The sequence below is a fragment of the Paenibacillus sp. FSL P2-0089 genome, from assembly GCF_038595095.1.
Classification (GTDB): Bacteria; Bacillota; Bacilli; order Paenibacillales; family Paenibacillaceae; genus Paenibacillus_AQ; species Paenibacillus_AQ silagei.
The window spans coordinates 7,148,412-7,263,754 of the sequence record NZ_CP152006.1; the positions used below are offsets into that span (position 1 = coordinate 7,148,412).

Below are 115,343 nucleotides of genomic sequence, written 5' to 3' on the forward strand. Positions count from 1 at the left end.
CCAGACTCATATGCTCTCCATAGAATTCACTCGAATAAAAATGGGTCACCTGCTCGCCCTTCAGCAGCCCGAGAATATACTGCTCCTCCCGGATTTCATGCTCCCTGTCATCCGAGTATCCATCGGGGCCATCCCAGGCCTCGATTACCCGGACCGCAGGATAGAGCCTGCGAATCCAGTTGGCCCGGATCTGCAGCGGTACCGGAGAGACCTTGGTCTCATAGATCACCACAATCAGCTCGTCAACCTCCCGCAGCGCCGTCTCGATCATGAACTGGTGCCCTTTATGCAGCGGCGCGAACTTCCCGAGGGTTAATCCAAGTGTTTTCATGACAGCGCCTCCCTAGCCCCTTTGTTCCAGTTGTAGTAGCCGTAGACCGCATTGATCAGATAGGCGCTCCACATCACGATCATCAGCAGACCCTCCCCGCTGCCTTCCAGCGTCCGGATCACCCAGAGCAGCACGGTGAACATATTCAGCACAATATAGACCAGCCACTGCTCCTTGAAACGACGCACCATCAGAATCGTTGCCACTACCGATAACACGGTAGTCAGGGCGTCGATGTAAGGTGAATTCTGCGCGGGAATGAACGATAAGCCGAAGCCCAGCAGCAGCGCTCCCGCCACACAGACTGCAACGGTGAGCAGGATGCCCCTCGTTTCCATTTGGCGCATGGACAGCTTGCCGCCGTGCATGTTTCTTTTCCACATATAAAAGCCTACAATATTCATGGGCACAAAGAATAGCAGATTCAGCATAACCTCGCCGAATAATCCGTTGATATAGGCCAAATAAGCATATCCGAACGTATTATACATCCCGAATCCATAGCTCGCCAGCTCCCCCTTCGCCGTCAGCACCACGCGTAGTACCCCGGTGATGAAGACCGTGAACCCGAAGAGCGAATCCTTGGACATCACCGTAAAAACAACCGCGATCAGCGTAAATATCACCAGCCAGGCGAGTTCAAACCTACTCCAATTCCCTAACGCCTTCTTCATGCTCATCCCTCCGATTCCTCTGTATCCTAAGAAATTGAATACTTATTAACTAATTGATAATTACATTTTGTTAATATCAAAATAACAGAATTTATGGCGGGATGCAAGCCCGATTTTCCACAGCTTATGAGATAGCGGTCTTCGGCCGCCTGTTGAGAACCAATCATTTGGAGGATTAGATAACGGCGGTATTAGGAAGCTATTAAAACCTCCTTCACACGTACAAGTCAGCCTATGAGCTGGCTATTTTTGACGTCCTTCTACTTTTCTTCCATTTGTTGTTGCCTAAACCTCTTTATGCAAATATGATAGATTTATATGCCCCAAGATCTTACATATTATCCACCCCATTAGCGATCATATAAGGAGGAACGGCAGCAATGTTCAAGACAAGGATCATGAAACGAAGCTTCATCTTATTTGCCATTCTGTTATTGGTATTCTCTTCTCTTCAGCTCAGGCCCGCTCTAGCTCAGGAAGACACGGGAGGCAGGCAGGAAACAACGTACACAGGAGAGGGGTATGAGGTAATCTACACGATTTCCTCCAAGTGGGAAGGCGCCTTTAACGCAGATGTTACGATCAGGAATACGGGTAACCGGACGCTGGAGAACTGGAGTATTGGTTTTACATCCCCTTATGAGATTACGAATATCTGGAACGGACAAGTACAGTCCTACGAGAACGGAGTTTATACCATCAAGAATGCAGGCAGCAATCAGGACATTCCGGTGGGTGGCAGTGTGAATTTCGGCTTCACGGCTTCATTTGAAGGAGAGCTTCAGCTGCCTGTAGCATTTGAAATGCAGGGCGCGGAACAGATCGTACCGGGCGCGCAATACGAGACAAGCTTCACAGTGACAAGTGATTGGGGAAGCGCTTTTAACGGCGAAATTGCCATTAAGAATACATCGCAGTCAGCCATTGAGGATTGGACGCTGGAGTTCGATTATGACGGGAACCTGGACCGGTTCTGGACGGCTGAAATTACCGGGCATACCGGCAATCATTACGTCATACATAATGCGGGCTATAATGCCAACATTCAGCCGGGCGAGATACTGATCCTAGGCTTCTCCGGGAACCCGGGAAATGTTGTAAGTGCGCCTTCGGGCTATCAGCTAACGCAGATCTCAACCGGGGAAGAATCCCCGGAGCCTGAGCCGGGCAGGGTCTCCGTGCAGCTTGAAACGTACAGTCTCCAGCTTCAGAACAGTCCGGACGGAGACTATTACTTCCTGACCTCCAAGATGGACAAGCTGACGGGAACGCTAGGAGGAGTATCACAGGTCAAGGCCTTCAATTATGAGATTACGGACAAAAACAAAGCAGTCCTCCAGCAAGGGACGATCCCTGTAAGTGCAGCATGGTCTGTGGAAGGAATCGGACTTGGCATCGGATATAATCTGCTGAAGTTAAGCGCGCAGTTAAACGATGGCTCAGAGGTCTCCAAGACGTATATTATCGTGAACTTCGACGAGAGCAATCTGGATAACCTCGGGATTGACCGGGAGAAGGACAGCGATAATGACGGAATTAGCGATTACTATGAGGAGCATTATGGCCTCTCCGCTACCAGCAAGGATACCGACGGCGACGGGTTAAGCGACCGGGATGGGCTGCTCGTGCTGAAGCTGAATCCGCTTGAACCGGACAGTGATAAGAACGGGACTGCTGACGGTGATGAAGACTACGACAAGGACGGATTAACCAACCTGGAGGAGCTGATGCTGGGCACCAGCCTCATCAGTGAGGACAGTGACGGCGATGGCCTGACGGACGGCGAAGAGATCCATAAGCACAAGACCGATCCCCTGAAGGCCGACACCGATGGAGACGGACTCTCTGACGCGTGGGAACACCAGATCGGAAGCGACCCGCTTGTGCCTGAGACGAAGTTCGCAAGAACAATGAAGGCAGAGGATGTCGGGGGCAAGGCTGTTCCAACGGTAGCTGTAGAAGGGATCACTGCGGAGCAGGTAGACAGCTTATCTGTTCAGCCGGTCCAAGATGGCATTCTTAATGATACAACTATTCCCGGATATATTGATCAAGGCTACAATTTCTCCATCGATGGAAGCTTTGAGAAGGCGACAATCTCCTTTGAGTTTGATAAAAGCTTACTGAGTCAGGCAGGCTTTGTGCCGCGAATCTACTATTACAATGAGGAGTCGCAGCTGTTCGAAGAGCTGCCGGATCAGCAGGTGGCCGGGAATACGATCTCGGTCCAGACGGCTCATTTCTCCAGGTACATTCTGTTAAACAAGACAGTATACGACCAGGTCTGGTTGTATAAGTTCCTGTATGATGAGGGGCAGGAGCATTATGCGGGGATGGATATTGCCTTCGTCATCGATTCATCGGGCAGTATGTCAGATAATGACCGGAGCAATGTGAGAATCAGCGTAACCAGGCAGTTTGTTGATCTGCTGACGGACAGTGACCGCGGGGCGGTGGTTGATTTTGACGACTATGCTACGGTATTATCCGGCTTCACTTCAGACAAGACCGTGCTGAGTCAGGCTGCGGGGCGGATTGATGCGAACGGCGGAACGACTCTGAGCAGCGGGATTTCCAGTGCAATTAATCTGTTCGCCACCACCAGCAGAGCGGATGTTCTGAAGTACATTATTATGCTTACTGACGGGGAAGGCTCTTATGACACCGCACTAACCAAGCGGGCTGCCGATCAGGGTATTGTGATTTATACGGTAGGCCTGGGCAGCAGCATTTCGACGAGTGTCCTGACCAGCATGGCCCAGGGCACCGGCGGCAGCTATTATCATGCAAGTAATGCCAGCCAATTGTATGGGATCTTCGATACCATTGCCGAGACTTCCGATCTGTACAAGGATACAGACCAGGATGGCATCAGCGATTATCATGAGAAGGAGATGCAGGCCGGAAGACTGCGTGTTGGTACTGGCGGTGCGGCAATAAGGTTGAATTATCTGGATGCAGACAGCGATAACGACGGGCTTAAGGACGGACAAGAGATCCGTATTGTTAAATCCGGCGACAAGGTCTACGCCTATTTGTACTCCAATCCCAACCTGGCCGATACGGACGGCGACGGCTTGAACGATGCGGTGGACAGCAGAAGACTGGTTCCAGATGTAAGGGAGGCCCTGATCCTTCAATCTGATAACAGAGAAGGAATTCTTAAGAAAGCACCGCAGGGAACTTCCCCAGTCTCCGATGACCTGACGTTCAATGACTATACGTATTTTGAATTACTCAAGCTGGGCCCGGTATTCTCGGTGGCCAGAATTACTTCCGAGCCTATGATCTGGGGCGAGATGGCTCTCCTGTTCGTTGTCGGCACAATAGGTGCAACGGATGATATGAAATTCGTTCTTGGCGATCTGATCTCAACGTTCAAGTACAACAAAACCATTAATGAAGGAACCTCGGTAACCCTTGGTGACACCTTCGATACCAGCAAATATATTAAGTATCATAACAGCAAGCTGGATAATGCCGTCATCACGGACGCCAGCACCCAGAACTATGTACAATTAATCAAGAATTTTGTTGTGCAGGAGCTGCGCAGTAATAACGGTGATCTGTCCAGACTAAAATTTGATCCGAACAGCAACCGGAATGTGGTGTATAGTTACGTGAATCAATTCTCGACCAGCCCGTATCCGGTATTTACGGAGAAGACCAATCTGGCGTTATCTCTGGCTATCCATGCCTTCCATGGTCATAATATTACCATTAAGGACTTCAACAGCAACGGAGGTCAATTCAGCGGCAAGCTGGTGTTCCATTTCTACGATCATTTCGGCCTGGATGCTGATGATGAGATTAATAATCCGGGATTTGTGGACTGGTTCACTTTGCAGCACTACGAACGGTTCAACGGCAAATATGTACCGTTCATTACAACGATTGACTACGAGCTGCCTTTTAGCGGCTCCGTGTATTAATTTCAATCCAATCTAGGCAGGTGAAGCTATTGAGTGTCAGGACACGAGTCTTACTTGGCATTACAGTTATACTGATGCTTGCGGCGGCAGGCTTCATCATCATGTACGACCCCTCCATGGCGAAATATGATATTTTCCGGGAGCACCGCGCGCAGTTTGATGCTGTGAAGACGGAGACCCTGCTGCTGATGGACAGCCTGGATGAGCTGAGCGATATCGGGAATACGTTCATCTACTCTAATAATGCCGTCCCTCCATTCCATGACAGTATGAATACGGAATTGCAAGACAAGATCCGGAAGATCGCTGCATGGTCCGGAGACAGCCTGGACTTCGTGCGCTTCAGCAGACAGGACGGGAAGCCGCTCCTCCGGTTCGTATTCGACTGGGAAAGGGAGCATGGTCCCACCTATCATATCGTGTATTGCGCAAGTCAGAGCATGATGGAGCAGGCGTATGCGACAGAGCCGGTTAAGTATAAGCTGACTCCACTTGCAGACGGCTGGTATGGGATTGAGATAGAGTAATTTAAAAAAGGGGTGTCCCACGCCATGTGTAATGGCTGAGACACCCTTTCTTTTGAACAAACCGGTTGCCCGCTCTGCTCACACCACATATTCGGCCATAATCTGCTCGATGTGGTACGGAGTCACTCCCTGGTCTACCGAGAATACGGTATCGGCCTGCTGTGGGGATGCGGCCAGTTCACCTCGGGCCTTGGCATGCAGCGTGAACAGATCATACAGATCGGGCTTCTTCAAGGAGGTTATCGCCTTGCCGATGATCACCATCCCCTTCTGGTTCCCCTCCACGTTGTTAGCATAGAACGGATCTCTGGTCAGGGACAAATCTGTCCAGATCACGGTCCGCTCCACCAGATCCAGTATCACAGGAATGGCGAGTTGGGTATCCGCCGTGACATCAATCTTGTTCGACACCGTGGCTGGCTCATAGATTTCACCGGACCCTGGCTTCTTCCGCATCATCCAGCCCGTAAAGCACTCCGGCAGATTGCAGTACGGCTGTCCTGTGAAGGAATGGAGAGTCGCCACTACATACCTTCCGCCATACTCAACAATAGAAGGAATATGCAGATCAATGAACTCACTGGCCCCGTAGGGCGCCGTTACAATATCCCCACTATGGGCTGCATGATATTGTGCCGAGCGAAGATTCGTATAAGAAATATGCTCCATATAATTCCAATTCTTATCATACATCACTGCTGACAGATCAATATCAACGCGGCCTGTAGAGGTACCGTCCATCTTCCCTTCCTTCCACCAGCAGAAGAAACGGACCGTGTTCCCTTCTTCCAGCGGAATCCGGCTTCCCCGTACCAGCGTATGCAGTGCTTTGCTGGCTGACCGCTGGGTGAACGGCACAAGATAGTCCTTCAGACGCTCATCCACATATACCTTTCCTAAGGAAGGCCGGACAGCGAACCGTGCCACCAGCGTCTGCTCGCAGAGATCCGCAATATCCCGGCAGGCTTCTTCACTTATCTCCGGCAGGGTATTAGGGGTGGCCCAGGCTTTGGCGACATTTCCCTTGGGGAAAAACACCCTCAGCTCCGGCTGCTCCCGCTGGCGCTCGAAGTAGTTCATCACCTGCAGCAGCACCGGGGTCGATACCTGATCGGCTACTTCGCCGAAGGCCATCACGACATACTCAGGCTCCCGGGTCATCCGCAGCAGCTTCGCCAATCTTCGGGCGAATTCACCCGGACGCTGCGCCAGCAGATCCAGCGCCGTCCACATCTGGTGATACTGAAGGGCAAGCTCCACACTTCCGTTAAAGGTCGTGAAGGCTTTGTTGTTGCGCAGGATATCAAAAGCTTCCTCACAGCGTTTATACCGCTGCTTGTATTCAGATGGATGCAGGATCTCGCCGAGACGAATCCAGCGCTCCCTGTATCGCAGCATATCCTCGGTGATCGTCTGACACCGTTCCAAGAGCCCCAGCAACAGCCGGCGTTCACTACGCTTGAACTTGCGGAAGCGGGTGGGCAAGGCCAGACTAACATCGCCTTCCGACCAGGCCACCGCCAGCCGCAGCACATCGGTTGCTGTCATGAAATAGGGACTTATTCTGGCTGCATCCGCCTTACCATGCTTAAGCAGCGACGCTGCTACGAATCCGGCATTCTCCTTGAACGGGATCTCCTGCGGCAGGAGTTCATCCAGCTCTTCGTTGGCTGTATTCGCAATCACAGTATCGATATCCTTCTGATCCTCTGCCGAGATCGAGCCTCTGGCCTCCATCAGCTGGCGGATTAGGGTCCGGAACTCCGTGATGCTGCCCAGGTCAATGACCTTCAGCTTCACATGATCCTCAAGGGGTGTTCGCTGCACGGAATCAGCGTATGGAAGCTCCCAGGTGTAATAATGGAACATCGCATTGAAATACAGCTCCGCTTCATCCTCCTGCATGACCTGCTCCGGGAACCCCGGATACATCGGTGCGTAATGCACATGCGCGCCAACCATCCGTCTTACATCTGCAATCAGCGGATAGTACAGTTGCTCAAAGGCTTCGCGGGACAGCTTCTGGACCGCCCGGAACAAGGCAGGCGACAGGGTATACCCAAGCCCCTGCAGATTGCGGAGAGCTGCGGCCAAGTACCCCTTCGGGAGCTTCTTCGTGCCAGCAGCGTCAGGTGTGTGTTTCAGCATCATTTTGCCTGCTCTACGCAGGTAGATTCGGTTTATTTGCATAGTAAAAGTGTCCAGGAGAGCCGTATCCCTACTCGGTTTCAGTCCATGGGTAGAAGGAAGGAATACAATAGCCTGGACGCCTCCTCTCTGAGTAAGCATCCTTCAGGAGAGCTGCGGCCCTAATTCATCCAATTGAGTAGAAGGAAGGACCGCAATAGCCTGAAGATCTCCCGGCGATCTTGCCGCCGTTTGATGAATCCATCATCGCACACGGTCCAGCAGGCCAACAGGGCGGAAGTATTACGACAGAGGGAAATTTTAACTTATAGCTCGTCCCGCACCTTATCGCACCTTGTATTTTTGTTTTTCTTGAGGGTATGTTATCATTTATAAAGTAAGTTAAATTTTAAATGTTTAGGAGGGATACCTGATGAAAAAGAGATCTATTCAACATCTGTCTGCTGGAATCGGGTATTCGACTGCTGTTTTTTTCTAGAATTCATGTTGACGGGATAGGTCTGTCCAATATGAAGTAATACTACAAAAAACAGCCCATTTAAAAGGAGACTTATAAGCAATGAGCCTAAATAACAATGTCATTCAAAGATATAATCCGGAAAATATAGCAAAACCGGTTGGAAGCTACAGCCATGTCACTAAGATCAGCAGAGACGCTGAAATGTATGTCTTTTCCGGTCAAATCGGGATCGATCAGAACAACAATATCCCTGCCGATTTCAATCTGCAAGTAACCAATACGATGAGCAATATTGTAGACATCTTGTCCTCTCAAGGGCTGACCCCCGATCATGTCATCAAAATCAACATCTGGGCCACGGAGGAAATCGATTGGGATCATTTCTATTCCATCTGGAATGAAGTGTTCGGCCCTACGCCTCCCTCCATGACGGTTGCCTACATCCAGGGATTAGGCCTGCCTGAATTGAAGATCGAATTGGATGTTTGGGCCGCTGGTTAGAGCGTAGCGTAAATTAATACACCCAAAACAAGCCCTAGAAGTATTCTAGAGGCTTGTTTTGGGTTTTATTTTTTTACCCATGAATTATGATAAGGTTCAGCATATCATGACAAAAGCAAAACTCATTTGTTAGAAGAGAACAATTCCATGCATCCACTCCTTATCCAATTGTCCCTATTCAATCTTTACTTGTCCTAATTCTTTCCGTTAAAACCTGTCCATCCTTGGTTATCATATGTATCTAATGTCCTTATTCTGTCCTTATTCCGTCCTTAATTGTCTCTATTCCCGATTTAATACATACCTAGCGCCCATTCCATGACCTATAACTTTAACTCCATCTGTCGCAAGGTCTTTTATAACTCGCTGAACCTGTTTACTGGTTAGACCTGTCATCTGCCTAATCTCTCTATTCGTTAGCTCTCGCTCCCGCAAGATTGATAGTAACCGAATCTTAATAGCTTCTTTATCCAAGCTCTGTTGTCGCTCATACGTCATGTTACCTTTCAGATGCTCATATGCCGTTCTGGTTAGAGTGTAGTAGCGTCCTCTCCCACGACCGACAGATTCAATTAGATTCATGTTGTGTGCAAGTCTACTAAGCAATTCCCTTGCTTGCTCCAGACTTCTTTGTGTGACTAGAGCAGCATTATGCGTATCAATATCTTCATGCCGCATCAAGTACTGAATAATCAGAAGATGATCGACATCAACAAGCTGATTACTTTCAGTCACTTTATTAATCAAGTTCATAAAACCAGTATTTAAAGGGGAAGCTGTGAATGTTAGTTCGATATGGTTTCCCACTTCCCTGTATATCGGTGGCTCCTTACCCTCAACTAATAGAGAGCGGTAAATGCGGGAGACACCCAGATTAGAACGGTTAACGAGTTTTAAGCGATCCAACAAGTCCATCAGATGATTATTTCTAGCTACTGGAGGATGATGGAGAATATTTAGAGGGGTTATTCCGCCTATGAACTGGCCAGGATTAGTTATGATTAGCTTATCTCGATAATGTTTAAGCATCACTGCACCTATCATTCTAAAATCGCGATGACCGAACGCATTTAGCAACGCTTCACGTAGTGCAATTCGAGGGTAAGTGCTGAACTCTGGATGCACTAATCCAGATTCGATTGTCACCATTGGATTGTCCACAGCTATAAAACGTTCTAATTCGTGTAATGCAATAGGTATTGCTTGCGTTCCATCGTCACGATGGGAGTAGTCTGTATCACTCATCATCTTGCGGTAGGACCAACGATATTCAGGTACTAGACGAGCAATTGCATCAGGCCTTCCAACAAGGAGAATTGCGCCTTTTGTAAGGTGATTTCCTTTCAATGCTCCGATTGAGCTAAGTAAATCCTCATCATTTAAATCTTTTAGTCCATCAGGCGCTCTCTCAGCAGACATCATTTCTCTTATCCGTTCGACTGCAGATGGAGATATGTTATCTTTCCAGTCTTCGTAAACAATCTCTGCAGTTAAATCCACTTGACCTGTTGTCTCAACCAGTTGTCTTCTTAAAGTACCTGTGAATGGAATACAATCTTTTCCTTGTCTAATTGTTGCAGCGCCGTCTGTTAAGGTGTATGGGGGTATACCGGGATACACATGCATCAGAAGAATTCTCCCTGTACCTTCAAAGATTCGGATCTCTTCAAATACAGGCGTTATATGGGGTTCGCTTCTTTCGTATACACACTTCTGTAAAGTAAGCACATCCACCTCATACGGCACACCAATTAGGGCATTACTCTTTCCTCTAACGCGATCAGCCACACCGAAGACGACTGTACCTCCACCTCCATTAGCCATACAAACTGCCATTTTCACCATAAGAGAGAGGTTATCATTTAAGCTGCGATTGCCCCATTCCTTAAAATCCAAATCCTGCCCTTCAAGATCGTCAGCGACTACAATATCCAACTGATCCAGCAAAGATATGATTTCGATCTTAGACTTCATTATCGCGCTCTCCCTTCTTTGTTAAAATGCAAATCTCGTACTGTATAGTTTTGTCATTACTATTTACGTTTAACCCAAGCTCATGCAACTCCGTCTTCTCTATCCACTCACCTTATATTGCTTTATTATCCCATATGTCTTCCATTTCTGTCCTGAATAATTTCACTTTTTACTTAATCGCAGTATGCACTTTTCTATACTGTAGAAAACAGGCCGCTATCCTTCCTCTGGATACGGCCTGTTCCTTATCTGCCTACATAGGCAGCTCTCTTAAAGAGACCTGTCTAGTCTCCTCTTGTCATCCTTACGCTGTTCATTCCAACTTCATATCACTCCGCCTTCTTCGGCGCAGGCCGCTCATACACCACAGCATAATTCTGGCTGCCCAGCAGAATGCGTTTGCCCTGGAACTCGTCATAGATGTTCACCCGCACCGTGCCGCCGTTAAGGGCCTTGTATGCTTTGTTGTTCAGCGGGAAGGACAAGCTGCCTGTGGCTCCCGCACCAGCCGGTCCGTCTCCCAGAGGCAGAAGCTGCTCAGACGGCTGCCCGAACGGATCGATCAGCTCGGCTACGAGCTTATGCTCATTCGCCTCAGCAACATACTGCTCACTGCGGGTTAACCGGTAGTTCATCTGTACCTCTATGGACTCCCGGTCTTCAGGCATCGTAGCGGTCACCTGGTTAACGGACAGGGAGTACGGGAACAGGTCCAGCTTCTGAAGGGACGGCTGCGGAGCAGGATTGACCGGACTCAGCCCCAGGCCCACGGTCTGGATGTAAGCGGTCGGCACTGCGCCGGGTGCGGTCAGCTTGCCTTCGGCGATGCCTTCCCCGAGGAAGAGGGTTAGATCTGACGCATTGATCTCCGTAGGAAGCTTGCTCCAGACGGTTACGAGACTCTTCTCTTTGGGGTTCAGGGCCGCGGCGGACTGAGAGATTACCGCCTCGAAATACTGTCGATCCGGGGTCCGGTAATACCCCACCAGTTGCGCCGGCTGGGTCTTGCGTAGTTCCTCGTTGGTCATCACCAGCTCGGTATAGATCAGCTTGGAATCCGTGCCCGGATAGATCCGGCTCTGCCGCTCCAGAATCTCTGCCTTCTTCCCGGCCAGCTCCAGACGGAAGGGTTCACCGGCCGCTACGGTTCTTAAGGTATTCTCCACCTGGCTGGTGAACAGCGTGAGGAAATTCGCCTGGGTCTCTTCCGAAGGATACTGGAGGATCACCTTCAGCTTCGTCAGATTATAAGAATAGGGAAGGTTCCCCGTAATATACAGAACCGCTGTCTCCTGCGGGGCCAATTGGCTCTTGGAGCCTTCGATCACCATCTGCGAACTGCCGCTGATATCTAGATCCCCCGCCTTCAGAAGCGCTGTAAGGGCCGGAAGCTGCACATTCGTGGACCCTGAGTTGCGGAGGCTGATCTTAGTCACGACCTGATCGCGGTCCAACCATGGCAGGCGTTCCACCGATTCCAGCTTCACTACAAAGGTACCCAGACTGTTCTGCACGGGGTACTCAGTCGCCAGCAGATGATTCGGCTGTAAGGAGTAGGGAATCTGATAGTAAGCCGCCGGGAAGGCGATTCGGCCCTCTTCGGCCGGCTCGTTCATCTGCAGCTGGAGCACTCCCTGATTAAGCTTCAGGGGCAGCTCTGCACTGAGTTCGACTACCCGCTCCTCCAGCGGCTTCAGACTCAGACCGGCCAGTGCCTTATTGCTGACCGGATAGCTGTACCCTTCGGCAGTCGTCAGGCTGAAGGGGTAGGCCGGAATCGTCACCGCTTGGTTGCCTGTGTTGCGCACCCGGAATTTCAGGCTCCATTTCGCCAGGTGATCCTCCGAATACACCGCCGCGCTTGCGAGCTGCGTCTCAATTGTATTGTTAGCAACCTTAAGCTTCGCGACGGCATTAGCGGGTACGGTGAAGTTGGGCGACTGTGCAGCAGGCAGCTTATACTCGGCTACCGGCAGGTTCAGCTGCAGCGCGCTGTCTTCCTGGACGAACTGCAAGGACATATTATCCGTCTTCGTATAGGAGGGAATGTCCGCCAGATATTGCACGGTCCGTTTCTCCTTGGGCTGAATCTGGTAATCGGCAGGAGCGGCATTCAGTTCAAATCTGGAGCCTCCCGAGGATATCAGATATCCCTTCAGGCCCGTGTCCTTAAGCACCTTGGTACCCGAATTGGCGAAGCTGATGCCCACCCTGGCATACACTTTTCCGTTAGCCTTAACGATCTGCAGGCTCTCGGCCTTACTGATTACCGGCACACCCGCCAGGACCAGCTTCTTGCTCTGCCCTCTGGCGGTGGCTACCGAGTAGGAACCCGGAATCGTGAACGTCCCCAGCTTCTTCTGGTAATTCACCTGGCTGAAGTCCCAGCCGAACAGGGCGATTCGGACTCCGGTTATTTTGGCAGCCTTACCCGCATTGACATAATACGTGACCGACTGGCTGCTATTAGCCGGAATGGATTTGACGGCAGCACTGTCTGTCACTGGCTTGCCTTGAATAACTGCGCCGCTTGAAGTGGTGACCTTGGCGAAATAATCGATCAGGCTTACGTTGCTGCCCGTTCCGTTGTAGTAATTCAAGGTGTACGTGAGTATATTCCCGCTCTCCTGAGGCTGTAGCGCAGCGTTCAGCAGCTTCACACTCACGCCGCTTTTCAAGGAGACCGCCCCCAGTCCCTCCAGCGTGGACACGGCGGCTGTAGCCGCCTTTCCCGCTGAAGGCCCGGCCGCCGCATAGGCTCCGAAGGCGATGGACTGGCTGAGAACCGCCAGGCTTAGCATGGCGACAGCATATTTTCTAGTGGTATGATTCATAATTCTCTCCTCCCTTAACTTCGCTTAAGCTTGCGGCAGCCGGACCTCGAACCTCGTCCGCAGCTCATTGCTCTCTACAGATAGGCTCCCGTCATGCTGCTCTACAATATTGCGTGCAATGAACAGTCCCAGGTCGGTCCCGCCCTCCTGATGTGTCCGTGCCCGGTCCCCCGAGTAATACATCTCGAAGATATGCGGCTGCTCCTCCGGCGGAATGGGATTTCCGTAATTGATGATCTCAACCGCTACTGAACCTGAATCAGGGCGGCTGTTAATATCCACATAACCGCCTTCCTGTCCGTAACGGGCGGCATTGGTCAGCAGATTGCCTAAGACCCGTACCAGCAGATCCCCGTCCCCGTAGATCATTAGGCCAGGAGTCACATTCAGCCGGGAGGTCAGGCCATTATGCTCGAATAACGGGTACATCTCCTCGTTCAATTGCCGCAGCAATTCGGTAATATCCAGATATGTCTTCACCACAGGCAGTGTGCCATGGTTCATCCTGGTGATCTCGAACAGCCCGTCAATCAGCTTCTCCAGCCGCTGGGACTTGGTGAAGGCAATCGTCGCATAATGTCTGATCGTCTCCACTGGTAATTGCTCATCCCTCAGAATCAGATCCAAATATCCGAGAACAGACGTCAGCGGTGTACGCAGATCATGCGCCAGATTGACGACTAGCTGGTCCTTGCTGCTCTCAGCGAAATCACCTCTTTGTACGGCCTCCTGCAGCTTGGCTCCGGCCACATTCAGATCCTCTGCGATGGCGCTGAACTCATCCCTGGAGGCAATCCGCACCTGATTCTGGAAATCTCCGCCCGCCAGATGATGAATCCCCTTGGAAATCTCGTTAAGGTAGCGGATGTACGGCTTGGTGAACATGAAGAATAAGATCAGCATGATTGGAATGAACAGCATCAGAGACACATTGAAGTCTCCGATCCTGTAGATGAACCGGCGGAGAGCAGCATGCTTACGCCCAGTAACTGAACCAGTCTGGTTCTGAAGCCCCGGCTTCTCTTAGGCATTGAACGTGTACCCGACACCCCAGATGGTCTTGATGAACCGTTCCTTGTTCTGATCCTCTCCCAGCTTCCGGCGCAGGGTGCGGATATGTACCATCACTGTATTCCCGCTCTCATAGTACGCCTCGCCCCATACCTGCTGAAAGATACTCTCTGCACTGAACACCTGCTTCGAGTGGCTCGCCAGCAGATAGAGGATGTCGAATTCCTTCGGCGTAAGGTCAATCTCTTCGCCATACAGCGTAACGGTGTGCTGGTCAGGGGAGATGATCAGCCCGCCCAGCTCCAGAACCGAAGTCAGATGGGCACCCGGAGGCTGGCTGAACTGCAGGGAGCGCCGTAACTGGGAATTGACCCGGGCCAGCAGCTCCATCGGATTGAAGGGCTTGATCATATAATCGTCCGCGCCCATGACAAGACCCGTAATCTTATCGAAGTCAGAGGTCTTGGCACTGAGGAAAATAATCGGCAGATTATGCTTCACCCGCACCTGGCGGGTGACCTCGTATCCGTCCAGCTTCGGCATCATAATATCCAGGATGGCCAGATCAATGGATTGGGACTGAATAGCCTGCACGGCCGCTTGGCCGTCGAATACCTGAATGCAGTGATACCCTTCCTTCTCCAGGTGCAGGGCAATCAGGCCGGCAATCTCTTTCTCGTCCTCTGCGATCAGAATAGTAACTCGCTTCATACCGGAACCCTCCTAGACCTGAATCTATTCGTTCAAGTAGGTAGTTGCCTTGTTCTGAATCAGCTTCGCCACTTCCTCCGCTGTCTTCTGTCCGCTGAAGAAGGAGACCGCCTCTTCTCCCGCGATGTTCAGAATTTTGACATCCAGCATGGCGAAGTTATCCGCAGTATTCATCATCTCTCTGAATACCTTGAATTGCTCGTCAGGCACACTTGCAGACTTGCCGTCTGGAAGCTTATACGTCCCGCCCTTCACTTCCTGCTGAAGCTCGCCAAGCTGCTTGTCGTTTACCGACTTCAGCAGGGAGAAGCCTTCTTCACGCTGCAGGTTCTGCACTTCCTCTGACAGCAGGAATTCCATGAACTTCCAAGCCTGTTCTGCCACCGGCGATTTGGCCTGGATTGAGAAGGTGGAGACCGGAATAATCCGCATGGTGCCGGAATTTCCGCTATGCGGCTTATCCAGCAGCTGCGGATTGGTGAAGTAAGCATACGGAACATTGACGAAATCAGCCGGGGTTTGCAGAACGGCCGAATAGAACAATTGATTATCGGCTTCCCCCGAGCCGGCGCTCATCACTCCATCGTCATACATCTCTTTAATCTGCCGCATCATAAATATGAAGGCAGGGGAATCGAATTTGGCTTTGCGCGCCGCAGCGTCTACGAACTGGTTATAGCCGTCCACGACCATCTCCTGAAGCAGCATCTCCGGCGGATACTCCTGGAGCGCGAAGCGGTGCCCGGACCCTGCCTTCTGCCCGGCTTCAATTATCGGTTTGGCAATCCCGCTGAATTGCTGCCAGGTCCAGCTCTTATCGTCCACATTCGCATTCTTAAGCGCATCCCCGTCTCCAATGAAAGCTCTCAGATTGTACCCGGAAGGGATGAGATAGGTGCCCCCGTTCAGCTTCAGGGCGTTCAGCACATTAAGCTCCAGATTCTCCTGCTTCAGCGTTTGTGACTGCTTCAGGTAATCGTCCATATTCAGGAACAGCTGCTTGTTTACGTAATCACTGACCGGCAGAGTGCTGGTCTCGTAAATATCGGCGCCTTTGCCCGAGAGCAGTGCCGTTCCGGTGCTTTTGATGTATTTCTCATAATCCTGCGCTTTCTCACCGATCGCCTTGTAAGCCTGCACCTGCAAGTCAATATCAGGGTAGGCCTGTTCAAACTTCTGCTCTACCGCACGGTAGAACTCACTATCCTGCTGAACCGATAACGTAAGCACCGTCTTCCCCCCGGTGCTTGGAGCTTCTGCACTGCTCCCTGAACTGCATGCTGACATTATCGTTGTAAAAGCAAGGCTCATCCCCAGCCAGCCCATTTTGTTAATCAACTTCATCTTTCACTACCTCCAATAATTGTTTGTATAGTAGGCCGTACACCTAAGGCTATTGCAGACGTACGCGGTTCCCGTCCTGCAAGGGCTCACTGCTCTCCAGAATAATCAGCTCATCCTCATACAGGTTATCCGTCTGGATGATGCTGTCTATGCCATTGGTTGTACTGGAGCGGATCGTAACCTCGCGGGCGATAAAGGTATTGCCCAGCGCCCCCCTCTGCTCCTCGATCTTATAGATATAGCTTCGCTCACCCAATTGGTGGATAACCTTATTGGATACGAGGAGTCCGTCCTCCCGGGAAGGCTTCTTCAGCTTAATCTGAACCTGCTCACCCCCCTTAAGCGACTCTTCATTCAGCACAATGAAGACATTCTTCTGCGCAATTTGCTCCACCCTGCCGTCCTCCTCAGCGGATGCGCTGTCGGTACGCGCCTGAGCGTCCTTGATCTCTGCAACCTTACCCTGCAAGGAACGGGCCTGCTGGCCCTGTGCCGGATGAACCTGCACCTCAAGCTGCTCCCCTAAGGTAACCCCGAGGCTGGATAACAGCTCCGCGTCCGCCGTGAAGCCGAACTGATACCCCTTGCTGCTGCTCGACAGGACCAGATCCGCTTCCCCCGCGGACAGCATTCCCGCAATGGCATTCACCTGGGTGACCACCCCGTCGAAGGGTGCCGTAAGCTGCTGCTGCGCCGTTAACCGCTCTCTCAATCCGGCAATTTTCCGCGCCTGGGTGACCTGATCGACCTTACCCGCTTCAATCTCGCGCCGGGCCTTGCGAATCTGAAGCTCATCGCCTTCCGCATACGTCTGAATGAACTGATCCTGCAGCGTCTGCTGCGCGATCTTTTGCTTATCGAGCGCCGCGACTTCATCCTTCAGCTCCGCTTCGGCGGCCTGGCTGTCATAGCGGATCAGTGTTTGCCCCTTCGTGACCCGGTCCCCCTCCTTCACAAGAACCTGCCGGACCTTCCAGCCGCTGGCATTCAGGAGCTTCGCTTCACTCACGGGCGTAAGCTTTCCGCTGCCCTCCAGCGTGAATTCGAGGCTCTTGGTCTGCGGCTTGACCGTGTTCACCTTGGGCAAGGTCAACGACTGCAGCGTATTGCTGAAGAAGGTGAAGAAGAGTAACACGCCCAAGAGCAGAAGGAAGGCTGTTCTGATGTTTTTTTTGCGCCTGCGGTCTGCGGGCACTCCTGTAGTCTCCATATTCCGTCTATCTCCTCCTGCCATTGAAATCCCTCACACACGAACATCAGCCCTTAATTCCTGACAGTTGAATCCCTTCGATGAAGTACGTCTCCGCATACAGAAACAGCAGAACCATCGGTGCCATGTAGATCATAGATGCGGCGAACGCCAGGCCCTTCTCGCTGCTGACATTCGATAAGTAGACGGATAAGGGCTGCCTGAGCGGGTCGTCCAGGAAAATAAGCGGCTGCTCCACCATATTCCAATAATCGACGAATAACAGAATCGTCAGAGCGGCCAGGCCCGGCTGGACCATCGGAACAATAATCGTATAGAAAATCCGCAAGTGTCCGGCCCCATCCATCTTAGCCGCTTCAATATAGGCATACGGGATATCCAGCATGAACTGCCTGAGCATGAATACTCCGAAGGCGGCAAAAATTCCGGGCAAGATAATGGCCCCCGGGCTATTTAATAACCCCAGCCGGTCAGCCATAATATAATTGGGCACCAGCGTGACCTGAAACGGCATCAGCATCGTCAGAACATAGACCAGGAACAGGAATTCCCGGCCCCGGAATCTCAGCTTGGAGAACGCATAGGCCGCGAGCGCGGCGATCACCGTCTGTCCGGCAATGATAGGCACCACCAGGAATACTGAATTCCAGAACATCGACAGGTACATCGGGCTGTCCATCAGCACCTTGCCATACTGCTCCAGGGAGACCTGATCCGGCAGCCATTTCAGATTGGCGAACGGATCGCTCCTGCCTTGAATGACAGGATTCATCTGTCCGATGGGGCCGTAATTGATCCCGATTTCGCGGCTGCTCATGAACGAATTGATGAGGGTCACCCCGATCGGGAACAGCATCAGGAGGGCAACCGCCCCCATCAGGACGGTTAACGTCAGCTTTTGTATGACTTTACCAACTGCCAAGACCTCTTTCACCTCTATTCCATATACCGCCGGTAGCGGCGTTCCATAGCGAACAATCCCAGCACGATGATCAGAATGCCGCCGACCATCAGGGTGGATGCAGCCGTCATCTTCTGGAGGTCGAGCGACAGGAACATGTTGTTCATATAATGCTGAAGCATATAGATACTGTCATGCGGGTAAGCTCCGGCAATCAGATACGTCTCCCGGAAGACCTTGAAGGAATTAATGACCGACATAATGACGACAAAAAACATCGTAGAGGTTAAATAGACCAGCGTAATGCTCCGGAACTGCCTTAGACGGCCGGCCCCCTCAATCTGGGCGGTCTCGTAATAATCCTTCGGAATCTGCTGCAAGCCGGCCAGGAACAGGATCACGTTATACCCGATGTTTTTCCAGACATACATCAGCATGATTACATTCCGCGCAGCCTCCGTCTTCATCCAGTCCACCCGCGTCCGGCCGAAGCCGCTCAGCCAGGCATTAAGCACCCCGTTCCAGTCGAACAGGATCTGCCAGACCAAGATAATCGAGGCTACAGGCACGACCAGCGGGAGTACGTACGCAGTTCTCAGCCATTTCTGAAAATACAATTTCCTGTGCAGCAACAGCGCTAGTCCCAGCGACAGCACAATCAGCAGGGGAACACTCACCATACTGAAGTAGAGGGTATTAGAGGCCGCCTTCCGGAAGGATTCGCCCGCAATGACCTCCCGGTAATTATCCAGTCCCACATAGTGGCCCCCCACCGTGCGGTCCATGAAGGAGTAGAACAAGCCCATGCCGAACGGAATCAGATAAAACAGGGCAAACCCCGCCACACTGGGCGCCAGAAATAACCATGCAATTGTTGAATCTTTACGGGCCCAATTCTTCAAGTCGCTCCCTCCCTGTAATCAAGAATAGGCACAACTGTTTAAGAAGAAGTCGGGTAAAGATTAAAAGTTTCTTAAATTCTCAGCGCAGCAGCACATTCGGCCTGATCGCCCTCCCGCCAGCAGCAAAAAAAGCCGCAAACGGATGCTTCATCCATTCGCAGCTATATTCGTGTAGCGCAAACTCACTACTTCACCGGCTGTACCTCCATGACCTTATCTTTGAACCGATACGTCACACTAACATTCTCGATAACCGCTGTGTCGTCGTAGGCCAGAGAACCCTCGAACGCTAACGTGTCATTATCTTTCCACACGAGTTGACTCGGATAGCTGTAATTCTCATGATCACTGCGCGTCCAAGTATCCAGCTTGCGCTGAGCGCCATGTCTGATTCTTGCCGACTCTACCAGCTCCGGGCTAATGGTTCCCTTCTCCACATCCAGGATTTGCACAAATTCACTTTTGTTCGAGCGGGTCACCACCGCCAGCAGCTTCCGGTCCGGGGACGGGAGGATTTCCTTAATATACATCGAAGGGGCCGCGAAGCTGAAATACGGTTCAAGCACATCATCTTGTATACGCCAGAGTACATTCTGGGTACCGTAATCTGAATAATTGTTGAATAAGGCGAATATGATGCTCCCGTCGGCCATTTTGTGGAGATAGGTGCTGCGGTAGCTTTTGGACAGGACATCTGTGGCAAAAGCAGCCGACTCCGCGATCTTCGCGGAATCACTGGTCAAGAAGGGCTGCAGCTTCTGCAGCGCCAGCTCACGCGCCTGCGGATCATTGAAGCTCTCCACCAGCCGGTTCACCGCAATATATACCTTGTCATCGTTGCCGCTGGCTAACGCCTGCAGGAATTTGTCGGCCTCATACTTCACGGGAGGGGCCAGCTCCATGTCCTCTGCTGTCAGGTAACGGATGTAAGGCTCTGCTGCTTTATTCTTCGTGTATTCCGTGGCGAGCAGCGCCGTAGCCGTAGAACTGTAGACGATCAGGCACGCGACCAGTGCGATCCACCTTTTGGAGAACCGGCTTCTTCTGACTCTTCCCTTTGCTCCACTGTGTTCAGCCGCTTCAATCAGCGCATCGTCGATCTGCCCGATCTCCCGGTATAGCTCTTCCCGTCTCATAGACGCACTCCCCCCTGCTCCAGATGTACTCTAAGCTTCTGTCTGACCCGGAATAAACGGGACTTCACCTGGCTGCTGCTCAGCTTGAACCGCCCGGCCAGCGCCTCCACCGAATCCGAATACCAATACCGCCTTATAAAAAGCTGCCGCGCCTCCTCCTCCAGCCCATACAGGAATTCATTGATCAACCGCGCGGTTTCACCGGCGGCATACTCGGTCTCCACCGTCTCTGCTGCGGGAAGGCAGTCCTCCAGCTCCTCCAGAATCACCTCAAGCTGGCGGCTCCGCTTCTTGGCCGTATTATACCCATACTTATCGAGCGCGATATTGCGGGTGATCCGCCCCAGGAATACCGGCAGCCTTCTCGGCTGGTTAGGCGGTATAGCGTTCCATGCAGCGAGGTATGTATCGTTCTCACACTCTTCGGTATCGGAAGGGTTCGCGACAATATTCCTGGCGATTGCCCGGCAATATGCCCCGTATTTGCTCCGGGTCTCGGCAATGGCCTGCTGTGAGCGCTGCAAGTATAGCTGAATGATTCCCTGATCTTCCATCTGCTAGTTTCTCCTTTGGCATCCTCTTATCTATATAGTAGAGAATTCCGGGTAACGGTTGCACTTATACGCTAATTATTTTTAGCACAAAAAAAATCCTGGCACATAAGCATCACTGCTTACACACCAGGATGGGGATATAAATCTCTTGTTAACCGAGGACCGGCGGGTCCTGCTCAGTGGTGCTGTCACCCTCCGCATCTGCCGGTTTCGGGATGACCTTAATGTCCACAATCAGGGAATCCGTCAGCTCCGTATCGGCCCAGGCGGTGCCGTCCCATACCTGCTTGCGGTAGATGACGGTTATCTTGTAATCACCTACAGCAGTTGGAAAATATCCAGCCTGATAGACCTCATCCGTTACGGTGAAGACGCCTGCCATACCATCCTCTGTGGAGCTCCAGGCTTCCGGATAATAACGCTCATCTCCGGGGGCAACAGGTGCCAGGCTCTGGTTATGGCCTTCAGCCGTCAGAGTAAGTGTCTCTCCTGCAAGCGGGCTGCCCGGGCTAACGCTGAGCCGGTTGCCTTCAGGCGTAACCGCTTCATACACATCTTGGGTTACCGTCTTAAGCGCATTGGCCGTCACCTTTTGTATCCCTGTAACGCGGACGTTATCGAACACTGCATTCTGGGAGGTTGTCCGGAAGCCGATTTTCCCTGCGGTTAATTCTGTTATCGGGTTCGTCCATTGTAACTTCAACTCGCCGTCCACAAAGCCTAGAATTCTATTGCCTTTGATGACTGCCTTCAGCGTATACCACTGGCCCGCAGCCGCATCGGCGAAGAGGGTACTGGACACGGGGGTCAGCGTTCCGCCAACCGCCTTGAACAGCTCCAGCTTCTTGTCGTTGACATTGATCCGGTACATGTAATAGTTATTGGCGTCCTGCACCCGGAAAAGAATGCCGGCATTGGCATTCGCGATGGGAACCTTCACCTTGGCTTCCATAGCAATATCTTGCCATGAATCCCCGGCTGTAATGAGCCCTGTAGAATTTCCCTTCGTCTGGATCAGGGCTTTGGTGCTGCCGTCTGTAGTTACACTCCAGGTCCCGCTGGCAGCCGTCCAGCCCGTCGTATTACCATCCTCAAAGTTATCCGTGAACCGGACGGAATTGGGATTGGCATCAATCGGGGTCTCGTCCACATCGGTAACCTGAATCGTGAAGCTTTTCTCCAAAGACAAGCCGTTCGCATCTATGCTCTTCACCCGGATGCTGTAGCTGCTCTTCGCTTCATAATCCGGCGTGGTGCGGAGAATCAGCCTGTCTCCCTGCGGGGCAATGGAGAAGCTGCTGTTATCGGCGTCGCCTTGCCCGGGAACCAGCGCATAAGTAAAGGTCTGGCCCGCATCCGGATGGGCTGTAGTGAAGGTGCCCACTAGACCGCCCGGAGTAGTCAGCTCCGGCACCTGGGTAGCGCTGAAAGTGATATCCGTGGGCGGATTGTGAATGGCGGTCACCTTGGCATCGTCATACCAGACCCCGGCTGAGGTGGTGCGGAAGCCGATTCCGCCCGAGGTTAATTCATTGACCGGGTTGGTCCATGTGGTCTTCAGCACTCCATCCACATACCCTTTAATGGTATTGCCTTGAACCGTCGCCTTAAGGGTATACCATTGATTCTTGACAGGCACGAACGAGGTCGTCGAGACCTGCGTCAACGTTCCGGCTACAGCCTTGTAGAGCTCCAGCTGGCTTGTGCCGGCATTGATCCGGTACATATAGAAGTTGTTCTGATCCTGCACCCGGAAGACAATGCCTGCGTTCTCGCTTCCATTAATGAGAGGAAGTCTGGCTCTGGCCTCATACGTGTAATCCGTCCAGGCTGCACCGGCCTTGGCGGTGATCAGCGCCGTCGTAGTCTGGCTGGTGGACAGCACCCGATTCCCCGTCTGATCGGTTACCGCCCAACTGTTGGCACCTGAAGCCATGGTCCAATCCGTGGTCAGTCCGGAGGTGAAGTGATCGCTGAACCAGGCCTGATCCGTATTCGCGAAGACGACCCCGCTTACATTCTCATTCTTGATGCTCACCTTCAGGTCACTGAGATTCTTCGCCAGCGTTCCTTTGACCACCACATTTTCAAAAGTCACCCCGTTCACCATCCCGCCTCTGGTAGGATTACCCTGAATGGGGGAATCTCCTCCCGTCTCGCGGACATTGATGTTTCTGAGAATGACATTGCTTACATCACCGGCGGTGCTGGTGGAGACCCGCAGCCAGTAATTTCCGAACTGGTTAATCCCTACCCGTTCAATATCAATATTCTCGAAGGTAACATCCTTAGCCCAGCCTTCGACCGGGAGCGGATTCTCTGTATAAGCATGATCCACCAGCAGCGCCCGCGCGCTTTGATAGACATACGAATTGCGGATGGTGACGCCAATCTGCGGCGTGCATATGCCCATGCCCAGCTTGAAGGCGGCGCAGCGCGTCCAGGCGAAGCAGTCCTCGAACACCACATTCTCCAGATGCTCAATGGCTCCCGGCCAGTCCTTGGACATTCCTTTTTGCGGCCAGGTCTTGGTGGAGAAGGTATCATCGTCCGAGATGGCAAGGGCATGCTTCACCAGCACGTTCTGGCTCTCATTAATATCGATGGCATCATCCTCAAGCGTAAATAAATCCTGGTAACCCTTATAGTTGGTGATGGTCACGTTATCGGAGCGGACCACCAGGAACGCCCAAAAGCCGCCGTCCCGCAGGGTTAACCCGTCAAACTTGAAGTTGCTGGTCGCCATCGGCACCACCAGGTTATTGATGAACCCTTCTCCCTGCTTATGGGTTGCAGGCGGATTGGTCATCTTGCGTTTGCGCATTTCTATCCCTTTGCCGTCGATGGTTCCGCGCCCCCGCATGGTGATATTCACGGAATTGGTGGCCGTGCGGATAAAATAGGTTCCATCCGAGATAGAATCCTTGCGGAAGTCATTCCGGTAGTCCTCGCCCCGGCCTGTGCCGACAATGACTGCACCACCGGCCAGATAGAACGTAACATTGCTTTTCAGGGTCAGGTTGCTGCTCTTATATACGCCCGCCGGAATATACACAGTGCCGCCTCCGGCCTGATTGGCAGCATCAATCGCCTGCTGGATAGCACCCGAGGTGATCGTTGCCCCCGTCTTGTCTGCGTTGTACGGCGCAGCGGTCACATTGTAGATTCCCGGGCCGGAGGACGCGGGGATGTCTGTCTCCAGCGGATCGGCGGCGATCACGAGTCTTTTCCGGCGCTTGTCCGGGTCCTTCTCATTCGGGTCTTCGTTCGCAGGCGCATTAATATCCACAATCACATAGGTAGAGGCCGACAGGGTGAAGGTCAGCTTGTTGCCGTTGACCGTTCCTGTGATGTTCTTGGCCAGCGGGCTGATCGAATACGAGGTAATCGGCTTGTCTGCCGTTACCTCAAGACTAATGGTTCCTTCAAAGGAGAACTGGGCATAGTCATAATCAGGCAAATACTTGACGACGGGGACCGCCTCATTGTTCACCTTCAACGAGTAAACAGAAGACGGAGTATAGATAGACGGCATCGGGTAATTCTGGATGGTTGCAGGGCCAGCGGCGGCCACCTGCGGCACCGGTTCCGTTCCCGGTTCCGGTTCAGCCGCACCGGCGGTCTGCGGGATGAACCCCGTAAATGCAACGGCAAGCACCAGCAGCAATCTCATTACTTTGTGAGTAAGCATAAATACCTCCTCCAGATCAATTTGGCTCCAGGCAACCGCTTTCAATTTCCAGCAGGATACATAGAGTCATTCCCTACTATAATCCCGGGCCAAAAAGAAAGGAGGGTGGCAAACCCACTCTCCAGGGACACAATTATACTGTTCTAAACCGCTCTCCGGTCTAGATTAAAGCGCCGAAATGGCCCTCACATCCGTGACCGCGCTGCTTCCGGTATGACCCGTTTCTTTCCACATGCAAAAAAAGAACCGCCGGAGCACCGTCCGGCGGGTATTATTTATAAATCTGCACCATTGCTTTCGATCACTTTTTTGTACCAATAGAAGGAGTCCTTGCGTGATCTCTTCAAGGTTCCCTTGCCAGAGTTGTCTTGATCAACATAGATGAAACCATAACGTTTCTCCATTTCAGAAGTCGAACAACTAATGATATCAATCGGCCCCCAACTGGTAAAGCCCATCAGCTCTACTCCATCCTGAACCGCTTCTCTCATTTGCTCAATATGCTTCTGGAGATAATCGATCCGGTATGAATCATGAATAGAGCCATCTTCTTCCACAACATCCTTCGCCCCAAGACCGTTCTCTACAATGAACAGAGGCATCCGGTAGCGGTCATACAGGCGGTTCAGCGTAATTCTCAGGCCAATCGGATCAATCGGCCAACCCCATTCCGAAACCTGAAGATGCGGATTCTTGATCTGGCTAACGAGCATACCTGAGTTGCTGTTGTCATTCGGGTCGTATTTGCCAATATAGGTCATATAATAGCTGAACGCGATGTAATCAACCGTATTGTCCTTTAGAATCTGATCGTCACCGGGTTCTTTCACCAGTTCGATCTGGTTCTCCTTGAAGTACCGGTCCATGTAAGCCGGGTATTCCCCGCGTGCCTGAACCTCCGGATAGAACAGGTTCATCTGATCTTCCTTGAGCGTCTGCAGCGCATCTTCCGGCTTGGTGGATGCCGCATAGGTCTCCAGACGGCAGATCATACAGCCGATTTGAGCGCCAGGGATTTTTTCTTTGCAGCTTTTGACCGCCAGCGCACTGGCCACGAACTGGTGGTGGGTAGCCTGATAAGCCACCTGCTCCTTGGTTCCCTGAATGCGGTCTTCGAGAATGCCGCCTCCGGTGTACAGGCTGGTCAGAATCATGTTCATTTCATTGAAGGTGATCCAGTACTTCACTTTATCTTTGTAACGGTCAAATAGAGTATTGGCAAACTTCAGATACAGGTCAATCATAATACGGTTTTCCCAGCCGTTATATTTCCGAGACAGTTCCACGGGCATTTCATAATGAGACATCGTAACCAGCGGCTCAATGCCATGCTTCAGCAGCTCATCAAAAACCTTATCGTAAAAAGCCAGACCAGCTTCATTAGGCACTGTTTCTTCTCCTGTAGGGAAAATGCGCGTCCAGGCTACTGAAATACGAAGGACCTTAAATCCCATTTCGGCAAAAAGGGCAATGTCTTCTTTATAATGATTATAGAAGTCTACGCCCTTCCGCTTGGGAAAATAAACCTCGCTATTGCCGCTGAGGTACTCCTCAAGCTGTACAGAATCTACATCGAACGTAAAGTCCTTGCCGCCCCGCAATTCATGCGGAACAAATGGTGCCATATCGGAGGTGGACAGACCTTTGCCATCTGCATCGTAAGCCCCCTCCAATTGGTTGGCGGCTGTAGCTCCTCCCCATAAGAATCCTTGTGGAAACGATAATCCCTCAGTATGTTTTAACATGATTCATCGAACTCCTTCCAAAATTATATTATTTTTAGAATTGCTAATTATTTAATTGTGAACAGCAGGATTCCGTTCATTGGAATCACCCCCTTCACGTGAACGGGAACAACATCCAGATAGTCCGGCGTATTGGTCACAATGACCGGCGAGACTATATTCAGGCCCTTGGCTTCAATAGCCTCCAGATCGAACTCGACCAGCAGGTCGCCTTTTTGCACCTTTTGCTCGGGTACGACTTTTACCTCGAAATGCTGGCCCTTAAGCGATACGGTATTTAATCCGATATGAACCAGCACCTCCACCCCATCATTGGAGCGCAGCATTACGGCGTGCTTCGATTTGGCAACCATCGTAACCACTCCGTCAAAAGGAGCGTTCATCCGCCCTTCGGTAGGCTTAACCGCAATCCCTTTACCTGTCAGCTCGTTGGCAAAGGTCTTGTCCGGCAAGTCACGAAGCGGAACCAGCTCGCCCTGGAAGGGACTGAAGATTTCATTCTTTTTGTCCTGTACAGATTGGATAGCCTCAGGTACAGCGGAAGTTGGTTCGCTCTGCTCGCCTCCAGCCTTCCCCTTATGCTTAACCCTGCCGGGCTTTGCAGGATCTGACTCCTTCCAGAGGATTAACGTCATCACGAAGGAGACGACGAAGCTGATGGCGATTCCGATCAGCGCATAACTGAAATTCCTCATTCCCCCACCCGGCTCAATATAGAGCGGGAGCGATAACAGGCCCGGGACGGCAAAGCCGTAACATTTCAGGCCCACGGCAGTGATGAACCCGCCTCCTGCCGCTCCACCGATAATTGAAGCGTAGAAGGGCCTTTTGAGCTTAAGGCTAACGCCGTACAGTGCAGGCTCCGTAATTCCCAACAATGCAGAAATCCCGCTCGACAGGGCCACCGACTTCATCTTCGGATCTCGGGTACGGAGAAATACGGCGAGTACCGCTCCCGCTTGACTCAGATTGGTAATTAGATTAATCGGCAACAACAGAACGTCGTATCCCAGTTTGCTTAAATTCTGCAAGGTTCCCGGGAAGAAAGCATAATGCATACCTGTCATTACAATCAGCGGCATCAACCCTCCAAGCACAATCCCTGTCAGCGGCCCGGAGTGGGCGAACAGCCAGGAGACGCCCTTCTCCAGATAGATTCCCCCGAAATTCCCCAGGGGGCCGATAGCGATAAGCATGATAGGCACCGTAATAGCGAGAACAAGCATAGGTGTGAAGATAATTTTGAGCGTATTCGGAATGAACCGGTCAATTAGACGATAGACATAACTCAGCAACCATACGCCCAGAATGATTGGAATCACCGATTGTGTGTAATTTACAATGGAGACAGGTAGACCCAGAAAGGGAATCGCTTCAAGCTTTCCGGCAGTATACGCATCCAAGATCGTTGGATACAGCAGGGTTCCGGCCAGTGTCAGAGCCAGATATTCATTCACCTTAAACTTTCTGGCAGCAGAGACGGCAAGCAGGAACGGAAGAAAATAAAACGAGGCATTAGAAATCATTGTAAATACGCTGTATTCTCCGCTGCTCTGTGAAATCCAGCCCAGTGAGACCAATAGAGCAAGTACGCCCTTGAGCATTCCAGCGCCTACTATCGCCGGCAGAATAGGCGTGAATATCCCGGAGATCGTATCAAGCACGGCATTTAAGCCTCTCGCTCCTGAGCCTGAGCGGTCTGCTCCGCTTGACTCAGACGATGCAGTTTCCTTCATAACATTCTCTACCTCGGTATAGACAGAAGCCACGTTATTTCCGATCACGACCTGGAACTGGTCATTCTGAAATTGTGCCCCAAGCACCCCCGGCAGCTTCGTAATTTCAGCGACCTGAACCTGCTTCTCGTCCTTTACATTGAAGCGCAGCCTTGTAATGCAGTGCCAGGCTTGAACGATGTTCGCATTTCCCCCTATACGGCTGATAATCTCCTCTGACATTTCTCTGTTGTTCACTTGTCATTCCTCCTAAGAATGTAGGCATAAAAAAAACCAAATGTAATCCCGTTCTGCTTGAGCCGCAGAGTCGGCAACATTTGGTGGTGCCTGATCGAGTCAGTAACACTCCATATTTCAAGGACCGGGAATCACTCTGTACCGGAGCGCGAAGTCATTCGCTCCACATGAATGATTAGATAGACCATTTCGTCCTTGTTAATTGAGAAACCGTATTCCTTTTCTACAAAGTGCTTAATCTTTCCTACACACTCGTAACTGTCGGGATATCTTGACGATAATACGTCATATAGAAAATGCTCGTCCTTGAACGAAAGCACAACCTTGTTCATTTGCCTGACAATAAAATACCGCAAATGCGTGATAAATCTAGAGTAATTAATCGAATCCTGCTCCAGCTTGATATTGAAATGCTCCGTCATCAGCCCGATAATCTGATTAATAATCGTTGTAACCTTCATCGTCTGACTCATAGTCCCGCGGTCAATCTGGGCATTCACGAAATGCAGTGCGATGAAACTGGCTTCGGAATCATGCAGCTTCACCTGGAAGGCTTCATTAATCAGGCTTACAGCCGTTTGTCCTGTCATGAACTCTTTGGGGTAGAGATTCCTAATCTCCCATTGCAGCGGATTCTGAATCTCCAGCTCATTCTTCAGACGCTCCAAGGCATAATGGATATGATCGGCCAATGGCAGAAGAATGGAATCATTTAGCTTCGTACTGATATTCTGTTTGCCTAACTGAATAATCTGATCCGTGACATCTATGACCTGCAAAGGGATTTCATTGAAGAATTGCTCCATCCTCTGGTATCGTTCGTCAGTGCCGATTCGGAACGTTTTTTGGATGTCTTCCTGCTTAAGCTCCTGCCCCTTTACCTTTTTGAAACCCACTCCGGTTCCAATGACTATCAGCTCATTCCCTTCCAGGTCTTCTGCCAAGGCGATGTTATTGTTTAGGGATTTCTTGAATTTCATCTACATTTCCTCCCTCTGAAAACAAAAAACCACCACAGCCAGATACACAAGAAAAAACATTTCTTGTAGAATCATCGACAATGGTGGTGCCTGATCGTATCAGTGACACTCCTTAATATAGCCATATTGTATGTTTTTAATCAGACGATGTCAATGCTTTTTTAAAGCGCTTTATTCCAGGAAATTCAGGGTGAGTCAATATGGATTAAAGGAAATTTTTGACTCTCGGCTTAGATTAAAGCATCGAAACGCCCCTCTGCATTCACCGTTGCCGTCCGGGGATCAGTCTGGCCGATACCCTTAAGGCCGCCCTTCCACTCCATCCGCCAAGGCGGAGCCTGAACCTTCTGGGCGGCAGTGCTTACATCCGTGACCGCGCTGCTTCCGGCTTTGTGCGCGAGCTGAACTTCAAGGAGGCGGATCTGCCGCTGGAGCTGCTCCCGGCGGTAGGAAGTCGCCTGCCCGCCCTGCGCCGCGTTCACCCGGTCCAGCTCCATCATCAGCCGGTTCCGCTGCTTCTCCAGGGAACTGACATCGCTCTGTGTGCCGCCGTAGGCCATGATGACCTGTACCGGACTGATTCCTGATACACTCTGTCCTATCATGATCCATCCCTCCAGTCCTTGGCTCCCGCCTCAAATCCAGATATTTAGAAGCCCCTATTCCTATCTATTACCCTGCTGCTTCCGGTATGACAACATTAAGAAGTACCGCTGACTTACCTTTTTCTATGAAAAATCTCCGAAAACAATTTACATAATATCCTATATATGGTATCCTCGATATGGATGCGCTTACATATTATGTCGGGAGGGGAGGAGGCGGCTCCGTTTCTGTAGAGGGAGGGCAAATAGGCTTCACCAATCGAATGAAGGAGGAGATATGAAATGAAGAAAATAATGACCCGAATTGCAAGTCTGGCTCTGGCGACAGTCCTGCTGTTGCCTGCAATGTCTTATGCATCACCTGTAGCAGAGGAGCAGGATATGAGCCTCTCTGCGGATGCCGCTGCGGCTGTAACCAGCACCATCACTCCCGCTCCGCAAGGCTATGACGGATACCGCAATAATATTCCCCACGGCAACGTACAGCAGATTTCTTATTATTCGACTACTGTAGGCAAGTCAAGAAACGCGATGGTGTACACCCCTCCGGGTTATACCCCTTCCAAGACCTACAACGTGCTCTACCTGCTGCACGGCATCGGCGGGGATCAGAACGAATGGCTGAACGGGATGAATCCGCGGAACATTCTGGACAACCTGTACTCCCAGAACAAGCTGGAGCCGATGATTGTCGTATTCCCGAATGGCCGCGCCATGGCGGATGACCGTCCGATCGGCGATATTTATGCACCGGACAAGGTAGCGGCCTTCGAGCGGTTTGAATTCGACCTGATTAATGATCTCATTCCTTATGTAGATTCCCACTTCCCGGTATACAAAAACAAGCAAAACCGCGCCCTGGCCGGCTTATCCATGGGCGGCGGACAGACCCTGAACTTCGGCCTGAAGCATCTGGACAAGTTCTCCTGGATCGGCGCGTTCTCCTCTGCTCCGAATACGAAGTCGGCCTCACAGCTGATCACCAATCCGGCGCAGACGGCCAGCCAGCTGAAGCTGCTCTGGATCTCCTGCGGCGCTTCGGACGGCCTGCTCTATGTCAGCCAGAATTTCCATAACAGCCTGACCAGCATGAATGTTCCGCATCTGTGGTATCTGGATGTAGGCGGACATGAAGGCAAGGTCTGGAGCAGCGGACTGTATCAGTTCTCGCAGCGGATCTTCAAGTAACTCCCGTCATAGCCTGCCCTCCCCCGATCCGTTAAGGTAGGGGGAGGGCAGTTGTGCTTAATAAGGCCCGGCCAACGATAAGGAGGGCAATATGGTGAGTGCGATAACGGATTACTATGATTCCTATGATGAGGAGGGAAGGCTTTCCAGGGATAACGGTCATCAGATCGAATGGATCACAACGATGGCGTACTTCAAGAAGCTGTTTAAGCAGGAATCTTACATTCTTGACGGCTGCGCAGGGACAGGGAATTACTCTTTTCCACTGGCAGAATTGGGGCATAAGGTTGTAGCCGGAGATCTCGTTCCGCATCATTTAGAACTCATAAGAGAGAAGCAGAGCAAGCACCCGGTATTGACTGATATATATACAGGAAGCATCACGGATTTATCCCGTTTTGACAGTGAAATTTTTGATGTTGTCCTGAACATGGGCGCTTTTTACCATATCGGCAATGAAGACAGACAGCTGGCCATGACCGAATGCCTTCGCGTGCTGAAACCAGGAGGGCTGCTTGCGGTCTCCTATATTAACAATGCAGCAGTTTCGTTATTAGGCGTAGGCGATAGACTAGGAAATATGGAAGATGTACTTACCTGGCATGCCAACCAGACGAAAGATGGTCTATTCCTACATATGTCTCCCTCTGAAATGGAACACATGGCAGCTGCCTATCACACAGAGATCGTGGCCCATATTGGAACAGACGGGGTCGGTTATTTGTTTGCTAAACAAATCAATGAGGCACAGCAAGAAGATTTTGAACGCTGGCTTCAGCTTCATCTGCGGACCTGTGAGGATAAGAGTCTGCTTGGGTATAGTTTGCATGCACTGGCCATTCTGCGCAAAGGATAAAAAACGGACCCGCCCAGCTGTCGATTTACGCTACCATTCTCGACCGCACATGGGCACATCCGATCAACTTCCAGTGCCGGCAGATTGTATTCGGTTTTTCGATTACAATTGGTCCGTGCGCCCACGTAACGCCCAATGTGTTCGGTTTTTCGATTACATCTGGCTCACGCGCCTACGCAGCGCCGAATGTGATCGGTTTTTCGATTACATCTGGTCCACGCGCCCATGCAATGCCAAATGTGATCGTTTTTTCGATTACATTGTGCAGACTCACTCCCCAGCAAGCAAAAGAAAGCTGCACGCTCATCGCGTGCAGCCCTTCTCCAGCCTTCTTATGGCGTGCCAACACGCAACCATTCTGCTGGAGTTTTCCTGATGAAATGCTTCTCGACCGAAGTAAGCACGGCATCATTTCCCGGTAAAGCGGCCCGTTCGATGGCTTCATTCACCGGCAGCCATTCATAATCACTATGCTCATGATTAAGAATGACATCCTGGGTCTCATCCACGTATCCCACGAACACTGGGGCGACGTAGATATAGTTCTCTTTTGCCGAATAGATCTGGTCGAAGGTATTGGAAGTGTAAAGAGCGACTTGGGTAATCCCCGTCTCTTCCCGAATCTCCCTTAATGCAGCCTCCCACGCTAGTTCCCCTTCTTCAATGCCCCCGCCGATATAGCACCAGGCATCCCTGAGTACCGAACCGGCCCGCTTCAGTAACAGGACATGATGACCAGAGGGTGTATTCTTCAGCAATACTACAGCAACACCTGTACAACGTATGGGTACTTCAACGTTCGTCTTCATCATGCCCGATACTCTCTCCTATTCGATCTCCACTCTATCCAAGCTCCGTATAGATCTGGAATGTCACCCCGAACTTGTCCGTCAGATCGCCGAAGCCCGGGCTGAACGGCTCCTCCCGAAACGGCATATTAACCTCCCCGCCCTCCTGCAGCGCATCAAAAATTCTCCGTGACTCCTCCACGCTGTCCGTAGTAACGCAGACCGTTACCCGCTTCCCACTCTCAATCGGCGTACCGCCGGGAGCATCTGAGAACATCAGCTCCGTGCCGCCCACCTGTACCTTGGCATGGGCCACCAGACTCCGCACCTCATCCGGGAACGTGTCCGGGAGATCCGGCATATCACCATACGTCAGGATGGAAAGGACCTCAGCCCCCATAACCTGTCCATAGAACTGAATAGCCTCCTGCGTGCACCCCTCCAGGGTGATGTAGGGAGTAAGTTTGATTGTCACCTGTGTGTTCCTCCTTGAATTCGGAATGGTCTCGCTTGTGTGATTCATTAGTATAGACGTTCCGGCCGCGGCAGAATCATCGGTGTTCCGGCAATCCGAAGCGAATAAATAATTCAGCATCTATAAAATGATGAACATGCGCGATCTTCCCCCCGCTCAGCTCAAGCACATGAATCGCCCACGGGACAAGCAATCCGTCTTCTCCAGAGGGAACGTACTGGGCAAATGCGGGCCGGTTCCCGTTCACCCGGACCGGCAGCAACCGCGAGCCCATACAGTGACTGCTTGTGATCTGGTAGAAGGCCGCGAGATCCGCGCCGCCTTGCACCCACATTGTAAATGGCGGCATCGACAGGCTGCCATTCTCCTGGAATAAGGCCAACAACGCATTAATATTGTATTGTTCAAAAGCCTCCACGTACCGGGTAATCAGCCCTTCGTCCACTTCGTCATCGTCAGCCTGCAGTGCCTCGGACCGGAGCTGTGCCTTGGCCATGGTTGCCCGTGCCCGCTGCATCGCGCTGTTCACCGCGGCCACGGTCATCTCCAGTGCCCCGGCGGTCTCGGCTGCCGACCACCGGAACACCTCCTGCAGAATCAGCACGGCACGCTGCCGGGGCGGCAGCAGCTGCAGCAGCGCAATGAAGGACAGCCGGAGGGTCTCTCTGCTGACTAGAATATTACCAGGATCATCCACATAGCCCGGAGCGGGCCAGATCCAGGAATGCTGAGGCAGACTCTCCCTAGGCTCCGTAACGGCAGCGGCCGGTTCCGAGAGATCCATCGGCAGCGCCCGCCGCTTGGCGCTTCTCAGCCGGTCAAGACAGACATTGGTGGCAATCCGGTACATCCAGGCTCGGAGAGAGTCCTGCTGCCTCATCTGCTCCTGGTGCTTCCATGCCCGGATCATAGTATCCTGGACAGCATCCTCCGCCTCGAAGATGGAGCCCATCATCCGGTAACAGTACCCGGTCAGCTCGGAGCGCATGTCCTCCAGCCCGTCCAGGGTCTCGTAGGTCTCATGGTTATGATTCACTTCAGCCAGTCTCTCCTTCATGACCCGTCCAGCTCTCCCTCCATGAACTGTATGAGGTAGTGTTCAGGCTTCGCAACAAATTCCGGGAAGCTGCACAAATCTGCATACGTCTGATGCTCCAGATCATAGCAGCCGAGCTGCCCCTTCTTCTGCGGATTCCAGACCAGCACCAGACCGGAGTAATTATCGATATCGGCAGACAGCCGCAACAGCTTGCGCCGGCCGGCCTTCATCTGAAGGGTGTCGGTGAAGCTGAAGAAGTCGATGTACCCGATCTTATATTCATTAGGGGCCAGCGTCAGGCGCAGCTCGTCCCCTGTAAGGAAGCGGATAAGTTCATCCGGCAGTTTGTATTTGGCCAGCTCGTATTTCTTGTTCTCCACATCATGAACATCCGGCGGATCCAACGCTTTCAGGTATTCCGCCATAGCGGTATGCTTGCTGCTGACCGCAATCGTATACGGCCGCTCGCCGTCCTTCTCCGTCATCATAAGGTCCGCACCGCGTTCCACCAGGAAGCGGACCATGTTCAGATTGCCCAGCCGGGCAGCGACTGTCAGCGGCGTCGCCCCGTAAGGATAGACCATATCCGGCTTGTTGTAGTTGATATCCACTCCCTGATCCAGCAGATAGGTAAGCGTCTTCAGATCATGGTCCGAGGCGGCTTGCCGCAGCACGGCACCGGCATGTTGCCGGATGTCCAGACCCAGCTCATGGATCAGCGGGATATTCTTCTTGTTGCCGTAGTAGGCCTGTGAATAAGCGCCCGATCCCGTCCGGTTAAGCAGGTCCAGCTTCGCGCCCTGTGCAGCAAGGTAGCAGATGATGTCCTCCTTGCCATAACGGACCGCCCGCAGGAAGGCCGGATTCTGAGGTACATTCAGCTTCGCGCCATGCTCCACCAGCAGCTTCACCACCTCGGTCTGCTGCGTGATAATCGCCAGGTCGAGCGGGCTGACTGTGGTATGCTTGCTAAGCTCTAATCCCGCTTCAATATCCCAGCCCGCAGCAATGGCAGCCTGCAAGGCAGGAACATCCCCCTGATAGATCTGCATCGCCCGCTCCGGCAGCACCTCGAATTTCCCTATGTCCTTCAGGACAATCATCCGCACTCCTCCTTATTCTTCACTCCCATGAATACTGCTCGCATCCCTTCGACAGAAGCCACTCTTTCATCTTGGCCGATGCCTGCCCGGCAGCCTGTTCATAGAAGACGGCTACCTCCTGCCCACCCGCCAGATTCAGGCGGATATAGCCGCCCAGATTCCGGTAGAACAGGTAGCAGACGTAAGGATTCTCAATGAAGAGATCCGGCGGAGCCTCCGCCCGGCACAGGTCAGCCAGCTCCGTGAGCGCCAGCGGGCCCTCTCCCGGCGGCATCCGCAGGAAAAGATGCTCGCGGGTTCCCGTCCATGGCTCATAATAGACGCTCTCCTCTTGGCTCCGCCCATACATCCGGCGGTAGATGCCGTCCAGGATCATGGCATAGCTCTCATCCTTCTCCTGTCCCCCGGCTGGCAGAGGGATCGCTTGAATCTGTTCCGCATGACGAGGCAGCCATAGCAGCCCGTCCACCTTGGGATGAACCGCCAGGAAATCACCGTCCACAGTGGTCCCAATAGCGGTACACTCGCCGATCTGCTGCTCCGTTATAGGGCTATCCTGATCATGCTCCCATAATCCGTATTCGGCAAACGGCCGCAGCACCTCTGTGTCAGGGGTCTGCACATTCATCCAGCCCCGATACGTTCCTTCGCCGTACTGCTGCAAGAACCGGATATAGGCTGGAGGATACAGACCTGCGTTCTCCGCTTCAAGCATGTGCCTGTGATGCTCTGACAGCCCCTTGGGCTCAGATACGATATACATTCATCATTCCCCCGGTTTCCTGCGTGAGTTATTCACAATAACCTTATTCTGCCGCTTCCTCAAGCCAGGCCCGCATCGCCGGAGCTTCCGCCCGGTTCAGCCGCAGGGCAATGTCCGTATTCCCCTCATCCGGCGGCATCACTTCGGCAAGCACACATACGTCCTCCCTGGGCTGATTGAGCGCGAACAGCCCCTCAGCATCCATCATCCGCATCGCCAGCTCCATGGCCCCCAGTCTCATAATGAACTCATCGTTCCATGCCTCATCCTCAAGCTCCGTAATAGACGGACGTGCCTGGAATAACCGCTTGACCTCATCGAAATACTCATCTCCGAAGCAGCAATACGGCGAATCGGCATAAGACCATTTAATCAGCTCGGCGATCTCTGCTGCCGGTGTGCTGCCGCCCTCTGCCTGTCTGGCCGCCTCCTGCTCCAGGGCCTCCCGTGACCAGGCGGAGAGGCTTGGTGCATGTCCCTCACCCGTTGTATATAACGTACAGTAATAATAATGCTCCCCATTCGCAAAAAGCGCGCGGAACGACCTCCGGGCCGCCTCCGCAATCTCCGCCGCCAGCCGCTCCACTTCCTTCTGTGCCGCATTCATGGCTACTTCCTCTCGTCGATCAGTTGTTCCAGGAATCCGGCGAACGTTGGGGCATACTCCTCAATCAGATCATTCATGAGGTCATAACGCATGACCGGGAATTCCCCCCGTCCCCCAGGCTCCCACCCCCATAACGGGCCAGCCACCAGCGGTAAGACGGCGGCAGCCTGAAGCCTAATTCCTCCTCGGCTTCGGCAATCCAGCTCTCCTCGGCCCCATGGCCCGGAAACCACCGGACCGGGGAAGGCTTGCTTAATAACTCTGTCAGACGCTCATACATAGTTGTACTCCCCTTTCCCTGCTAAGGGTTGATTATAGATTGTCAGGATGAACAGCAGCTGGCGCATCATTATTCATGCGCAGCAGGATATACTCAATCTCCTCCAGCGGCAGCTTCAAGGTCCGGCTAACCTCATGGAGTCCCATCTCCCGGGAGAGGAGGAGGCGTGCCTGATGGATTTTCCCTTCCAGCCAGTTATTGGCCAGCATCCAGCATTTCACCCGTTTCAGCAGCTCTGCCTGGGCTCTTACCGGCATGCTTGGTATACTTGGCAATAGATTCTGCCAGATAGCTGTACAGGTGAATGCCCAGAGCCTCGCGCTGTTCATTCTTGGACATACGTTGGTACTGCTCATAGCTGAGGCTGATATCCAAATAGAGGGTATGATCCCCGCTGTCAAAGCGTCTGAACGTTCTCCGCCCGTAGCTATCAGGTAACACCCGGAACACAACGAAGATATCGTAGGGGAACTCCAATGTATTCGCCAGCTCCTCTAACGGCAGCAATTCATCTCTGAGTACACCCACACATGTTCCATGGGTATCCAGCGTAAAACCCAGTTGCATATTAGCACCCCTCCCCGCTTAAGACACGCTTGAACTATTTCCCCCTTCTATAGGCATCTGCCAGCTGCACCAGATACCAGACGGCCGCACCGGTCAGGGCTGCGAACAGCAGATTAATACAGCCGAATACAAGAAATAACTTGGCTTTGCCCGGCCCGATCCGTACAGCAGCAACGAGCTGGAGAATCGCAGGGAGCAGGAATATCAGCCAGGAGACGGTGATCAGCTTTTCGGTCTTGAAGCTCCACCATACCGCACAGCATGATAGAGCTAGCACTCCCCAGGTACAGATCAACTTCAGCGCCATCTGCTCCCCTCCCTTTCATGGATAACCCAATACATCAGTCAGGCCCTGATTGCCCATGGATTACGAGTCCATATTGTCTGACCATCCAGGAGTTGCTTAAATCTTCAGCCGCAGCACGGCTTATGCGTACAGAGGGCTTCTGTTCCTCCATCGCCTCCGGGTCTTGCGCTGAGAAGCGGAGAGGCTTGGTCATTTTTTGAATAGAGCCGGTAATTTCCTTGTACAGGGCATAGCTCAGCGGCTTGTGCTCCCGGACATCCTCATACAGATAATACTCCCCTTGCTCATCCTGAGCATTGACGCGGTGCCCCTTAGGGCAGGAGATCAGAATACAGGGCAGCTCATTCTCTGCCCATTGCCCGTGATAGGGAATAGAAACCCCCTCATTTCTCGCAAAAAAACCAAAGCTCTCCGTATCCGGCAGAACCGACATCGAATAGATGAAGAAGGGGCGCACCCCGCTCTCTTTTTCCGTAGCTGTATAATATTGATAGAAGGCGCGATACGCCTCCACCACCTGATTCTGATCATGCTCTGTATGGGTATAATTGGTTAAATAGTACCGCACTTGCGTAGGCTCCAGAAGCTCTACGACTCTTTTGAGCTCCTCGGGTGTGATGAAGAAGCGCTGCTTGTAGAATCCGCTGTTTTTTAGCATCTTCTTCTACCACTCATAGGTAACAAAACGTGCTCTGAGCGTCTCTTCATACGGCAGCCATTCCGCATCGCTCCATAGAGACATTCCAGTAATTTCGGACAGCCGCTCCACCGCTTGCCCGGGGCTGGTAAGGCTGATGAATGCGCCGAAGTTCTCCTCCTCAGCTTGCATCCCGAGCACCCGCTGCATATATTCGTCAGCTGTACGCTCTTCCCGCAGGTGTTCGTATTCCTCCCGGGTCCACGGCTCACAGAAGATTCGTTCGGCCTGGATCTCCCCCTGCTCAAAGAAAGACAGCTCGAAGATCTCCTCATTCATGTATCCCACCGTCATCACCGGCTCCTCCAGCAGCCCGGACAACGTCCTGCCAACCTTTTTCACCGTACCCCATACGAAATAATCGTGAAGCACGCTGATCCAACCCTCATTGCTTTGGCTTACATAGATAACGGCCTTACGCTCCGGCGCCTCAGAATCAGGATAACCCAGAACCTTGCCATGCTTGGCGCTCAGCTCTTTCAAGGCTTGAAGGGTCTTATCCAGGTCACCTGACTTGATATGCAGATTTGCAAACGATCTTCCCACGGGTGGATGGCCTCCTTTAATGGCTTGTCTATAGTTACTTGGCATACTAACATATAAACTAGATTCCATTCATTTTACCAAATTAATGTAAGGAGGGGCTACCTTGAATAAGAAATTCCTCTTGGCCAGATGGCAGGACGACCAGCTCTCTGAAGTGAACCGGCGTCTGGCCGCTATTTCAGGCAAACATAATCTCCATCAAAAGGACCGCTCCTTTCCCATCTCCCCTTATGGACAGACGGAGGCAGGACTGAAGGATTACCGGGGAGTTACCCTGACTGAGAGCATACAGTACCTCACTCTGCAGGATATTGATTTCTCTTATTCACGCTTCGAGGATTCGGCAAGCTTGAACACCTCTACATTTACCCATTGTTGCCTGGACGGGGTCAGACTGGACAAGAGATTCGTGACCCATACCTTTAATCACTGTTCCTTCCGGGGAGCGAAGCTGAATGGTGCCAGAATGAGCAAGGCGTTCCATGATTGTGATTTCACCGGCTGCAACTTAAGCAAAGTGATTGCAAATGATGTTTCTTTCACCCGCTGCCGCTTTGATGGCGCCAACTTTCGCGGTGCCTTACTCTTGTATTGCCGGTTCGAGGAATGTAGCTTTGAGGGTGCGCAGTTTCAAGATGGCTCGATCGCCGGAAGCCGCTTTGCGGGAGAGGCCCGCTTGCTCCCTGAGTGGGGGAATACGATATTGGATCATGTCAAGTTTGAGGAGTGATGTGAGCGCCCTCAACAATAACCCGGATCATGGCCGGACTGCTGAAGGCATTGTGAAACAGTTCCCGGAGAAATTCCAGAGGAAATAGGATACGTGATCCGTAACAACACAACAAAACAGGCTTTTCACCTTCCCCAAGGGATCGTGAAAAGCCTGTTCTTGCGTTTAATCTCTGCGCGCTTTAGTAGATCTTCCCCAGCAGTGCGATCACTTCATCAAGCGTAAGGCCGAAGGACTTGTAATACTGAATGTCGCCCTCCATCTGCTTCAAGACCATCTCGTTACGAATCCGCAGCATCTCATCCGGTGAGAATTCGGCGACAAAGCAGCCTTTGCCGGTTACCGTGTGGATCAAGCCGCTCCGCTCCAGTTCCTCCCAGGCCTTCTTCACCGTGATGACACTGACATGCAGCTCCAGGGCAGCCTGCCGGATGGGGGGTAAGCAATAGCCGCTTTCCAGCTCGCCACCAAGAATCTGTGCGCTGATCTGTTCGTGCAGCTGCTGGTAGATCGGCTTGTCGGAGGTGCTGGAGATCGTTACGTTCATAAGATCTCCACTTTCAGGAATCTCCGTACCGCAATCCGGTAGGCAAGTAGGGTGAAGGCTGCGAAAATGAGGATGCCCCCGATCAGAATCGAGAACTGAAGCGCCGTATTGCCGGTCCCGGAGCCGTAGAAAATGCCGTGCATCCAGCTATTCTGAATTCCGGCCCATTGGACCAGGCCCGCGAACAGGATCGCCGCAGCCGTCGATGCAGTCGTAGCAGCGCCATACTTATATGCCGTCTTGTAGTACATAGTGATAAATATAAGATTGAACACCGCCAGCATAATGAAGCACAAGCCCCAGAAGCCCATATAAGGCGGAAAGAAAATGTAAGTCATCTGCGGATACAGGCGGAACGTAAAGATACTGAAGATCATGGCAATGAGCAGATGCATAAGCTCAAGAATAACAATCACAGCTATTCTGGACTTCACGATGTCCGGTTTGGTCACAGGCATCATCGTGCTGAATATGAGATCATTCTGGCTCTTAAATCCGCCGAACATGTTCGGTACGGTGATGAAGCAGAAATACAGCGGAACCAGGAAGTAGACCCAGCCCGGAATGAGCATCAGACCGCCTAAAATTAAAGGTAATACGAAGAACCAGGGATTAACGCCTAGCTTCAAATCCTTCAGCACCAGATTATACATATACACCCTCCTTTTTCGCAAAGTAGATCATGATGTCGTCGAGAGTCGGGATGGCCGTGTTAAGCGCCCAAGCGGGATCGATATCTCGGGCATGAATCAATCCGGTGAAGCCGAAGGAGTTGATTTTGCAGGAGATCAGCTTCCCCTTCACTTCGTTAAGCTGCGACTCGCTGCCGCTAAGTAACCGGTATGACTCCTTGAACTCGTTCTTCTCGCTACTTGCCACAATCTGCCCTTGCTCAATGAAGGTGATATAATCCGCACAGCGCTCGAGGTCAGAGGTAATATGCGTGGAGAACAGAATGCTGATCTCGCCGCCCATGATAAGCTCCTGGAAAATATCCAGCAGATCGTCTCTGGAGACCGGATCGAGTCCGCTGGTCGGCTCATCCAGAATCAGCAGCCTGGCGCCATGCGATAAGGCCAGAGTCAGGCTGTACTTCACCTTCATCCCGGTGGACAGCTCCGCTATTTTTTTATTCTCATCCAGCTTGAACCGGTTCAGATAGCTGTAATACGTCTCGTCACTCCAGTTCTTATAGAACTTCTTCGTAATACCCGTCAGCGTCTTAAGCCTGCTGCGTGTATAGAAATCGATATCGCCGAAGGCGCAGCCGATGTCCTGCTTCAATTCTGTTTCATGTTCAGCGATGTTCTTGCCCAGAATGCTGATCTCGCCGCTGTCGGCCTGAACCATATTCAGGATCGATTTGATCGTGGTGGTCTTGCCCGCACCATTGACCCCGATGAAGCCCATGATATAACCCTGCTCCAATTGAAAAGAGACGTCTTTGATCTGAAAATTAGGATATTTTTTATTTAAATTCCGGATATCTAAAGCCAGCATAACTAACCCCCTCAACAAATTGTGTATTCCGTGTATACACAATGTATCATGGGGGTTATGAAAAAGTCAATCCTATGCGGCTGTAGAGGGTGAGGACTCCTTCGGCTTGCGCCGGAAGAACGGCTTGCCTTTGGACCAGTTAATGAACGGCTGTTCTATGGCGTAATACGAAATAGTGGCCGCTGCGTAAGAGATGACCACAACAGACATACTGATGCCCAGCCAGCGCCACACATCCCTAACCCCGGAGTAATGGAAATCCTGAATGCCGTACTTCTCGATTAAGGTAATGAACAGATAGTGCCATATGTACAGGCCGAAGGACACTTTGGCCGTATACCGGAACAAGCGGTTATCCAGCATACGCCCGGCGTACCGGCTGAACGGTGCCGAGAACAGCACGATTCCGAACAATATGGCATAGACCGGGAATAGATACGGCTGCTGCTGGAGACTGAAGTCGAATTCGCCCGCGTGGCGCATCCGCCAGATCAGGAGACCGGCAAGACCCAGAGCAAGTACTGCGGCGGCATCGAACACGCCCAGCCTGCTGAGCCGTTCCACTCTGGAGCGGCGCTGCTGCAGAGCATTCGTTATGCCCGCCGCCAGAATCCCGATGGTGAAGTGGCCGAAGAAGCCGACCGGATTGTATCTCGGCATCCAGAATTTCGCGCCGCCGACCTGGCCATAGTCCCAGCCCCTTCCCTGCTCGCCGGGTGTGAACCAATGATGAATGAGGGCATTGGCGGCAAGCACCAACCCAAATACGGCGACCCAGAACAGGATCGCCTTACCGAAGGAATGCCGCTTGCCGAGCAGGAATAACACCGCCATGAAGAGTGGCATCAGCAGGTAGCAGAATACCTCGAAGCTGATCGACCAGAGCGGCCCGTTCAAGTCGGAGGGGAAGAACGTGGTGTAGTGGAAGCCCGATGTGAAGGTGAAGGCTGTGACAATACGCCGCCCTAAGTACTCCATCGGAATATCCAGCCTCCAGGTCAGGAACAGACACACCAGCAGGGACACATAGAAGCCGGGCATGATTCTCGCGGCACGGCGTAGGGTGTACGTCCGCAGGCTTGGATATGGACCGTTATTCAGATACGCACTCCAGAAGGGGAACGACAGCAGGAAGCCGCTTAGCAGAAAAAACAAGCTGACCCCGCTGTTCCCCAGAAGCAGCACGGATTGCAGCTCCTGGAGCCAGGGTTTTTGTGCGGGCATGATCAGCTTTTGCGACAAGTGATGCAGGATGACTGACAGGCAGGCGATCGCACGAACGCCATCCGCTCCAGATAACCGGGTATTGCTCAGACGAAGGTTTGACATCAGCTCAACTTCCTCTTTTCACCAATGATTCCTGAACGGATGGCCGCCAGCAACACAACCACCACAGCTGTAAAATCACTACTCTTATTCGCTTAGGCGATATACACCGGTATCAGGTACTCCTATCTTTCAATACATGATGGATAAATCCTTCCACTCTTCCGCATTCTGCCAAAATATTTCAGAGCTTGCCCCGGCTGGCCAGCACATTATCGAGGAATTGCACGGCATCACTGTTGAACTTCCACCCAATGCCGAACTTATCCACGATCATCCCGAAGCATGAAGACCATGGTGTGCTGGAGAGCGGCATGATAACTGTTCCTCCCTGGGACAGCTGATTATAGTACTCTTCGAGCTTCTGCTTGTCCTCAATGATCAGGCTGATCGTGAGGTTATTCCCCTTCACCAGCTCTCCCATTACCGCTTGCATCGAGGGCAGAAGGTCGGACATCATAATTGTCCCGCCCTCGAACGCTATAGAAGACTCCATAATCATCGCTAACTCATTGGCCGGCAGGGGATAGTTCGGGTCCTGCGGAATATCTCCGAATGTAACCTTCTTCACTGTAGTGGCCTGCAAAGCCTCCGCATAGAATTCAATCGCTTCTCCGGCAACACCATCGAAATTAATATAAGCAATAGCTGACATAAAACATAACCTCCTCCTTAAGATAAATGTAGTATAATACACGATAGGTGACGGCTGTATGTCACCGTTTCGTACTCAACTCAAGAAAGAGGTAACCGGATGGACAAGGTGGAGCGGCTGATTACCATCATCATGATTCTGCTCAAAAAAGATATTGTGCCCAGCTCAGAGTTCGCACAATTATTCGGCGTGTCCAAACGGACGATTCTCCGCGATATGGAAGCGCTCAGCCTGGCGCACATTCCTATATACGCCACACCCGGCGTGCAGGGCGGCTACGGCATTATGGAAGAATACAAGATGGACAAGCGGCTGCTGAGCAGCTCCGATCTGGAGAATATACTGGCTGCGCTCGGCGGGCTGGAGCAAATTCTGATCAGCGAAGACGTTGCCATGACGCTACGAAAAATAGAAGCGATGGTTAGCCCGCTCGCTTCTAAAGGGTCGGTTCAGCTGTCCTTCTATGGCTGGGAGGGACGCGCGGAGCTTGCCGGAGCCATGAAGCTCTGTCAGGAGGCCATCGCCGGGAGCGGGCTGCTCTCTTTTGACTATACCGATAGAACAGGTACTCCCACGACACGGACAGTGGAGCCTTATCAACTTCATTTCAGTGAATCGAGCTGGTATCTGAAGGGCTTCTGCCTGGAGCGGATGGGCGCGCGGATGTTCAAGCTCTCCCGGATGGAGCAGCTGGAGCGGAAGAAACAGACCTTCAGCCCCAGAGCGGATATGCTGAATCAGGCACGGGAGGCTGAAGTTCCGCCGCAGTTAACCGAAGTGAAGGCGCTGATCTCGCCGGGGATTAAGGATCAATTCATTGAACGTTATGGCCGCAAGAGCATCGAAGCCTATAACGCGGAACAACTGCTGGCTACGTTCTATATTCCGCAGCACCCGATCGGATATCAATTCCTGGCAGGCTTCGGCACCCATCTGGAGATTATGGAGCCGAAGGACTACCGTGAAGAATTCCGTAAGTACCTGCTTGAAATGATGAGCCGGTATACGTAGTAATTACGGTGCTAAGGGAGCGGGCTGCTACTCCAGCTCCTTAAGAAATTCCCCAATCCGATCCATATAGCCCGGAACTGTGATGTGGCGCGGGGCGAAGAGGCTGATCATGAGCGCTCTGAAGCTGGAATCCGCCGTCTTCTTGCTCAGCATCGAATGCTCAGCCTCCGGGAAGACCGCCACGCTCAGCAGCTCCGGCCGGACGAGCTTGCGGTACACCTGCTCTGTCTCCTGCCAGTCTACATGAATATCCTGCTGGCCCAGCAGCAACAGCACCGGGGAATGGAATTGCTGAAGATCCTCCCCGGCATCCGACAGGTAATTCTTGCTGACAAAGGTCCACCGCTCCCGCGTCATCAGGTCATCTTCCTTCACTACAGCCAGATAGTCTTCATAGCTCGCCTTCCGCGCCAAAAGCTCCAGAACCTCGTTGTTAGATGCCACTTCCGCTTGAATCTCCGCTTCCGATTTCCCTTCCTGCAGCATTTGCTGCCGGGTATGATAGGCACCCTGGCGCAGCCAGTTAATAGCCGGGGAGACCAGGATGCTGAAGGCGAGCGGCTCCTTACCCGCCAGCTTGGGAATCACCCAGCCTGCCTGACTGGCGCCCCACACCCCGATCCGGTCCGGATCGATATTCGGCTGCTTCCGGGCCCATGCAATAGCCTCGCGGGCTTCTTCCACCCGGTCATCTATACTCTGATCCAGCCAATTTCCTGCCGAACCGCCGATCCCTCTTTTATCAAGAGACAAGGAGGCATACCCCAGACTGGCCAACCGCTCCCATAGCGGCTTATATCCGTCATCATGCGAGGCATTAATCGGCCCGTCTCCATGAATGAAGAGGACTAATCCCAGCTTGCCGGAAGCTGCTGAAGACCCCTTGGGCAGCACCAGCGTACCCGTCAGCTCGCCCTCAGGCGACGCAATCCGGATGGCCTGCTCAGTCATCTCAAAGCGGTTCTGCTGCACAATGTATATCCCCGCACCGCCAAGGAGTGGCACTATAATTAGCAGAGAAATCCATAGTTTCTTCGTTGTCTTCATTTCTTCATCTGCCTCTCTTCTGAACCATGTATTCCCAGCGCAATTCATTGAACAATAAATACAGGGTATAACGAGTCTCCCGTGCCTCCGTATGGAAGGACCACTTCCCGTATAGCTGACGGGCATGCGGATTACCGGCTGATACATGCAGGCTAAGTCTATTCAGTCCCGGGTCGGTTTCTACAAGCTTCTGCGCCCACTCTACAAGCAGCCTTCCCACCCCCTTGTTCTGATGCTCCGGGTGAACCGCGAGGTCGGTAATATAACACTCGCCTGCTGCCGGGGTATGGTCTAGTACATAGAGGCCGATCAGCATTCTGATCATGCCCCGTTTGCCTAATAGCTGTGAGGTTCCCGGTAACGGAGACGTCTGCCTTTTCCCCAAAAGGCGGGCTTCAGGTGTACACTTAATCGCGATGCTGCCAATCACCTCACCCTGCTGCACAGCTACCATCCTGTGTGTATAGGGATCAGCAGGAGCATACTGAAGCAACAACTCAAAGCACCCTGCCAGCTCTGCCTTCTTCAGCCTGATCCGGTTCTGGAATTTCCCTTGAAAAGCTTGAGCCAGCAGCCCCCCCACCGCACGATTATACCTCGCCTCCATAGGTTCGATAGTTACTGGTGCTGTGCTTATTGACGTTGTACCTGTTGGCATCGTTCTCATACGGAACCTCTCCCTTCCACGGGTGCAGCCGGGCCGATGCAGGCCCTCAGCTCATAATGCAGCTTGTCTTGAACGAACAGGGAGAGATAAGAACGTTCAATGACCACCAGCGGTCCCGCGAGAGGAATCGCTTGTGCAGCAGCATGCTCCAGCAGCCGGCCGGTCCATTGCTCCAGCTCCTCCTCGCGGGCCACACATTGCAGAGTCAGATACTCCCCTTCCGGTAAAATAACTCCGCCCGCCTCCGGCTGCTCCAGACACAAGGTCACAGCGCCCGGCTCCTCCAGCACATAATACATATCCGATTCGAACAGATCCGGTATCCCTGCCGCCTGCTCCGCAAGCAGCGCTGCACTCAGCTTCCTGTGTGAATCCAGCTTCATCACCTGCATAAGACTTGTAGCCTTACACTTCTTGATCTGAAAGGTCTCAGGTGAGGTGCTGTAGCTCTGCTGTTCCTCCAGCATTTTACGGATGAACTGCCGAAGCTCCCGGAGGCGGCGCAGCTCTTGCTCAATCCCCTCCAGAGAATGCTCCAGAAGCCCGCGATGCTGCTCCGGACTATAGCCCATACATTCATTAATGGACTGAACAGGCACTTCAAGCTTACGGAGCAGCAGGATATGCGCGAGCTGGTACACTTGATCCATACTGTACATTCTGTACTGATTCTCACCGGTATAAGCAGGCTGCAGAACACCCTTCTCTTCAAAATACCGGATCTGGTGAACCGATACATTCATCAGCTTGGCCAGTTCACTAATTGTTATTTCATTTCTCATCCTAATCACTCCCCAGACTGCGGCTTGGAATATCTCTACGATACACCCTGGGTCAGACCTAAGGTCAAGGGGAGGATTCGAGATCCCGGGCCAGACGGAGAAAAGCCTCAATTGCCGGGGAGAGCCACTTCTCCTCATGCCAGAACATTTGGGTGGAAAAAGATACTGCGGTCAAATCCCACGGCAGGGAGATCAGCTCCCCCCGCTTCAATTCTTCGCTTACGGCCATTTCAGGCAGGATGGCGATGCCCATGCCCAGCTTCGCACATTGTTTGATGGCTTCTGCGCTGTGAAACTCAAGTTCCGTAATGCCCGCCATCCCCTTCTGCGACAGGCTGCGCTCGAAGAAGCTGCGGTAGGAGCACCCTTGCTCCGTCAGTAAGAACGTTTCACCGTGGAAATCCTCGATAGCCAGCGCCGGACGCGACGCCAGCGGATGATCGGGAGCAGCCAGGAGACAGAAGCGTTCCTCCCTTATTTTTTCTCCGCAAAATCCGCTCTCGCCCTTCACTTCATCCAGCATGAAGATAACATCGACATCCCCGTCCCGCAGACTCTGTCTGAGGCTTGGACTCACGAGCGGCAGGAAGATCAAGCGGACTCCGGGATGAAGCTGCCGGAACTTCTGCAACACAGCGGGGAGCCGGTAGGTGCATAATGTCTCATCTGCGCTAATCACGATGGTGCCTGTCAGCTCGCCGGGCTGCTTGAGCGCGTGCTGCGCCTCCTCCACCATACACAGGATGTTATCCGCATAACGCAGGAACGTTTTTCCGGTATCGGTTAACGTCACATTTTTGCCGAGCCGGTCCACCAGCTTCACTCCTAATTCTTCCTCCAGGGCCTTCATTTGCATCGTAACCGTTGAGGGAACGTAGTTCTGCGCTTCGGCGGCGCGGGCGAAATTGAGCGTGGAAGCCAGCGTATAGAAGGTTTTAAGTTGGCGCAATTCCATCTGTTGTCACTCCTTCGTTCAAAAAAAATGAACGTTCCATTCAGAAACGTTTCTTTGACTTAACCTTAGCAGCATCGTAGAGTGATGACAAGAACGGCGGCCGATTCCGTTATGAATGTACAAGGATATGAAACCACAAGGAGCGAATGAACTTGAATAACCGATTGACGATATATATTCTGGCACTTGCCGTTTTTCTGATCGGGACGATTGAATATATTATTACCGGCGTCATTGAGATGATGGCCTCAGATCTTGGCGTATCCACCTCCGAAGTGGGTCTGATGGTGACTGTATTCGCGCTGTCCGCAGCGATTATTGCACCGGTTCTCATTGCACTCACCCTCAATATGGACCGCAAAAAGCTGCTGATGACCGCCCTCGGCGTGTTCATTGCCAGCAACGGGCTGATGCTTCTGAACCTGCCTTATGAAGCTATGCTGGGGGTACGGGTTATCCAAGGGGCAAGCGGGGGCATAGCTACCGTAGTCGCTATGGCTGTAGCTACACGGCTCGTGGAGAAGGAGCGCAGAGGCAATGCGATTGGCATTATTCTGATGGGACTGAGCAGCTCGCTGGTTCTGGGCGTTCCGGCTGGTACTTTTTTCAGTGAACACTTTGGGTGGAGGGCTCTGTTCATCATCGTCGGGGGGCTGAGCCTTGTTCCGCTGTTCATCATCTCTGCCAAGGTCCCTGCCATCAAAGAAAAAGAAGCCGTCACCCTCAGGATGCAGCTGTCTGTGCTGAAGGATTCCAGAATTGTTACTGCTCTGGTGATCACCTTACTATATGTAGGGGGTTACGCTACACTCTTCACTTATATTACCCCTTACCTGCAGGCCGCATCCTCACTGTCTGTGACCGAAATCAGCGGGGTGCTCTTCCTGGCGGGAGTCTGCAGCTTCATGGGCTCCAAGTTAGGCGGGCAATTGGCTGATTCCAAAGGATCGAAGTTCACCATAATTACGGGACTTCTGTTACAGGCAGCCACGCTCCTCCTGTTCGCAATGGCAGGCGTTCATGTGATCGTCCTCCTCCTGATCCTGATGATCTTCATGCTGGGGACCTGGAGCATCTCCCCCGCGCAACAGCTCCTGCTGGTCACCCTGGTTCCCCGGAACCCGGATATGGCCCTGAGCGTCAATACTTCCTTCATCCAGTTCGGCTTCGCGCTGGGATCGGGCCTAGGCGGCTATGTGATCAGCCGTACCTCTGTGCTCCACCTGAACTGGGCGGGTCTCGCGGCTGTAGCGGTAGCTCTGATTCTGGCCATCCGGCTGTTCAAGACTCATAAGGCTTGATCTCTTTCTGGGTATAGGTTGGGCAAATTTAATACAGCAAGACAAAGAGGCTATCCCAAGGGATGGCCTCTTTGCATGTATATAAGAGCTGGCAGGCTGGTGGTTAGCCGTACGCTCTCTATTGCTACAGATGGTTGACCGCGGCTGGCGGCTGATGCCCATCTGTTCCATTCGTCAGTCCCAGCGTGTGCGCTGCGGAAGCATGAATGTCGTTCAATAGCTTCGGGTTAGCCGACAGGGACATGCCGTAGGCAGGAATCATCTGCTTGATCTTCGGCTCCCAGGCCTTGATCTGCTGCGGGAAGCACTTGGTGATTACCTCCAGCATGACAGAGACGGCCGTTGACGCCCCTGGCGAGGCTCCAAGCAATGCGGCGATGGAGCCGTCAGCGCTGCTGATCACTTCCGTTCCGAATTGAAGCATGCCTTTACCGGCTGCTGTATCCTTAATAATCTGCACCCGCTGGCCCGCCACCACCAGCTCCCAATCCTCGCTGCTGGCATCCGGGATGAACTCCCGCAGCGCTTCCATGCGCTGTTCTTTGGACAGCATGACCTGCCCGATCAGATACTTGGTCAATGACAGGTTCTTCGCTCCTGCGGCAAGCATCGTAACCAGATTATCCGGCTTGACCGAAGTAATCAGATCGAACATGGAGCCGTATTTCAGGAACTTGGGCGAGAAGCCGGCAAACGGCCCGAAGAACAAGGATTCCTGCTTATCGATCACCCGGGTATCCAGATGCGGAACAGACATCGGAGGCGCACCTACAGCAGCCTTACCGTACACCTTGGCATGATGCTGGGCTACAATCTCCGGCTTCTTGCAGACCATGAACAGTCCGCTTACCGGGAATCCGCCAATCTTTTTACCTTCCGGGATGCCGGATTTCTGCAGCAGATGCAGGCTTCCTCCCCCGCCGCCGATGAAGACGAACTTGGCGTTATGACGCTCTGTTACGCCGCTGGCGAGATTCTTCACCTTCAGCTCCCAGGAGCCGTCCTGCGCGCGCTTCAGGTCATCCACCTGATGATTATACCTAATATCGGTGTTATTGCTCTGCAAGTGGTTGAACAGCATACGGGTCAGGGCGCCGAAGTTCACATCCGTTCCCGAATCGATTTTGGTAGCCGCTATCGGCTGTTCCAGCTTCCGGTTCTTCATCATCAGCGGAATCCATTCCATCAGCTGCCTTGGGTCATCGGAGAATTCCATGCCTTGAAATAGCGGACTATTTGAAAGCGCTTCATATCGTTTTTGTAAAAATGCAACGTCCTTCTGTCCTTCCACAAAGCTCATATGTGGCACAGGTACAATGAAATCCTGCGGATTGTGTATTCGTTTCTGGCTCACCAGATAGGACCAGAATTGCTTGGAGAACTGAAATTCCTCGTTCACCTTAATCGCCTTGCTGATGTCGATCGATCCGTCCGGCTGCTCTGTAGTATAGTTAAGCTCGCAGAGTGAAGAATGCCCCGTTCCCGCATTGTTCCATTCCCCCGAACTTTCCTCCCCGGCACCCGCACGCCGCTCAAACACGGTTATTTGCCAATCCGGTACTAATTCCTTTAACAGTGAACCAAGTGTTGCACTCATGATTCCAGCACCAATTAAAATAACGTCTGTTTTTGTTTGTTGGTTGCTCATATTATACCGTCCTTCTACCCTACGATTTGCAGGAAGGATGCAGGCACTCCTGCTTAGGCGCCATAGCAAGCCAGCGCGGACCAAGTCACACACCGTTTGGATCAATCCTGATCCTAGTTTATCACTAATGAAACTAAATTTTAAGATTTATCTTAATTTTTATAAACTTTTTAATTAATAATCACGGGCCGCATCGAACCAGCCCTGCGCCGCTTCCTCTGTTATAGGCTGGCCGAGCTGGTGCTCTGACTGGCTGAGCTGCCATACCGCTTCGCCCAGGTCTTCCCTCTCGGTAGTCTCGATGCCCTTCAGCGAATTGAAGCGCAAGGTGAAGGCGGTAATGGCTGCTTCCGCCTCTTCAAGATTGCGGGCCTCCGCCATAGCTGCTTGTGCAGCATCGTAGGCTTCGTTCGCCAGCTTGGCCAGACGCTTCGGCCAGGCGGAGAACGGGCGGCCGTATTCGCTCTGCCACCACTCCGGCTTCCTGAGCTGGCTTATGGAGGCATAATCATCCCAGGGGCGGACCTTGGCGCGCGCCTTCATCTGCTGCCGCAGACGTTTGCCTACAGCCTCCTCGACATTGTAGGCGATGAACCGGTCCAGCAGCGGCCACGTATCCAGGGAAGGCAAGCCATCCAGCTCCGGCATGAAGCGGAGCTCCAGGCTGGTCAGCCCGCTAAGGCGTGCAAGTGCGTCAAGATCACAGAAGCTGCCCCACAAGCTCAGGGATTCCAGGTTCGGGAACTGCTCCAGACCCGCAAGCGAGATGGGCTGGCCCAGCGGCGGGCTATTCAGCGTCAGGTTGGTCACACCCTGCAGCTCACCCAGATCCGGCAGCCGGTACGGCGCATCACTGCTGCGCCGGCTCATATCCGGTACTAAGGCCAACGTAGTCGGCAGATGGCCGGAAGCCGAGAAGCGTGTCAGATCGCCGGACAGGCTCAGGTTGTACAGCTTCTCCGGCAGAACCAGGCTCAGCTGTCCATTTGCCAGAGGACCCAGTTTGATACCCAGGGTATAGATATCCGCCCGGCTACCGTCCAAGGGTGTAGCCTCCGGCAGCACCGGGGTCCAGCTTATACTCTCAATAGGCCGCCGCTCCGCCCACTCCAGGAAGCCCGTGTCACCGCCGGTATAGCTCAGATAACGCGGCCAAGGGGAGCCGGCCGGGGTGGCGAAGGGCTCGAAGACAGACCAGTTGATGCGCTCATCCGCAGCGACCAGCAACTCCGCTGGTTGCTTCGATTCCCTGGGGCCGATTGATAAGCTGCCCATACCGGGCTTGCGGTCAAGCGTGTGGCTGCCGGGCCCCGTCAGATCAAGGACATACCGTCCGGGTTCTGTAATCGGAGCCGGGGGAAGAGCTTGGTTATCTGTGGACATTTGCTTCATCCTTTCTGCTTGATCCTACCTGTATTCTCGATCCTACTAATATTCTCTATACTACCTTTGTTTGCTATTCTAACTCAACCATACGATATCCTGGGGCTCACAGCAACTTTGCCCTATAACGCGAACAAGCCCGGGCCGTTACCGGCCCAAGCGCTCATCTCTATTTAGTTTGGAGTGCAGCTATTACACGCTCTGCCCTTCATTCGTCCCTGCCTTGTACATACTCTCTGCTTCAACCGGATTCTCTTTGGCTGTCAGATGCTGCGGAGTGATCCGGTACACTTGTACGGGCCCGCCGTACACAGCCGACCGGTATTTCTCGACATGCTGCTTGGACAGAGGCCGGTTATAGTATCCGGGCACATACTTGTTCATCATCTCCTGCAGGACCTGCGTAGCCTCATCCAGATCCATCACCGGCTCTGCCTGCCCGAAGACCATCACGCTCATATAGGCGGTATCCGTCTTGGCGGGCACGGGGTTCGTGATTGTCCCATACTCCTCACAGACTGTGAAGCATACCTCTGAGTTCTCACTCATCACCTGATTGCGTCTTCCATCCCCGGCCCCGTGGATATACAGCTTCCCGTCCATCCATACATAGTTAAGCGGCACAACATACGGGAGATTACCATCCGCTAATCCCAGAAACCCAATTCTCGCCTGCTTCAAAAACTGTTCAATTCTCGCCTCATCCTTACATTCCCTAACCTTGTAACGAACCGGATTCATATCGAACCCTCTCCTTCCCGCGTCCTCCGCGTATACGTTATTCGGTAGTATATCAGCTATTGGATTGTGCTAAAATATCCAAAGAGCACAGTTTCAACCAATCCATAATTTAGACGCTGTAACGAAACTACGACCGGGAGGGATTCCTTATGATGTTCGTCAACCGTGAGGATACAAGCCCGATCTGGCAGCAACTGCTGAATCAGGCCATTTATAATATTACACAAGGTATCTGGACCCCGGGTGAGCTGCTGCTCCCTTCCCGTGAACTCGCCGAGCAGCTTGGAGTCTCCCGCTCCACGGTGCAGCTCGTCTATGAGGAACTGCTGAGCAGAGGGTATACCATAACCTCCCGGCGGGGCGGAACACGGGTAAGCCATTGGAACCCGGTTCCTGAAGCGGCACAGGAGGAGTCGGTGCCGGAAGGACCTGTTCCACCTTCAATTCCCCTGCTGAACTCAGCGGTAGATCAGCTGCAAGACTGGTTCGGAGGCCATCTGCCTCAGGAGGTGAAGATCGATTTCACCCCCCACGAGCCTTATGTGGATAGGACCTTCCAGAACCACTGGCGGCAATCTCTGCTTCACGCCTCTGCCGCAATGGACGTATCCGATTGGTCCTACGGCAATCCCTATGGTCTCCTGCCGCTCAGGGAACAGATTCAGCGGTACTTGCTGCTTGAGCGGGGCATACGGATTGAACTCAATCAGATTCTGCTGACCTCAGGAGCGCAGCACAGCCTTGACCTGATTGCCCAATCCCTGCTCACGGAAGGAGATACCGTCTCTGTGGAAGATCCCGGCTTCCCTGCGGCCTGGATGGCGATGAATTACCGGCGGATGCACGTAGCCCCTGTCCCGGTAGACGGACATGGCCTTGTGGTTGACCAGCTTCACCCGGAATCGCGTCTGGTCTTCGTAACTCCATCGCACCAGTGCGCCATAGGCTCCGTGATGTCAGAGCCGCGCAGGCAGCAGTTGCTGCATCAGGCCGTGCAGGAGCAGCTATGGATTATAGAAGACGGCTATGACAGTGAATTCCGCTACCGTGGCGATCCGCTGCCCACGCTCTATAGCCAGGCGCCGAATAATACCCTGTATATGATGAGCTTCTCTAAAATGATCGCCCCGGCCATCCGTATCTCGGCGATTGTCGGCCCGGCGCGGGCCATTGCCCAGCTGGCCCGCGTACAGGAGCTGACCTACCGCCACCTTCCGGTGATGGACCAGCTCACCTTGAACCATTTTATTCAAAAAGGGCACTTCATGCGCCATATGCGCAGAGTCCGCAATGTGTACCGCCGCAGACATGAGGCCATCACCAAGGCGATAACCGCAAGCGGTCTAGCCGAGCGGTTCACCCTGAGCGGAGCAGAGACGGGACTGCATGTCTTCCTTGAGGCAGAATCAGACTACGATGAGGAAGCCGTGACCCGGTTAGCCCTGGAGCAGGGAATCCGGGTATATCCGCTTGCACACTACTGTCTGGAGAGCCGCAGGAAGGGTTGGGTGCTGGGGTTCGCCAAGGTGGATGAGACCTTGATTGAGCAGGGGATTCACCGGCTGGCCGGGCTGTTATTATAAGCCCCTGCTTATGGTCCCGGATGATCTGCTCTCCTTGCGCCCAAACTGCACATAATAAACCATGCTCACCGCAATAACCAGAACAGCAAGCACCGCGAAAATATTACTAAACACAAAGGAAGCCTCATTTCCAGGTATAGGATTGAACGCCGCTGCCGGGGCACCGGAGTCGAGCACCTTGCCCAGGACCGCCGTCGATGTAGCGGCTGAGATGAAGGTGAGCATGGAGAACAGCCCCATCCCCACTCCTGTCTGCTCTGGGGTCAACGTCCGCGAAACCGTATTTGACATAGCAATCTGCATGAACGACTGGCCCAGCACACAGAACACCAGCGAGATCGAGACCAGGACCGCTGATCCTCCAGCTACGGAAGACAAGCACAGGAAGCCTATCCCCAGAAGCGAGGCCGCCGTATACACGAGCCGAGGATTCCCGTGCTCATCTGCCAGCTTGCCGCCCTTACGGCCCAGAACCGTGGTAACGATAGCTGCCGGCAGCATGATGATCCCGACATAGGCGGGAGACAGACCGTTTACAAGTGTCAGCAGCTGCGGGATGAGATATGGAGAGCTGAAGCTGATTCCTGTAATGCAGAAGGTAATCATCAGGATGATCGAATACTGCCTGTTGCGGAAAATATCGGGATGGATAAACGGAGCCGCAGCGGAGCGGATACGCAGAATAAACAGGAGGAGCATCAGAACCGCTGCCAGCGCAAACGGGAAGCTCCCGCTCGTTAATGCCAATAAGGTTGCCGTTACCGCCCCAGCCAGCAATATGCCGCCAAGCCAGTCCATCGGACCCGCCTTTCCTGATTCATCATCCTGCAGATATTTGCGGTAGACCGGCAGTGTCAGCAGCGACAGCAACGGAATGAGGAACAGAATCCGCCAGCTCCAGGCGCTGATGACCATACCGGCAATAATCGGCCCCAGCGCGGTACCCAAGGCTATCCCAATGGCAGACGTACCCAGCGCACGGCCTCTTTTCTCGGGAGAAAAGTAACGGATCGGGATGATCATAGCCATAGCAGGGATCACGGAAGCCCCGGCTGCCTGAATTACACGACCCGCAATAATCATCCAGTATTCGGTGGCGGCAACGCCAGCCATAGACCCCAGGACAAAGAGCAGTAATCCATAGGTCAACAGGTTCTTCAGCCGGTACTTCTCCGTCAATTTGCCGAAGGTAACGGCACCAACAGCATATACAATCATATAACTGGTAATGACCCAGCTTACCTGAGATGGAGATAATTCAAATTGCTTACTGATCGTCGGCAACACAATATTGAACATATTCGCATTCATTGATGAAATCACCAGGATAAAAACGAGCGCGCGCATTAACACATTCCCTTTGATATCAGGGGTTACAGCATGGTTCTTCATAGGTGGTGCTCCTCTCTCCATATATCAATTCGATTTAGGTTAGTCAGTACTTACTGTCATTTCATTCAAAAAAACAACTAGGGTGTTAAAGCCCTAGTAAAGGTCTGGACACTTGCCGTGATGAATTCCTCCAGCGACACCGAAGTAAAATTCCCCTCATCGTCCAGATTGTTCAGGAATGCGCCATAATTCATCACCATAAATTGCACAGCCTGCACTCTGGGATTCCCGGGAATCAGCTTCCCCCGCTCGGTCATGGCCTTGAAATAATCCGTCAGATTCCGCATCAACTGCTCCGGGGCGGTTCTGCTATACTCCTTAAGACCGGGGAGTTGATCCCCTTCCTTGATAAATATCATATTCATCTTCCGGTTGAGGTTCATAATCTCATGATACGTCCGGCTGACCAGCAGCAGATCGGTATGAAGATCCCATATAATGCTTTCATTGAACAGCCTGGCCATATCTTCGGTATAATGAAACCGGTCGAAGGCCCGCTCCAGCAGGTTCAGCTTGGTTCCGAACTGGCGGAACAGCGTCTTCTCGCTTAAGCCTGCCGCCGCCGCAATCTCCTGGGTGGTCACACTCTTGTAGCCCTTCTCTGCGAACAGATCAATGGCAGCGGTCAGGAGTTTATCACTGGTACTTAGCGATTTGCTCTCCATCATCATATTCCTCATTTCAAAAGTTGACTGTCAGTACTAACTGACATATTAAATTAAGAATACACCCTGCTCCCGAATTTAGCAAGGTGTATCGTACTGCCCGCTATCGCTTAAGCCGTTTCCAGCTCAATACGCTTGTCCTATTCTAACAGCGAGGTAACGCCCAATGCAGCAAATAGGAGCAAGCCCAGCCCCAGCAGAATGCCTCCCATCAGCGAATACCGTACCTCCCGCTGAAACGATGCGGTGCCTGGGCCTCCAGGTGCCGGCGGGCCGGGCTGGGCTACCGCGCCTTCCAGACGGGTACGCCTGCCCGTGCGCCGCCGTTGATAGCCAATAATGAGTAATACAATCCCCAGCAGACTCAAGAAGCTGCCAGGGTAGACGAATGCCATCCACAGGTTGTCCATAGTACACCTCCCTGTCCGTGATCTTGATCTATACTTAACCAAGTCACGGTACGCCAAACAGGGAGATGCCGCCAGGCTAGAAGCAGGTGAACGAGCTAACCCGGTTCAAATCAACGCCGTAGTATCCCCAGAAGAAGCCGTTCCATCTGAAGCCTGCGACCGAACTTCTGCCCACGAATACCGGGTAGAACCAGAACTGCTCACCATTATTCAGCCAGATATAAGTGTTGCGGAACAGGCATCCTCTGATGCCCCCGGGGTCAACCGCATAAGCCGTGACCGCTGGTGCTTGCGGTACGAATTGCGGTGGTGGCGCCGTCGGTGCGGCTACTCCTCCCGGCGCACCCCCGGGCGTCCCCGGAAATCCTCCGGGCCCTCCGCCTGGAATCCCTGGAATCCCTGGAATCCCCGGCCCTCCCGGCAAGCCTGGTCCACCCGGAAATCCCGGTATCCCCGGAAATCCTCCGCCGCCTCCCGGCACTGGTATAAATCCCATATCTATCGCTCCTCTTTCGTTTCATTAGGCATAATCATCATATGCATTCGCGGAGAAGATGCCTGGGCGGATGCCCAGGTGCAATGGGCTTTTAACAGCATCCCGCCTAGCGGAGGGCAATCTGCACTATAGCTCATGGATCATCAGACTATATCGTAAGAGCGGAACTCATCAATGAACTCCTCCAGCCAGTCTTCCGTGTAATCCAGCGCCCCGCTATCACTGATGAACTCGACATCAAGTCCCATCACCCACAACCGGCGGGCAATCATAAACAGATCAATTACAGATTCATCTTGTTCGGAGAAGTCTCTGACCGAGCGGTAGCCCGACATTAACGCCTGCCACAGCGGTTCCTTCTTCTCCTGAGGCAGGCGTTTTCTATGCCGGACCTGGGCCAAGTCGTAGGCGCGCCAACCTTGTGCCGCCCATTCAAAATCATAATGCGTGAACGCATCGCCCTCCTGGAAGGCATTGTTATTCCCGTGCAAATCTCCGTGGCAGATGCCCCAGTCCAGGCCCGGACTAGCAGCATTGATCCGTTCCGTTAATGCACCGGCGAACTCGCGCAGGTACGCAGCAGAGCGGTGTCCCTCACCTAGATAATCCACAATACGGTTCAGCGGCTGGAGGATCAGAGCGCGGGTATCCAGATCCGGTCTAGGCAGATCCAAGGAAACCCTGTCCATGGCAGCATGCAATTCAGCAGCGGATTTTCCGAAGGAAGCACATGATTCCTCATCATGCAGCACGTTCTCAGTGCCTGTCAGATAGCTGTAAATCACGGCAACTCTCGGGCCCTCCGGCGCATCGATGACCGTATATAAGCTGCTGTTCTTTTGAGGGAGGGGAACGGAAACCTTTGTATTTACTGCGCTTAATTGGTGCTCCAGCTGTGTCAGCAGAGACAATTCATAGACAACATCACTTTCAGCTATCGATTGGCGGTAGACCCGAAGAATATAAGTACCTGTGCCAGTACGGATTCTGTAAGTATCGTTCAAGCCGCGTAACCAGAACAGGCAATCTCGCCAATCCCCAATGTCGTACAGAGGACTAAGGCAATATTCCAAATAATTTGGATCTAGAACGGAACGCATGGCCTTCGGTTTATGATACATTTAGCTCTCCCCTAGCTTGCTGCTCCAGCCGGACAACGGTCTCCTCGAACGTTTTGACCGGACTGTAGCCGAGCTCGTTTTTTATTTTGTCGCAACTATACGCCGTCCTTATAGGGTCCCCGCCCGGTATAATGAACTTCTTATTCAGGGCAAGCCCAATACGCATCGTAAAATCTTTTTCCGGATAATTTCCGTCAATTGCGTTATAGCACTGGTTCCCAGCCGCAGGCTGCGTCGCTGCCAGTACACACATCTCAGCCAGGTTGTCCGCATGCACCCAGGGCGTTAAGTCCTCTGGATGAATCCAGTCCACTTCCCCGGAATCAGCAAGCTTAGTGATCAGTCGGTCGCCCCAGTGCGAGTTGGATTCGGAGCAGATCACTCCAGGACGCAGGATCACACTTGTCAAACCGTTAGCCCTTGCAGCTTGTACAATCCGTTCCGATTCACATTTGGTTGAAATGTATACCTCCCCGTGGCCGAAGGCAAGGCTGCTAGCCTCATCCAGCTCCACCTCTCCATCAAAATGACCATAGACCGATACTGTAGAAATATGCACGAAGCGTTCCACTCCCGCAGATACAGCACCGTCAACCAGACTCTGAACCCCCTGAACATTGGACGCCTCGGCAATCGCCCGGTCCTCCCCCAGATACGCCGCAGCGTGAATGACAATATCCACATTCCGAAGCGCTTCCGCGATAACAGCTCTATCTGTCAAGTCTCCGATGACGGGTGTAATGCCGAGCTCTTCACATAGTGCAATCTGGTCCGCATTTCGGATAAGTCCTTTGACCTCTGCTCCCTCGGTAACACATCTTCTGGCAATTTTATCTCCTGCCGTGCCCGTAACGCCTGTTACGAGAACGACTTTATCTCGAAGTCTCATTGAGATCCCCCTCTAGTACATAGTTTCTTTTATCGCCTTCTTATCTATTTTACCTACGGATGTTCTGGCAAGTGACTGAGTAATCACTAAGCGGGTAGGCAACTTATATTCGGCTATCGATTGACCGCAGAATTGTTGCAAATCCTCTAGAGCGAGTGTCTGCTTATCCTTAAGTACAACTACCGCAGTGACTTCTTCACCTTTATCCGGCAGGGGCATTCCTACCACAGCAGCCTCAAGGATGGAGGGATGTGCGCTGATTGCTTGCTCCACTTCAGAGCAGTAGACATTAGAAGCTCCCACTATAATCATGTCTTTCTTCCGGTCCATAAGATATAGATAACCGTCTTCATCCAATCTGCCGACATCACCCGTATGAAGCCACCCATTTCGGATGGTCTTGCCTGTCTCTTCCGGATTGTTCCAGTAACCAAGCATGATTTGTTCACTTCTGCATATGATTTCGCCAATGTCTCCTTGCTCTACATCTTGCCCTGAGTCATTGACTATACGCACCTCAAACGGCTTCTGGCCCCAGCGCTCCATATGGGATGGATTCCCGACCGACTGCAGCCGATGAAGCTTCCCCTCTGCAAGGCACTCTTGTACAGATAAAAAGCTGATAAATTGACCGCTCTCTGTCTGTGAATACACCTCGGATATCTGCGCGTTAGGGAATACTTCCAGAGCTTGCTGCAAGGTCTTCTCACTGATCGGAGCACCTCCGCAGGATATGCCTGCCACGGACCCGACTTCTCTGGAACGGTTACCTGCCAAGGCAGTAATATCCCTAAATAGGAGCCCGACGGTTCCCAGAAATCTGATTTGCTCATGCTCAATAATATCTATAACCTCGTTAGCCTGCAGCGGATAGGAGTCCGGATAAATGAGACAGCCTCCTTCAAAAAGAGTTGTCCAAAGGATAAATTGTCCGGTAAGATGGGCTTGATTGGGAACAAGCGATTTTTTGGCCGGATTATGCCCTCCGCCTCTTGCAGGGCTCATGAAAGCCCACTTTCTGATCGCCCGATGAGAGTGCATCACACCCTTAGAGCGTCCCGTCGTACCTCCGGTATATATAATAAGAGCGACATCATCCGGCTGTGCTGTGTACCATGCTGTTAATGGAGAGGAAGTCGCGATTAAATCTTCTAAGGACAGGCCGCCGTTGACAGGCTTGAACGTGATGGCAAAAGCTATATTGGACGCCGAAAGAGAAGAGGCAATTCTCGGATGCTCCGCATCATACACGATAGCTGTTGGGGCAGCATCATCAAGGATCTGATTCATCTCTCTAGAGGCCAGACCTGGAAAGATTGTAACTGGAATGGCACCTATAGCAATTACGGCACATTCTGCAATCACAAGATATGGACAAGGATCACCTGCAAGCGCCACCCGTTCACCGGGTCCTATTCCCAAGTCCTTCAGACCTCCCGCCACACAGCTCACCTGATGCAGTAATTGTTGATAGGTCAGATACTCATTTCTGTACTTTGTAGCATAGTGATCGGGCTGTAACCGGGCCACATGAGGCAATATTTCTGAAAGAAGCATACGTATACCCTCCAAGAGTGTTTATCCTGCTATTTGCTGATCCGCCCCATCCGCTCAGCCCAAATAATCATCCGGCAGGTGCAGCTCCCGCAAGCAAGCGGTGAATTTCTCCCTGAAATTAGGATTTCCTTTGTATTCGGGCCATATCGCCTTATAGTAAGGCAGAAGCTTCTCATGTGGAATAACGTCCCAATGTGAAATGGAGCTGCGCAGTACCTCTGTACCTCCGGTACGGAACATCTGCTCAATGATCTGCCAGCTCTCCTGCTTATTCCCGCAGTCTCTCACGGCATAGATCGCAGCCGTCTGCATAACCAGGCTGGTATGGCACAGGAAGGGTGCGAAATCGCGGAGGTTCACAGCATCGCAGTCTTTTAGAATATAACCGGCATAACGCAGAGTTTCCGCATCATTAATCCCTTCAAGCCTCTCAAGCCTCTGCCGGATCAGCGGAATGAATTCGGTCCGGTCCTCATTCTTGCCGTAAGTATGCAGAATTGTTAAGGCGCGGAGCGCTCCCTCAGCGTCATCCGACTGTAGCAGCTTCAGCAGATAGGGTCTGCCCGCCGCAAAGGACGTTTTGCAAAGCAGCGAGATGGCTGTTTTGGAATCCCGGGGGCTATGCTCCGTCACATGCTTCAGGAATTCCAGGGTGGACGGGGCGATTCGCTTGAACTTGAACATGGCCTCCAGCGCCTTGACCTGCAGCTTCCCGTCAGGGGTGTTCTGATACAGCTGAATAAGCGTATTCTCGTCACCCGGCAGCCGGCTGCCAAACCATGCGTTGTCATAATCCAGAATAATCTCATCCAGCCAGCGCTCGTACCAGTCCAGGAAGTTATCTTCATAGACGAAGAAGAACGGGCGGTCAGGGAAAAATTCCGAAGTATACACAATCCTCCCCCGGTGCTCCCCTTCCAGCACGAGATACATCTCATATTCGCAGCCCTGGGTGCCGATACACAGCATTCCGCCAAGCGCCTTGTTTCTCGCTTCCTCGTACTCTTCATCCGAGATGTCCCGCTCCCCCGTCAGAGGCTCTGTCAATAGATTCCATTCCTCTGCAGTCATCCCGGGGCGAAGCGCCGCCCGGCCCTGGAGTGCCGGAAGCTCGGTATAGGAGGTAGCCTGTTCAAGCGGATAGATTCCGTAATACGGCCCAGCCCCGCCGTTCCCGATCTCTGCCAGGAATCGGGCAAACGGCTCAGGAAGCTTGATCCCATATTGGGCCTCCCAGTCCGCCAGCTCGCCTAACGTAAGCATCTCTGCAAGCTTGTATTGATGCGAAGAGGCACCGAATTCCGCGAACTCCGCATCCTTGCGCAGGGCCTGCCCCAGCTTCGTCCTGATCCGCGCAAGCTGCGCAGCCTGCTTTTCTAATTCCATGATGATCCCTCCTGCATATTCAAAGAATGTCACATAATGGCCTGGGCGATTGTCTTCCATCATATCACACCCTGCCTATGTTTCAGGCTCCTCGTTTACTAGACACGAATAAGCCCGCCGTCACGGTGAAATGACAGGCGGGCTTATAACGATAGAATACTTATTGGACCGCGTTAGACAGCTCTGTGAAAATAACCCCCAGGGCAAATGCGCCCGCATCCGGGTGGCCGATGCTGCGCTCACCTACTGTCCCGGCCCGGCCCATCCGCGCAACGATGGATTTCGTACGCTCCGCCCCCGTGACAGCGGCTTCAGCCCCCTTGGCGAAGGCCTCCTTCAAGGATAACTGCATCTGCGCGCTGTTCTTCCAGGCTTCGGCACAAGGAATCAGCGCATCGATCAGCGTCTTATCACCCACGACTGCTCCCCGTCCGAAGGAGCGTTCACCGGTAGCCTGGATGCCCTGAGCCGCCGCGTCCAGCATCCCGGCCATCTCCAGCGTATTCAGCGAGGTCCGGCCTGTAGCATATTTGCCTGCTGAGCGGAAGGCCGAGCCCCAGATTGGACCAGAAGCTCCGCCGCAATGCTCCATAATGATCAGGGAGCAGGCCTGAAGGAAGCTTCCGATATCCGTAGCGTGATCCTGCACAAGCTCCTTCCATTCCCGCTTCAATTGCTTGAAGCCCTTGGCGACACTCATCCCGAAGTCTCCATCACCCGCATGAGCATCCAGCTCACAGAAGGGAGCCTCATTCGCGATAATAATCTCGCTCATCTTATCCACCAGATAGATGATGTTCGTAAGCCGCAGCCGTTCGTCACGGAGGACAGCGAAGCCCGGATCGGTCTCGGCCGTCAGGCTCACCTCAGCCTGAGCCTCCTGCTGCGGAAGTGGGCTGACGTATTGCACCGGCGCAAGCTCACCCGTTAACCGGAGCGCCGGAGTATCGCAAGGCTCAGCAAGCCATCTGCGCAGTTCATCATCCAGCTTCATCAGGCTGATGGAAGCGCCGGCCATATCTATGCTGGTCATATAGTTGCCTACAAGAGATTGGCGGATGATGATCCCCCGTTCTCCCAGACTACGGATTACGGAGTGATTGAGCAGGTACAGCTCCTGCAGAGGCGTTGCGCCGAAGCCGTTGACGAGCACCACTACCTCTCCGCCGTCCGGCTGATCCAGGTTCAGACTGGCCAGCAGGGCAGAGATCATACGTTCCGCCAGCTCATCGGCGGTCAGCAGCTTTTCTCTGCGGATGCCCGGCTCCCCATGAATGCCGACCCCATACTCCATCTCATCCTCCTGAAGCTGGAAGGTAGGCGTACCCTTGGCCGGAACGGTACAGGAGGTAAAAGCAAAACCAAGACTGCGCACATGAGCAGCCGCATGCTGCGCGGCCTGCTTCACCTCGGCCAGCGGCAGTCCGGCCTCGGCAGCCGCCCCGGCAACCTTATGCACCAGAATCGTGCCAGCAACCCCTCGGCGTCCCACCGTATACAGGCTGTCTTCTACTGCAATATCATCATCAACCTTCACATAGTCCACAGCGAGGCCGTCCTCAGCCGCCAGATAAGCCGCATTCTGGAAGTTCATCATATCGCCGCTGTAATTCTTGATGATCAGCAGAGCGCCCTTATGGCCGGTATGGTTGCGGATCGCCTGGTAGACCTGAATCTGTGACGGGGAGGCGAAGACATCCCCGCAGACTGCGGCATCCAGCATTCCCGGTCCGACCAGCCCGGCATGCGCCGGCTCATGGCCGCTGCCCCCGCCGCTGATCAGCGTTACCTTGTCAGGATTCGGCGCAGACCTGGAGACAATTTTGTATTTGCTGTCGAATGTCAGCTGCGGATGAGCCATCACCAGTCCACTGCACATCTCACGGACGAGATTGGCCGGATCGTTGATTATCTTTTTCATACGCGCTGCTCCTTACTCTTCTTGAAGGCTTCGCCCAGCTTGTCAGCGACAGCAATGGCAGCGGCAACCGCTTCAGCGGTAACCGGGAACGGCATCGAATGAATCGACTCCTCCGGGATACACGCCTTGCGGGCCACTTCCAGCAGCTCCTCATGGGAGATAGAAGCGACACCAATATCGGCCAGGCATACGGGAAGGCCCACGGAGTGGCAGAAGGACAACACCTGATCGATCTCTGCCTGCTGCGCATTCTCCAGAACGAGCTGGGCAATCGTGCTGAAGGCCACCTTCTCGCCATGATAATAATGATGGGTGCCTTCAAGCGCCGTCAGGCCGTTATGGATGGCATGTGCGGCAGCCAGACCGCTGCTCTCGAAGCCAAGTCCCGACAGCAGGATGTTCGTTTCGATTATATTCTCCAGCGCTGGTGTCACCACGTTCTGATCGCAAGCCAGCTTGGCTAAGACGCCATCCTCCAGCAGTGTATCGTAGCATAAGCGGGCAAGGGCCAGCGCGGCTTTGGTGCCTTTGGCCTCCGTAATCACGCCTGCATGCACTCCGCAAGGAAGCCCCGCATTGACATTGGAATAGGATGCCGCAGTAGCTCTGGCCTCGAAGTAGGTGGAGAGGGCATCGCCCATCCCGGATACCAGGAAGCGGGTAGGAGCCTGCGCAATAACGGTCGTATCAATCAGCACAACCGAAGGACTGGCTTTGAAGTAAGCATAATCCTCGAAAGCGCCTTCAGAAGTGTAAATCACAGCGGAATGGCTGGTGGGTGCATCGGTGGCCGCAATGGTAGGAACGATAATCAGCGCATCGCCTTCTGCCACACATTTGGCCGTGTCGATCGCTTTGCCTCCGCCAAGACCGATTGTACAAGCACACTTGTGCTCACGGGCCAGCTCCTGTAGTCTGGAAATCTCCTGCCGGGAGCATTCGCCCTGGAAATCCCCCTTCACGAGGGTAATGCCGAATTGACTGCTGGTGGCATCGAGCTTGGCCTGCACACGCTTCACATCATCCGGGTGCGCAATCAGCAGAGCCGATGTGCCGAAAGTACTGACGAAGTATCCCAATTGAAGCAGCTCATCCTCACCTTGTGTGTATTTAGCCGGGCTGATAAAGGTTCTTCTCATTCTTTCATTCCTCCTAGAGTCGTATGTCCCCATTATAGACAAGTGGATGGAGGGGCGCATGGGACAAAGCAAACGAATTAATATGCTGCAAAATAGTATTATTATGTTGTCAGCATCTGAATTATAATTATCTTGTTCTCATTGTCACTGTAAATGGAAGGAGTGAGCCGGATGCAATCCAAATTCGATTTGAAATATATCATTGATATGGATGAATGGGGCAAGCTTCAGGAATCATTGTCCCTGGTGACGCGCATGGCCATCATTATGGTCGATTATAAAGGCGTGCCGGTTACAGCACATAGCCGCTGCCAAGCCTTCTGCCAGACCGTGCGCAGCGACAAGGAATTCTCAGCCTATTGTCAAAAATGTGACGCGCGCGGAGGTCTGGAGGCTGTGCGGCTGAGCCGGCCCTATATCTACCGCTGCCACTTCGATATTCTCGACATTGCTATCCCTATCATTGTCGATAATCAGTACATCGGTGCGCTGATGGCCGGACAGATCCGGCTGGCGGAGGGAAGCGGCCCGAATCTGGAGCAGATTGTGTCCCGTCCGCAGCAGGACGCTATGACGGAGGATCGGGCCCGCAAGTACGAGCTGTTGCCCGTCATGACGTATGAGGAGGTCGTAGCCACCGCCGATATGCTCTATCATTTGTGCAACTATGTGGTCAAGGAATCGATCCTGAAGAATGAGCTGCTGGAGCGAAGCCGGCAGCATGAGGCCTTGAACCCGCAGCAGGAGGCCAAGCCGAAGCCCGAACGGTCTGCGCTGCCCCTAGAGCCGCCCTCGGCTCCCAAGACTCCGGCCTCTTCGGGAAGCGCATACAAGACGGAATGCATAAGTCCTACGCTGCAGCCTGCTTTGGACTATATGCTGAGCCACCGGGAGGAGAATTTCTCGCTGAAAATGCTGGCGCAGCTCTGCCATATCAGCCCGAGCTACTTCAGCCGCCTGTTCACCAGGGAGATGGGCGAGCATTTCTCCCTATATGTCGCACGCATGAAGATCGGGTGGGCGAAGGAGCTGTTGGCAACAACAGATTGGTCAGTCAACGAGATCAGCAATCACTTGAATTTTTGCGATGCCGGTTATTTCATTAAGATCTTCAAGAAATACGAGTCGGCAACTCCCCTGTCCTACCGTGCTGCACTTAAGGACAGACATTGAGGGGAAGATGAATGGGATAGCTGGCTTGAATCATTCTCAGCCTCCGCCCGATCCGGTATAATAGATACAACACTATTCGAGCAGGGGGTTAGCCGCATGAAGCTGAACGAACAAGGTGTGCTCATCATTGAAGAGGATGATATACACGACCTGTACTTTTTTCTGGCCCATGACGGGTTGACATTCAAGGATTCTTTCGAGATTGGGATAGAAAAGCATAAGATTGAGCTGTACCCCGGCAGCGTATCTGCTATTGTTCACCCGCAGGCCATGCCCGAGGACTATGGCTACCCGGAAGAAGACCTTCCCCGTATAGTGGAGGCGATTTATTCGGCCGTCCGGGAGTATGATCCGGGCTTCGGAGTGTGGTAACATCCCTGCTGCCTGTCTACAGCATCAAGGGATAACCAGGCCGTTCTTGAACGCCAGCTTCACATCATTCTCACGGACATAGGCGGAATAGTCCCATGATTCTCCCTCCTGCAGCCGCTTGTAGGTCTGATGAATATTCCGGCGCCAAGGCGACGGCCGGCTGTTGAAATAATTCGTAAAGAAGCGCTGCGCCTGCTCTTGTGTGCCGAAACACAGCAGATAGGCCAGCGGACTGGATTCAGCATCGCAGATGCCGGGGAATCCTGCGCCGCAGGCGGCAAGCTGCTCCAGTGCGCGGGGACGGTCTGCGAACAGCTCGAACAGCGGCAGGACACGTTCCCCGATCAGCTGACCGATACTCTCCAGGGAGGAATCCAGCTGTGAGCCAGCGACCTGCCAGACGATAGCGCTTGAAGATTTCTGCGGCCTGCGCAGCGAGCCGAACAGAACAGTATCGTCCCCTCTGCCGGTTTGTCCGGCAAGCCATTTTTTGAGGGACTTGCTAGCAATCCGCAGGTTCACGGTCATCCGTACATCGGTGCGGGTGTTGTAAGACTGCGGATTGAAAGAGAGCTCAAATACGGTGTCCTTGTCGGCCGCTGTTTTTTTCCATACCGTTCCGGCCTTATTGGATTTGAAGCCCTCTGCCTGGAGGAACTGCTGCCCGGTCTGCTGGCAGGCCTGAAGGAATTGAGCTTTGGGATCAAGCTTACGGTTAGAAGGGCCTTCAGACCAGACCTCCCACTGGGCATAACGTTCGTCCAGCACGGGCTGTAGGCGGTCATAATTCTCCCAGGTGTTCTCCACATGATAGATGCTGGGGTATTCACGGCCTTGTTCAGCCGCCTGGCGGTTGAAGACCTCACAATAATCATTAAGGTAGCTTCCATACTGTGCGGCGAAGGGCGATTGACCGTCGTAATAATCGGCGGCGAAGGCATTGCCGCGCTCGTCCAGATCCTCATCCCAGAACTTCCCGTCACAGTACTCCAGCAGGTATTCCAGCCCTGTGAGCTCACGGCGTTTCAGCCGCTTCAGCGCCTCCGCCGACTCCTCAAGGTGAATTTCCCCCGCCATACCGCGGCCCAAGGCCCAGGCCAGGAACATCCCGATATGAATCCCGCCATTCTCTTCCGGCAGATCTGCAGGATAATCTCCCCCGGAATGCCAATCGATCCGGTCATATGCCATATAGGTCTCCTTTCGGCCAGCAGGCTCTAGCTCCCGGCTTCCCTTTTTAATTTGTCATCAAGGATGGAATTCAGTACAATGATCAGCATCGGAAGGTACTACCATAGATTATGATATACAGAAGGTGACACCGCAATGGAAAGTGGAGATTTGAGGATTTTTCAGGCTGTTGCCCGTGAGGGTACGATTACGAAGGCTGCGCAAGCCTTGAACTATGTTCAGTCCAATGTGACCAGCCGGATCCAGTTCCTGGAGGCCGAGCTGAAGGTCCCGCTGTTCCACCGGTCCAACCGGGGGATGACATTAACGCCTGCGGGGGAGAACCTGCTGGAATACGCGAATGCCATACTGATGCTAATGGACGAGGCTGTCCAATCAACACAATACTCGGAGCACCCGGCCGGCCCGCTGCGGATCGGCTCTATTGAGACGACAGCGGTCATTCATCTGACGACGATGATCGCCGATTACCATTCCCGCTACCCCGATGTCCATCTGTCGCTCATCACGGGTGAAACGCATGACCTGCTGCACAAGGTGCTTGATCATAAATTAGATGGTGCTTTCGTCTATGGACCCATAGACCAGCCGGATATCGGGCATGTTGCGGCTTACGAGGAGGAGCTGGTGCTCATTGCTGAACCGGGGACAACTGAGTTGCATGAGTTGCTGCAAAAGCCCATGCTGTTCTTCGACGTTGGCTGCACGCACCGGGTCAAAGCGGAGCGCTTCCTGCGCGAGAGCGGGATGCACTCGGTTCAGATCCGGGAATTCGGCACGCTTGAAATGATTCTGAACGGAGTATCTGCCGGACTCGGCGTATCCCTGCTGCCTGAGTCCTCGATCCGCAAGGCAGAAGAGGCCGGACGAATTATCTCCCACGACCTCCCCGAAGAATACCGGAAGCTAGAGGTATGGTTGATATACCGCCGCAACTCGGTGCTTTCCAGTGCAATGTCCAGGTTTTTGGAGATGGTGGGGCAGAGATAGATAATGATAAAAACCATATCCGGCCCACACGCCTCTGCCGCACCGAATGTGATCGGTTTTTCGATCATATCCGGCCCACACGCCTCTGCCGCACCAAATGTGGTCGGTTTTTCGACCATATCCAACCAACACGCCTCTGCCGCACCGAATGTGATCGGTTTTTCGACCATATCCGGCCCACACGCCTCTGCCGCACCAAATGTGGTCGGTTTTTCGACCATATCCAACCAACACGCCTCTGCCGCACCGAATGTGATCGGTTTTTCGACCATATCCGGCCCACACGCCTCTGCCGCACCGAATGGGGTCGGTTTTTCGACCATATCCGGCCCACACGCCTCTGCCGCACCGAATGTGATCGGTTTTTCGATCATATCCGGCCCACACGCCTCTGCCGCACCGAATGGGGTCGGTTTTTCGACCATATCCGGCCCACATGCCTCTGCCGCACCGAATGTGATCGGTTTTTCGACCATATCCGGCCCACACGCCTCTGCCGCACCGAATGTGATCGGTTTTTCGACCATATCCGGCCCACACGCCTCCGCCGCACCGAATGTGATCGGTTTTTCGACCATATCCGGCTGTTCGGTGAAATCAGCGAAGTCATTCCTATTACTGAACCAGAATATAGTCATCCTGCCGATGCTCCAAGACACTTACCCCCAACTTTATGCACAACTTATCCACATCGGACGAAAATCATAATCTCCTAATCAATAAAAAAGATCAGAACCTATCCCCCCAGGTTCTGATCTTTTCGCATCTTAGAATCTATCTACTCGAATCCGACATCATCCAGGCCAGAAACTCCCCAAATGAATCGGCTACCTGCTCAACCTCTTCGAATTCAGGCTCACATCCATGAACAATAGCCCCGCTGTCTGTCGTTAAGTCGATGGCGTAGAAGGAATATCCGTCCTTCACAGACATTACGATCGGCAAGTGATGATCCCACCAGGCCGTGATCTCGGACTGCCAAGCTGGATCACCCGCTGCTGCCTCCACACTAAGCATTTCAAATTCATTCCAACGGAATTCGGTTTCCGCGCTATGATTGAACTCAGCCTCACAAATAAACCAGGTTTGCTCACCCGGTGCAACGCAGGTTTCAACTACACTTAGAAAATCTGAGTACTCTTTGGGCAGTCCTTTATATCTGGAAGTAATGCCGCTATTCAAATGCAGCTGAGCACCGGATTTCTTCCTAATCTCCCAGCCGTTTGCCTCCGCCCAAGTCATAAATTCCACAACATAAGTTTTTCCTTTTCCATTATTCATGTCCAAATGATACACCTGCCCATCCGCTTAAGAAATGGAAACTCCTACACCAATATACCATTTCCGCAGGTTTGCTTACATACAGCAAGTCATTCCGTTATCTTAAGTTTCCATGTCGCATCCCTTCCCTCCCACTGCTTACCGTTAGACACATAGTACTCTCTTTCCACCGAACCGTCTGTTTTAGTAAAGCTGATGGCAAAGACCTGTCCTTCTTCGATCAGCATCGGATATTGATCATATGGAAGAACATTACCCGTCAGTGGCAGCTTGTTGACATCTTCGTAAGCCCCCTCCAGTCGCCAAAACTCCCGGGAGGCGTAATCCTTGACTCCGCTTATATCCTGCTTCCCATAATACGAAGCCGTGTACTTCTTGCCCTGCAAGGTGATGTGATCCACCCGGATACGGTCAATATCCTTAACCATCCAGCTTATGTCCTCCGTATGCAGGTTACTGCCATAGTGCTTCTGCAACTGATTCGCCATGCAAGGGACCGATTGGGTAATAAGTTCCATTTCATTGACTCCGGTATGCGCTGCCCCGTAAATGCCCATGATGCTCTCGTTGCCCAGCTTTTCAAATTCTCGGATGAAATTCTCCGTCATCTTATTTTCCCGGTATACATTATCGTAACTCCTGTAATACCTCTGGCCCTGCTGAATCGCTTCGGTTGTTAAGGTGTATATCTCCGATCCGGTCAAATCGTTGGCCTTAAGATAAGACAAGAACCGCTCGCCGGTAGTATCAGGTCCATGCCCAATATCTGTTCCGTGAAAGATTGTCTCCGGGCATTCGCTCTTTATTTTCTTATAGAACGTCTTCGTATATGGCGTGTGACTCTCCGTCCCTTCCCAATCCTGATAAAGCTCCTCTAAAATGTCATCATTGTCCGACTGCATCCACAGGTTCAAGTATTCGGCAGCGTAATAGGACTGCTCCACAAATAAGTGTCTCATGCCCTTGTTGTGGTAATAGTCAGACCAGGCTTCATATTCCTTGTCCATAATCTTGGCAACCCCATGGGATTCGCCATACAGATAAATCTGGCCAGTCGCTTTGGTCGTTAGCGGGGTTGCAGCAGGCGTTGCCTGGGCCAATTGGGCAGGAGGTGCCGATGGACTGGCTGGTTGTGCAGACGGACTTGCTGTTTCACCCGCAGAAGAGTTGCCGCTGCAGGCTGTCAGGCTGCTGATCAGAAGTATCGCCATTAGGGCAAGCAGCAGAGGGCGAGCATACCTTATTCGCGCCTGAGCCGCTACGCCGCTGTATGTATTGGGACTTTTTACATCCAAAAGAAATATCACCCTTTCATCATCAACTCTTACAAGTTAATCACAAATTATGGATGCTCTCAGTGCTGTATGTCATGGGTAGAGTTACAATGCTTTTCTTCTATGGAAATCAGTAAAGCACCTACCCTATGAAGCAGCAGGTGCTTGGCAGCGACTATAACTTCCGTACAGGCCGGACATACTTGAAGTACCGATCCGGGTTGAAATAGAAGTAGATGATCCGGCCGGGGCTGGGATCGAAGCAGTAGCCAGTGCCTGTATAGTCAAAAGTGGCCATCGCCTGCTCCATCCGTTCCTCGACACTGCGATTCTCCTGCTCATAATCGAATGGCCCGTGCTCGAATACGATATACTCGGCCTCGGGGACATCCGCCATCAGCATCTGCGCGGGGAATTCACCTTCATACTCATAAGGGAGACGCACACCATAACACTCTGTACGCGGAAATCCCCAATCGCAGAGCCTGCCGTCCGGGTCATTCATATACGCCATAATCTGGCCGTTGCCGCTGTTCGTATCGCTTCCGCCGTCATCATCCAGCTTCCCCTTGATACTATCCAGCAAGCCGCTGATGGTCTCGCAGTCCTGCCCTGGAATCAGGCTCTGCTTCTGCCAGAAATCCCAGTACCCGTTGCTCTCGTAATTCTTAATGTGCAGGAATTTGTGCGCCGGAATGGTTACGAAATAAATCTTAACCTCTTCTGTAGATTTGATCATGCCAACCTCTCCTAGTCCGAAAAAGTAGCGGTCAAACGGGTTGATTTTGGTACGAAGGACAACAGGATACGGGTGTCTCCGGTACTCGCTTGGGGCCACACCATAGGTCACCTTGAACGCGCGCGTAAAGGCTTCATGGGAGGAGAATCCATAGTCGAGCGCAATATCCAGAATGCTTTTTCCGCTGTCCCGCACCTCCTTCAGTGCAAAAGCCAGCTTCCGGTGGCGAAGGTAATCCCTAAGCTGCATCCCGGATATCTCTTTGAACTTTCTCGTCGTATGAAACTCCGAATAACCCAGCTTGTCAGCAAGAGATTGCAGCGTTATAGCCTCACTGTTATGCTGCTTAATACTTTGGTCCATATCATCGACTATGGTCTGGATCTGCCTGTGCCACTCGTACACCGTCCGCTCACCCCCTTCCAACCGCTCTATGTTCATTCTAGAATACTGGAAAAGGCATTTCTTGATTCTACTTGCGGCATGGGATCAGCCTCATCTCTGTAAGATGATCCAGATTGATCTCGATCCTCAGCTCATCATGCTCATTCATCGCGATTAATGTCCGGTCTTCAATACTTAATTGCTTGATAGGATTGGTGACATCCGAGAAAAAAGCCCAAACCATATTGCCGCCCGCATCGGTGCAGGCAATGAAGCCCTCATTCCCCATCTGCCCGTCCCCGCCGTAGATTGTACCGCCCTCATAATCCAGACTCGTCCATGCATCAACAATGGTCCAAGGATCATCGTTATACTTCACAATGCTCTCAATTGTTGTGTCACACAAGGGGGAACAGCGCATTGTACGCTGACGGGTATTCGGGTCGTAACAGGTCTCAATATTCAGAATCGTAATGCTGCCATCTGCCCAAGCAATACAATTGATCCCGGGCAGCTCACACTCCTCCGTCCAATGCTTCAGAATTAAGTTACTCATGGCTCTATCCTTCCGCTTCACTGATTTCCTGTCTCCTATACCATTTCTGTTAACCCCCCCGTTTTCCCTTCTCAAGGGTAAAGACCATCCATGGCAGGGATGGCCTTAGCACATGTCTGGATTAAACCTTCGCCTGTACGGCTACGGGGTAATAAAGATCGAGCTGGAACGCTTCGTTAACATACATATCCCCGTTGAACAGGAAGTGCTCCTCCAGCCATTGAGCCGGGCCCGGCTGATATTTACTGCTCTGCACCCATTCATTTAAGCGGTTCCAGGCTTCAGGAATATCGAGTCCGTATAGGCTGGAGACCGCATAGAGGCCGCCACCCGTCTGCTTGATCCGTACCTCGCCCGAGGGTTCGGTGTCCCCAGAGACCGTAGCCCACATCTCATAACCATGCTCATTATGCGCGCCAGGCTGATTGAAACCGAAATACCGGGTGGCCGGATCCTGGTCTAACCCTTTTTCCTTCACCCATGCATACAGCACATTCCACGCCTCATCCTCCGGCTGATTCCCTGCAGTAGTCTGATAGTACGCCACCTTCATCGGCTTCAATTCAATAAACCGGACCTGATGATCCTCCAGCTTCACTAATTGATGTTCCATTCTTCCTGATTCCTCCGTTCTTATATTCAATTCTCCTTCACGAAACATGGCAGCAACGTCCAGATTAATCCTCTTCGACTGCTCCAATAACAGACCGATGGCATTGCCCTTGGCGACACCCTGTACCTGCAATAATTCCACATACCGTTCGAGAAGCTCCCTGAGTACCAGCATATTGCTGATCTCCCGCTGAACCTCTCCCAGTTTGTTGCAGAATACACCGACCGCCGTTGACAGTTCAGATGCTAACAGTACCGCTGTAATGTCTTTTACGGAGAAGCTTAACTGCTTCAGCAGCAGAATCAGTTCGAGCCTCCTGAGCATCTCTTGGCTGTACAGGCGTTTTGCGCTACCCGGTTCCCTGATGCTGGCGATCAGCCCGATCTCCTCGTAGTATCTAAGCGTCCGGCTGGAGATGCCGTACCGGGCCGACACCTCTCCGATTTTACTGAGCTGAGTGGTAATCATGAATTCTCCTTTCCTGTGGCTATGAAGTACTTCATGGCTCTATCCTACAAGTTTACGTGCACGTCAAGTCAATACCTATATTGTAAGGAATTTCTATAAAAGAAACCTGAACGAATAGTTTCCCGTAGTAAATATGAATTAACCGGCATAGGATGTGATTGATTTGACTGGATTTCTTGGTGCTGTAATCATAGCTATTGGATTGGTTATAGCCATTTGGCCTCAGGTAGCCTGGTATTTACGGCTGGGCTGGAGGTTCAAGAATGCAGAGCCCAGCGGGCTGGCCTTAGGGGCAGAACGAGTTACAGGTGTGGTCCTGGTAATCGCCGGTTTCATCCTGATGGTATCCAGCTGCGCCTCAGGAAACGCAGAGCGCCGATGGTCAGAGCAGTTCAAGGAGAAGCTGGAATCGGGGCAGGTTCAGGAAATCAGCATCGGCATGATTAACCCCACCGTATTAAGCAAAGAAGAAACAAATGGAATGATCCAAATGATCCAGGATGCTGAGCTTAGACCTTTTGATGCAGGGAATTCGTTCGGGGCAAGCAACACTGGGACTATCACCTTTAAGGATCAGACCCGTGTAGATATGGTTATCCTGGGCCCGTCCGGGGGAATTGAACTGCATCCCGATGATGCACAGAGCGAATATGAGATCATGAGCGGATCACTGAAGTCGTGGCTTAAGGATTACGGGAATTAGACATGCTTTATGCAGAACAAAATCACCCTGCGGGTGAATGAGTTTACCCGCGCGCCACTTATCCACAACAGCAGAAAATCATAATTTCCTAAACAACAAAAAAGCTGGAGGCTACCCGTCGGGACCTTCAGCTTTTTCTTTCGTTACCTGCCCTCAAACCGTTTAACCGCATCCTCCGTCACCGGCTGAAAAAGGTTCACCAGGTTGCCGTCGGGATCACGGAACAGCATCGAGCGGTTCCCCCACGGCATCGTGGTTGGCTCCTGTACCCAATCCTCAACAGTTGGCTTCAAGCGTGCATACTCCGCTTCAACATCGTCAACGCGGAACTCCATAATAACCGTGCGGTTACTTCCCGCCACTACAGAGTCAGTACCGAATAGCTGCGCTGTCTTGGAGTGGCCGATGGCAAGGGTACATGAAGGCATTACGAATTCAGCAAAAACAGGAGCGGGCCGCTCCGCCGTTATCCCTATCACTTGCTCATAGAACCCCACCAGACGATCGATGTCGTCTGTAATTATACGTATCGAAGCGAAATTCATAAGTGTTCATCCTCTCTTGAATGTGTACATGTCTAATGATAAAAAAACGCTACTGACAACGTTATGTCAGTAGCGTTTTTATTGTAGACGAAAAACCGATCACATTGAGCTGGCGCAAGGCTATCCGCTCCAATTGTAATCGAAAAACCGATCACATTCGGCTGACGCAAGGCTATCGCTCCAATTGTAATCGAAAAACCGATCACATTCAGCTGGCGCAAGGCTATCCGCTCCAAATGTAATCGAAAAACCGATCACATTCAGCTGGCGCAAGGCTATCGCTCCAATTGTAATCGAAAAACCGATCACATTCAGCTGGCGCAAGGCAATCGGGCCGAATCAGTAGCGCCTGCATGTCCTGTCTCTCTACCCTTAGCCTATTCTCAGGGCAATATTCCCAAGCTGCTCTGCGCGTTCCATCCGCTGAAGGGCAAGCGGGGTCTCCGCTAAGGAATACACGCTATCCATGATAGGGTGTATCTGATGCTGCTCCATGAACCGAAGCATCGCGGTGAACTCTTCATGGCTGCCCATGGATGTTCCAAGCAACTGAAGCTGCGGGAAGAATATCGCTCTTGCCGGAATGGAGAGATCATCGCCTGAGCTTGCGCCGAACATGACGATTCTCCCGTTAGGCTTGATGACCTCGAAGTATTGCTCGAATGTCGCAGGACCCACGCTATCCAGGATCAGGTCTACAGGGTTGCTCTGGAGCTCTTCCCGCCAACGGCTGTTGCTGTCTATCACCTGTGTAACCGGTAATTGAAGAGCTTGCGTACGCTTCGCTTCACTTCTGGAGGTGACCGTGACCCGCGCCCCAGCCGCTGCCGCCATTAGAGCAGCAAACGTAGCCACTCCGCCGCCAATGCCCGGAATCAGCACATGGTCGCCCCGCTTCAGGCCCCCTCTAGTGAATAACGCCCGATACGCAGTAAGTGCCGCTAGGGGTAACACACCCGCCTCTTCCCAGGACAGATACGCTGGCTTAGGTACTACATTCTGCTCTGGCACAATGACATATTCCGCAAAAGTCCCGTCTGCAGGGTAACCCAATATGTCAGGAACCACAGGTACCTCATCCGCCCGATTCCAGCCGAGACATGGATTAATGATGACTTCCATTCCCTGAGATAATCCACTTACCCCTTCACCCGTCTCTTCAATAACGCCAGCCCCGTCTGAACCAAGCACGCAAGGATGAATCGGACCCGGTGCACCTTCTGTAGCAGAAGCAGCAGCTATAATGAATAAATCCCGGTGATTGAGTCCGGCTGTTCGCAGCCTTACCTTGACCTGCCCCTGTTCAGGACGCTTGTCCGGATGATCCGTATATTGCAGACCCTGCGGTCCAAATGTAATTGCCTTCATCTTCATATCCTCCTGTTACGCTGTAGTGGCTTCATACAAAGTGTAGGCTGTTACAGCGGTTAGGTAAAATGATTAGAAGAGAAGGTGAGTATCATTAATAATGATAGCAGTAAGCCTGAACCGGTCCTAAGAGAATTGCCAGAATCCTGCTACCGGATGCTTAATCCCGGCCGGCCCGATCTGGTCGTAAATATAAAGGGCCCCATACCCGAAAGGATAACTGGCATCCTCTTGAAGCAAGGTCTCAGGGTATCCGTCTTCACAGCAGTTGCGTGAGCTGGAATACCATAATATTGTCCACCGTGAGATTTACCACCAAATCCCGCCGAAGGTGGAATACTCCATCACGGAATACGGAAGAAGCTTGTCCGGCATCATGCAGGCCATGAATGATTGGGGAGTCAACCACATTGAGCATCTGAACCAGTTATATGGTGCTGAACGTATCGGCGAACTGGAGTCTGACTAGCGCCGCGGATCAATAATAGAATGCTCGATCTCTTCGATGTAGGAATCAAAGGCCTCCACGCCTTCACTTAAGATTAATGCAGCCTCCTGCGCCGTGACTGGTAGCGCCCATAGGATCTCAACCCTCTCGCTCCCGACCTGAATCTCTTCAAGCTCTTCACTTTCTCCCCTCAGCTCATCCAGCAGAAAAGCAGTGGTTGTCCAGTTAGCCGGGGCCAGCGGACTCTCTTCCATCACTCTAGGTATCCGTGAATCACCTGCACCCTCTATATGATGGGCGATAAGATCACAGAGATAGGTAAATATCCGGTCCACAGACTCTCCGCCTAAGTCAGAGGTCAGAGCCATCATCCACTCCGTACCCACAGCTTGTCCATTCGGGCGGTGAGCTGCGGATAACCCGACTGTTGCGAACCTCGCCACTGTAGTCTCATCATCAGCCGGAAAATAGTAAACCTCAACATGGACGGCTGTATCGGGCTTGCTTAAGATGATCCGGCATTCCGGCATCTGCCAATCCCGCATGTATGCACCTAAGATCACTGTTCTGCGGATATCGAAGGAGAACTCCCTCTCTTTGCTTGATTCCATAAAGATAGCCATCACCTTCCCTCTTTTGATTAGGATATGGTTACTAGGGTAAGTATCTGTTTCACAAAGTTATCAATCACTACCCTATCCGGACGGGATTTCAGGAACACGGTAAGTCCTATTAACGAAATGACCAGCGTCTGCGCCAGATTCTTGGCATTTATCCCTGCATCCAGCTCCCCTGACTGCATACCCCGTTCAATCGTTTCCTGGAAGATGACCGAGAGGTACATCTGATGTTCCCTGGTCAGAATCTCGAACTTCTCATCATGGGGAGCCAGCTCCACCATTGAATTAATGCAGAAGCACCCCGTGCTCGGGCTTTTCTCATATTCTTTGGACACCACATCTTCAAAAAAAGTACGGAATGCTTCTTTCACTGAAGAATGCTTGTGCAGACTGCCCCGGACATACGCGGCATGGGAACTCGTATATTTTCGCAGGGCAGCTTCAAATAGGCCCTTCTTGTCTCCAAAGGCAGAGTATAGGCTTGGACGCTGAATGCCCATTCTTGCGGTTAAGTCGCTTAAGGAGGCCGCTTCGAACCCTTTTTCCCAAAATACATGCATAGCTGCCTCTAGCGCCCTATCCTGATCAAATTCACGCGGCCGGGCCATAGAACTCCCTCATTTCATATCGAATGGTATATTACGATTGTATTTGCCGCAGATCCTCCTGTCAATCAGAGTGAACATACACAGTTACTCCTTGACAATTAATTTTGGTTAGCGGTATATTTATCAGGAATTATTTCATACCGATCAGTATATTATTTTATTCATATATCGAAGGAGGCGTTATGTTTGGCGGGCTTTGTGAAAGAACCGAAATTTAATGACGTAGCAGCAGAACCAGTATCTGCATCTTTAATGACCCGTAAGGTTGCGCTCTTATTTGCCATCACCTGCGGACTGGCGGTAGCAAACATTTATTACGCCCAGCCCTTACTGGACGCGATCTCCAGCGAATTCGGGATTACGCATTCTTCCGTCGGCATCGTGATTACAGTGACTCAGATTTGTTACGCCATCGGACTACTGTTGCTGGTGCCGCTGGGTGATCTGCTGGGTCGGCGCTGGCTGATTACCGGACAGATGCTGGTATCCGTGCTGGCTTTGGTTGTTGTGGGCACTGCCCCCACCAGCATGGTGTTATTCATAGGCATAGCTACGGTCGGACTGCTTGCGGTAGTGACACAGACGCTTGTGGCATTCGCAGCCACCTTGGCTGCCCCGGCTGAACGCGGACGAACGGTGGGTGTGGTGACCAGCGGAATTGTCATTGGTATTCTACTGGCGCGGACATTCGCCGGCGCGTTAACGGATCTGGCCGGTTGGCGTTCGGTCTACCTTGTCTCCGCAGGACTCACGTTAATCATGGCAGGTGTATTGTTCAGGGTCCTGCCGCAGTCTGAGCACCGGAGAGAATCCTTATCCTATCCGCAGCTTCTCCGTTCACTGTTCACGCTGTTCGCACAAGAACGGCTGCTGCGAATCCGTGCTGTGTTATGCCTGCTGATTTTCGCCGCATTCAGTATCTTGTGGACTTCCCTGGTGCTGCCCCTCAGTGCTCCGCCGCTGTCCCTGTCACATACCGCGATTGGAGCGTTTGGTCTCGCCGGAGTTACCGGGGCGTTAGCAGCAGCGCGGGCAGGCCGTCTGGCCGATCGGGGTTTGGGGCAAAAGACCACCGGCGTGGCGTTGACTCTGCTGCTTCTTTCATGGCTGCCAATCAGTTATACTCCGCATTCGCTGCTCGCGTTAATCATTGGGATTATTCTTCTAGACCTGGCCGTACAAGCCGTACACGTCACCAACCAGAGCATGATCCTTCATCTGCGCCCGGAAGCCCGCAGCAGGCTTACTGCCGGTTACATGGTCTTCTATTCGATTGGCAGCGCCACCGGATCGATTGCATCTACCAGTATCTACGCTTATGCGGGCTGGACCGGAGTGTGCCTGCTTGGTGCAGCGGTCAGTGCGCTCGCTCTGATATTCTGGGCGTTAACCCGTCATATGAAATGAACAATCTAACGGCTTCATATTCCCTTAGTGAGGTTTGTCAAAATCCGAAATTTCCATTATTGTTATCCTTATCTTACATTTGACGTTATGGATGCAGAAATGGAGGCCCGAAATTTCTTGAGACCACGGTTGTTAACACGTTCCTTCTTTTATCTCTGGACGACCCAGACGGCGGCGAATGCTGCCGATGTCTTGTATATTATGGCCCTGACAGTGCTGGTGCTGGACCGGACGGATTCCCTTGTCTCGGCGGCGCTGATGCCGCTGATGCGCAGCTCGGCCCAGATGGTGAGCGGCTTCATTGCGCCGCTGCTCATCAACCGGATCAAGCTGCCCTCACTGCTGCTGATCTCACAGACAGGCCAGTTCCTGCTGTTTGTGCTGCTGGCTCTGTATCTGCAGCTTAACGGCGCGGCTGCTTCACTCACACTTGTCTTTGCTCTGGTCTTCGTCATGTCCTTCCTCGACGGCTGGACCGTTCCGGCCCGCAATGCGCTGGTGCCGCGGCTCGTAACGCGGGAGGAGGGGCTGCTTCAAGCTAACGGTCTGATCAGCGTCAGCGATCAGGTCGTGCAGTTTGCGGGCTGGGGACTGAGCGGCCTATTGGTCGCATTCCTTGGGCCCAGCCCGGCGCTGCTGCTGACAGCGGCCATCTATGGGCTGGCGGCCGCATTTACGCTTGGCGTGAGAGAGCCAGCAGAAGCAATGGATCAGATGCAGGGGCAGCCGGCAGGCTTGGAGCCGGTATCCCCATCCTCTTCGAAGTGGAAGACCTTAACCGAAGGCTGGCAAGTCATCTGGCGTATGCCCCGCCTGCGGATGCTGACCTTCATGGACATCATCGACATGCTTGGAGGCTCGGTCTGGGTCGGTGCGTTCACGCTGGCCTTCGTCCAGGTGGCGCTGAAGCAAGGCGAAGAATGGTGGGGCTTCATTAACGCAGCCTATTTCGCAGGAACGGTCGGCGGCGGGCTGCTGGTCCTGTCGGCAGTGCGTCTCATCGGCAACCGTTATCTGGGGGCGATGCTCATCGGTATGGCGGGCTATGGCCTGCTCACCATGGTGTATGCTCTGAATACCCAGCCGTATATAGCACTGGTCCTTGTCCTGCTGATGGGACCGTTCGCGGAGCTGTCGGTGATTAACCGGCGTACCCTCATCCAGCGCAGCACCAGTAAGCAGATGCTGCCCAAGGTGCTGTCGGCGCAAGCCTCGCTGCTGCATCTGGTGTTCTGCATCTCGCTGCTGGTCATGGCAGGACTGGCCGAACGGTTCGGGATCGTCAACCTGTATCTGCTGGCGGCGGTTTTGACATCGCTGGCTTTGGTGGTCGGCTTGCTCGGCCGCCGGGCGTTCAGGGACGAACCTGAGTCATCAGCAGCCAGCCGCCCAAGCCTTTAATTGTATATCTGTCTGGTATGAAATATCATACAATTAGGCTCATGGATGATTAGAAGGAGAGATTTGGGATGCAGCATAATAACTCCGTGGTAGATGAACAAGTATGAGCGAATTCCTGAAATTAATGAAGGATGCAAGGTTCAGAAGAACCATGCGGATGATTTTCAAGTTCGCCTGGGATTTCTGGTGGCTGGGCAAGCTGAAGGTTGTGATGTCAAGGCGGCGCTTTGCAGCGAAGCAACGGGTCTTATACCGCAAGCAGGCAGCGTATTTCACGACAACCGCCATGGATATGGGCGGGTTAATTATCAAGCTTGGGCAGCATGTGAGTGCGCAGGTGGATATGCTGCCGAAGGAAGTTATTGAAGAATTGTCCAAGCTGCAGGATTCTGTAGAATTCGTAGATTTCTCCGAGATCCAGCAGAAGGTAGAGCGTGAACTCGGGGTATCCATCAGCAAGATGTATGCTGAGTTCAGCGAGACTCCTATTGCAGCAGCATCCTTCGGACAGGTCCACCGGGCCACCTTACGGACAGGTGAGCAAGTCGCCGTGAAGGTGATGCGGCCCGGGGTGGAGGACATTATCTCGATTGATTGGAAATCCATTCAGGTCGCTATTTCGTTATTGAAGCGCCAGAAGATGATTACAGACTTCATGGATCTTGATGCCGTGTATGATGAGTTTCATGACACCATTATGGAGGAGCTCGACTATCAGCAAGAAGGGCGTAATGCCGAAGAGTTCAAGCAGCAGCTAGCCCACCGGAAGGATGTCGTGATTCCGCACATCCATTGGTCCTGTACTACATCGCAGGTGCTGACCATGGAGTTTATGGAGGGTGTCAAAATCAATGATTTCGCCAAGCTCGAGGCTTGGGGGGTAGACCGGACCCAACTGGCAACATCGCTGATCGAAATGTTCGTGGAACAGATTTTATTGAATGGCTTGTTTCACGCAGACCCGCACCCGGGCAATGTGCTCGTGCAGCCTGACGGCACCATCGCCTTGATTGATTTTGGAATGGTCGGGCGGATCGCCCGTGATATGAAGACCCAGATGGTAGCCCTTCTGCTGGCCGTATATTTGAAAGACGCCCACGGCGCTATCGACGCTCTTAATCGTTTGAGATTCTTAAGACGCAATGTAGATCTGGAGGTCTTCTCCAGGAATCTTACGTTATTATTCGAACAAATCAACGGCGATACGTTCGATCTGAGTTTTGTGACGTCAGGCGACAATGTGGAAGAACTGCGTAATTTCCTCTACTCCCAGCCTTTTCAATTACCTGCCAATACTACATTCCTGGGCAAAGCCATAGGCACCGTGTACGGACTCTGTACCGGACTGGACCCGGACCTTGATCTGGTCGGGACGGTTAAGCCTTACGTGGAACAGGTGGTGCGGAGGGATCTGCGGGGAAGTGTCATCTCCAAAGTTGTAGCGGATGGCAAGGATATGCTCAAAGACATCCTTCCAACGACCAAGAAGTTCATGTCTGCAATCGATAAAATGGATAGCGGAGGGTTAAGGGTCAAGCTGGCGAGCTCCCTCGAGCAAAAATTAATCGAGACGCAGAATAAAAATACACAGCGGTTGATTGCCACCATCATTGGCGCAGTATTACTTCTGGCCGGTGTCAACCTGTGGAATGAAGTGAATCCCATCATCTCTTATGTACTCGGCGCCCTGGGCCTGCTCATTATGCTGAGCCAACTCCGAACGAGGCAAGGCCGCCGGGACGAAAGACATGCGAGGCAAATCAACGCTATGCGTGAACGTAGCCGGTTGGAGAAGCCGAAGTCTAAATCGCGTGGATAACGAAATGTGGATAACATTAACGCTGCGTACGAAACTAAACTGTACAAGTGGAAACGGTACCGTCCTTTTAAAGGAAGGTACCGTTTCCACTTCATCCTTCCGCCCGATCTCATCATTGTTATTCATTACTGCTGAGCGGAACGTGAAAAGTTACCGTTGTCCCTGCATCCAGCGAGCTTGTGATATGAAGGCCTGTTCCGAAATGCCGCTTCAAGCGCTGATCCGTATTGATTAATCCGACGCCGGAACTACTGCTTTTACGCCTTTCCAATAATCGCTGCAATTGAACCTCATCCATTCCGACCCCATCATCTTTAACTGTGATCTCTGCCCGGGTCTCCACGCAGGAAATACGTATGACAATGCTGCCTCCACGCTTGCGCTTCATGATTCCATGTTTAATTGCATTCTCAACGAGAGGCTGAATCGTAAGAAACGGGACTTTGATGCACCTGTGATCATCAATCTCCCAAATCACCTGCAGCCTCTCTTCAAACCTCACCTGTTCAATATATAAATAAGAACGCACTAAACTCAGCTCTTCTGCAACCGGAACAAGACTTGCAATGTTCTGGAATTTAAATTTGTTTCGCAGATAATTAGTGAATTCATCAAGCAAATCACGCATCTTCTCCAGATTAATATCCGTTAATGCTGATATAGCATTCAAAGCATTAAACAAGAAATGAGGCTTAATTTGGGCTTGCAGCCATACAGTTTCTAATCGCAGCTGTTCCCTAATGGATTGCTTAATCGTTGTTAGCGCCTGTATCCGCAATTTAAGTTCTATGGCCTCTACCGGCTTCGTCACATAATCGTTTGCTCCCGCCAGGAAACCGCTATGTATATCCTGTGGCTGGCTTCTTGCAGTAAGAAGCAGAACAGGAAGCTCTGTGAAGGTAAATCGCTCACGAATCCTTCGTGTCAGTTCATATCCGGACATCATCGGCATCATGATATCAGAGATTACCACATCCCATTCCTTCGTACCCAGAATAGCCAACGCCTGTCTGCCACTGGTTACCATGGTTGTATCATATTCGTCTGGTGGCAGTATGGCTTCAAGCACTTGAAGGTTAACAGGATCATCATCAATAATTAATAGAACCGGACGGTCGGAATCCATCTTGAAGAACGTTGCCGGTGTCTCATCACTCAGGGGGGTTGCGCTGTCCATGATCATTGGAACAGGTTCTTGAATTGCCACAGCAGATATGGGTAACGGTTCAAAAGATTTCGCCGGCGCACTCTCCGCCTCCGCTTCCAAGCCTGCCAGTTGTAAAGAAAAGCTGAATTGCGAACCTTCTCCTTTAACGGAGGTTACATCCAATGTGCCCCCATGAAGCTCCGCCAGTTGTTTGCTTATACTCAGCCCTAACCCGAAGCCGCCTTCAATCATGGTCTCCGTTGTGTTGGCTTGCTCGTATGGATGGAATAGGCATTTAAGCATGTCCTCATCCATTCCAATTCCGGTATCAGCAACAACGATATAAGCCCTCCCGTCGTTTACATAAGCCGAAATCAAAATAACTCCATCATTTGTGTATTTCACAGCATTATGAAGTAAATTAAAGAGGATCTGAATAATCCGGTTCTCATCTGCATGGACCAGAGGAAAATCTTCAGGAATTTGATTTGTAATTTGTATAGATTTCACCTCTGCATTCAATTGCAGCATATCAAGTACTCCCGTCACGATCGGCTGGATCGGTATAACCTTTTTGCTGATACGGGGATTGCCTTCCCGCAGGCTCATCACATCAATCAAATCGTTTAATATCAAGGTTAGCCGGTGCCCTACAGAAGAAACAGTTTCAAGCTCTTTGATGCTTCTTGCCTGCATTACATGCTGTTCCCGTTTCATAACAGATTGTGATAGGTTGAGCATGCTGTGCAGCGGATTTTTGAACTCATGTGAAACATTCGCCAGGAATTGATCCTTATGATCATTCATTCTTTGCAAGGTTGTTGCTAGCTCATTCGTGTTTTCGTACATTTTAAAATAATTCCTAAACCATACTGAGGCCAAACACCCCATTGAAATAATCAAATCAAACGGATAATAGAGAAGATTATAACCGCCCTCCCGCCAGAAGAGCATCCAGATCACATGATGGATCAACGCAAGGATGGAGAACAACAATAACAGATTCCCTCTCATATCCTTGACCACTGTTCTACAGATCGCAATCGTTGCAACGACTCCAGCAGTACCGCCTAGCAGATTATACACAGGGAAGATGCTGGTTAACTGATATGTATCCAACAATAGCGTAATCCCTGCGGTCCCCAAGATCAGTGCCCTAAATACAGGATATATTCTGTGCCAAAGAGCTAGTTCGCGATGATTCGTACACTCCAATAATGCATAGGCTCCAACTAAAAAAGCTACATTGGATAGCCGGAAATCCCATACGTTGCCGATATAAATGATTTGATGGAACAGCTTCTCATCACTGCTTAACGCACCGCTTAGTGTGAAAGAGAATGTCAGCAAAGAGAAATACAGCAACTTTGTCTGCTTGTTACCCAATACAAATAATATAAACGCATAGGCAGAATGGATCAGAAAGATAACCGTTGTCAGAACCTGCATAGATACCGAAAGTTTCATCTCCTGGGTAATTGCTTCTTCTGTCCCGAATTTAATAGACCGGACAATGCCGCCGCTCCGGCTATCCACATAATTGGACGCTTGAATTACCAATTCGATTACACCATCTTTGTCGGCCCTAAAGGTTGTAGAATACGGAAGATTCTTAGCGATAGAGGCTTCTTCCGAATCCGCTACCCGCCCGGATTTAGCTAGTAACCGGCCGTTTACGTATACTTCCGACGAAGTGCGTATACTTGGCACACGAATACTATAGTTGAGATCCTGCTGCGGATTCACATATATTCGTAAGCGGTACGAGCCGAATCCATATGGAGTAGAGGTCCCGGGATGCACAGCTTGGTTCCATCCCCCTGGAACTTGAATCATCCTTGGCTCACTCAAGGCCAAGCCCTGCTGCTTTTTGCCATCCATGAACCAATGTGAGGAATACAATTCCCATTCCCCGTCAAGCAAAACAATCTGCCCGTCTTCTGCATTCCAATTACGCAAATGGAGTTCCCCGTTTTTTATCGAATCCTGTTGTAAACCGCCAAACAACTCCATCCATAATAAGCGTGAGCCTGATAGAACAACTAATAGTAACCCCAGGAATAAAAAGATGTACTTCATTTTCATTTGGTGACCCCATGAAAAATTAGCCAAGAGTATCCCTCTCCTACTCATTTCTTCTTCTTTATCTATCGGCTTCATGTAGTTTTTTGCTAAGAAATTTTGTAGCACAAAAAACTCGCAAAAGCCCATTTATGCACCATTCCGACCTACCCTGCTCTATGGTCAGTTTGCTGCTAAATAAAGCTCCTGCGAGTTTTGGATCATAATGACTGATTTTTAAACCATACTGAGAGAGTAAGGGTTAAGAGCTCGGTTTCATCATTTTGTCTATCTTATCAACGTAAGGAGTGAGCGCCTCCAATAACTTTTCTTGCTTTTGTATTTCTTCTGTCGACAACCGATCCATATGAACACTTCCGTCTGCATCAGTTACCTTGGCATCATAGCTTTTCAACTCATTTATTATGGATTCAAGCTCCCTATACTCCTGTTTAGTGAGTCTCTGTTCAGCCTTCTCAAGCAAGCTATCCCAGAAAGCGCCACGATCTGTGCCAGATGCCTTTGCCTTGGATTTATCCGTTTCGTTCATTTTCTTGAAATACGGTTCAAGCTCCACCAGTAATTTCTTGTAAGCCTTCTGTTCTTCTGCATCAAGCTGTTCTATGTGAAAAATCCCCTTGGAATCTGCCGCCAGCAGATTGTAATCGCCTAATTCCTTCAATAAGGACATAACCGTGGCAGCTTCTTCCTCGCTAAAATTATGCTTCAACCTCTGAAGCTTGGTCTCAAACTCCTCATATTTCTGCTGGCTTAGGCCAATCGTAGCAGCTGCTTCTTTCGAACCATACATACTATCCGCCAGATAATGATATCCGGCAAACGCTCCAGTAGGAATTAATAAAGTAGCTGCCAAAACGCCTGCTACGATCCACTTCTTTTTCATTCGTCTTCCCCCTTGTCCGGTTACGGTCTGATTTAGTATTCTCTCCTTCAGTTCCGGTGGGGCATTTAAATTTCTGGCCTCTTCCTGCAGAACTGTTCGCAGCTTTTCATTGAAATTCATGCAGATCCTCCACCTTTCCCTTAAAAAGAGTCTGATTCTCTGGCTTCTGACGAAGCTTGCGCAGTGCAGCATGAATACGGGATTTCACGGTACCTAGAGGAATCCCGAGGATTACGGCACTTTCCTCCTGCGATAATTCATTTAAATAATGCAGAATAATCACCTGCTTCAGCTTATACGGAAGACTATCTACGCTAGCAAGCAAGGAGTGGTTAGAGATCTTGTCGACAATCTTACTTGTGAATTCAGGCTCCACCACCAAATTGACCTGCTCTGCCTTCTTAAGAATTCGGAGATGCGTCCATCTCTTTCTCCGGTAGGCATGAATTTGTCGCACTGTTATTCCCATAAGCCAGGGTCTAAAGGGACGACTGATGTCAAAATGTTCAAGAGATCTGCGCATTTGAATATAAATCTCCTGAACGATATCATCCACCTCAGATGTTTCGCGAACGAGGAAATGAACGGTTTGATATACATCCCTAATCGTAGCTTCATATAGCTCACTAAATGCTTCACGACTGCCGGCTAGCGTAAGCGTAATGAGCTGAGAATATTCTTTTGGATGCTCCATTCATCACCCCTCCCTTCGGTCTTACACTATATATTGGGGAATAAAGAATATTTCGTTCGATTTTTCTTCGGAAAAATACGGAATAAACCGATCAAAGTCCACTAAGGATTTTGGTCGGTTTATTGTTGTCTGCCTAATGTTCACATTGCCCGTTAGTTGAGCAACAAGCTCTCGAAATGTATTATCAGTGAATCCAACGGATTCCCGATTTTTACATTTAACTCTTGCTCAACTTTAACGGCTGATTCCACCATAGATAATTGAGCAACAGAAATTTTCTTGTTTTTTTCTGATGCAAGTATCCCCTTTATGTACTTTGATAATTCTTCAACATATTGCTCATTTTTACCTTGCATGATTAGCTCAAATGTATTCTCTATGACACGTGCCTCAATATGAATTGGCTTATCCTGGATAGAAGCAAATTCATTAAGCCTGCTCATTGTCCCTGCGACGGTTGCTGGATTAGTGAATAATAGAACTTGTGGTTCTGTAATACTGCAGACCGAACTAAAGAAAGGCTCATCGATTTTTATTATAGGAATAGATGTATGTAGCCGGTTTTCTTTAAGAAGAGCAATATAATTAGTACATGTGATAAGAATCGCCTCAACATTTGCTTGTGATATCCATTCTATTTGTTCGATGACTTTATTTTTGGCTTGTCCTTCATCGAAATTTTTATCTGATGTAATTCTACTCATCAAACCAGGATCCACAAAATGAACCAATTCCAACTCAGCAGAGGTAAGAGCGTTTTGAATATACTGGATATTTGAATAGTGGGCGTGTAAACAGGCAATCTTCTTTTTCTTCATGATTTTATCTCCTTAAACCCGTACTTTGAGCAGTCCCGCTCCTTAATGATATCATGTTTCTCCAAAAAACTGCCCGTTTGCTTAATGATTGTTAACAAAGATACGACCCGATTTAGTGTACTACGCTCCAGCCGCATCTTTGTTGATTAGTTTTCCAAATTCACCGTGGAGAACATATTGTCATTTTCTGATCTGTTTACCGACTGGAATACTCTGAGCAAAACGAAACACATTATGAGGATCGTACTTTCGCTTCACCTGCTTCAATCGGCCAAAGTTCTCGCCATAGTACGCCTTGGGCCAGTTCTTAATCTGCAAATCGGGAAAATTCACATAATCCCCTTTAACAAAGGGACGCAACGCTCTGCGGAACCTTTCCACCCACTGAATATTCCGCTCCTGCTCCCTGCTGTTTCTCCACCGGGCTGACAGTTCGTAGATTGTCTCAGCCTTCCGGTGAGGATAGGCCGTTTCAGCAGGCGATACTCGACTCACCGCGCTTCCTGCACCACCTAAGCTCTGGCTCCACACGCTAGAGTGCCTGTTGGGTGCTTTAGATAAAAAGTCGCGTATAATTCGTACTCCTTCAGGCGGCAATGGTTGGAATCCGTAGGCCCCGGTTATTTTAAACTTTGGTTCCAAATTCAGGTCCGCTTCGGCAAAAAATTTGGTCGCTTCAATAAAAGGCACTGTCTTCACCATCACCTTCACCGGAGTGCCTGCTCGCAAGAGCGGTCTAATCAATCGGCGCAGCTCCTCTGCACCGCCAAGCAATTGCCCGGTAGATACAATGGTGCCCACTTGTTTGGCAGACACCTCGATGGTTGAGGTTAGACGGTTCGTGACAGATGGGGCCCAGCGTTGCCAAGCCGGGAACACCTTCTCAAGATCACGCCATTTCCACGTAATACTGTATATAGAAACTGATGAAATCGGTCTAACCCGAAATGTATATTCTGTAGCAGCCCCAAAATTCCCTCCCCCTCCGCCTCGTGATGCCCACAACAGATCGGAATGCTTTTTCCTGTTTGCCACAATCGTCTTTGCCCCATATCGCCCCGAAGCTACGACCATCTTCACTTGCTTCAAGTTATCGCACGTAAGTCCAAATTTACGGGAAAGTAGTCCAATGCCCCCTCCAAGGGTAAGCCCCGCTACGCCTACATCCGGAGCAGTCCCCGCCGGAATTGCCACCCGCTTATTCCACAGCTTTTTGTACACACGGGCAAGCGGATTACCCGTTTGGACAATGGCCAATCTGTTTTTCCGATCAACCTTAACCTTATTCATCTCGCTCACATCGATAATAATACCGCCACTTACAGCCGAGAAGGCTTCATAGCTATGCCGTCCACTACGTACCCGCAGCCGTATGCCCCGCTCACGTGCCCATTTGACTGCGTTGATCACATCCTGAGTTCGTTGGCAAAAAACAATGACCCTTGGAAATTTAGAGAAGCGCCTATTGAACTCCATTCTAGCCGTATTGTACGACGGATTGCCTGGAATAACGATCCTTCCGGTTAACCGCGTACTTTTCTTTTTCAACTTTTGTGCCATCTATATTACACCATCCCTACACATGACATAAGCATTTCTCATCAGCTTATGTCTATGTTGGGAGATCTGTCCTAGTAACGGCAAACGCCCAGTTTGCAGCAGCTTTCCTAAATCGTTCGTAATGCTGGTCTACCGGGTAACTCACTCTAGTTGCCAACGCAAAAAACACCTCCAAGGATCTCTCTATCTTACGACAGAGCTCATTCTCTTGAAGGTGTTTTGTTCACTCTGGGATATAAGGAAGATCCAGTGTCTTCGGAACATTGATCACATGCAGCTCTGTATACGTACGGATGCCCTCTGCGCCGTATTCACGGCCGATACCGGACTGCTTGAAGCCACCGAACGGGAACCGGACATCGAGCCCTTGCACAGCAGCTGTATTAATCATGGTCGTTCCCGCTTCGAGCTGACGTGCGACCAAGATGGCCTCCTCTTCCCGCCCCCAGACCGAGCTCGTCAATCCATAGATGCTCTCATTGTGCAGATGAATCACCTGCTCCACATCGTCAAAGGGCAGAATCGGAACGGTAGGACCAAACTGCTCCTCCACCACAATCGGATCATGGTAATCGCAGTCCAGAACAAGCGTAGGCTGCAGGTAATACCCTTGTTCAAACCGCTGCTCATCCAGAATTTGGCCGAGCGGAATGACCTTAGCTCCGCGCTGGCGTTCATCTTCAATCAGACCCTGCACGTAATTCTTCTGCTTCAGGTTATTCACCGGACCTACTGTCGTATTGGCATCAAAGGGATCACCGATGCGAATCCAGCGGTTAGCCGCCTCGATATATTTTTCAACAAAACCATCATAGATAGAACGGTGTACATATACACGCTTGGCAATCATACAGATCTGGCCTGTCGTCAGGAAGTTAGAAATAACAATCCGGCGCATGGCCCGCTCATCTTGAACATCAAAGCTATCCAGGAAGATCGCCGCATCATTGCCGCCCAGCTCCAGCGTCATATCCTTAATCGTTTCCGAAGCCGCTTTGATGATGTGCTTGGCTGTTGCGGTTCCGCCTGTGAAGGCGATTTTGGCGACAAGAGGATTACTAGTCAGTTCAACGCCCACATCCGCATCCCCATGAACGACATTGATGACACCCGCCGGGAACTCACCTGCGATCAGCTCTGCTACCTTCGCCGCCGCCAGCGGCGCAAACGGACTCGGTTTGAGCACAATCGTATTGCCCGCAAGTAAGGCAGGAGCAATTTTAATCGTAGATAACGCAATCGGATAATTCCATGGACTGATCGCTGCCACCACACCCATTGGATCATAGGACAGGATGGTTTTACCATGGTCATGCTCCTGGACCTCTTCCTGTAGAACGGATGCAGCTTCATTACAAGCGAACTCCATCCACATTAACGAGACATAAATCTCACCATGGGCATCATATAGGGGCTTGCCATGCTCTCTGGACAGCAGATGGACAATTTCATTCTCCGCTGCTCTAATCTTCTCTATTGCCTTACGCATCCGGGTAATACGTTCATCAATCGAGGTCTTCTTCCATATTTTAAAAGCTTCTGCCGCCGCTTCAATCGCTTCCACCGCTTGTTCCTTCGTAGTGACAGGGAAATAGCCTACGATTTCCGCCGGGTTCGCCGGATTCTCTTTGGCTGACTGCGAAAGGGATGGTACATTGTGACCATTAATGAAGGCTTCAACGATAACGGTCTCTTGGTCTGCCTTCCACACTTCTTCGGCAATTTCCTTCACATAACGAAGCTTGCGCCACTGTTGTTCTTCCGTAAGAATATTGCCTTCCTCTGTAGAGGAGAATCCGCATTGCGGGCTCAAGCACAGCTGCTCAAGGGGCACATAGGTTGCTGCTTTGGCAATCCGGGCTTTAATATGCTCTTTATCTTCTAGTTCGCCTGTTTTGGATGTGAGCAGACCCAGCACGATTTTCAAATCCGGCCGGTTCACATATTTCAGTGGCTCGAAGCTGCCTGAACGCTCATCATCAAATTCCAGGAATAAGCCATCTACGTCTAAGCCTCCAAAAATGACCTCAGAAGCATAATCATAACCGCCGCTTGAGAAGTAGTTGGATTTATAGTTGCCCCGGCAAATATGCATAGTCACCACTAAGTCTGCCGGTTTATGAGCCAAGGTTTCGTTAATCATACGCTGCATGATCTTGAGCTCTTCCGCCGGTTCCAGCCCCTTTGCCCGCAGCTTATCGTGACCCGCTTCTGAGAAAAGGTCTGCCCATGCTGTATCATCCAGTTGCAGGTACCGGCATCCGGCATCATAGAACGCTTGAATAGCTTTTTGGTACGCCGCAATCGTATCTTGAAGGAATTGCTCCCGGTCGTTATAACTATTGGCCCCAGGCTCCAGCCGGTAGATCAGCATGTTGGGACTTGGAATGGTTTGCTTCGCTACGGCGTCACCTGCATGCTTCAGCAAAAACTCAAAATGCTCCACAAAGGGGTGGCTTGAGAAATCCACCTTACCCGCCACACGAATGCCACCCTTACGGGTCTGCATATTATGGAACTTGGGCCCGTCGATCTCCTCATACAGCTCTACGCCGTCTAGGCCGCCCAGAAAGTCAAAATGCCACCAGCTTCTGCGGAATTCCCCATCCGTCACTGCGAATACGCCATTCTCCTTCTGCTGCTCAATAATCCGGATAATCTCTTGATCTTCCACCGCTTTTAAGGCTTCATATGTGATGTTGCCTGCTTTATATTGTTCACGCGCCTGGCTTAAGTTCGCAGGACGCAGGAAGCTGCCTACATGATCATTGCGAAAAGGTATCATCGCTACATCTCCTTACAACTTTTTAGTGTACTGAGTATAGCATGAGGGCAAAGAATGCAGGTTATATGTAAAAAGCATGATTGGTCATAGCTTTTCGCGATAGCGGATTTAATCTGATTGATGAACCGGCACAGTATAATACTCCCCTAATCGCGTCCCGTCAAGAAAAAATGCGCGGATGAGCGATATAGTGAGGGAGCCCCCTTATGATTTCTGAATAGGAATGAAATTCCGGGGATGCAGCGTGATATCGCTTTTTCCAATGGGGCCAGTGTCACGTAAAATAGTCTTCAGATTAATGAGAAATACGGAAGGGAGATCTGTATGAATAGCGTGGACAAAATCAGATTTTTACTCTTTTTCGGCGAAGAGCCCGAGGCAGCTTGTTACGGGTATATAGAGCGGAATCGGGATGGTCATATGATCGCGCTCTACAATAGTAATGGTGAGGAGATCGATATGTATGGCGGACATCAATTTGTCAGGGTACAGGCGCTTGGCAAATTTGATGATGAAGACCGCGATAATTTCTACTCCTTGTTAGAAGGTGATGGTGTAGGATAATCTGCACAATCAGACAGGTGAAGATTTGGTAATGAATATTCTCTGGAGGTGGAAGATGAACGAACAGGTTCAAGAGACAAGCAGAATGAAGAGTGGGGCGATGCTAGCCGCCCTGCTCATCGGTGCGTTTATTGCGTTCCTTAACGAAAATTTACTTACTAATACTTTTCCCGGATTAATGCGTGAGTTCAACGTTACCGCTTCAACCATACAATGGTTATCTACCGGTTATATGCTGATGATCGGCATACTGGTGCCGGTGACCGCATTGCTGCAGCAATGGTTCACGACTCGCCGGATGTTTATGTCCGCAATGACGTTATTTTTAGCAGGTACCTGCTTGTGTGCAGTCTCCCCTGGATTCGAAGTCTTGCTGATAGGCAGGGTTGTTCAGGCTTGCGGGACAGGATTATTGATTCCGCTGATGATGAATACAATTCTTGCCCTCTATCCTCCAGAACGCAGGGGGGCTGCCATGGGTCTCATGGGGCTTGTCATCATGGTCGCCCCTGTCATCGGACCGGCTTTGTCAGGTTTGGTTATCGATACCTTGGACTGGCGGTGGCTGTTCTACATGGTGATTCCTGTCGTGTTGTTTTCAATTATTTATGCATTCATAAATTTAAAGAATGTTACAGAAATAACAAAACCACGGGTCGATCTTCTATCCATTGTGATGTCAACCATCGGGTTTGGTTTTATCACCTACGGTTTTAGCCAGACCGGTGTCGGGGCTAGTCCTGGGAGTTACAGTTTGATTGCTATAGGCGGGCTCTTCTTGCTCTTACTTATTTGGCGGCAACTCAAAATTAAAGAGCCTTTGATTGATCTTTCCGTATTCCGGTATCCCGCTTTTTCCTTGGTAGCTGTATTGATAGTGGTGCTCATGATGGTTTTATTCGCCACCACGACATTGCTGCCGATCTATATGCAGGATGTGATGCAGTTAACGGCCTTCGGGACAGGGTTACTTCTGATGCCAGGCTGTATTTTGAACGCAATACTGATGCCTGTAACGGGAAAATTGTTCGATAAATTCGGGCCGAGATTCGTCATAATGCCCGGACTGCTCATGATCGCCCTATCACTGTGGCTGTTTGCCGGTATCGATAGCGACACAACCCGAGGCTCCGTTCTGTTCGATCATGTCCTATTATTCTTAGGCATATCGTTTGTCGTCATGCCGGCTCAGACGGCAGGAATGAATCAGCTTCCGGGTCACCTGGTCCCCCACGGCACAGCCATCTACAATACGCTCCAACAGATTGCCGGGGGAATTGGCATCGCTTTGTTCGTCGGCATCATGTCATCCAGAGCCAATCGTTATCTTCACCATTCACCTGATCCCGCTGCGATTCATGATAGAACACACAGTATTGTTGCCGGTTTGCAAACGGTTTTTGGGATTGAATGTATTCTCACAATTCTTGTTTTGGTACCAAGTTGGTTTATCAATGGCCGTCGTCTTGAAAGGACTCATTAAAACTTATTTTTTATCTCACTACGTAGCATAGAGCCTTCACTAACATAAAAGTGGCGGCTCTTTTTACTATGCTTTTATCGGGCATACTGCTAATACAAAATAAGCGCCTGATCTTCGGCTATCTCCGGTCCAAAGTCAATCTTAAGGGCTTCATACCTCTCTTTGTAGCCTGATGCTACATTCGGACGTTGTTGTGGTGACGTAATCTATGAAATTCACAGAGCCGTTAAAGTTTAAATAAGCACCATTATTGCGATTTACATCCGGTCTGAAAATGCGCTCTGCCCTCCAGCACATCACCCAAAAACTTTTGGGATGCATTCAACTTGGCTTCTAACTCCTGGATTTCTTTGATTTTCTCCTTTACCAATGCTTCCTTCTTAATATACGAGCTCTCATTGATAAGTAAAACTATGTCATGGATCGTTAAACCTAAAGTGAGTAGCATTCTCACATCCTGCAAATAGGTGACCACTCCTTCATCGTATACGCGGTAATTATTTTCATCCCTCGAAATAAACTGTTCAGGAATCAACTGTTTGCGTTCATAGAAGCGCAAGGTGGATATGGGTAATTCCGTCAGCCTGGAAACTTCATTCGCTCTCATATTCTGCTCCTTCTAAATCAATCATTCATTTATATTTGCTATAAACCAAGGTTCATAGTTCAAAATAAAAATATGATAACCCGGGACAGCGCTACTGTCAAAATAATGGGTTACCATCAGAAGGAGTGTATTTATGCTAGAACCTATTCAAAATAATGATTTTGTCAACATTCTGACCGGCCGCCGTTCCATACGGCAGTACGATGAGAACATCAAAATTTCGGAAGAAGAAATGCACGCTATGATTCAAGAAGCAAGCTTGGCTCCCTCTTCCGCGAATATGCAGCCCTGGCGCATAATCGTGGTTCACTCCCCTGAAGGGAAAGACAAGCTTCGGCCTCTGGTCCAGTTCAATACGCGGCAAAATGATACATCTGCGGCGATGCTCATCATTTTGGGAGATACGCAGAGCGATTTATATGTAGAGAAAATCTATGATACTGCTGTGGAGCAAGGAAAAATGCCCAAAGACATACGCGACAAGCAGGTTGCGCAAATTCTGGGCATGTATCCGCAAATACCTAGAGAATTAAAGGTCGAAATTGCCAAAATCGATGCAAGTTTATTCGCGATGCAACTGATGCTGGTAGCCCGTGCTCATGGGTATGACACCAATCCGATGGCAGGCTTTGAACGTGATCAGATCGTTAGCACCTTTGATCTGGACGACCACAGGTATGTTCCGGTCATGATCTTATCCATCGGCAAGGCCAAAGATGAGGGCCATGAGTCCGTGCGCCTGGGTAGCGAGGAAATTACCTTTTGGCGCTAATGTGAATGTATGAACCTCACCGGTTCTGTGCTCCCCACTCGCACAGCTGCTCCAACACAGGTAGAAGGGTCTGCCCTTTCGGTGTCAGCGAATACTCCACTTTGGGCGGAATCTGCGGATACTCCACGCGCTTCACCAGCCCGTCAGCCTCCAATTCCTTAAGCTGCGCGCTGAGAACCTTGTATGTCACCGCTCCGAGCTGTCTATGCATTTCATTGAATCGAATCGAGGGTTTGGCGGACAGCAGATACAGAATCGCCATCTTCCACTTCCCGCCGATCACCGACATCGTATAACCGAATGGTGTGTCTTGGATCACCGTCTCCTTGCCCTTCAAATCTGAAATGCCCATGTTCACGCTATCCTTTCGGATAGTAGCCCACTTCTTTGTGCGTACTATCCCTTTATTTTTGCTCAGTCTATAATAGCTTTACTTTGAAGTAAAGGGGCTAAAGCAATGACAACCATTCGAACGTACAACCATACCCTCTGGGATCACGGGATTTCGCAGGGGTACCTTGTCGACAACACGCTGTATATCTCGGGACAGTTCTCCCATGATGCGGGGGGCAGCTTCGTTGGAGCAGGCGATATTCAGGCACAGATGACACAGACGCTGAAGAATTTGGATACCGTGTTACAAGAGTTCGGAGCGACCAAGGATAATCTGGCTTACGTGGAGCTGTATCTGACGAATGCGCAGGAGCACGGGGAAACCGCGATCGGACTGTTCAAAAAGTATGTCGGAGAGCATCGGCCGGCGGGGAGCATGATCGGGGTGACTTACCTGGCATTCCCGGAACAGTGGGTAGAGGTACGGGCTGTGGCGCATGTTGGTTAAGAAAAAGAGAGAGGGTTCATCTAAACAACGCTACTGGCAGAGTAATGTCAGTAGCGTTTTAGAATTTGCGGAATCTCTCCATCAGAGTAGTAGCGGATGGCCTTACCCGTTTTTCCAGCATACTCAATCTCATTTCTTGTGCTGTTGCCAATGTAGCCATTTACATCAATCACGAAGATTTCGTCAGAAAGATCAATCTTTCTAAAATGCAGATCTCCCAGTAACTCCGCTTGTTCTTCCGTGATTTCAAAACCTTCAGTTTGTTCAAAGAAGGCTACACTAATCACTATGTTTCCTTGTAGTGTAAGAAATGCATTAGCCCGTTCAAATTGCTTCTTGAATTTTGTAGAACCGCATAATGTAATTATTTTCATAGGCATATCCTTCCTGAGCCGTTTTAGATATTTTTCAGGTAACCCGTACACTGTTCGAATTCTTGCTGAAGCTTGGTTAACCACTTGCCCAGTTACGGAAAATCCAACTCCTCATCGATGATACGGAATATCTCCCTACTCCGCACCGGATAACGGGCATCCAGTTCCCCCCACTTGTGCTTCGGTAAAATCAAAAATTCGTGCGTATCCGAAAAATATGAGGCCTCAAACAGCCGGATTTCGTATTTGTCCCGGATCAGCTCCTGAAAGCCGCGAATCGTGATGTAGCGGTCATCTCCGCTAAAGGTAAGCGCAATCGAATGCATTTGTCCATTGTAGGTAACATCCAGTCCTTTGTCCGTAGGCGTCACCTCGACCGTTTCATCGGGAAGCTGTTTACCGAACAAACGGACGATCTCCTCGTCCTCCTCTCCCCAATCTACAATGACGCTGTTCGCAAAAACAAATTGCTGCAGCTGTTGCTCATCTCCTTCGAATAGCAATGTCAGCTCGCTGTCGCTTGGCATCCTCATCCCAGTATCCTCCTTGTGTTCACTTAATGATCAGGCCCAAACCAAATGATCTACAACTTGGTAGAATCTTATTTTTGCATAATCAATCTCTGATACACCATAGGATGAAAAAAATAACTTGACCCATTGCTCGCCGAAGTTTCTGATAATGCTCTTCTCAGCTACTGCCAAATCATAATAACGGTCCGCAATCCCGCAATTTCCCAGATCGATAAATCCACTTATAGAGTCATTAGCAATAATGATGTTTGGCAGGCTGTAGTCACCATGTGTGAATACTAAATCTTCTTTGAGTTCCCGAGAATAATTGTTGTTGAAGGGTACTGCATCTTCACATAAGTATGAGCATCTGGCGTATTAAATAGTAGCTGAAAAAGAGCCCCCGCAGGCACTTTTCTATACAATGAGGTTTGAAGCTCTCTGTGTGTGTATCCGATCACGAAGGTACCCTATCTATAAACGTTAAATCCTCAATATCATGTCTTACAGTGGAATGACCCTCTTGAATCCCTCTGCCCACACTTAATAACATAATGTCTTCATAGTGCTGGGGAATCTTGAGCACTTTAAAAAGAGCATCTTTATCATAACCTGACATCGTGATGGTCTGGTACCCTTTTTCGTTCAAAATAAGGACTAAGGCCATTGCAGCCAGACTGCCATCGCGGACCAGCTCTTTTAAATAATCTTGATTAGACATGTTTCGATAATAACCAAGGGCTGCATTTGTTAAATGCGCTTTAGTCTCTTGGGTGAAATAACCTTTCTCCAAAGCCTTGTCTTGAATAGCATGGATATTCTCAGCATGAAAAGTACGGTAATCCCCCAAGATCAAAATCAAATAACTGGAGGTTTCAACCTGCTCCTGGTTATATGCAATGGGTCTAACTTTAGCTCGCAACTCCTTATCCTCGATGAGTAAATAACGTGTACTCTGAATGTTATTTCCGTTTGGTGATTTGGCTGCCAGTTCAATCGAATCAAGGATTTCCTTTCTTTCAATCGCATAGTTTGGATCATAATGTCTGACCGATTTCCTTTGTAAAATAATATCCTGCAAACTCACTTTAACGCCCCCCGTAGATTAGATTTGCTATAATCATATTATCTGGAGCGTCTGCAATTGAAAATACTGCACTTTATAGTCACTAGGTTACTTCAAAGTAAGGAGGATATCATGAATACAATAAATACAGGTTTTGATGTGGTACAAAATATCATTAGTGGTAAATGGAAAAGCATTATCCTGTATCAATTAGGATATGAGCATAAGCGCACAAAAGACTTACTCAAGATTTGTGAAGGCGTCTCACATAAAGTTTTAAACGAACAATTAAAGCAACTGCAACAGGATGGATTAGTTAATCGAGCCGTGTATGCAGACGAGGTTCCCATTAGAGTAGAATACTCAATAACAGACTATGGACGGACATTGCTTCCATTATTAAAAGAAATGTGTGATGCGGGCGATAACCATCTTAAAAGAGAGGGGATCACCGCAGGTAATAATACAATCTGTGAACATTCTAAATCACTGTGATCGATAACCATGAAACCCTTTTAAGACCTTACGTAAATGAAAACAGCACCATACTCTTCACTAATGAAGAACATGGCGCTGTTAATATTTCTCAGTTATGCGAATGAAGAGACATTGGTAGCTAACTTCTATTAGATTGAGCAGCAGACAGACGCCTGTGTTTCCAGAACCGTACCCATCCACCTGGCGACTTCCTGATGAGCCGGGTGGATAAGGTATTCATCCATGTCTTCTAAGGAAGCAAACTTGGTGATCAGGATCAAATCGTATGCTGAAGGACCAGGGCGAACATTAGCTTCAGTCTGAACATCGAGAAGAACGTTTATTTTCCCTCTCAAGCCTAGTAGAACGGTTTGAGCTTGCTCGATATGCTCCGGTCTCCGGTCCTTCAGCTTCAATAACACATGATTTAGTATCATCTTTGGGTTCCTCACGTTCCTTATCTGATTAGCCTTTGTCTACTTATTCCAATCCTTTAGACAGCCGGATCGCAAGCTGCTTAATCTTATCGTTGCGAATCTGAAAATAAAAATCCAAATAGAGAGGGTCCGGGAGGCCGGTTTTGTCGAAATCCCCATCAACCTTGAAAACTACTACGTTTTCTTCCCCTTGCTGTTTATTCTGTATGGGTTCAAGTGTTATGTTAGCTCCAAAATGATATTCGGCACTCCATTGTTTGATAGCAGCTTTGCCTGCCCACTCTTTACCTTCATCGAGAACAAGTGCATCTTCCGAAAAGCAGCCGACATAAGCATCCGGATCGGGTTTATTGGTAGCGGCTATAAAATCTAGTATTACTTGCGGAAGCAGATTAAGATTAGGCTCCATATGATCAACTCCTTTGTAATCTTTGAATACAAGGCTAGTGTAACCCACAGAACCTGACAGCTGCGTGTCTAGTTATCTGTAATATTTATTTGTTCAGGACAAACCTGCCCGATAGGGAAATACCTCAACTGAGCTTCAGATACTGAAGTAGCTGTCCGAAATCCGCGGAATAGACATTTTCAATTCCATGGTAGCCTTCTCTTTGCCCAATAACGCGGGAAAACTTCGCGTACAGTCGATTTAGATAAATGTTGTCGATCTGAGCGCAAAATTGTAGATAGTTAACGCCACAATTCTCTGCGACAATTTGTTGTACCAAATAGCGGAACCCCTGAATAAATACGCGACTGCTGCGATAGGAGGGGTGGACAATGACAGAATTAACAAAAACAATTTCACCTTTGGGATCAAATTCATTCTCAGTATTGAGATAGCGATAATGCCCCCAACCTATCATTGCCCCCATCTTGTCCGTTATTAATATAATGTGGGAGTTGGGGATGAATTCCAACACATGTACAAGTGCATCCGCAAGTGAGAATTGGCGGTTAAAATCTTTTCGGTTTCGGATAAAATATAAAGTAAACTGCGCATAATCTTCATCATTTTGACAATTCCGGTAATGGGCAAGCATAAACCGCCCCACCTCCTAATCGTTCATATGAGCTTAGCTATCTCAAGAATCACAACAGAGCAAGCACTGAGAAATGAAATAGTCTTCATTTCTGAACTTCATTACGTATGCTTGCCATTCCTTGAAATCGGCATGATATTCATCAATCCCACCTTGCTGTGTATCCCATGTCGCTGTTTTCTCTGCAAGCTTGGTTAGAAGTCTTTGCAGCCGGAGATGGACCGGGACCCAAAAACGGAGCTCAACAATAGGCTCAGGTAGTTGTGATATATATTGCACCAGAAATTGCAGACTCTCTAGGAACAGCCGGCTTCGGCGATACGTTTCAATAAAGAAAACAATCTGGATTTGTGCCACATGCGTATCCTTGTATTGGTTCTCCGCAGTCCCGGAAATGTAACCAATCGCCCCGACAACTTCATCCTCATCGTTGAAGCACAAGATAGCTTCTTTTTGCATTAGAACAGAGCTTGCCAGAAAACTCAGCGAGATTGAAAAAGGATAAGGCAGATTTAGTTCATTGTAATGTTCCAATAGAAATATCATGTATTTATCCTGATAGCTCTCTGAACTGCAGACTTGAAAGTAATAGCTCATCTGATTAATTCCAACTCCTTGCATTATGTAGATCTGTTCTTTTTCTTACTTATCGGATGAATGTTGTCCCACAAGAAAAAGCTGCCCGAAAGTCCAAAGACTTAGGTGCAGCTCTTCCCGTACCGAATGCTTATTTCGCAGGCGCTGTTCTCACTTGCTCGCTGTTCACAAGTAGGTTCACTACAATTTGTAGCGGTCCCCTGCCACCTTTGTTATTAAATCCGCTTCTTGGTGGAAACATATATGTCACTCCTTTCCTCTTTTCAGATACTCATTGCTTACTTCGACATTTTATTACATTCCAGTCCACACATACATACCTAAAAAGGGGTATATTTCACTTTTGGATGGATTCACATTCAGTTGATTGAATTGATATAAAATTGAAATAGTTAGCTTATTTCTTTATACATTTGATGATAATGGTTGGAGGACTTAAACGTGCCTTCATCCCCGAATACCATGTAGTCGGTGAACTTTCGTCTGTCTCAGGAACTCGTGATTCTTCAATTACCCGTTCTATAAAAAAGCCAGCATTTGAAAGTTCATTTAATATTGTGCTGACTTTTCGATGGTGCATGATCACGGGTACTCCACGCCAAGTTACCTTATAAGGTCCTTCGGAATGATAGGATTGAGTATAGGTTATTTTGTCATCCTCATACATCAGTCTGCTTTGTATGGGATGTTCCCAACTAAATAACAATACCCCGCCGTTTTTTAGTCTTTTGTAGATGTTAGATATTGTCCGTGCCATATCGACTGTCCAGCCTAATGCATAAACAGAGAATACGATATCAAAATATTCACTGGGCAAGTCATCTATGTTTTCCATAGACATTTGTTGTATGTTCCCGGTCAATCTGTTCTCCTGGAGCAGTTCCTTAGCGTAATTAACCTGAGTCGTCGATAAATCAATTCCCCAGATATCCCCTGCGCCTCTGCTTGCCATGTACAAGAGCGAGTGTCCACTGCCACAGCCTATCTCAAGTACTGTCTTGCCAGTAACATCACCTAGAAGATGCAATTCATCCTCTGTAGGTGCATATGGCCCATATTGCGGCAAAGCATGTATTCCAAAATATTGATCAGCTACTTCATCCCATCCTGCTTTGTTGATCTCAAGCATTTCTTTTTGATCTTGCATGACTTCCCCTCCTATTGGTCTTCTTTAGTGCATCTATTACCCCTGCCTTATGTGATCGACGTTCCGGTTCATCAGATGCCGAACCACCCTACCAGGAGATCATTCATAGCTGGGTTGAAATGCTATATGAAGATAAATGGTAGAATGTTGAAGGATTTATAGTGGAACGAAAATGATACCAACGTGCAAAAAGAAGGAATCGTTCAGGATTTCGGAATTTACGACAGTACCTTTTGTATTACACTGGCCGTAGCCATCCTGCAACCATCCTCTAAAAGATTAAGCGTCTTCCCATTAAGGAGAGTCGTTGTGCAATTGTGCAATCATCATGGGAAACAATAGGGAACGTTCCGTGCTCATCTTTTAACTCCTAGTTCTTCGTTTTGCAAATTCTGCATTGATTCATTTTTTCATCGGACAATATTTGGTAAACATCAAAGGAGCCCTGCCATATACATCCATTTTTCCTGCTGGAGCTAATCATTCAGTCATAAATTATCCTTACCTCCTACTTCAATAACCGCTCAAATTCAGCACCATTAATCATAAAATATGAACTACACTTAAGCTACGGCAAATAGCACAAACCAATGGCTTGCGCTTTTGTTTCTAATTAGCATGCCTACTATATCCTGAATATCAGACAGAGTTTGACTCAGAGATATCATTAAATGATCTATTGCTGCTGATACATACCAGTTATCACCACTGGGATGGCCACATGCATTGCTTCCGCGATAATCAAGAAATCTTCACGGCTTATCCCGAAGTGGCCGGTACGGAAGGGGTAGCCCCAATTCCGCTGGCCGCGTGTGAAGGCCAACCGATCAAGTAAGCCCTTGATTCTCGCCTCCTGGCAGGGAACATATGCAATATTCCTGCGGTAAGGTACGAACGTCGCGGACATCGCATATTCGTATACACGGTCGTCCATAACCCGGCCAATGGCGGTGAACGCTTGCAGCGGCTCGCCTTCTCCTATCTCCATGCGGGGAGAATAATACACAAGCCAATCCCCAGGCTGCATCCTGCGTAACGGCGCTGCTTTACCGTGACACATCTGGGCAAAGCCGCCACTAACGCCCCCCTGCGCGTGGTTCGCTGAGACGACCCCTATCCAATATGAAGGACTTCCATTTTCCGTATCCTCGAATTTACGCAACGTTTCTTTCGTATCCATTGCCGAACGCAACTCCTTTTTACTTAAGCTGAATCCAGTATACTAAAACGCTACTGACAGCGGTTTGTCAGTAGCGTTTTAGTGAGGCTTTCGAACAGAACTTCCTTATTATTAAAATATCGTATCCCGTTAGTTTACAGCCTAGCGAGTTCGAAATTGTACCAAGACAGATAAATGCATAAAACTGCCTCTGCAAAGAAGATTATGGAAATTTTAAGATTTCTCCGCATTAGCATACTTACGATATCCTGAATATCGCTCTCTGCTGAGGTGACCAAAAACTCTTCATTCTGATATGCAAACAGCTGAACCAAATTAACTTCAAGCGGCGATTTAATTTTTTTATCGTATTATTCTTCACATGCTCTAAGACTTTACAATGATAAACTTGTTAATATGCCTTATGGCACTATGGGAGGGAATATAATGAGCAAATACGACGAAGCCATGAAGCTGCTGGAAGAACAAGTGGGGAACAAGGACGGCCTAATCTCTTTGTCCACCATCGTGCTGGAACCGGGGGCCAATGGCACAAGCCGTCCCGCCGCCCGCATTGTGGATGCCTATTATGAGGACGGCGCGTTCTACACCGTCACTTACGCGACCTCAGGCAAGATGCAGCAGATCGCCCAAAACCCCGAAGTCGCCGTATGTATCATCGTCGAGAACTTTACGGCAGATGGTATCGGTGAAAACCTGGGCTGGGTATGTGACGAGAAAAACGCCGGGATGATGACCAAGCTGCGCACAATATTCGCCGATTGGTATAACGAAGCCAATAACGATGAGGACCCTAACACATGCCTGCTGCGCATCCGCCTGACCAAGGGCCTGTGGAATGACGCCCATAAAGGGATCAGAAATGAGATTGATTTTGTCAATAAGACGGCAAATTAAAGAATAATCGTATTTTCGGTACATATCTCTGCTGGTGAACTACCATCCACCTAAGAGGTGGCGGCTTCTTGGTCAATGAAGCTACTGCTCCAAGTTTACCCAAGCTCAAAGGCTAGTCCCTAGCCCAATCATTGCAATATCACATGGCTAGTTTCAGTAGGTTTTGAGCAGCGTTTACATCGCGATCATGATGCACGTTACATTCTGGACAAGTCCACTCTCGCAAGGCGAGATTCTTCACCTCTGCGTTCTTATAACCGCAACAGGAGCAAAGCTGACTGCTTGCATAGTGCTTAGGGGCAATAATAAGTTCTCTGCCATACCATTGAGCCTTATATTCAAGCATCGAACGGAACATACTCCAAGATACCTCGCTAATCGCTTTTGCAAGTTTGTGATTCTGCATCATATTCTTTACACGTAAGTCTTCCATCACGATAACTTGGTTTTCGTTTATCATTTTGGCAGACGTTTTATGCAAGAAGTCTTTACGCTGATTCGCTATTTTTTCATGTAGCTTGGCAGCTTTCAGCCTAGCCTTATGACGGTTATGGCTTCCCTTCTTCTTCCGCGATACATCCTTTTGCAGCTTCGCTAATCGCTTTTCAGACGTACGCAAGTATTTAGGATTGGATATGATTTCGCCATTTGAAGTCATAGCAAAGTCTTTCAGCCCAAGATCAACGCCAATCTTCGTATGTATTTTGGGCAACTGGACGATATCCGTTTCAACCAATACGGAAGCATAATACTTTCCCGTTGGTGTTTTTGAAATTGTGCATGATTTGATCAGCCCCACGAATGGGCGGTGCAGCTTGATTTTAATGCCAGTTTTCAGCTTTGGAATCTTGAGATATCCATCCTCTATAGCCACTGTTCCATTTTGGTTATTCGTTGTGAAGCTATGATTATTCGTCTTCTTGCTCTTGAATTTAGGAAATCCCGTTTTCTTATCCCGAAAAAAATTCTTATAAGCCTTGTCTAAATTCAGTTGGGTATTCGCTAAGGCAAGGCTATCGACTTCTTTCAGCCAGTCGAATTCCTTTTTGTATTGTGCGGGTGTATTCCTCAGCATCGTTTCCGTTTGCTTGTAATGTTCAATTTTATCTGCAAGCATTCTGTTGTAGATGAAGCGAACGCATCCGAACACTTTAGCGAAGTAGTGTTGTTGCGCATGGCTTGGATAGATACGGTATTTGTAGGCTTTCAGCAATGGCGATCACCCTTTCACCCCTTGGTTTTCGATGTATTTTTGAATGACGTCTATTGGCGCTTCACCCGTTGTAAGCAAGCAATAGGAGCGTGACCAAAAAGCCTCTTTCCAAAGTGATGTTCGGAGGGTAGGAAACTCCTTCTTGATCAGCCTGGATGATGCACTCTTATAAGCGTTGAGAAATTTAGAAATGTCGGTATTAGGATGAGTTTTCATTAGGATCTGAACGTGATCCCTGTCATGATTCCATTCCTGCAAAGTCACATTGTAAGTAGTCTGAATGGATGCAAATATCTCTTTCAGACGTTCGGATATGGGATCTGTAATGACTTTCCTACGATACTGGATGACTAGAATAAGGTGAAAGTGAAGGGAGAACACTGAATGGTTATTCGAATCTAATTTCATTGATTTCACTGACCTTTCCAAGATACGACTGAATACTTTTATTATAGCATCTTAGGCGGTTAGAATCCATGTAGATTAGACCGTTTCCATTCATCCCCCACTTAAAGAAGATGGGAGAATTCTGTCAACTGAGGGTTAAATTCTTTACATTCGAAAATCCCGTGCTACTATCCTCTGTCAGAGTTACATCTATTTTTGTTATACCTTCAGGTACTCTCCCCATGTCGAAATTAATTTTATGAACTTTTGTATTGCCCACTTTCTCGGATGGTAAAAGAGTAGCTACACCCGTTGTTTATTGATGAAACTTTCCTTATCATTGCCCTTACTTGAGCGGGTATACTCTATGTATATCACAGTAAAGATGGAACGCTAGAGGAGGCAGCGCCTGTATGGAGAACCATGACTTTTCATCCGCATTGGGGGAATTCATCAAATCACGCAGACACCGGCTTCAGCCTGAACATGCGGGAATCAACCCCTTGCCTGGCCGAAGACGTACTCCGCGTATCTCGCGCCCCAAAGAACATTGAGGAACCCAATTTAGATGCCATTCTCACGCGTTGTTCACCGTAATGTATCTAAGCATAAAGTACGGGAGCATGATTGGGGTGACTTACCTGGCCTTTCCGGAACAGTGGGTAGAGGTTTGGGCTGTGGCGCATTTATGAATCCGAGCGACTCAGCTTTAGGCTCTGCCCTGATCTCCGTTCTCCAGCATATCCAGCAACAGACTGGCAAGCGGAGCCGGAAATTGCACGCTTTGCGCCTCTGACAGCAACAGACCGACATCCTTCTGCGGAATTTTGCTTGCGGATACGGATGCTGACTTTTCGGCAATCATTTTGCCGTAGCTTTGATAGATTGGGGCGGTAAACAGTGTGCTGGTAAGCATATTTACCGCCGCAATGGGATCAACACCGCTGCGCTCAGCTATTCCTAGTGCTTCTTCCATGGAGCGTGCGGCGGAGACAATAAGGAAGTTGCCGATCAGTTTGACCATTACAGCCGAACCGGCTTCCTCGCCGAAGTCGAAGATCCCTTTAATCGGATTCCGGGATGTACTCGATTTACTTGTTTTGAAACACATCAACCGCTCCATTAATCAAAGGATGTACTTTAATGTCGTAGTCAACATTAATCTTCATATTTTCCCAATGCTTCATCCATTGCTCATCTGTTATTTCTTTAGAAAACGCCTTAAGCGAATGGGTTCCGACCTCTAAGGGATCGACTTTCCAACGTTGCATTCTTTTTAATAAATCTGACGTTTGTTCCTCAAGGTAGACCTCAATTTCATGGATTAAATGTTCCAATTGTTCCTCACTTTGAATATTCAATTCTCCCTGGTATTCCTCAATTCTTCCTTTCAATCCGACATGTAAAGACAAGGATGAATAGTCCCTTGATAGTTTCATGCGAACGTTGGATCGAATACGTCCTAAACTGATTGATAACTTTGGAATGGCCAAGACTTTTAGGAAATGATTGTTATCCAGAAGTTGAAAAATATTATCGTCCACGTCTTGAATGACCATTACTTCTTTATCGTTTTGGAAGAGGGCGGTTCCTACGTAATCGAAATTGTTCTTATCCGAATGAAAAACCGGCAGGATCGGATCCTTAAAAGGGGAATATACCTTCTTCATAAATTTATGAATATTGACGATGCTCATTTCACCTTGATTATGCTCCTCGTAATGCTTTAACATCCGATACAGAAAATAATCTTGGTTGTCTTGCTTCGTCAATTGATTTTTTATGTATTCATCAAAATCACCTCTGACAATCAACAAATAGACACGCATTGAAATATCGGGATCAACCAGTATGGTATTGATCAGCTTTTCAATGCCTCCCTTTTTTGCCAGCTCCTCATTAATTAATAACATTCGCAGCTGCCCCTGCTTTAATTCCCGGTAATAAATCAAATTAAACTTCTGGTCTCCCTGCTTTAACAGATTGACTTCCTTGGAGAGAAGACGTTTTTTTTCTTGGATGAGCGGTGGTACTAAAGTGCTGATTTTCAACTTTCCTTCCGTCCCCTTGTCAATCGACCAGAAAACTACCGGAGCAATCTCTTCGATCTTATTGTTCTCAACATATGGAGAAGAACAGCCGGCCATCCACATAAGGCTTACAATCGCCAATAAACCATAGTGCTTGTATGGTACCATGCCTACATACTCTCCTTTCGTTTAACTGCAATGAAAAGGATCGTAGGAATAAGTAAATAAATGCATGAGCCGATCCAGATTTGAAGGTTCAGTAACATCTTTTGACCCGGAACCGTTTGCCATAACCACTGATCCATTAAGATGATGCTTATCAAAATGACGAACCAGCTCGATAATAATCCGAACCGAGTCGTGCGTTCTTTCATTTTTCTCATAAAGATTCTTCCGGCTCCATAAAAACATAATAGAAGAATTGAAATGTCAAACACATAATTAAACATATGGAACGAGATAAGGATGTAATCGATTCGTTCTAAACCGTTCGTTTGAATGTAGCTTCCCATATATCCTATCGGAAAATCGATCTTGCGTAAGTAGTACGAACCGTAAAACAATACCGAAGCAACGAACAATAATACATATTCCATGATCGACATCATATTTCCAATGACCAGGTATTTCGATATTTTTTTTTTGGAGCTTAACCATGGAACCATAAAAACCAAATATACCGGACTGGAAAATGCCGACCAAATAAACAACAAACTTTGCCATGATTGTCCTGACCATTCGGTGGGTATGAGAGGATACAAATCGCGGTAATTTGCATCCGGTTGAAAGAAAAAAGGAATAAACATAACTGAGATCCAAGCCCCGCAAAGAAAGGCGATGACGACAAAACGCAATGTATTCTCCATTCCATGTGAAGCCACATATAAGCTGATCAAAAGAATGATTAAGATCAGCCATCTTTTATCCATAGATGGAAAAATAAAATTATGAAGCATTTCAACGTATCCCAGAGTGACGATTGAAATTTTCAACAAAATTATCAAAAATCCAAGTAATGCAAAAACTTGAACTGTCCGTTTCCCGAAAAGCTGTAAAAATCCTTGATAGCCTTTCGCTGCATAACTGGAAGTAAACCATTTGGACATCATCATCAAGTTAAGCTGGGACAGTAGGCCCATCACGACAATTCCCCAAACCATATACGGATGAACCAAATAAACCGGCATGATCAAAATAAAATAATGCATTTGCATGCGATTCACTAAGAGAAGGAAATAGATACCGCCAAGAGTGGAAGTTCGATTAAATAAGGATATACTTTTCACTTCTTCATCTCCTGTCGCCATTTCCGTAGCGGTTTTAGATATTTCGGACGCGTTTTCATCCAAATTAATGGGCCGCGGATAAAGAGGTCATTCCAATCCTTCCCATAAAATGGAGCGATCGGTGCTAAATAAGGTTGACCTAATGACGTTAATGCATGAAGATGTGCAAGAATCCCGATTAGCCCGATCACGATTCCCGGCAACCCAAGAAACGATGCAAGAATAAGAAGAAGAATTTGCAGCAGCACCATTGATTTTGTCACTTGATAATTGGGAACTAAAAAGAAAGCAATAGCGGATATGCCCATCAACACGATCAGTACTTTACTTGCAAAGCCTGCTTCTACTGCAGCTTGTCCAATGACGATACCACCGATAACCCCCAATGTTTGACTGGTTTTGGTCGGCATCCGCAAACTTGCTTCTTTGATGATTTCCAGCGTTATGATCATGAAAAATCCTTCCGCAAACGGAGTAAATGGCAATTTGCTTCTCGATTCCAATAATACGTAAAGAAGCGGCAGCGGAACCATTTGGTAATGAAATGTCGTTAACGCAACATAAAAAGGGATCATCGTCAAAGAAACAATAAAACTTCCGTACCGGATTAAACGTAAAAAACTGGCTACCGGCCAACGAAGGAAGTAGTCTTCCGGAGATTGGAGCAGATGGAAAAAAGTAATGGGAGCAATTAAAGCAAACGGTGAATTGGCAACCAATAGCGTCAGCTTTCCCTCACCTAAGGCGTAGGCACAGGCATCCGGCCGATCCGTTTGTAGAAACTGCGGAAAGACCGTATGGTTATGATCTTCAATAAAAGCTGCAAGCTGAGAGGAGTCTAAAAATTGATCAAAATCCACACTTTCAATTTTCTTTCTTGCAAGAATAACAAATTCTGGATTAGTTAATCCGTCTATGTACATTAACACAACTTTCGTTTTACTCAGTGAACCGATAGTAAAGCTTTCCGTTTTTAATGTCGTTATAGGCAAACGTCTGCGCAACATTGTAATGTTTTTATCGAGTTGTTCACTGAAGCTGTCTTTCGCTCCATATATAACGGTTTCCGTTTGGGAAGGTTCAACTGCCCGGCCAAGAGGGTTTTCCAGTTGGACGCCTAACCACTGATCGTTGACGGAATCGTTTAGAAGAATACATCCTTGCATTATCTTTTGCTCAGCATCTTCGACAGATAGAACTTCCGAAACTTTGGCATTGGTTATGCATGAAGAAAGCGAACTGCAAGCAGAACGCTGAAGCGGCTGAATAATTGTCTCGTTTAAACGCTCTGAATCGATTAACGTTTTTATGTATAAAAGATGGACTGACGCACTGGGGCCCATTCTGAGCTCAACAATTTCGGCATCATCCATCTGGTTTAATTTCTGTTTTAATTCATCAAGCCATGTTTCAACCATAGTCTTCTCCTTCATTAAAGAATTCTGAATCCTGCGGTTGTATCTTGCCCTTTAATCTCAAAAGTTAAACTACATTATGGTCATCTGATATTACTTAGTATGAACTCTCGCCATGCTACCCCTGCCTGATGTGATCGACGTTCCGGTTCATCAGATGCCGGACCACCCTGCTATAGATTATTTTCTTGAACGGGCTGAGCCCTTGCGGATGACCACTGAAGAAGGCATCGGGGCTGTCGTAGATCCCGAAATCCTGCACAATTCCTTCTTTTTGCACGTAGGTATCATTTTCGTTCCAATAGATATCCGGCTTTTGAAAATTATCGGTGGCAACGCCATACCCGCAAAATGAACCCGTACACTGTTCAAATTTCTGCTGAAGCTTGGTCAAATAGGGAATATCCAGTATAAACCCTTCGATGTTCAACCACTTGCCTTCATATAGCACTTCAACCCAGCTATGAATAATCTCCCGGGGGGACAATTTGTAATACCACCCTTTCATTGCCCCCTTTTGCAGCTTCTTATCAATGGCAAATCCATGCATACGGCAAGGCACGCCCACAGCCCTTAACAACGCCATAAACAGCACACCCTTTGTATTACACTGACCGTAGCCATCCTGCAATACTTCCGATGCCGGAATATCATCCGCCCGGTTATAGCCGAACCGGATTTCATCACGGACGTAGTTATAGATGCCGAGAATTTGGTCCTTCCTGGACATCGAATCCCACTGGCGGCTGTGAACAATTTGCCGGATCAATGAGTGAGAATAGTTCAGCAATTCAGTTTCCTTCAAGTATGCACTCATGGAACACACCTCCTGCACCCATTTTACGGTTAATGCAGGCTGGAAACTTTTAAAAAGACGCTATCTTTACGGATATCCTTCGCCGTCATACCCAACAACTGCTTGCTGGTGGCAGCGAAATGGGACGGACTGTCAAACCCTGCAGCCATCGCCGCATCCGTAATGGTGAGCCCTCCAAAAATGAAGTAGGTTGCCTTTTGCAGCTTGTGCAGCACCATGTATCCGCTAAGGGAAATGCCCGTATTTTCTTTGAAAAGATGCGACAATCTGCTGTTGGACAAACCTAACTGCCGGGCGTATTGACTGACGGAGTGTTCGGAGTCGGTGCAATCTTTGATGAGCTGAATAAACTCTTTTATCCTCGGATCAACAATAGCGGTGTTCATCTGCTGTACGCCCAATAGCATCAGGAGTTGTCCCAGAAAAGAACGATAGCTGTCCGGGTCCTTAACGCCGGCATACTCTTCTTGCACAAATTCGCGGATGCTGTTCATCATTCCTTGCGTAAACACATGGTACTTCTGCCCCTCCAGAACCCGCTTAAAGCTCGCAGCCAGCTCAGAGGTGCTGTCGATCAGAAGGAGCATCAACGGGTGTCCTGCCTCTTTTAACCGATGAACGACGTTCGAATTAATAATGATGCCTGGACAACTCAAGCTTTGCCCCGCCACCTCAATGTCAAATTCGCCCGTTAATGAGATCGTCACCTGTAAAAAAGAATGCCGGTGCTCTTCCGCATCAATCGAATCAGACACCACCATCAAGTGATGCTCCGCTCCATATAAATTCATCATGTTCTAATCACTCCAGGCTTATTTCCTTATAAAATTACGAAGGTACCCGATCTATAAACGTTATATCTCAATTTGCGAGCATTCTAAATCACTGTGATCGAAACATAAGTGCTAAGATCCTGATTTTATCATTAAGTCCAGCTTATTAACATAAGGGGTGAGCGCCTTCAATAACTTTTCTTGATTCTGTATCTCTTCAGTGGAAAGCCGGTCCATATGGACACTTCCATCAGAATCAGTTGCCTTGGCATCATAGCCTTGCAGCTCAACGATTATTGGTTTAATCTCCCTAAACTCCTGTTTAGTAAGCTTCTGTTCAGCTTTTTCAAGCAAGTTATCCCAGAAGGCAACCCGATCTACATCAGATGCCCTTGCCTTGGGGACTTCCATTTCGTTCAATTTATTGAAATAGGGTTCAAGCTCCGTCTGTAATTTCTTATATGCCTTCTGTTCTTCTGGATCAAGCTGTTCCAAGTGAAAAACGCCCGCGGCATCTGTCGCTAACAGATTGTAACTGCCCAATTCCTTCAATAGTAACATCGCGCTGGTCATTTCTTTCTCGCTAAAAACGTGCTTCATACTTTGCAGTTTGGTCTCGAACTCCTCATATTTTTGCTGGGTCACTCCAATGGTAGCTGCTGCTTCTCTAGAACCATATACACCATCTGCCAAATAATGATAGCCAGCAAAAGCTCCAGTTGGAATGATTAATGTAGCTGCCAAAACAACTGCCACGAGCCACTTCCTTTTCATTCGTCTTCCCCCTTGTACGGTTATGATCTGATTTAGTATTTTTTCCTTCAGTTCCGGTGGCGCTTTTATATTTCTTGCCTCTTCCTGCAGGACTATTCGTAACTTTTCATTAAAATTCATGCAGATCCTCCACCTTTCCCTTATAAAGGGATTGATTCTCTGGCTTGTGACGTAACTTGCGTAGTGCAGCATGAATACGGGATTTCACGGTACCGAGAGGGATACCCAGGATCGCGGCACTTTCTTCCTGTGATAATTCATTTAAATAATGTAGAATGATCACCTGCTTCAGCTTATATGGGAGACTTTCTACACTGGCAAGTAAGGATTTATTGGAAATCCCATCCACAACCTCACTTGTGAATTCAGGTTTCATTCCCAAGTTGACCTGCTCTGCCTTTTTGAGAATTCTGAGCTGCGTCCACCTCTTTCTTCGATAGGCATGAATCTGCCGCATTGCTATCCCCATAAGCCAAGGTCTAAAGGGACGACTGACGTCAAATTGTTCAA

The 115,343-nt window shown here is 50.3% G+C and carries 112 protein-coding genes and 4 pseudogenes (2 of these 116 cut by a window edge); 24 read left to right on the plus strand and 92 right to left on the minus strand.

The genetic code is table 11. The features are described 5' to 3' along the window. Together NST69_RS30430 and pnuC are read right to left on the minus strand one after the other, a co-directional pair. A protein-coding gene (locus NST69_RS30430; protein WP_342547936.1) for an AAA family ATPase crosses the window boundary here: on the minus strand, window positions 1-331 show its 5' portion. It extends 680 nt beyond the left edge of the window; only the first 331 of its 1,011 coding nucleotides appear in the window; the start codon lies at window positions 329-331; its stop codon lies beyond the left edge, outside the window. After that, window positions 328-1,005 carry a nicotinamide riboside transporter PnuC gene (pnuC, locus tag NST69_RS30435; RefSeq protein WP_342547937.1) on the minus strand — a complete coding sequence of 226 codons (678 nt, stop codon included), beginning with the start codon at window positions 1,003-1,005 and terminating at the stop codon, window positions 328-330. The genes NST69_RS30430 and pnuC overlap by 4 nt, the downstream gene beginning before the upstream one ends. A gap of 380 nt (window positions 1,006-1,385) precedes the next feature. On the opposite strand from pnuC, the gene NST69_RS30440 reads away from it, so the two are divergent. Next, on the plus strand, window positions 1,386-4,937 hold the full coding sequence (locus NST69_RS30440; RefSeq protein ID WP_342547938.1) for a DUF3289 family protein: 3,552 nt from the start codon (window positions 1,386-1,388) through the stop codon (window positions 4,935-4,937). Between the two features lie 29 nt (window positions 4,938-4,966). Then, the gene (locus NST69_RS30445) at window positions 4,967-5,464 is read left to right on the plus strand and encodes a hypothetical protein (RefSeq protein WP_342547939.1); all 498 of its coding nucleotides are present in this window, start codon (window positions 4,967-4,969) and stop codon (window positions 5,462-5,464) included. 78 nt (window positions 5,465-5,542) lie between these two features. Here NST69_RS30445 and NST69_RS30450 read toward each other — a convergent pair whose 3' ends face one another. Further along, window positions 5,543-7,615 carry a TerD family protein gene (locus NST69_RS30450; RefSeq protein WP_342547940.1) on the minus strand — a complete coding sequence of 691 codons (2,073 nt, stop codon included), beginning with the start codon at window positions 7,613-7,615 and terminating at the stop codon, window positions 5,543-5,545. A gap of 556 nt (window positions 7,616-8,171) precedes the next feature. Between NST69_RS30450 and NST69_RS30455 the strand changes: the two genes are divergently transcribed. Then, window positions 8,172-8,573, plus strand: coding sequence for a Rid family hydrolase (locus NST69_RS30455; protein WP_342547941.1), 402 nt, complete (start codon window positions 8,172-8,174; stop codon window positions 8,571-8,573). A gap of 282 nt (window positions 8,574-8,855) precedes the next feature. On the opposite strand, the gene NST69_RS30460 is transcribed toward NST69_RS30455, so the two are convergent. The 15 genes and pseudogenes from NST69_RS30460 to NST69_RS30530 form a co-directional block, all read right to left on the minus strand. Beyond that, window positions 8,856-10,547, minus strand: a complete 1,692-nt coding sequence (locus tag NST69_RS30460; RefSeq protein ID WP_342547942.1) for an ATP-binding protein — start codon at window positions 10,545-10,547, stop codon at window positions 8,856-8,858. A gap of 329 nt (window positions 10,548-10,876) precedes the next feature. After that, on the minus strand, window positions 10,877-13,381 hold the full coding sequence (locus NST69_RS30465) for a hypothetical protein (RefSeq protein WP_342547943.1): 2,505 nt from the start codon (window positions 13,379-13,381) through the stop codon (window positions 10,877-10,879). Between the two features lie 24 nt (window positions 13,382-13,405). Next, a pseudogene (locus NST69_RS30470) lies at window positions 13,406-14,412 on the minus strand (HAMP domain-containing sensor histidine kinase). After that, window positions 14,405-15,103: a response regulator transcription factor gene (locus NST69_RS30475; RefSeq protein WP_036722890.1), complete on the minus strand. Its 699-nt coding sequence runs from the start codon at window positions 15,101-15,103 to the stop codon at window positions 14,405-14,407. The pseudogene NST69_RS30470 and the gene NST69_RS30475 overlap by 8 nt, the downstream one beginning before the upstream one ends. A 24-nt stretch (window positions 15,104-15,127) precedes the next feature. Then, a complete protein-coding gene (locus NST69_RS30480) occupies window positions 15,128-16,447 on the minus strand; it encodes an ABC transporter substrate-binding protein (RefSeq protein ID WP_342547944.1) in 1,320 nt (439 codons plus the stop codon). A gap of 49 nt (window positions 16,448-16,496) precedes the next feature. After that, a complete protein-coding gene (locus NST69_RS30485; protein WP_342547945.1) occupies window positions 16,497-17,657 on the minus strand; it encodes a biotin/lipoyl-binding protein in 1,161 nt (386 codons plus the stop codon). 46 nt (window positions 17,658-17,703) lie between these two features. Next, window positions 17,704-18,579, minus strand: coding sequence for a carbohydrate ABC transporter permease (locus NST69_RS30490; protein ID WP_036722892.1), 876 nt, complete (start codon window positions 18,577-18,579; stop codon window positions 17,704-17,706). Window positions 18,580-18,593: 14 nt separating this feature from the next. Further along, window positions 18,594-19,460, minus strand: coding sequence for a sugar ABC transporter permease (locus NST69_RS30495; RefSeq protein ID WP_036722894.1), 867 nt, complete (start codon window positions 19,458-19,460; stop codon window positions 18,594-18,596). A 185-nt stretch (window positions 19,461-19,645) separates the two neighbouring features. Next, window positions 19,646-20,596: a hypothetical protein gene (locus NST69_RS30500; RefSeq protein WP_342547946.1), complete on the minus strand. Its 951-nt coding sequence runs from the start codon at window positions 20,594-20,596 to the stop codon at window positions 19,646-19,648. Beyond that, on the minus strand, window positions 20,593-21,150 hold the full coding sequence (locus NST69_RS30505) for a sigma-70 family RNA polymerase sigma factor (protein WP_340957137.1): 558 nt from the start codon (window positions 21,148-21,150) through the stop codon (window positions 20,593-20,595). The genes NST69_RS30500 and NST69_RS30505 overlap by 4 nt, the downstream gene beginning before the upstream one ends. Window positions 21,151-21,301: 151 nt before the next feature. Beyond that, complete coding sequence (locus NST69_RS30510; protein ID WP_342547947.1) at window positions 21,302-24,841, minus strand: family 16 glycoside hydrolase; 3,540 nt, start codon at window positions 24,839-24,841, stop codon at window positions 21,302-21,304. Between the two features lie 275 nt (window positions 24,842-25,116). Then, a complete protein-coding gene (gene ascB / locus NST69_RS30515) occupies window positions 25,117-26,586 on the minus strand; it encodes a 6-phospho-beta-glucosidase (protein ID WP_342547948.1) in 1,470 nt (489 codons plus the stop codon). Between the two features lie 47 nt (window positions 26,587-26,633). Then, on the minus strand, window positions 26,634-28,559 hold the full coding sequence (locus NST69_RS30520; protein WP_342547949.1) for a beta-glucoside-specific PTS transporter subunit IIABC: 1,926 nt from the start codon (window positions 28,557-28,559) through the stop codon (window positions 26,634-26,636). Window positions 28,560-28,690: 131 nt separating this feature from the next. Beyond that, on the minus strand, window positions 28,691-29,539 hold the full coding sequence (locus tag NST69_RS30525; RefSeq protein WP_342547950.1) for a PRD domain-containing protein: 849 nt from the start codon (window positions 29,537-29,539) through the stop codon (window positions 28,691-28,693). Between the two features lie 230 nt (window positions 29,540-29,769). Next, window positions 29,770-30,144, minus strand: a complete 375-nt coding sequence (locus tag NST69_RS30530) for a hypothetical protein (RefSeq protein WP_341166587.1) — start codon at window positions 30,142-30,144, stop codon at window positions 29,770-29,772. Window positions 30,145-30,426: 282 nt separating this feature from the next. On the opposite strand from NST69_RS30530, the gene NST69_RS30535 reads away from it, so the two are divergent. Continuing rightward, window positions 30,427-31,332, plus strand: coding sequence for an alpha/beta hydrolase-fold protein (locus NST69_RS30535; RefSeq protein ID WP_342547951.1), 906 nt, complete (start codon window positions 30,427-30,429; stop codon window positions 31,330-31,332). 91 nt (window positions 31,333-31,423) lie between these two features. Then, window positions 31,424-32,188, plus strand: coding sequence for a class I SAM-dependent methyltransferase (locus tag NST69_RS30540; RefSeq protein WP_036722899.1), 765 nt, complete (start codon window positions 31,424-31,426; stop codon window positions 32,186-32,188). 332 nt (window positions 32,189-32,520) lie between these two features. Here NST69_RS30540 and NST69_RS30545 read toward each other — a convergent pair whose 3' ends face one another. The 12 genes from NST69_RS30545 to NST69_RS30600 all read right to left on the minus strand — a co-directional run bounded on the left by NST69_RS30545 (window position 32,521) and on the right by NST69_RS30600 (window position 39,360). Next, window positions 32,521-33,000: an NUDIX domain-containing protein gene (locus NST69_RS30545; RefSeq protein WP_342547952.1), complete on the minus strand. Its 480-nt coding sequence runs from the start codon at window positions 32,998-33,000 to the stop codon at window positions 32,521-32,523. Between the two features lie 31 nt (window positions 33,001-33,031). Then, entirely contained in the window at window positions 33,032-33,451 is a 420-nt protein-coding gene (locus tag NST69_RS30550) for a VOC family protein (protein WP_342547953.1), read from the minus strand. 76 nt (window positions 33,452-33,527) lie between these two features. Beyond that, a complete protein-coding gene (locus NST69_RS30555; RefSeq protein WP_342547954.1) occupies window positions 33,528-34,508 on the minus strand; it encodes a sigma-70 family RNA polymerase sigma factor in 981 nt (326 codons plus the stop codon). Continuing rightward, window positions 34,505-35,593 (minus strand): ankyrin repeat domain-containing protein, encoded by a 1,089-nt coding sequence (locus tag NST69_RS30560; protein ID WP_342547955.1) that lies wholly within the window; start codon window positions 35,591-35,593, stop codon window positions 34,505-34,507. The genes NST69_RS30555 and NST69_RS30560 overlap by 4 nt, the downstream gene beginning before the upstream one ends. Window positions 35,594-35,612: 19 nt before the next feature. Continuing rightward, entirely contained in the window at window positions 35,613-36,356 is a 744-nt protein-coding gene (locus NST69_RS30565; protein WP_036722904.1) for a hypothetical protein, read from the minus strand. Between the two features lie 43 nt (window positions 36,357-36,399). Beyond that, window positions 36,400-36,963, minus strand: a complete 564-nt coding sequence (locus NST69_RS30570) for a DUF4303 domain-containing protein (protein WP_036722905.1) — start codon at window positions 36,961-36,963, stop codon at window positions 36,400-36,402. Between the two features lie 73 nt (window positions 36,964-37,036). Continuing rightward, a complete protein-coding gene (locus NST69_RS30575; RefSeq protein ID WP_342547956.1) occupies window positions 37,037-37,243 on the minus strand; it encodes an SMI1/KNR4 family protein in 207 nt (68 codons plus the stop codon). Between the two features lie 32 nt (window positions 37,244-37,275). Then, entirely contained in the window at window positions 37,276-37,452 is a 177-nt protein-coding gene (locus tag NST69_RS30580; protein ID WP_342547957.1) for a hypothetical protein, read from the minus strand. Then, window positions 37,439-37,810 carry a hypothetical protein gene (locus tag NST69_RS30585; RefSeq protein ID WP_342547958.1) on the minus strand — a complete coding sequence of 124 codons (372 nt, stop codon included), beginning with the start codon at window positions 37,808-37,810 and terminating at the stop codon, window positions 37,439-37,441. Before NST69_RS30585 ends, NST69_RS30580 begins: the two co-directional genes overlap by 14 nt. Before the next feature lie 34 nt (window positions 37,811-37,844). Further along, window positions 37,845-38,117, minus strand: a complete 273-nt coding sequence (locus NST69_RS30590; RefSeq protein ID WP_036722908.1) for a hypothetical protein — start codon at window positions 38,115-38,117, stop codon at window positions 37,845-37,847. 34 nt (window positions 38,118-38,151) lie between these two features. Next, on the minus strand, window positions 38,152-38,775 hold the full coding sequence (locus tag NST69_RS30595; RefSeq protein ID WP_036722910.1) for a hypothetical protein: 624 nt from the start codon (window positions 38,773-38,775) through the stop codon (window positions 38,152-38,154). Window positions 38,776-38,781: 6 nt separating this feature from the next. Beyond that, window positions 38,782-39,360, minus strand: coding sequence for a hypothetical protein (locus tag NST69_RS30600; RefSeq protein ID WP_342547959.1), 579 nt, complete (start codon window positions 39,358-39,360; stop codon window positions 38,782-38,784). A gap of 103 nt (window positions 39,361-39,463) precedes the next feature. Between NST69_RS30600 and NST69_RS30605 the strand changes: the two genes are divergently transcribed. Continuing rightward, window positions 39,464-40,090, plus strand: coding sequence for a pentapeptide repeat-containing protein (locus tag NST69_RS30605; protein ID WP_342547960.1), 627 nt, complete (start codon window positions 39,464-39,466; stop codon window positions 40,088-40,090). Between the two features lie 181 nt (window positions 40,091-40,271). On the opposite strand, the gene NST69_RS30610 is transcribed toward NST69_RS30605, so the two are convergent. From NST69_RS30610 to NST69_RS30630, 5 genes are all read right to left on the minus strand, one after another. Next, window positions 40,272-40,637, minus strand: a complete 366-nt coding sequence (locus NST69_RS30610) for a GntR family transcriptional regulator (RefSeq protein ID WP_342547961.1) — start codon at window positions 40,635-40,637, stop codon at window positions 40,272-40,274. Beyond that, on the minus strand, window positions 40,634-41,290 hold the full coding sequence (locus NST69_RS30615; protein WP_036722916.1) for an ABC-2 transporter permease: 657 nt from the start codon (window positions 41,288-41,290) through the stop codon (window positions 40,634-40,636). Before NST69_RS30615 ends, NST69_RS30610 begins: the two co-directional genes overlap by 4 nt. Next, window positions 41,283-42,137: an ABC transporter ATP-binding protein gene (locus NST69_RS30620; protein WP_036722917.1), complete on the minus strand. Its 855-nt coding sequence runs from the start codon at window positions 42,135-42,137 to the stop codon at window positions 41,283-41,285. The genes NST69_RS30615 and NST69_RS30620 overlap by 8 nt, the downstream gene beginning before the upstream one ends. Window positions 42,138-42,209: 72 nt before the next feature. Next, on the minus strand, window positions 42,210-43,466 hold the full coding sequence (locus NST69_RS30625; protein ID WP_342547962.1) for an acyltransferase: 1,257 nt from the start codon (window positions 43,464-43,466) through the stop codon (window positions 42,210-42,212). Between the two features lie 181 nt (window positions 43,467-43,647). Then, window positions 43,648-44,118 (minus strand): VOC family protein, encoded by a 471-nt coding sequence (locus tag NST69_RS30630; RefSeq protein WP_342547963.1) that lies wholly within the window; start codon window positions 44,116-44,118, stop codon window positions 43,648-43,650. Window positions 44,119-44,217: 99 nt separating this feature from the next. Between NST69_RS30630 and NST69_RS30635 the strand changes: the two genes are divergently transcribed. Further along, window positions 44,218-45,129, plus strand: a complete 912-nt coding sequence (locus NST69_RS30635; RefSeq protein WP_342547964.1) for a YafY family protein — start codon at window positions 44,218-44,220, stop codon at window positions 45,127-45,129. A gap of 27 nt (window positions 45,130-45,156) precedes the next feature. Here the strand turns inward: NST69_RS30635 and NST69_RS30640 are convergent, their stop codons facing one another. The 4 genes from NST69_RS30640 to NST69_RS30655 form a co-directional block, all read right to left on the minus strand. Further along, window positions 45,157-46,176 carry an alpha/beta hydrolase gene (locus tag NST69_RS30640; protein ID WP_342547965.1) on the minus strand — a complete coding sequence of 340 codons (1,020 nt, stop codon included), beginning with the start codon at window positions 46,174-46,176 and terminating at the stop codon, window positions 45,157-45,159. A gap of 4 nt (window positions 46,177-46,180) precedes the next feature. Next, the gene (locus NST69_RS30645) at window positions 46,181-46,843 is read right to left on the minus strand and encodes a GNAT family N-acetyltransferase (protein WP_342547966.1); all 663 of its coding nucleotides are present in this window, start codon (window positions 46,841-46,843) and stop codon (window positions 46,181-46,183) included. Further along, complete coding sequence (locus NST69_RS30650; protein ID WP_342547967.1) at window positions 46,840-47,625, minus strand: MerR family transcriptional regulator; 786 nt, start codon at window positions 47,623-47,625, stop codon at window positions 46,840-46,842. The genes NST69_RS30645 and NST69_RS30650 overlap by 4 nt, the downstream gene beginning before the upstream one ends. Before the next feature lie 64 nt (window positions 47,626-47,689). Continuing rightward, window positions 47,690-48,580: a LysR family transcriptional regulator gene (locus NST69_RS30655; RefSeq protein ID WP_342547968.1), complete on the minus strand. Its 891-nt coding sequence runs from the start codon at window positions 48,578-48,580 to the stop codon at window positions 47,690-47,692. Window positions 48,581-48,732: 152 nt separating this feature from the next. Here NST69_RS30655 and NST69_RS30660 point away from each other — a divergent pair, with 152 nt between their 5' ends. Continuing rightward, window positions 48,733-49,881, plus strand: coding sequence for an MFS transporter (locus NST69_RS30660; protein ID WP_342547969.1), 1,149 nt, complete (start codon window positions 48,733-48,735; stop codon window positions 49,879-49,881). A 124-nt stretch (window positions 49,882-50,005) separates the two neighbouring features. On the opposite strand, the gene NST69_RS30665 is transcribed toward NST69_RS30660, so the two are convergent. From NST69_RS30665 to NST69_RS30675, 3 genes are all read right to left on the minus strand, one after another. Next, window positions 50,006-51,529 carry a malate:quinone oxidoreductase gene (locus NST69_RS30665; protein ID WP_342547970.1) on the minus strand — a complete coding sequence of 508 codons (1,524 nt, stop codon included), beginning with the start codon at window positions 51,527-51,529 and terminating at the stop codon, window positions 50,006-50,008. Between the two features lie 174 nt (window positions 51,530-51,703). Continuing rightward, window positions 51,704-52,912, minus strand: coding sequence for a hypothetical protein (locus NST69_RS30670; protein ID WP_342547971.1), 1,209 nt, complete (start codon window positions 52,910-52,912; stop codon window positions 51,704-51,706). A gap of 192 nt (window positions 52,913-53,104) precedes the next feature. Then, window positions 53,105-53,653 (minus strand): pyridoxamine 5'-phosphate oxidase family protein, encoded by a 549-nt coding sequence (locus NST69_RS30675; protein ID WP_342547972.1) that lies wholly within the window; start codon window positions 53,651-53,653, stop codon window positions 53,105-53,107. 149 nt (window positions 53,654-53,802) lie between these two features. Here NST69_RS30675 and NST69_RS30680 point away from each other — a divergent pair, with 149 nt between their 5' ends. After that, on the plus strand, window positions 53,803-55,236 hold the full coding sequence (locus NST69_RS30680; RefSeq protein WP_342547973.1) for a PLP-dependent aminotransferase family protein: 1,434 nt from the start codon (window positions 53,803-53,805) through the stop codon (window positions 55,234-55,236). On the opposite strand, the gene NST69_RS30685 is transcribed toward NST69_RS30680, so the two are convergent. The 10 genes from NST69_RS30685 to NST69_RS30730 all read right to left on the minus strand — a co-directional run bounded on the left by NST69_RS30685 (window position 55,231) and on the right by NST69_RS30730 (window position 66,212). Next, window positions 55,231-56,628: an MFS transporter gene (locus tag NST69_RS30685; protein WP_342547974.1), complete on the minus strand. Its 1,398-nt coding sequence runs from the start codon at window positions 56,626-56,628 to the stop codon at window positions 55,231-55,233. The genes NST69_RS30680 and NST69_RS30685 overlap by 6 nt on opposite strands. A 77-nt stretch (window positions 56,629-56,705) precedes the next feature. Beyond that, window positions 56,706-57,296, minus strand: coding sequence for a TetR/AcrR family transcriptional regulator (locus NST69_RS30690; RefSeq protein ID WP_342547975.1), 591 nt, complete (start codon window positions 57,294-57,296; stop codon window positions 56,706-56,708). Window positions 57,297-57,433: 137 nt separating this feature from the next. Further along, window positions 57,434-57,703, minus strand: a complete 270-nt coding sequence (locus NST69_RS30695) for a hypothetical protein (RefSeq protein WP_036722938.1) — start codon at window positions 57,701-57,703, stop codon at window positions 57,434-57,436. Between the two features lie 76 nt (window positions 57,704-57,779). Beyond that, a complete protein-coding gene (locus NST69_RS30700) occupies window positions 57,780-58,199 on the minus strand; it encodes a collagen-like protein (protein ID WP_342547976.1) in 420 nt (139 codons plus the stop codon). A gap of 143 nt (window positions 58,200-58,342) precedes the next feature. Next, window positions 58,343-59,320 (minus strand): phosphotransferase, encoded by a 978-nt coding sequence (locus tag NST69_RS30705; protein ID WP_342547977.1) that lies wholly within the window; start codon window positions 59,318-59,320, stop codon window positions 58,343-58,345. Next, a complete protein-coding gene (locus NST69_RS30710) occupies window positions 59,310-60,209 on the minus strand; it encodes an NAD(P)-dependent oxidoreductase (RefSeq protein ID WP_342547978.1) in 900 nt (299 codons plus the stop codon). The genes NST69_RS30705 and NST69_RS30710 overlap by 11 nt, the downstream gene beginning before the upstream one ends. 12 nt (window positions 60,210-60,221) lie before the next feature. Then, window positions 60,222-61,766 (minus strand): class I adenylate-forming enzyme family protein, encoded by a 1,545-nt coding sequence (locus tag NST69_RS30715; RefSeq protein ID WP_342547979.1) that lies wholly within the window; start codon window positions 61,764-61,766, stop codon window positions 60,222-60,224. A 54-nt stretch (window positions 61,767-61,820) separates the two neighbouring features. Next, the gene (locus NST69_RS30720) at window positions 61,821-63,152 is read right to left on the minus strand and encodes an SMI1/KNR4 family protein (protein WP_342547980.1); all 1,332 of its coding nucleotides are present in this window, start codon (window positions 63,150-63,152) and stop codon (window positions 61,821-61,823) included. Between the two features lie 160 nt (window positions 63,153-63,312). Then, complete coding sequence (gene dhaK / locus NST69_RS30725) at window positions 63,313-65,073, minus strand: dihydroxyacetone kinase subunit DhaK (RefSeq protein ID WP_342547981.1); 1,761 nt, start codon at window positions 65,071-65,073, stop codon at window positions 63,313-63,315. Further along, window positions 65,070-66,212, minus strand: coding sequence for a glycerol dehydrogenase (locus NST69_RS30730; RefSeq protein WP_209868978.1), 1,143 nt, complete (start codon window positions 66,210-66,212; stop codon window positions 65,070-65,072). Before NST69_RS30730 ends, dhaK begins: the two co-directional genes overlap by 4 nt. Before the next feature lie 171 nt (window positions 66,213-66,383). Here NST69_RS30730 and NST69_RS30735 point away from each other — a divergent pair, with 171 nt between their 5' ends. Both NST69_RS30735 and NST69_RS30740 read left to right on the plus strand, forming a co-directional pair. Next, entirely contained in the window at window positions 66,384-67,385 is a 1,002-nt protein-coding gene (locus NST69_RS30735; RefSeq protein WP_342547982.1) for a PocR ligand-binding domain-containing protein, read from the plus strand. Between the two features lie 96 nt (window positions 67,386-67,481). Continuing rightward, window positions 67,482-67,757 carry a hypothetical protein gene (locus NST69_RS30740; RefSeq protein WP_036722949.1) on the plus strand — a complete coding sequence of 92 codons (276 nt, stop codon included), beginning with the start codon at window positions 67,482-67,484 and terminating at the stop codon, window positions 67,755-67,757. 24 nt (window positions 67,758-67,781) lie between these two features. Here NST69_RS30740 and NST69_RS30745 read toward each other — a convergent pair whose 3' ends face one another. Beyond that, entirely contained in the window at window positions 67,782-68,948 is a 1,167-nt protein-coding gene (locus NST69_RS30745) for a hypothetical protein (RefSeq protein WP_342547983.1), read from the minus strand. 135 nt (window positions 68,949-69,083) lie between these two features. Here NST69_RS30745 and NST69_RS30750 point away from each other — a divergent pair, with 135 nt between their 5' ends. After that, window positions 69,084-69,938: a LysR family transcriptional regulator gene (locus NST69_RS30750; RefSeq protein ID WP_342547984.1), complete on the plus strand. Its 855-nt coding sequence runs from the start codon at window positions 69,084-69,086 to the stop codon at window positions 69,936-69,938. Between the two features lie 3 nt (window positions 69,939-69,941). Then, on the plus strand, window positions 69,942-70,646 hold the full coding sequence (locus NST69_RS30755; RefSeq protein ID WP_342547985.1) for a hypothetical protein: 705 nt from the start codon (window positions 69,942-69,944) through the stop codon (window positions 70,644-70,646). A gap of 66 nt (window positions 70,647-70,712) precedes the next feature. Here the strand turns inward: NST69_RS30755 and NST69_RS30760 are convergent, their stop codons facing one another. From NST69_RS30760 to NST69_RS30780, 5 genes are all read right to left on the minus strand, one after another. Beyond that, window positions 70,713-71,219, minus strand: a complete 507-nt coding sequence (locus tag NST69_RS30760) for an SMI1/KNR4 family protein (RefSeq protein ID WP_342547986.1) — start codon at window positions 71,217-71,219, stop codon at window positions 70,713-70,715. An 89-nt stretch (window positions 71,220-71,308) separates the two neighbouring features. Further along, window positions 71,309-72,514, minus strand: coding sequence for a hypothetical protein (locus tag NST69_RS30765; RefSeq protein WP_342547987.1), 1,206 nt, complete (start codon window positions 72,512-72,514; stop codon window positions 71,309-71,311). A gap of 154 nt (window positions 72,515-72,668) precedes the next feature. Continuing rightward, on the minus strand, window positions 72,669-73,637 hold the full coding sequence (locus NST69_RS30770) for a helix-turn-helix transcriptional regulator (protein WP_342547988.1): 969 nt from the start codon (window positions 73,635-73,637) through the stop codon (window positions 72,669-72,671). Window positions 73,638-73,704: 67 nt separating this feature from the next. Then, window positions 73,705-74,172 (minus strand): hypothetical protein, encoded by a 468-nt coding sequence (locus NST69_RS30775; RefSeq protein ID WP_342547989.1) that lies wholly within the window; start codon window positions 74,170-74,172, stop codon window positions 73,705-73,707. Window positions 74,173-74,293: 121 nt separating this feature from the next. Continuing rightward, entirely contained in the window at window positions 74,294-75,253 is a 960-nt protein-coding gene (locus NST69_RS30780; protein ID WP_342547990.1) for an effector binding domain-containing protein, read from the minus strand. Between the two features lie 163 nt (window positions 75,254-75,416). Here NST69_RS30780 and NST69_RS30785 point away from each other — a divergent pair, with 163 nt between their 5' ends. Then, window positions 75,417-75,956 carry a DUF6199 family natural product biosynthesis protein gene (locus NST69_RS30785; RefSeq protein WP_342547991.1) on the plus strand — a complete coding sequence of 180 codons (540 nt, stop codon included), beginning with the start codon at window positions 75,417-75,419 and terminating at the stop codon, window positions 75,954-75,956. A gap of 143 nt (window positions 75,957-76,099) precedes the next feature. On the opposite strand, the gene NST69_RS30790 is transcribed toward NST69_RS30785, so the two are convergent. Next, window positions 76,100-76,501, minus strand: coding sequence for a VOC family protein (locus NST69_RS30790; RefSeq protein WP_342547993.1), 402 nt, complete (start codon window positions 76,499-76,501; stop codon window positions 76,100-76,102). Between the two features lie 372 nt (window positions 76,502-76,873). Continuing rightward, window positions 76,874-77,869, minus strand: a complete 996-nt coding sequence (locus NST69_RS30795) for a zinc-binding dehydrogenase (RefSeq protein ID WP_342547994.1) — start codon at window positions 77,867-77,869, stop codon at window positions 76,874-76,876. Window positions 77,870-78,137: 268 nt separating this feature from the next. Between NST69_RS30795 and NST69_RS30800 the strand changes: the two genes are divergently transcribed. Continuing rightward, window positions 78,138-78,338 carry a winged helix-turn-helix transcriptional regulator gene (locus NST69_RS30800; protein ID WP_342547995.1) on the plus strand — a complete coding sequence of 67 codons (201 nt, stop codon included), beginning with the start codon at window positions 78,138-78,140 and terminating at the stop codon, window positions 78,336-78,338. Here the strand turns inward: NST69_RS30800 and NST69_RS30805 are convergent. Both NST69_RS30805 and NST69_RS30810 read right to left on the minus strand, forming a co-directional pair. Beyond that, complete coding sequence (locus NST69_RS30805) at window positions 78,335-78,940, minus strand: suppressor of fused domain protein (protein WP_342547996.1); 606 nt, start codon at window positions 78,938-78,940, stop codon at window positions 78,335-78,337. The genes NST69_RS30800 and NST69_RS30805 overlap by 4 nt on opposite strands. A gap of 17 nt (window positions 78,941-78,957) precedes the next feature. Then, the gene (locus NST69_RS30810) at window positions 78,958-79,545 is read right to left on the minus strand and encodes a TetR/AcrR family transcriptional regulator (RefSeq protein WP_342547997.1); all 588 of its coding nucleotides are present in this window, start codon (window positions 79,543-79,545) and stop codon (window positions 78,958-78,960) included. Window positions 79,546-79,797: 252 nt separating this feature from the next. Between NST69_RS30810 and NST69_RS30815 the strand changes: the two genes are divergently transcribed. The 3 genes from NST69_RS30815 (at window position 79,798) to NST69_RS30825 (ending at window position 84,172) form a co-directional block, all read left to right on the plus strand. Continuing rightward, the gene (locus tag NST69_RS30815) at window positions 79,798-80,952 is read left to right on the plus strand and encodes an MFS transporter (protein WP_342550237.1); all 1,155 of its coding nucleotides are present in this window, start codon (window positions 79,798-79,800) and stop codon (window positions 80,950-80,952) included. Window positions 80,953-81,069: 117 nt separating this feature from the next. Continuing rightward, window positions 81,070-82,353: an MFS transporter gene (locus tag NST69_RS30820; protein ID WP_342547998.1), complete on the plus strand. Its 1,284-nt coding sequence runs from the start codon at window positions 81,070-81,072 to the stop codon at window positions 82,351-82,353. Window positions 82,354-82,456: 103 nt separating this feature from the next. Further along, window positions 82,457-84,172, plus strand: coding sequence for an AarF/UbiB family protein (locus tag NST69_RS30825; RefSeq protein ID WP_342547999.1), 1,716 nt, complete (start codon window positions 82,457-82,459; stop codon window positions 84,170-84,172). Between the two features lie 118 nt (window positions 84,173-84,290). Here the strand turns inward: NST69_RS30825 and NST69_RS30830 are convergent, their stop codons facing one another. From NST69_RS30830 to NST69_RS30860, 7 genes and pseudogenes are all read right to left on the minus strand, one after another. Further along, complete coding sequence (locus NST69_RS30830) at window positions 84,291-87,404, minus strand: ATP-binding protein (RefSeq protein ID WP_342550238.1); 3,114 nt, start codon at window positions 87,402-87,404, stop codon at window positions 84,291-84,293. 238 nt (window positions 87,405-87,642) lie between these two features. Further along, a complete protein-coding gene (locus tag NST69_RS30835) occupies window positions 87,643-88,404 on the minus strand; it encodes a DUF3600 domain-containing protein (protein ID WP_342548000.1) in 762 nt (253 codons plus the stop codon). Next, window positions 88,391-88,978 (minus strand): sigma-70 family RNA polymerase sigma factor, encoded by a 588-nt coding sequence (locus NST69_RS30840; RefSeq protein WP_076085687.1) that lies wholly within the window; start codon window positions 88,976-88,978, stop codon window positions 88,391-88,393. Before NST69_RS30840 ends, NST69_RS30835 begins: the two co-directional genes overlap by 14 nt. Window positions 88,979-89,130: 152 nt before the next feature. Continuing rightward, on the minus strand, window positions 89,131-89,799 hold the full coding sequence (locus NST69_RS30845; RefSeq protein ID WP_342550239.1) for a hypothetical protein: 669 nt from the start codon (window positions 89,797-89,799) through the stop codon (window positions 89,131-89,133). Between the two features lie 177 nt (window positions 89,800-89,976). Further along, window positions 89,977-91,356 carry an FAD-binding oxidoreductase gene (locus tag NST69_RS30850; RefSeq protein ID WP_342548001.1) on the minus strand — a complete coding sequence of 460 codons (1,380 nt, stop codon included), beginning with the start codon at window positions 91,354-91,356 and terminating at the stop codon, window positions 89,977-89,979. Window positions 91,357-91,579: 223 nt separating this feature from the next. Then, window positions 91,580-93,067, minus strand: a complete 1,488-nt coding sequence (locus tag NST69_RS30855; RefSeq protein WP_342550240.1) for an aldehyde dehydrogenase family protein — start codon at window positions 93,065-93,067, stop codon at window positions 91,580-91,582. Next, window positions 93,059-94,141 (minus strand): annotated as a pseudogene (locus NST69_RS30860) (5-methyltetrahydropteroyltriglutamate--homocysteine S-methyltransferase); the annotation flags it as partial. The gene NST69_RS30855 and the pseudogene NST69_RS30860, both read right to left, overlap by 9 nt. A 324-nt stretch (window positions 94,142-94,465) precedes the next feature. Between NST69_RS30860 and NST69_RS30865 the strand changes: the two are divergent. After that, on the plus strand, window positions 94,466-94,705 hold the full coding sequence (locus NST69_RS30865; protein ID WP_036722977.1) for a hypothetical protein: 240 nt from the start codon (window positions 94,466-94,468) through the stop codon (window positions 94,703-94,705). Between the two features lie 55 nt (window positions 94,706-94,760). Next, entirely contained in the window at window positions 94,761-96,188 is a 1,428-nt protein-coding gene (locus tag NST69_RS30870) for an MDR family MFS transporter (protein ID WP_036722978.1), read from the plus strand. Window positions 96,189-96,435: 247 nt separating this feature from the next. Here the strand turns inward: NST69_RS30870 and NST69_RS30875 are convergent, their stop codons facing one another. Further along, on the minus strand, window positions 96,436-96,795 hold the full coding sequence (locus NST69_RS30875; RefSeq protein WP_036722979.1) for a MerR family transcriptional regulator: 360 nt from the start codon (window positions 96,793-96,795) through the stop codon (window positions 96,436-96,438). Window positions 96,796-96,928: 133 nt separating this feature from the next. Between NST69_RS30875 and NST69_RS30880 the strand changes: the two genes are divergently transcribed. After that, window positions 96,929-97,567, plus strand: a complete 639-nt coding sequence (locus tag NST69_RS30880; RefSeq protein WP_036722980.1) for a nitroreductase family protein — start codon at window positions 96,929-96,931, stop codon at window positions 97,565-97,567. Window positions 97,568-97,583: 16 nt separating this feature from the next. Here the strand turns inward: NST69_RS30880 and NST69_RS30885 are convergent, their stop codons facing one another. Then, window positions 97,584-97,919, minus strand: a complete 336-nt coding sequence (locus tag NST69_RS30885; RefSeq protein ID WP_036722981.1) for a helix-turn-helix domain-containing protein — start codon at window positions 97,917-97,919, stop codon at window positions 97,584-97,586. 105 nt (window positions 97,920-98,024) lie between these two features. Between NST69_RS30885 and NST69_RS30890 the strand changes: the two genes are divergently transcribed. Further along, on the plus strand, window positions 98,025-98,408 hold the full coding sequence (locus NST69_RS30890) for a RidA family protein (RefSeq protein ID WP_036722982.1): 384 nt from the start codon (window positions 98,025-98,027) through the stop codon (window positions 98,406-98,408). 47 nt (window positions 98,409-98,455) lie between these two features. Here NST69_RS30890 and NST69_RS30895 read toward each other — a convergent pair whose 3' ends face one another. The 4 genes and pseudogenes from NST69_RS30895 to NST69_RS30910 all read right to left on the minus strand — a co-directional run bounded on the left by NST69_RS30895 (window position 98,456) and on the right by NST69_RS30910 (window position 100,381). Continuing rightward, the gene (locus NST69_RS30895; RefSeq protein WP_036722984.1) at window positions 98,456-98,782 is read right to left on the minus strand and encodes a hypothetical protein; all 327 of its coding nucleotides are present in this window, start codon (window positions 98,780-98,782) and stop codon (window positions 98,456-98,458) included. Window positions 98,783-98,874: 92 nt separating this feature from the next. After that, entirely contained in the window at window positions 98,875-99,315 is a 441-nt protein-coding gene (locus NST69_RS30900) for a hypothetical protein (protein ID WP_036722985.1), read from the minus strand. A 30-nt stretch (window positions 99,316-99,345) separates the two neighbouring features. Next, window positions 99,346-99,603: pseudogene (locus tag NST69_RS30905) on the minus strand (phosphotransferase); the annotation flags it as partial. Window positions 99,604-99,751: 148 nt separating this feature from the next. Further along, window positions 99,752-100,381 (minus strand): nitroreductase family protein, encoded by a 630-nt coding sequence (locus tag NST69_RS30910; protein WP_342548002.1) that lies wholly within the window; start codon window positions 100,379-100,381, stop codon window positions 99,752-99,754. A 111-nt stretch (window positions 100,382-100,492) separates the two neighbouring features. Between NST69_RS30910 and NST69_RS30915 the strand changes: the two genes are divergently transcribed. After that, a complete protein-coding gene (locus NST69_RS30915) occupies window positions 100,493-100,855 on the plus strand; it encodes a winged helix-turn-helix transcriptional regulator (protein ID WP_036722989.1) in 363 nt (120 codons plus the stop codon). A gap of 131 nt (window positions 100,856-100,986) precedes the next feature. Here NST69_RS30915 and NST69_RS30920 read toward each other — a convergent pair whose 3' ends face one another. From NST69_RS30920 to NST69_RS30945, 6 genes are all read right to left on the minus strand, one after another. Beyond that, window positions 100,987-101,274: a Dabb family protein gene (locus NST69_RS30920; RefSeq protein WP_342548003.1), complete on the minus strand. Its 288-nt coding sequence runs from the start codon at window positions 101,272-101,274 to the stop codon at window positions 100,987-100,989. A 43-nt stretch (window positions 101,275-101,317) separates the two neighbouring features. Next, window positions 101,318-101,683 carry a nuclear transport factor 2 family protein gene (locus NST69_RS30925; protein ID WP_036722990.1) on the minus strand — a complete coding sequence of 122 codons (366 nt, stop codon included), beginning with the start codon at window positions 101,681-101,683 and terminating at the stop codon, window positions 101,318-101,320. Window positions 101,684-101,807: 124 nt separating this feature from the next. Continuing rightward, complete coding sequence (locus tag NST69_RS30930; RefSeq protein ID WP_036722991.1) at window positions 101,808-102,317, minus strand: N-acetyltransferase; 510 nt, start codon at window positions 102,315-102,317, stop codon at window positions 101,808-101,810. Between the two features lie 42 nt (window positions 102,318-102,359). Further along, window positions 102,360-102,863 carry a hypothetical protein gene (locus tag NST69_RS30935; protein WP_235191781.1) on the minus strand — a complete coding sequence of 168 codons (504 nt, stop codon included), beginning with the start codon at window positions 102,861-102,863 and terminating at the stop codon, window positions 102,360-102,362. A gap of 448 nt (window positions 102,864-103,311) precedes the next feature. Beyond that, complete coding sequence (locus NST69_RS30940; protein ID WP_036722994.1) at window positions 103,312-104,061, minus strand: class I SAM-dependent methyltransferase; 750 nt, start codon at window positions 104,059-104,061, stop codon at window positions 103,312-103,314. A 676-nt stretch (window positions 104,062-104,737) separates the two neighbouring features. Beyond that, the gene (locus tag NST69_RS30945) at window positions 104,738-105,241 is read right to left on the minus strand and encodes an EVE domain-containing protein (protein WP_051477825.1); all 504 of its coding nucleotides are present in this window, start codon (window positions 105,239-105,241) and stop codon (window positions 104,738-104,740) included. Between the two features lie 426 nt (window positions 105,242-105,667). Here NST69_RS30945 and NST69_RS30950 point away from each other — a divergent pair, with 426 nt between their 5' ends. Continuing rightward, complete coding sequence (locus NST69_RS30950) at window positions 105,668-106,138, plus strand: pyridoxamine 5'-phosphate oxidase family protein (protein WP_342548004.1); 471 nt, start codon at window positions 105,668-105,670, stop codon at window positions 106,136-106,138. Between the two features lie 139 nt (window positions 106,139-106,277). On the opposite strand, the gene tnpB is transcribed toward NST69_RS30950, so the two are convergent. From tnpB to NST69_RS31005, 11 genes and pseudogenes are all read right to left on the minus strand, one after another. Further along, a complete protein-coding gene (gene tnpB, locus NST69_RS30955; RefSeq protein WP_036722997.1) occupies window positions 106,278-107,351 on the minus strand; it encodes an IS200/IS605 family element RNA-guided endonuclease TnpB in 1,074 nt (357 codons plus the stop codon). Between the two features lie 6 nt (window positions 107,352-107,357). Further along, the gene (gene tnpA, locus NST69_RS30960) at window positions 107,358-107,759 is read right to left on the minus strand and encodes an IS200/IS605 family transposase (RefSeq protein ID WP_036722998.1); all 402 of its coding nucleotides are present in this window, start codon (window positions 107,757-107,759) and stop codon (window positions 107,358-107,360) included. Window positions 107,760-107,895: 136 nt separating this feature from the next. Continuing rightward, window positions 107,896-108,051: pseudogene (locus NST69_RS30965) on the minus strand (tellurium resistance protein); the annotation flags it as partial. A gap of 396 nt (window positions 108,052-108,447) precedes the next feature. After that, entirely contained in the window at window positions 108,448-108,849 is a 402-nt protein-coding gene (locus tag NST69_RS30970; protein ID WP_235191782.1) for an NAD-binding protein, read from the minus strand. Continuing rightward, window positions 108,830-109,936: a Ger(x)C family spore germination C-terminal domain-containing protein gene (locus NST69_RS30975; RefSeq protein ID WP_036722999.1), complete on the minus strand. Its 1,107-nt coding sequence runs from the start codon at window positions 109,934-109,936 to the stop codon at window positions 108,830-108,832. Before NST69_RS30975 ends, NST69_RS30970 begins: the two co-directional genes overlap by 20 nt. A gap of 2 nt (window positions 109,937-109,938) precedes the next feature. Then, window positions 109,939-111,054 carry a GerAB/ArcD/ProY family transporter gene (locus NST69_RS30980; protein ID WP_036723001.1) on the minus strand — a complete coding sequence of 372 codons (1,116 nt, stop codon included), beginning with the start codon at window positions 111,052-111,054 and terminating at the stop codon, window positions 109,939-109,941. Beyond that, on the minus strand, window positions 111,051-112,472 hold the full coding sequence (locus NST69_RS30985) for a spore germination protein (protein ID WP_235191784.1): 1,422 nt from the start codon (window positions 112,470-112,472) through the stop codon (window positions 111,051-111,053). The genes NST69_RS30980 and NST69_RS30985 overlap by 4 nt, the downstream gene beginning before the upstream one ends. Before the next feature lie 115 nt (window positions 112,473-112,587). Then, window positions 112,588-113,286, minus strand: coding sequence for a transglutaminase family protein (locus NST69_RS30990; protein ID WP_036723003.1), 699 nt, complete (start codon window positions 113,284-113,286; stop codon window positions 112,588-112,590). Between the two features lie 29 nt (window positions 113,287-113,315). Beyond that, complete coding sequence (locus tag NST69_RS30995) at window positions 113,316-114,080, minus strand: AraC family transcriptional regulator (protein WP_036723004.1); 765 nt, start codon at window positions 114,078-114,080, stop codon at window positions 113,316-113,318. Between the two features lie 111 nt (window positions 114,081-114,191). Then, a complete protein-coding gene (locus NST69_RS31000; RefSeq protein WP_036723006.1) occupies window positions 114,192-114,953 on the minus strand; it encodes a DUF3600 domain-containing protein in 762 nt (253 codons plus the stop codon). Further along, window positions 114,943-115,343: the 3' portion of a sigma-70 family RNA polymerase sigma factor gene (locus tag NST69_RS31005; protein ID WP_036723007.1), read on the minus strand. 184 nt of this gene lie beyond the right edge of the window; 401 of the gene's 585 nt are visible here — the last part of the coding sequence; its start codon lies beyond the right edge, outside the window — the gene reads right to left on this strand; it ends in the stop codon at window positions 114,943-114,945. The genes NST69_RS31000 and NST69_RS31005 overlap by 11 nt, the downstream gene beginning before the upstream one ends.

What these genes read in the sequence shown, in the direction of transcription:
- NST69_RS30950 (WP_342548004.1), top strand. Translation starts at nt 105,668, where the DNA reads ATGAGCAAATACGACGAAGCCATGAAGCTGCTGGAAGAACAAGTGGGG.
- NST69_RS30630 (WP_342547963.1), bottom strand. Translation starts at nt 44,118, where the DNA reads ATGTCAGCTATTGCTTATATTAATTTCGATGGTGTTGCCGGAGAAGCG.
- NST69_RS30805 (WP_342547996.1), bottom strand. Translation starts at nt 78,940, where the DNA reads ATGGCTATCTTTATGGAATCAAGCAAAGAGAGGGAGTTCTCCTTCGAT.
- NST69_RS30690 (WP_342547975.1), bottom strand. Translation starts at nt 57,296, where the DNA reads ATGATGGAGAGCAAATCGCTAAGTACCAGTGATAAACTCCTGACCGCT.
- pnuC (WP_342547937.1), bottom strand. Translation starts at nt 1,005, where the DNA reads ATGAAGAAGGCGTTAGGGAATTGGAGTAGGTTTGAACTCGCCTGGCTG.
- NST69_RS30645 (WP_342547966.1), bottom strand. Translation starts at nt 46,843, where the DNA reads ATGAGAACGATGCCAACAGGTACAACGTCAATAAGCACAGCACCAGTA.
- NST69_RS30560 (WP_342547955.1), bottom strand. Translation starts at nt 35,593, where the DNA reads ATGATTGTCCTGAAGGACATAGGGAAATTCGAGGTGCTGCCGGAGCGG.
- NST69_RS30895 (WP_036722984.1), bottom strand. Translation starts at nt 98,782, where the DNA reads ATGAAAATAATTACATTATGCGGTTCTACAAAATTCAAGAAGCAATTT.
- NST69_RS30465 (WP_342547943.1), bottom strand. Translation starts at nt 13,381, where the DNA reads ATGAATCATACCACTAGAAAATATGCTGTCGCCATGCTAAGCCTGGCG.
- NST69_RS30920 (WP_342548003.1), bottom strand. Translation starts at nt 101,274, where the DNA reads ATGATACTAAATCATGTGTTATTGAAGCTGAAGGACCGGAGACCGGAG.
- NST69_RS30705 (WP_342547977.1), bottom strand. Translation starts at nt 59,320, where the DNA reads ATGTATCATAAACCGAAGGCCATGCGTTCCGTTCTAGATCCAAATTAT.
- NST69_RS30810 (WP_342547997.1), bottom strand. Translation starts at nt 79,545, where the DNA reads ATGGCCCGGCCGCGTGAATTTGATCAGGATAGGGCGCTAGAGGCAGCT.
- NST69_RS30625 (WP_342547962.1), bottom strand. Translation starts at nt 43,466, where the DNA reads ATGTCAAACCTTCGTCTGAGCAATACCCGGTTATCTGGAGCGGATGGC.
- NST69_RS30870 (WP_036722978.1), top strand. Translation starts at nt 94,761, where the DNA reads ATGAACGAACAGGTTCAAGAGACAAGCAGAATGAAGAGTGGGGCGATG.
- NST69_RS30700 (WP_342547976.1), bottom strand. Translation starts at nt 58,199, where the DNA reads ATGGGATTTATACCAGTGCCGGGAGGCGGCGGAGGATTTCCGGGGATA.
- tnpA (WP_036722998.1), bottom strand. Translation starts at nt 107,759, where the DNA reads ATGAAATTAGATTCGAATAACCATTCAGTGTTCTCCCTTCACTTTCAC.
- NST69_RS30535 (WP_342547951.1), top strand. Translation starts at nt 30,427, where the DNA reads ATGAAGAAAATAATGACCCGAATTGCAAGTCTGGCTCTGGCGACAGTC.
- NST69_RS30580 (WP_342547957.1), bottom strand. Translation starts at nt 37,452, where the DNA reads ATGCTGGCCAATAACTGGCTGGAAGGGAAAATCCATCAGGCACGCCTC.
- NST69_RS30585 (WP_342547958.1), bottom strand. Translation starts at nt 37,810, where the DNA reads ATGCAACTGGGTTTTACGCTGGATACCCATGGAACATGTGTGGGTGTA.
- NST69_RS30995 (WP_036723004.1), bottom strand. Translation starts at nt 114,080, where the DNA reads ATGATGAATTTATATGGAGCGGAGCATCACTTGATGGTGGTGTCTGAT.
- NST69_RS30900 (WP_036722985.1), bottom strand. Translation starts at nt 99,315, where the DNA reads ATGAGGATGCCAAGCGACAGCGAGCTGACATTGCTATTCGAAGGAGAT.
- NST69_RS30455 (WP_342547941.1), top strand. Translation starts at nt 8,172, where the DNA reads ATGAGCCTAAATAACAATGTCATTCAAAGATATAATCCGGAAAATATA.
- NST69_RS30615 (WP_036722916.1), bottom strand. Translation starts at nt 41,290, where the DNA reads ATGTATAATCTGGTGCTGAAGGATTTGAAGCTAGGCGTTAATCCCTGG.
- NST69_RS30680 (WP_342547973.1), top strand. Translation starts at nt 53,803, where the DNA reads ATGATGTTCGTCAACCGTGAGGATACAAGCCCGATCTGGCAGCAACTG.
- NST69_RS30695 (WP_036722938.1), bottom strand. Translation starts at nt 57,703, where the DNA reads ATGGACAACCTGTGGATGGCATTCGTCTACCCTGGCAGCTTCTTGAGT.
- NST69_RS30485 (WP_342547945.1), bottom strand. Translation starts at nt 17,657, where the DNA reads ATGGAGACTACAGGAGTGCCCGCAGACCGCAGGCGCAAAAAAAACATC.
- NST69_RS30510 (WP_342547947.1), bottom strand. Translation starts at nt 24,841, where the DNA reads ATGCTTACTCACAAAGTAATGAGATTGCTGCTGGTGCTTGCCGTTGCA.
- NST69_RS30985 (WP_235191784.1), bottom strand. Translation starts at nt 112,472, where the DNA reads ATGGTTGAAACATGGCTTGATGAATTAAAACAGAAATTAAACCAGATG.
- NST69_RS30685 (WP_342547974.1), bottom strand. Translation starts at nt 56,628, where the DNA reads ATGAAGAACCATGCTGTAACCCCTGATATCAAAGGGAATGTGTTAATG.
- NST69_RS30505 (WP_340957137.1), bottom strand. Translation starts at nt 21,150, where the DNA reads ATGGAAGATCAGGGAATCATTCAGCTATACTTGCAGCGCTCACAGCAG.
- NST69_RS30935 (WP_235191781.1), bottom strand. Translation starts at nt 102,863, where the DNA reads ATGATATTTCTATTGGAACATTACAATGAACTAAATCTGCCTTATCCT.
- NST69_RS30720 (WP_342547980.1), bottom strand. Translation starts at nt 63,152, where the DNA reads ATGGAATTAGAAAAGCAGGCTGCGCAGCTTGCGCGGATCAGGACGAAG.
- NST69_RS30880 (WP_036722980.1), top strand. Translation starts at nt 96,929, where the DNA reads ATGCTAGAACCTATTCAAAATAATGATTTTGTCAACATTCTGACCGGC.
- NST69_RS30545 (WP_342547952.1), bottom strand. Translation starts at nt 33,000, where the DNA reads ATGATGAAGACGAACGTTGAAGTACCCATACGTTGTACAGGTGTTGCT.
- NST69_RS30440 (WP_342547938.1), top strand. Translation starts at nt 1,386, where the DNA reads ATGTTCAAGACAAGGATCATGAAACGAAGCTTCATCTTATTTGCCATT.
- NST69_RS30635 (WP_342547964.1), top strand. Translation starts at nt 44,218, where the DNA reads ATGGACAAGGTGGAGCGGCTGATTACCATCATCATGATTCTGCTCAAA.
- NST69_RS30610 (WP_342547961.1), bottom strand. Translation starts at nt 40,637, where the DNA reads ATGAACGTAACGATCTCCAGCACCTCCGACAAGCCGATCTACCAGCAG.
- NST69_RS30760 (WP_342547986.1), bottom strand. Translation starts at nt 71,219, where the DNA reads ATGAATAATGGAAAAGGAAAAACTTATGTTGTGGAATTTATGACTTGG.
- NST69_RS30500 (WP_342547946.1), bottom strand. Translation starts at nt 20,596, where the DNA reads ATGAGACGGGAAGAGCTATACCGGGAGATCGGGCAGATCGACGATGCG.
- NST69_RS30850 (WP_342548001.1), bottom strand. Translation starts at nt 91,356, where the DNA reads ATGGCACAAAAGTTGAAAAAGAAAAGTACGCGGTTAACCGGAAGGATC.
- NST69_RS30735 (WP_342547982.1), top strand. Translation starts at nt 66,384, where the DNA reads ATGCAATCCAAATTCGATTTGAAATATATCATTGATATGGATGAATGG.
- NST69_RS30755 (WP_342547985.1), top strand. Translation starts at nt 69,942, where the DNA reads ATGATAAAAACCATATCCGGCCCACACGCCTCTGCCGCACCGAATGTG.
- NST69_RS30775 (WP_342547989.1), bottom strand. Translation starts at nt 74,172, where the DNA reads ATGAGTAACTTAATTCTGAAGCATTGGACGGAGGAGTGTGAGCTGCCC.
- NST69_RS30915 (WP_036722989.1), top strand. Translation starts at nt 100,493, where the DNA reads ATGAATACAATAAATACAGGTTTTGATGTGGTACAAAATATCATTAGT.
- NST69_RS30885 (WP_036722981.1), bottom strand. Translation starts at nt 97,919, where the DNA reads ATGGGCATTTCAGATTTGAAGGGCAAGGAGACGGTGATCCAAGACACA.
- NST69_RS30480 (WP_342547944.1), bottom strand. Translation starts at nt 16,447, where the DNA reads ATGAAGTTGATTAACAAAATGGGCTGGCTGGGGATGAGCCTTGCTTTT.
- NST69_RS30570 (WP_036722905.1), bottom strand. Translation starts at nt 36,963, where the DNA reads ATGAATGCGGCACAGAAGGAAGTGGAGCGGCTGGCGGCGGAGATTGCG.
- NST69_RS30590 (WP_036722908.1), bottom strand. Translation starts at nt 38,117, where the DNA reads ATGGCGCTGAAGTTGATCTGTACCTGGGGAGTGCTAGCTCTATCATGC.
- NST69_RS30780 (WP_342547990.1), bottom strand. Translation starts at nt 75,253, where the DNA reads ATGATTACCACTCAGCTCAGTAAAATCGGAGAGGTGTCGGCCCGGTAC.
- NST69_RS30750 (WP_342547984.1), top strand. Translation starts at nt 69,084, where the DNA reads ATGGAAAGTGGAGATTTGAGGATTTTTCAGGCTGTTGCCCGTGAGGGT.
- NST69_RS30990 (WP_036723003.1), bottom strand. Translation starts at nt 113,286, where the DNA reads ATGAGTGCATACTTGAAGGAAACTGAATTGCTGAACTATTCTCACTCA.
- NST69_RS30595 (WP_036722910.1), bottom strand. Translation starts at nt 38,775, where the DNA reads ATGCTAAAAAACAGCGGATTCTACAAGCAGCGCTTCTTCATCACACCC.
- NST69_RS30940 (WP_036722994.1), bottom strand. Translation starts at nt 104,061, where the DNA reads ATGCAAGATCAAAAAGAAATGCTTGAGATCAACAAAGCAGGATGGGAT.
- NST69_RS30555 (WP_342547954.1), bottom strand. Translation starts at nt 34,508, where the DNA reads ATGAAGGAGAGACTGGCTGAAGTGAATCATAACCATGAGACCTACGAG.
- NST69_RS31000 (WP_036723006.1), bottom strand. Translation starts at nt 114,953, where the DNA reads ATGAATTTTAATGAAAAGTTACGAATAGTCCTGCAGGAAGAGGCAAGA.
- NST69_RS30875 (WP_036722979.1), bottom strand. Translation starts at nt 96,795, where the DNA reads ATGAGAGCGAATGAAGTTTCCAGGCTGACGGAATTACCCATATCCACC.
- NST69_RS30460 (WP_342547942.1), bottom strand. Translation starts at nt 10,547, where the DNA reads ATGAAGTCTAAGATCGAAATCATATCTTTGCTGGATCAGTTGGATATT.
- NST69_RS30530 (WP_341166587.1), bottom strand. Translation starts at nt 30,144, where the DNA reads ATGATAGGACAGAGTGTATCAGGAATCAGTCCGGTACAGGTCATCATG.
- NST69_RS30525 (WP_342547950.1), bottom strand. Translation starts at nt 29,539, where the DNA reads ATGAAATTCAAGAAATCCCTAAACAATAACATCGCCTTGGCAGAAGAC.
- NST69_RS30815 (WP_342550237.1), top strand. Translation starts at nt 79,798, where the DNA reads ATGACCCGTAAGGTTGCGCTCTTATTTGCCATCACCTGCGGACTGGCG.
- NST69_RS30835 (WP_342548000.1), bottom strand. Translation starts at nt 88,404, where the DNA reads ATGAATTTCAATGAAAAGCTGCGAACAGTTCTGCAGGAAGAGGCCAGA.
- NST69_RS30890 (WP_036722982.1), top strand. Translation starts at nt 98,025, where the DNA reads ATGACAACCATTCGAACGTACAACCATACCCTCTGGGATCACGGGATT.
- NST69_RS30840 (WP_076085687.1), bottom strand. Translation starts at nt 88,978, where the DNA reads ATGGAGCATCCAAAAGAATATTCTCAGCTCATTACGCTTACGCTAGCC.
- NST69_RS30640 (WP_342547965.1), bottom strand. Translation starts at nt 46,176, where the DNA reads ATGAAGACAACGAAGAAACTATGGATTTCTCTGCTAATTATAGTGCCA.
- NST69_RS30790 (WP_342547993.1), bottom strand. Translation starts at nt 76,501, where the DNA reads ATGAATTTCGCTTCGATACGTATAATTACAGACGACATCGATCGTCTG.
- NST69_RS30575 (WP_342547956.1), bottom strand. Translation starts at nt 37,243, where the DNA reads ATGTATGAGCGTCTGACAGAGTTATTAAGCAAGCCTTCCCCGGTCCGG.
- NST69_RS30665 (WP_342547970.1), bottom strand. Translation starts at nt 51,529, where the DNA reads ATGAGCAACCAACAAACAAAAACAGACGTTATTTTAATTGGTGCTGGA.
- ascB (WP_342547948.1), bottom strand. Translation starts at nt 26,586, where the DNA reads ATGTTAAAACATACTGAGGGATTATCGTTTCCACAAGGATTCTTATGG.
- NST69_RS30975 (WP_036722999.1), bottom strand. Translation starts at nt 109,936, where the DNA reads ATGGTACCATACAAGCACTATGGTTTATTGGCGATTGTAAGCCTTATG.
- NST69_RS30865 (WP_036722977.1), top strand. Translation starts at nt 94,466, where the DNA reads ATGAATAGCGTGGACAAAATCAGATTTTTACTCTTTTTCGGCGAAGAG.
- NST69_RS30540 (WP_036722899.1), top strand. Translation starts at nt 31,424, where the DNA reads ATGGTGAGTGCGATAACGGATTACTATGATTCCTATGATGAGGAGGGA.
- NST69_RS30675 (WP_342547972.1), bottom strand. Translation starts at nt 53,653, where the DNA reads ATGAATCCGGTTCGTTACAAGGTTAGGGAATGTAAGGATGAGGCGAGA.
- NST69_RS30450 (WP_342547940.1), bottom strand. Translation starts at nt 7,615, where the DNA reads ATGATGCTGAAACACACACCTGACGCTGCTGGCACGAAGAAGCTCCCG.
- NST69_RS30565 (WP_036722904.1), bottom strand. Translation starts at nt 36,356, where the DNA reads ATGTATATCGTATCTGAGCCCAAGGGGCTGTCAGAGCATCACAGGCAC.
- NST69_RS30710 (WP_342547978.1), bottom strand. Translation starts at nt 60,209, where the DNA reads ATGAGACTTCGAGATAAAGTCGTTCTCGTAACAGGCGTTACGGGCACG.
- NST69_RS30740 (WP_036722949.1), top strand. Translation starts at nt 67,482, where the DNA reads ATGAAGCTGAACGAACAAGGTGTGCTCATCATTGAAGAGGATGATATA.
- NST69_RS30830 (WP_342550238.1), bottom strand. Translation starts at nt 87,404, where the DNA reads ATGAAAATGAAGTACATCTTTTTATTCCTGGGGTTACTATTAGTTGTT.
- NST69_RS30745 (WP_342547983.1), bottom strand. Translation starts at nt 68,948, where the DNA reads ATGGCATATGACCGGATCGATTGGCATTCCGGGGGAGATTATCCTGCA.
- NST69_RS30825 (WP_342547999.1), top strand. Translation starts at nt 82,457, where the DNA reads ATGAGCGAATTCCTGAAATTAATGAAGGATGCAAGGTTCAGAAGAACC.
- NST69_RS30925 (WP_036722990.1), bottom strand. Translation starts at nt 101,683, where the DNA reads ATGGAGCCTAATCTTAATCTGCTTCCGCAAGTAATACTAGATTTTATA.
- NST69_RS30930 (WP_036722991.1), bottom strand. Translation starts at nt 102,317, where the DNA reads ATGCTTGCCCATTACCGGAATTGTCAAAATGATGAAGATTATGCGCAG.
- NST69_RS30620 (WP_036722917.1), bottom strand. Translation starts at nt 42,137, where the DNA reads ATGCTGGCTTTAGATATCCGGAATTTAAATAAAAAATATCCTAATTTT.
- NST69_RS30730 (WP_209868978.1), bottom strand. Translation starts at nt 66,212, where the DNA reads ATGAGAAGAACCTTTATCAGCCCGGCTAAATACACACAAGGTGAGGAT.
- NST69_RS30970 (WP_235191782.1), bottom strand. Translation starts at nt 108,849, where the DNA reads ATGTGTTTCAAAACAAGTAAATCGAGTACATCCCGGAATCCGATTAAA.
- NST69_RS30475 (WP_036722890.1), bottom strand. Translation starts at nt 15,103, where the DNA reads ATGAAGCGAGTTACTATTCTGATCGCAGAGGACGAGAAAGAGATTGCC.
- dhaK (WP_342547981.1), bottom strand. Translation starts at nt 65,073, where the DNA reads ATGAAAAAGATAATCAACGATCCGGCCAATCTCGTCCGTGAGATGTGC.
- NST69_RS30715 (WP_342547979.1), bottom strand. Translation starts at nt 61,766, where the DNA reads ATGCTTCTTTCAGAAATATTGCCTCATGTGGCCCGGTTACAGCCCGAT.
- NST69_RS30945 (WP_051477825.1), bottom strand. Translation starts at nt 105,241, where the DNA reads ATGGATACGAAAGAAACGTTGCGTAAATTCGAGGATACGGAAAATGGA.
- NST69_RS30795 (WP_342547994.1), bottom strand. Translation starts at nt 77,869, where the DNA reads ATGAAGGCAATTACATTTGGACCGCAGGGTCTGCAATATACGGATCAT.
- NST69_RS30655 (WP_342547968.1), bottom strand. Translation starts at nt 48,580, where the DNA reads ATGGAATTGCGCCAACTTAAAACCTTCTATACGCTGGCTTCCACGCTC.
- NST69_RS30650 (WP_342547967.1), bottom strand. Translation starts at nt 47,625, where the DNA reads ATGAGAAATGAAATAACAATTAGTGAACTGGCCAAGCTGATGAATGTA.
- NST69_RS30670 (WP_342547971.1), bottom strand. Translation starts at nt 52,912, where the DNA reads ATGTCCACAGATAACCAAGCTCTTCCCCCGGCTCCGATTACAGAACCC.